The sequence below is a fragment of the Cryobacterium sp. Y29 genome (assembly GCF_002929825.1).
Classification (GTDB): Bacteria; Actinomycetota; Actinomycetes; order Actinomycetales; family Microbacteriaceae; genus Cryobacterium.
This window is the reverse complement of record NZ_PJJN01000034.1, coordinates 57672-169442: the sequence shown is the minus strand read 5'-3', so window position 1 is coordinate 169442 and position 111771 is coordinate 57672. Positions and strand designations below refer to the sequence as shown.

The 111771-nt window shown below is 64.2% G+C and carries 118 protein-coding genes and 2 pseudogenes (2 of these 120 running past the window's edge); 95 read left to right on the top strand and 25 right to left on the bottom strand.

What is annotated here, in order from left to right; all coding sequences use genetic code 11:
• From CXY74_RS11110 to CXY74_RS11100, 3 genes are all read right to left on the bottom strand, one after another.
• Window positions 1–945: the 5' portion of a TadE/TadG family type IV pilus assembly protein gene (locus tag CXY74_RS11110; protein WP_158252350.1), read on the bottom strand. 72 nt of this gene lie to the left of the window's left edge; 945 of the gene's 1017 nt are visible here — the first part of the coding sequence; the start codon lies at window positions 943–945; its stop codon lies off the left edge, out of view.
• On the bottom strand, window positions 933–1319 hold the full coding sequence (locus CXY74_RS11105) for a TadE/TadG family type IV pilus assembly protein (protein ID WP_104200468.1): 387 nt from the start codon (window positions 1317–1319) through the stop codon (window positions 933–935). Before CXY74_RS11105 ends, CXY74_RS11110 begins: the two co-directional genes overlap by 13 nt.
• A 110-nt stretch (window positions 1320–1429) precedes the next feature.
• Window positions 1430–1627: a Flp family type IVb pilin gene (locus tag CXY74_RS11100; RefSeq protein WP_233193342.1), complete on the bottom strand. Its 198-nt coding sequence runs from the start codon at window positions 1625–1627 to the stop codon at window positions 1430–1432.
• Window positions 1628–1954: 327 nt separating this feature from the next.
• On the opposite strand from CXY74_RS11100, the gene CXY74_RS11095 reads away from it, so the two are divergent.
• From CXY74_RS11095 to map, 31 genes are all read left to right on the top strand, one after another.
• Complete coding sequence (locus tag CXY74_RS11095) at window positions 1955–3010, top strand: hypothetical protein (RefSeq protein WP_104200467.1); 1056 nt, start codon at window positions 1955–1957, stop codon at window positions 3008–3010.
• A 141-nt stretch (window positions 3011–3151) separates the two neighbouring features.
• Window positions 3152–3643 (top strand): hypothetical protein, encoded by a 492-nt coding sequence (locus CXY74_RS11090; protein ID WP_104200466.1) that lies wholly within the window; start codon window positions 3152–3154, stop codon window positions 3641–3643.
• Window positions 3644–3705: 62 nt separating this feature from the next.
• Window positions 3706–4434: a spermidine/putrescine ABC transporter substrate-binding protein gene (locus CXY74_RS11085; RefSeq protein WP_104200465.1), complete on the top strand. Its 729-nt coding sequence runs from the start codon at window positions 3706–3708 to the stop codon at window positions 4432–4434.
• A gap of 438 nt (window positions 4435–4872) precedes the next feature.
• Entirely contained in the window at window positions 4873–5247 is a 375-nt protein-coding gene (gene rpsL / locus CXY74_RS11080; protein ID WP_035834602.1) for a 30S ribosomal protein S12, read from the top strand.
• Window positions 5247–5717 carry a 30S ribosomal protein S7 gene (rpsG, locus tag CXY74_RS11075; protein WP_092107221.1) on the top strand — a complete coding sequence of 157 codons (471 nt, stop codon included), beginning with the start codon at window positions 5247–5249 and terminating at the stop codon, window positions 5715–5717. Before rpsL ends, rpsG begins: the two co-directional genes overlap by 1 nt.
• 132 nt (window positions 5718–5849) lie before the next feature.
• The gene (gene fusA, locus CXY74_RS11070; protein WP_104200570.1) at window positions 5850–7964 is read left to right on the top strand and encodes an elongation factor G; all 2115 of its coding nucleotides are present in this window, start codon (window positions 5850–5852) and stop codon (window positions 7962–7964) included.
• A gap of 133 nt (window positions 7965–8097) precedes the next feature.
• The gene (gene tuf / locus CXY74_RS11065; RefSeq protein ID WP_104200464.1) at window positions 8098–9291 is read left to right on the top strand and encodes an elongation factor Tu; all 1194 of its coding nucleotides are present in this window, start codon (window positions 8098–8100) and stop codon (window positions 9289–9291) included.
• 161 nt (window positions 9292–9452) lie between these two features.
• Entirely contained in the window at window positions 9453–9896 is a 444-nt protein-coding gene (locus tag CXY74_RS11060) for a hypothetical protein (protein ID WP_104200463.1), read from the top strand.
• Between the two features lie 499 nt (window positions 9897–10395).
• The gene (gene rpsJ / locus CXY74_RS11055) at window positions 10396–10704 is read left to right on the top strand and encodes a 30S ribosomal protein S10 (RefSeq protein ID WP_035834607.1); all 309 of its coding nucleotides are present in this window, start codon (window positions 10396–10398) and stop codon (window positions 10702–10704) included.
• Between the two features lie 8 nt (window positions 10705–10712).
• Window positions 10713–11372 (top strand): 50S ribosomal protein L3, encoded by a 660-nt coding sequence (gene rplC / locus CXY74_RS11050; protein ID WP_092107229.1) that lies wholly within the window; start codon window positions 10713–10715, stop codon window positions 11370–11372.
• 5 nt (window positions 11373–11377) lie between these two features.
• Window positions 11378–12028 carry a 50S ribosomal protein L4 gene (rplD, locus tag CXY74_RS11045; RefSeq protein ID WP_104193398.1) on the top strand — a complete coding sequence of 217 codons (651 nt, stop codon included), beginning with the start codon at window positions 11378–11380 and terminating at the stop codon, window positions 12026–12028.
• Window positions 12028–12330: a 50S ribosomal protein L23 gene (rplW, locus tag CXY74_RS11040; RefSeq protein ID WP_092107233.1), complete on the top strand. Its 303-nt coding sequence runs from the start codon at window positions 12028–12030 to the stop codon at window positions 12328–12330. Before rplD ends, rplW begins: the two co-directional genes overlap by 1 nt.
• 22 nt (window positions 12331–12352) lie before the next feature.
• Entirely contained in the window at window positions 12353–13192 is an 840-nt protein-coding gene (gene rplB, locus CXY74_RS11035; RefSeq protein ID WP_092339441.1) for a 50S ribosomal protein L2, read from the top strand.
• A 9-nt stretch (window positions 13193–13201) separates the two neighbouring features.
• Entirely contained in the window at window positions 13202–13483 is a 282-nt protein-coding gene (gene rpsS, locus CXY74_RS11030; RefSeq protein ID WP_104127852.1) for a 30S ribosomal protein S19, read from the top strand.
• 26 nt (window positions 13484–13509) lie between these two features.
• Window positions 13510–13875 (top strand): 50S ribosomal protein L22, encoded by a 366-nt coding sequence (gene rplV / locus CXY74_RS11025; RefSeq protein WP_035880249.1) that lies wholly within the window; start codon window positions 13510–13512, stop codon window positions 13873–13875.
• Complete coding sequence (gene rpsC / locus CXY74_RS11020; RefSeq protein ID WP_104127853.1) at window positions 13875–14645, top strand: 30S ribosomal protein S3; 771 nt, start codon at window positions 13875–13877, stop codon at window positions 14643–14645. Before rplV ends, rpsC begins: the two co-directional genes overlap by 1 nt.
• Complete coding sequence (gene rplP / locus CXY74_RS11015) at window positions 14645–15064, top strand: 50S ribosomal protein L16 (RefSeq protein WP_035880247.1); 420 nt, start codon at window positions 14645–14647, stop codon at window positions 15062–15064. Before rpsC ends, rplP begins: the two co-directional genes overlap by 1 nt.
• Window positions 15064–15408, top strand: coding sequence for a 50S ribosomal protein L29 (rpmC, locus tag CXY74_RS18295; protein ID WP_104200462.1), 345 nt, complete (start codon window positions 15064–15066; stop codon window positions 15406–15408). The genes rplP and rpmC overlap by 1 nt, the downstream gene beginning before the upstream one ends.
• Before the next feature lie 2 nt (window positions 15409–15410).
• A complete protein-coding gene (gene rpsQ / locus CXY74_RS11005; RefSeq protein WP_035834619.1) occupies window positions 15411–15710 on the top strand; it encodes a 30S ribosomal protein S17 in 300 nt (99 codons plus the stop codon).
• Between the two features lie 34 nt (window positions 15711–15744).
• Window positions 15745–16113: a 50S ribosomal protein L14 gene (gene rplN / locus CXY74_RS11000; protein ID WP_092451145.1), complete on the top strand. Its 369-nt coding sequence runs from the start codon at window positions 15745–15747 to the stop codon at window positions 16111–16113.
• Between the two features lie 2 nt (window positions 16114–16115).
• Window positions 16116–16475, top strand: a complete 360-nt coding sequence (gene rplX / locus CXY74_RS10995; RefSeq protein WP_104127856.1) for a 50S ribosomal protein L24 — start codon at window positions 16116–16118, stop codon at window positions 16473–16475.
• Window positions 16475–17068 (top strand): 50S ribosomal protein L5, encoded by a 594-nt coding sequence (rplE, locus tag CXY74_RS10990; RefSeq protein ID WP_104200461.1) that lies wholly within the window; start codon window positions 16475–16477, stop codon window positions 17066–17068. The genes rplX and rplE overlap by 1 nt, the downstream gene beginning before the upstream one ends.
• 220 nt (window positions 17069–17288) lie before the next feature.
• Window positions 17289–17687: a 30S ribosomal protein S8 gene (rpsH, locus tag CXY74_RS10985; protein WP_092107248.1), complete on the top strand. Its 399-nt coding sequence runs from the start codon at window positions 17289–17291 to the stop codon at window positions 17685–17687.
• A gap of 6 nt (window positions 17688–17693) precedes the next feature.
• A complete protein-coding gene (gene rplF, locus CXY74_RS10980; RefSeq protein ID WP_092339429.1) occupies window positions 17694–18230 on the top strand; it encodes a 50S ribosomal protein L6 in 537 nt (178 codons plus the stop codon).
• 2 nt (window positions 18231–18232) lie between these two features.
• Window positions 18233–18604: a 50S ribosomal protein L18 gene (gene rplR / locus CXY74_RS10975; protein WP_092107252.1), complete on the top strand. Its 372-nt coding sequence runs from the start codon at window positions 18233–18235 to the stop codon at window positions 18602–18604.
• On the top strand, window positions 18601–19308 hold the full coding sequence (rpsE, locus tag CXY74_RS10970; RefSeq protein WP_369827303.1) for a ribosomal protein S5: 708 nt from the start codon (window positions 18601–18603) through the stop codon (window positions 19306–19308). Before rplR ends, rpsE begins: the two co-directional genes overlap by 4 nt.
• Window positions 19308–19490, top strand: a complete 183-nt coding sequence (gene rpmD / locus CXY74_RS10965; protein WP_066597599.1) for a 50S ribosomal protein L30 — start codon at window positions 19308–19310, stop codon at window positions 19488–19490. The genes rpsE and rpmD overlap by 1 nt, the downstream gene beginning before the upstream one ends.
• Complete coding sequence (gene rplO / locus CXY74_RS10960; protein WP_104200460.1) at window positions 19490–20032, top strand: 50S ribosomal protein L15; 543 nt, start codon at window positions 19490–19492, stop codon at window positions 20030–20032. Before rpmD ends, rplO begins: the two co-directional genes overlap by 1 nt.
• 144 nt (window positions 20033–20176) lie before the next feature.
• Entirely contained in the window at window positions 20177–21499 is a 1323-nt protein-coding gene (gene secY / locus CXY74_RS10955; protein ID WP_104200459.1) for a preprotein translocase subunit SecY, read from the top strand.
• A complete protein-coding gene (locus tag CXY74_RS10950; protein WP_104200458.1) occupies window positions 21496–22092 on the top strand; it encodes an adenylate kinase in 597 nt (198 codons plus the stop codon). Before secY ends, CXY74_RS10950 begins: the two co-directional genes overlap by 4 nt.
• 124 nt (window positions 22093–22216) lie before the next feature.
• On the top strand, window positions 22217–23047 hold the full coding sequence (map, locus tag CXY74_RS10945) for a type I methionyl aminopeptidase (protein WP_233193341.1): 831 nt from the start codon (window positions 22217–22219) through the stop codon (window positions 23045–23047).
• A gap of 3 nt (window positions 23048–23050) precedes the next feature.
• On the opposite strand, the gene CXY74_RS10940 is transcribed toward map, so the two are convergent.
• Window positions 23051–24964 (bottom strand): transcription antiterminator, encoded by a 1914-nt coding sequence (locus CXY74_RS10940; RefSeq protein ID WP_104200457.1) that lies wholly within the window; start codon window positions 24962–24964, stop codon window positions 23051–23053.
• Between the two features lie 170 nt (window positions 24965–25134).
• On the opposite strand from CXY74_RS10940, the gene CXY74_RS10935 reads away from it, so the two are divergent.
• From CXY74_RS10935 to CXY74_RS10870, 14 genes are all read left to right on the top strand, one after another.
• Complete coding sequence (locus tag CXY74_RS10935; protein WP_104200456.1) at window positions 25135–25446, top strand: PTS sugar transporter subunit IIB; 312 nt, start codon at window positions 25135–25137, stop codon at window positions 25444–25446.
• 53 nt (window positions 25447–25499) lie between these two features.
• Window positions 25500–25766 carry an HPr family phosphocarrier protein gene (locus CXY74_RS10930; RefSeq protein WP_104200568.1) on the top strand — a complete coding sequence of 89 codons (267 nt, stop codon included), beginning with the start codon at window positions 25500–25502 and terminating at the stop codon, window positions 25764–25766.
• 9 nt (window positions 25767–25775) lie between these two features.
• Window positions 25776–27485: a phosphoenolpyruvate--protein phosphotransferase gene (ptsP, locus tag CXY74_RS10925; protein WP_104200455.1), complete on the top strand. Its 1710-nt coding sequence runs from the start codon at window positions 25776–25778 to the stop codon at window positions 27483–27485.
• A 1-nt stretch (window position 27486) separates the two neighbouring features.
• The gene (locus tag CXY74_RS10920; RefSeq protein WP_104200454.1) at window positions 27487–28959 is read left to right on the top strand and encodes a PTS mannitol transporter subunit IICB; all 1473 of its coding nucleotides are present in this window, start codon (window positions 27487–27489) and stop codon (window positions 28957–28959) included.
• Window positions 28956–29393, top strand: coding sequence for a PTS sugar transporter subunit IIA (locus tag CXY74_RS10915; RefSeq protein WP_104200453.1), 438 nt, complete (start codon window positions 28956–28958; stop codon window positions 29391–29393). Before CXY74_RS10920 ends, CXY74_RS10915 begins: the two co-directional genes overlap by 4 nt.
• On the top strand, window positions 29390–30538 hold the full coding sequence (locus CXY74_RS10910) for a mannitol-1-phosphate 5-dehydrogenase (RefSeq protein ID WP_104200452.1): 1149 nt from the start codon (window positions 29390–29392) through the stop codon (window positions 30536–30538). The genes CXY74_RS10915 and CXY74_RS10910 overlap by 4 nt, the downstream gene beginning before the upstream one ends.
• 126 nt (window positions 30539–30664) lie before the next feature.
• Window positions 30665–30886 (top strand): translation initiation factor IF-1, encoded by a 222-nt coding sequence (gene infA, locus CXY74_RS10905; protein ID WP_035834638.1) that lies wholly within the window; start codon window positions 30665–30667, stop codon window positions 30884–30886.
• Window positions 30887–30953: 67 nt separating this feature from the next.
• Window positions 30954–31067, top strand: a complete 114-nt coding sequence (gene rpmJ / locus CXY74_RS10900) for a 50S ribosomal protein L36 (RefSeq protein ID WP_104200451.1) — start codon at window positions 30954–30956, stop codon at window positions 31065–31067.
• A gap of 155 nt (window positions 31068–31222) precedes the next feature.
• Window positions 31223–31597, top strand: a complete 375-nt coding sequence (gene rpsM / locus CXY74_RS10895) for a 30S ribosomal protein S13 (RefSeq protein ID WP_092449488.1) — start codon at window positions 31223–31225, stop codon at window positions 31595–31597.
• Between the two features lie 46 nt (window positions 31598–31643).
• Window positions 31644–32042, top strand: a complete 399-nt coding sequence (rpsK, locus tag CXY74_RS10890) for a 30S ribosomal protein S11 (RefSeq protein WP_035834641.1) — start codon at window positions 31644–31646, stop codon at window positions 32040–32042.
• A gap of 133 nt (window positions 32043–32175) precedes the next feature.
• Window positions 32176–33165: a DNA-directed RNA polymerase subunit alpha gene (locus CXY74_RS10885; RefSeq protein WP_104200450.1), complete on the top strand. Its 990-nt coding sequence runs from the start codon at window positions 32176–32178 to the stop codon at window positions 33163–33165.
• Window positions 33166–33215: 50 nt separating this feature from the next.
• Window positions 33216–33791 carry a 50S ribosomal protein L17 gene (rplQ, locus tag CXY74_RS10880; protein WP_104200449.1) on the top strand — a complete coding sequence of 192 codons (576 nt, stop codon included), beginning with the start codon at window positions 33216–33218 and terminating at the stop codon, window positions 33789–33791.
• Between the two features lie 88 nt (window positions 33792–33879).
• A complete protein-coding gene (locus tag CXY74_RS10875; protein WP_104200448.1) occupies window positions 33880–34923 on the top strand; it encodes a GNAT family N-acetyltransferase in 1044 nt (347 codons plus the stop codon).
• A gap of 38 nt (window positions 34924–34961) precedes the next feature.
• Complete coding sequence (locus CXY74_RS10870; RefSeq protein WP_104200447.1) at window positions 34962–36005, top strand: GNAT family N-acetyltransferase; 1044 nt, start codon at window positions 34962–34964, stop codon at window positions 36003–36005.
• Between the two features lie 3 nt (window positions 36006–36008).
• Here CXY74_RS10870 and CXY74_RS10865 read toward each other — a convergent pair whose 3' ends face one another.
• Window positions 36009–37967 carry an acyltransferase family protein gene (locus tag CXY74_RS10865; RefSeq protein WP_104200446.1) on the bottom strand — a complete coding sequence of 653 codons (1959 nt, stop codon included), beginning with the start codon at window positions 37965–37967 and terminating at the stop codon, window positions 36009–36011.
• A 91-nt stretch (window positions 37968–38058) separates the two neighbouring features.
• Between CXY74_RS10865 and truA the strand changes: the two genes are divergently transcribed.
• The 4 genes from truA (at window position 38059) to glmM (ending at window position 41505) form a co-directional block, all read left to right on the top strand.
• Window positions 38059–39009, top strand: a complete 951-nt coding sequence (gene truA / locus CXY74_RS10860; RefSeq protein ID WP_233193340.1) for a tRNA pseudouridine(38-40) synthase TruA — start codon at window positions 38059–38061, stop codon at window positions 39007–39009.
• Between the two features lie 132 nt (window positions 39010–39141).
• Window positions 39142–39588, top strand: a complete 447-nt coding sequence (gene rplM / locus CXY74_RS10855) for a 50S ribosomal protein L13 (RefSeq protein WP_104083755.1) — start codon at window positions 39142–39144, stop codon at window positions 39586–39588.
• Window positions 39589–39638: 50 nt separating this feature from the next.
• The gene (rpsI, locus tag CXY74_RS10850; protein WP_104193372.1) at window positions 39639–40124 is read left to right on the top strand and encodes a 30S ribosomal protein S9; all 486 of its coding nucleotides are present in this window, start codon (window positions 39639–39641) and stop codon (window positions 40122–40124) included.
• A gap of 19 nt (window positions 40125–40143) precedes the next feature.
• Window positions 40144–41505, top strand: a complete 1362-nt coding sequence (glmM, locus tag CXY74_RS10845) for a phosphoglucosamine mutase (protein WP_104200445.1) — start codon at window positions 40144–40146, stop codon at window positions 41503–41505.
• Between the two features lie 40 nt (window positions 41506–41545).
• Here glmM and CXY74_RS18395 read toward each other — a convergent pair.
• The 3 genes and pseudogenes from CXY74_RS18395 to coaA form a co-directional block, all read right to left on the bottom strand.
• A pseudogene (locus CXY74_RS18395) lies at window positions 41546–41788 on the bottom strand (hypothetical protein); the annotation flags it as partial.
• 12 nt (window positions 41789–41800) lie between these two features.
• Entirely contained in the window at window positions 41801–47551 is a 5751-nt protein-coding gene (pulA, locus tag CXY74_RS10840; protein ID WP_199183209.1) for a pullulanase-type alpha-1,6-glucosidase, read from the bottom strand.
• A gap of 180 nt (window positions 47552–47731) precedes the next feature.
• Window positions 47732–48688, bottom strand: a complete 957-nt coding sequence (gene coaA, locus CXY74_RS10835; protein WP_104200444.1) for a type I pantothenate kinase — start codon at window positions 48686–48688, stop codon at window positions 47732–47734.
• A 34-nt stretch (window positions 48689–48722) separates the two neighbouring features.
• Here coaA and glmS point away from each other — a divergent pair, with 34 nt between their 5' ends.
• From glmS to tsaE, 4 genes are read left to right on the top strand one after another with little or no spacing between them, the layout of a single operon-like run.
• A complete protein-coding gene (glmS, locus tag CXY74_RS10830) occupies window positions 48723–50573 on the top strand; it encodes a glutamine--fructose-6-phosphate transaminase (isomerizing) (RefSeq protein ID WP_104200443.1) in 1851 nt (616 codons plus the stop codon).
• Window positions 50574–50592: 19 nt separating this feature from the next.
• Window positions 50593–50949, top strand: a complete 357-nt coding sequence (locus tag CXY74_RS10825; protein ID WP_104198440.1) for a holo-ACP synthase — start codon at window positions 50593–50595, stop codon at window positions 50947–50949.
• Window positions 50950–50996: 47 nt separating this feature from the next.
• Window positions 50997–52067, top strand: a complete 1071-nt coding sequence (gene alr, locus CXY74_RS10820) for an alanine racemase (RefSeq protein WP_104200566.1) — start codon at window positions 50997–50999, stop codon at window positions 52065–52067.
• Complete coding sequence (gene tsaE, locus CXY74_RS10815) at window positions 52060–52599, top strand: tRNA (adenosine(37)-N6)-threonylcarbamoyltransferase complex ATPase subunit type 1 TsaE (protein WP_199183208.1); 540 nt, start codon at window positions 52060–52062, stop codon at window positions 52597–52599. The genes alr and tsaE overlap by 8 nt, the downstream gene beginning before the upstream one ends.
• A 108-nt stretch (window positions 52600–52707) precedes the next feature.
• Here the strand turns inward: tsaE and CXY74_RS10810 are convergent, their stop codons facing one another.
• Both CXY74_RS10810 and CXY74_RS10805 read right to left on the bottom strand, forming a co-directional pair.
• Entirely contained in the window at window positions 52708–53409 is a 702-nt protein-coding gene (locus CXY74_RS10810) for a FadR/GntR family transcriptional regulator (protein ID WP_104200442.1), read from the bottom strand.
• Window positions 53410–53536: 127 nt separating this feature from the next.
• Window positions 53537–54376, bottom strand: a complete 840-nt coding sequence (locus tag CXY74_RS10805) for an IclR family transcriptional regulator (RefSeq protein WP_104200441.1) — start codon at window positions 54374–54376, stop codon at window positions 53537–53539.
• 98 nt (window positions 54377–54474) lie between these two features.
• On the opposite strand from CXY74_RS10805, the gene CXY74_RS10800 reads away from it, so the two are divergent.
• The 10 genes and pseudogenes from CXY74_RS10800 (at window position 54475) to CXY74_RS18390 (ending at window position 63496) form a co-directional block, all read left to right on the top strand.
• Window positions 54475–55689 carry a CaiB/BaiF CoA-transferase family protein gene (locus tag CXY74_RS10800; protein ID WP_104200440.1) on the top strand — a complete coding sequence of 405 codons (1215 nt, stop codon included), beginning with the start codon at window positions 54475–54477 and terminating at the stop codon, window positions 55687–55689.
• A 3-nt stretch (window positions 55690–55692) separates the two neighbouring features.
• Window positions 55693–56475, top strand: coding sequence for an enoyl-CoA hydratase-related protein (locus CXY74_RS10795; RefSeq protein WP_104200439.1), 783 nt, complete (start codon window positions 55693–55695; stop codon window positions 56473–56475).
• Complete coding sequence (locus tag CXY74_RS10790; protein WP_104200438.1) at window positions 56466–56915, top strand: PaaI family thioesterase; 450 nt, start codon at window positions 56466–56468, stop codon at window positions 56913–56915. Before CXY74_RS10795 ends, CXY74_RS10790 begins: the two co-directional genes overlap by 10 nt.
• Window positions 56916–56985: 70 nt before the next feature.
• Complete coding sequence (locus tag CXY74_RS10785) at window positions 56986–57978, top strand: tripartite tricarboxylate transporter substrate binding protein (protein ID WP_104200437.1); 993 nt, start codon at window positions 56986–56988, stop codon at window positions 57976–57978.
• Complete coding sequence (locus CXY74_RS10780) at window positions 57975–58526, top strand: tripartite tricarboxylate transporter TctB family protein (protein WP_104200436.1); 552 nt, start codon at window positions 57975–57977, stop codon at window positions 58524–58526. The genes CXY74_RS10785 and CXY74_RS10780 overlap by 4 nt, the downstream gene beginning before the upstream one ends.
• A 33-nt stretch (window positions 58527–58559) precedes the next feature.
• On the top strand, window positions 58560–60185 hold the full coding sequence (locus CXY74_RS10775; protein WP_104200435.1) for a tripartite tricarboxylate transporter permease: 1626 nt from the start codon (window positions 58560–58562) through the stop codon (window positions 60183–60185).
• A 25-nt stretch (window positions 60186–60210) separates the two neighbouring features.
• Entirely contained in the window at window positions 60211–61383 is a 1173-nt protein-coding gene (locus tag CXY74_RS10770) for an MFS transporter (RefSeq protein WP_104200434.1), read from the top strand.
• 104 nt (window positions 61384–61487) lie between these two features.
• The gene (locus tag CXY74_RS18230) at window positions 61488–62324 is read left to right on the top strand and encodes a CaiB/BaiF CoA-transferase family protein (RefSeq protein WP_255409533.1); all 837 of its coding nucleotides are present in this window, start codon (window positions 61488–61490) and stop codon (window positions 62322–62324) included.
• A gap of 13 nt (window positions 62325–62337) precedes the next feature.
• Complete coding sequence (locus CXY74_RS18225; RefSeq protein WP_255409532.1) at window positions 62338–62739, top strand: CoA transferase; 402 nt, start codon at window positions 62338–62340, stop codon at window positions 62737–62739.
• Window positions 62736–63496: pseudogene (locus CXY74_RS18390) on the top strand (enoyl-CoA hydratase/isomerase family protein). Before CXY74_RS18225 ends, CXY74_RS18390 begins: the two are co-directional and overlap by 4 nt.
• On the opposite strand, the gene CXY74_RS10750 reads toward CXY74_RS18390, so the two are convergent.
• A complete protein-coding gene (locus CXY74_RS10750; protein WP_104200431.1) occupies window positions 63456–63806 on the bottom strand; it encodes an HAD family hydrolase in 351 nt (116 codons plus the stop codon). The pseudogene CXY74_RS18390 and the gene CXY74_RS10750 overlap by 41 nt on opposite strands.
• Before the next feature lie 268 nt (window positions 63807–64074).
• Here CXY74_RS10750 and CXY74_RS10745 point away from each other — a divergent pair, with 268 nt between their 5' ends.
• From CXY74_RS10745 to CXY74_RS10715, 7 genes are all read left to right on the top strand, one after another.
• Window positions 64075–65094 carry a zinc-binding dehydrogenase gene (locus tag CXY74_RS10745; protein WP_199183205.1) on the top strand — a complete coding sequence of 340 codons (1020 nt, stop codon included), beginning with the start codon at window positions 64075–64077 and terminating at the stop codon, window positions 65092–65094.
• Window positions 65095–65862 (top strand): sulfite exporter TauE/SafE family protein, encoded by a 768-nt coding sequence (locus CXY74_RS10740; RefSeq protein ID WP_104200430.1) that lies wholly within the window; start codon window positions 65095–65097, stop codon window positions 65860–65862.
• A 55-nt stretch (window positions 65863–65917) separates the two neighbouring features.
• Complete coding sequence (tsaB, locus tag CXY74_RS10735) at window positions 65918–66553, top strand: tRNA (adenosine(37)-N6)-threonylcarbamoyltransferase complex dimerization subunit type 1 TsaB (protein ID WP_104200429.1); 636 nt, start codon at window positions 65918–65920, stop codon at window positions 66551–66553.
• Window positions 66550–67047 (top strand): ribosomal protein S18-alanine N-acetyltransferase, encoded by a 498-nt coding sequence (rimI, locus tag CXY74_RS10730; RefSeq protein WP_104200428.1) that lies wholly within the window; start codon window positions 66550–66552, stop codon window positions 67045–67047. Before tsaB ends, rimI begins: the two co-directional genes overlap by 4 nt.
• A gap of 5 nt (window positions 67048–67052) precedes the next feature.
• The gene (tsaD, locus tag CXY74_RS10725) at window positions 67053–68138 is read left to right on the top strand and encodes a tRNA (adenosine(37)-N6)-threonylcarbamoyltransferase complex transferase subunit TsaD (RefSeq protein ID WP_104200563.1); all 1086 of its coding nucleotides are present in this window, start codon (window positions 67053–67055) and stop codon (window positions 68136–68138) included.
• Between the two features lie 84 nt (window positions 68139–68222).
• A complete protein-coding gene (locus CXY74_RS10720) occupies window positions 68223–68780 on the top strand; it encodes a DUF4190 domain-containing protein (protein WP_104200427.1) in 558 nt (185 codons plus the stop codon).
• Between the two features lie 102 nt (window positions 68781–68882).
• The gene (locus CXY74_RS10715) at window positions 68883–69284 is read left to right on the top strand and encodes a hypothetical protein (RefSeq protein ID WP_104200426.1); all 402 of its coding nucleotides are present in this window, start codon (window positions 68883–68885) and stop codon (window positions 69282–69284) included.
• Between the two features lie 83 nt (window positions 69285–69367).
• Here CXY74_RS10715 and CXY74_RS10710 read toward each other — a convergent pair whose 3' ends face one another.
• Window positions 69368–70573 (bottom strand): class I SAM-dependent methyltransferase, encoded by a 1206-nt coding sequence (locus CXY74_RS10710; RefSeq protein ID WP_104200425.1) that lies wholly within the window; start codon window positions 70571–70573, stop codon window positions 69368–69370.
• Window positions 70574–70699: 126 nt separating this feature from the next.
• On the opposite strand from CXY74_RS10710, the gene groES reads away from it, so the two are divergent.
• From groES to CXY74_RS10690, 4 genes are all read left to right on the top strand, one after another.
• The gene (gene groES / locus CXY74_RS10705; protein WP_092107311.1) at window positions 70700–70996 is read left to right on the top strand and encodes a co-chaperone GroES; all 297 of its coding nucleotides are present in this window, start codon (window positions 70700–70702) and stop codon (window positions 70994–70996) included.
• A 98-nt stretch (window positions 70997–71094) separates the two neighbouring features.
• Window positions 71095–72039 (top strand): EamA family transporter RarD, encoded by a 945-nt coding sequence (rarD, locus tag CXY74_RS10700; protein ID WP_104200424.1) that lies wholly within the window; start codon window positions 71095–71097, stop codon window positions 72037–72039.
• Between the two features lie 86 nt (window positions 72040–72125).
• Window positions 72126–72851 carry an ABC transporter substrate-binding protein gene (locus tag CXY74_RS10695; protein WP_104200423.1) on the top strand — a complete coding sequence of 242 codons (726 nt, stop codon included), beginning with the start codon at window positions 72126–72128 and terminating at the stop codon, window positions 72849–72851.
• A 126-nt stretch (window positions 72852–72977) separates the two neighbouring features.
• On the top strand, window positions 72978–74282 hold the full coding sequence (locus CXY74_RS10690; protein WP_104200422.1) for an ABC transporter substrate-binding protein: 1305 nt from the start codon (window positions 72978–72980) through the stop codon (window positions 74280–74282).
• A 133-nt stretch (window positions 74283–74415) separates the two neighbouring features.
• Here the strand turns inward: CXY74_RS10690 and CXY74_RS10685 are convergent, their stop codons facing one another.
• On the bottom strand, window positions 74416–76065 hold the full coding sequence (locus CXY74_RS10685) for an MFS transporter (protein ID WP_104200421.1): 1650 nt from the start codon (window positions 76063–76065) through the stop codon (window positions 74416–74418).
• Window positions 76062–76871 carry a tryptophan-rich sensory protein gene (locus tag CXY74_RS10680; protein WP_104200420.1) on the bottom strand — a complete coding sequence of 270 codons (810 nt, stop codon included), beginning with the start codon at window positions 76869–76871 and terminating at the stop codon, window positions 76062–76064. Before CXY74_RS10680 ends, CXY74_RS10685 begins: the two co-directional genes overlap by 4 nt.
• 57 nt (window positions 76872–76928) lie before the next feature.
• On the opposite strand from CXY74_RS10680, the gene CXY74_RS10675 reads away from it, so the two are divergent.
• Window positions 76929–77402, top strand: a complete 474-nt coding sequence (locus CXY74_RS10675; RefSeq protein WP_104200419.1) for a MarR family winged helix-turn-helix transcriptional regulator — start codon at window positions 76929–76931, stop codon at window positions 77400–77402.
• A gap of 130 nt (window positions 77403–77532) precedes the next feature.
• On the opposite strand, the gene CXY74_RS10670 is transcribed toward CXY74_RS10675, so the two are convergent.
• The 4 genes from CXY74_RS10670 to CXY74_RS10655 are packed head-to-tail and all read right to left on the bottom strand — an operon-like array spanning window position 77533 to window position 81487.
• Complete coding sequence (locus CXY74_RS10670) at window positions 77533–78300, bottom strand: ABC transporter ATP-binding protein (protein ID WP_104127893.1); 768 nt, start codon at window positions 78298–78300, stop codon at window positions 77533–77535.
• Window positions 78287–79207, bottom strand: coding sequence for an ABC transporter ATP-binding protein (locus CXY74_RS10665; protein ID WP_174722213.1), 921 nt, complete (start codon window positions 79205–79207; stop codon window positions 78287–78289). The genes CXY74_RS10670 and CXY74_RS10665 overlap by 14 nt, the downstream gene beginning before the upstream one ends.
• Window positions 79208–79232: 25 nt before the next feature.
• Window positions 79233–80213 (bottom strand): branched-chain amino acid ABC transporter permease, encoded by a 981-nt coding sequence (locus tag CXY74_RS10660; protein ID WP_104198424.1) that lies wholly within the window; start codon window positions 80211–80213, stop codon window positions 79233–79235.
• An 8-nt stretch (window positions 80214–80221) separates the two neighbouring features.
• A complete protein-coding gene (locus tag CXY74_RS10655; protein WP_104200417.1) occupies window positions 80222–81487 on the bottom strand; it encodes a branched-chain amino acid ABC transporter permease in 1266 nt (421 codons plus the stop codon).
• Window positions 81488–81760: 273 nt separating this feature from the next.
• On the opposite strand from CXY74_RS10655, the gene guaB reads away from it, so the two are divergent.
• The 3 genes from guaB (at window position 81761) to CXY74_RS10640 (ending at window position 86319) form a co-directional block, all read left to right on the top strand.
• Window positions 81761–83263, top strand: a complete 1503-nt coding sequence (gene guaB, locus CXY74_RS10650; protein ID WP_104200416.1) for an IMP dehydrogenase — start codon at window positions 81761–81763, stop codon at window positions 83261–83263.
• Between the two features lie 95 nt (window positions 83264–83358).
• Window positions 83359–84477 (top strand): GuaB3 family IMP dehydrogenase-related protein, encoded by a 1119-nt coding sequence (locus tag CXY74_RS10645; RefSeq protein WP_104127898.1) that lies wholly within the window; start codon window positions 83359–83361, stop codon window positions 84475–84477.
• A gap of 111 nt (window positions 84478–84588) precedes the next feature.
• Window positions 84589–86319 (top strand): glycerol-3-phosphate dehydrogenase/oxidase, encoded by a 1731-nt coding sequence (locus CXY74_RS10640; RefSeq protein ID WP_104200415.1) that lies wholly within the window; start codon window positions 84589–84591, stop codon window positions 86317–86319.
• Window positions 86320–86458: 139 nt separating this feature from the next.
• Here the strand turns inward: CXY74_RS10640 and CXY74_RS10635 are convergent, their stop codons facing one another.
• Window positions 86459–87226: a hypothetical protein gene (locus tag CXY74_RS10635; RefSeq protein WP_146070117.1), complete on the bottom strand. Its 768-nt coding sequence runs from the start codon at window positions 87224–87226 to the stop codon at window positions 86459–86461.
• Window positions 87227–87388: 162 nt separating this feature from the next.
• Here CXY74_RS10635 and CXY74_RS10630 point away from each other — a divergent pair, with 162 nt between their 5' ends.
• The 5 genes from CXY74_RS10630 to guaA are packed head-to-tail and all read left to right on the top strand — an operon-like array spanning window position 87389 to window position 92246.
• Window positions 87389–87922, top strand: coding sequence for a cation:proton antiporter regulatory subunit (locus tag CXY74_RS10630; RefSeq protein ID WP_233193339.1), 534 nt, complete (start codon window positions 87389–87391; stop codon window positions 87920–87922).
• Between the two features lie 3 nt (window positions 87923–87925).
• A complete protein-coding gene (locus tag CXY74_RS10625; protein WP_104200413.1) occupies window positions 87926–89401 on the top strand; it encodes a cation:proton antiporter in 1476 nt (491 codons plus the stop codon).
• Between the two features lie 5 nt (window positions 89402–89406).
• Window positions 89407–90186, top strand: coding sequence for an SURF1 family protein (locus tag CXY74_RS10620; protein ID WP_233193354.1), 780 nt, complete (start codon window positions 89407–89409; stop codon window positions 90184–90186).
• 9 nt (window positions 90187–90195) lie between these two features.
• On the top strand, window positions 90196–90630 hold the full coding sequence (locus tag CXY74_RS10615; RefSeq protein ID WP_104200411.1) for a DUF3817 domain-containing protein: 435 nt from the start codon (window positions 90196–90198) through the stop codon (window positions 90628–90630).
• Window positions 90627–92246 (top strand): glutamine-hydrolyzing GMP synthase, encoded by a 1620-nt coding sequence (guaA, locus tag CXY74_RS10610; RefSeq protein ID WP_104200410.1) that lies wholly within the window; start codon window positions 90627–90629, stop codon window positions 92244–92246. The genes CXY74_RS10615 and guaA overlap by 4 nt, the downstream gene beginning before the upstream one ends.
• 24 nt (window positions 92247–92270) lie before the next feature.
• On the opposite strand, the gene CXY74_RS10605 is transcribed toward guaA, so the two are convergent.
• From CXY74_RS10605 to CXY74_RS10600, 3 genes are all read right to left on the bottom strand, one after another.
• Window positions 92271–93533 carry an MFS transporter gene (locus CXY74_RS10605; protein WP_104200409.1) on the bottom strand — a complete coding sequence of 421 codons (1263 nt, stop codon included), beginning with the start codon at window positions 93531–93533 and terminating at the stop codon, window positions 92271–92273.
• Window positions 93534–93606: 73 nt separating this feature from the next.
• A complete protein-coding gene (locus CXY74_RS17585) occupies window positions 93607–93759 on the bottom strand; it encodes a hypothetical protein (RefSeq protein ID WP_158252349.1) in 153 nt (50 codons plus the stop codon).
• 92 nt (window positions 93760–93851) lie between these two features.
• Window positions 93852–94625, bottom strand: a complete 774-nt coding sequence (locus CXY74_RS10600) for a Bax inhibitor-1/YccA family protein (protein WP_104200408.1) — start codon at window positions 94623–94625, stop codon at window positions 93852–93854.
• 221 nt (window positions 94626–94846) lie between these two features.
• Here CXY74_RS10600 and CXY74_RS10595 point away from each other — a divergent pair, with 221 nt between their 5' ends.
• The 5 genes from CXY74_RS10595 to CXY74_RS10575 all read left to right on the top strand — a co-directional run bounded on the left by CXY74_RS10595 (window position 94847) and on the right by CXY74_RS10575 (window position 101174).
• Window positions 94847–95857: a glycerophosphodiester phosphodiesterase family protein gene (locus CXY74_RS10595; RefSeq protein WP_104200407.1), complete on the top strand. Its 1011-nt coding sequence runs from the start codon at window positions 94847–94849 to the stop codon at window positions 95855–95857.
• A gap of 42 nt (window positions 95858–95899) precedes the next feature.
• The gene (locus CXY74_RS10590; RefSeq protein WP_104200406.1) at window positions 95900–98437 is read left to right on the top strand and encodes an ATP-dependent helicase; all 2538 of its coding nucleotides are present in this window, start codon (window positions 95900–95902) and stop codon (window positions 98435–98437) included.
• 97 nt (window positions 98438–98534) lie between these two features.
• On the top strand, window positions 98535–99959 hold the full coding sequence (locus CXY74_RS10585; protein ID WP_233193338.1) for a ferric reductase-like transmembrane domain-containing protein: 1425 nt from the start codon (window positions 98535–98537) through the stop codon (window positions 99957–99959).
• Window positions 99956–100396: an FMN-binding protein gene (locus tag CXY74_RS10580; protein ID WP_104200405.1), complete on the top strand. Its 441-nt coding sequence runs from the start codon at window positions 99956–99958 to the stop codon at window positions 100394–100396. The genes CXY74_RS10585 and CXY74_RS10580 overlap by 4 nt, the downstream gene beginning before the upstream one ends.
• A 10-nt stretch (window positions 100397–100406) precedes the next feature.
• The gene (locus CXY74_RS10575) at window positions 100407–101174 is read left to right on the top strand and encodes an FAD:protein FMN transferase (protein ID WP_233193337.1); all 768 of its coding nucleotides are present in this window, start codon (window positions 100407–100409) and stop codon (window positions 101172–101174) included.
• Window positions 101175–101369: 195 nt separating this feature from the next.
• On the opposite strand, the gene CXY74_RS10565 is transcribed toward CXY74_RS10575, so the two are convergent.
• A complete protein-coding gene (locus CXY74_RS10565; RefSeq protein WP_104200403.1) occupies window positions 101370–101780 on the bottom strand; it encodes a DUF3054 domain-containing protein in 411 nt (136 codons plus the stop codon).
• A 60-nt stretch (window positions 101781–101840) separates the two neighbouring features.
• Window positions 101841–102551, bottom strand: coding sequence for a VIT family protein (locus tag CXY74_RS10560; RefSeq protein WP_104200402.1), 711 nt, complete (start codon window positions 102549–102551; stop codon window positions 101841–101843).
• Between the two features lie 253 nt (window positions 102552–102804).
• On the opposite strand from CXY74_RS10560, the gene sucC reads away from it, so the two are divergent.
• The 6 genes from sucC (at window position 102805) to CXY74_RS10530 (ending at window position 109718) form a co-directional block, all read left to right on the top strand.
• Window positions 102805–103974, top strand: a complete 1170-nt coding sequence (gene sucC, locus CXY74_RS10555; RefSeq protein ID WP_104200401.1) for an ADP-forming succinate--CoA ligase subunit beta — start codon at window positions 102805–102807, stop codon at window positions 103972–103974.
• Window positions 103975–103987: 13 nt separating this feature from the next.
• The gene (gene sucD / locus CXY74_RS10550; RefSeq protein WP_104200400.1) at window positions 103988–104875 is read left to right on the top strand and encodes a succinate--CoA ligase subunit alpha; all 888 of its coding nucleotides are present in this window, start codon (window positions 103988–103990) and stop codon (window positions 104873–104875) included.
• 102 nt (window positions 104876–104977) lie between these two features.
• Window positions 104978–106225, top strand: a complete 1248-nt coding sequence (locus CXY74_RS10545) for a DUF6350 family protein (RefSeq protein WP_104200399.1) — start codon at window positions 104978–104980, stop codon at window positions 106223–106225.
• A gap of 10 nt (window positions 106226–106235) precedes the next feature.
• The gene (gene purN, locus CXY74_RS10540) at window positions 106236–106829 is read left to right on the top strand and encodes a phosphoribosylglycinamide formyltransferase (protein WP_104200398.1); all 594 of its coding nucleotides are present in this window, start codon (window positions 106236–106238) and stop codon (window positions 106827–106829) included.
• A complete protein-coding gene (gene purH / locus CXY74_RS10535; RefSeq protein WP_104200397.1) occupies window positions 106826–108493 on the top strand; it encodes a bifunctional phosphoribosylaminoimidazolecarboxamide formyltransferase/IMP cyclohydrolase in 1668 nt (555 codons plus the stop codon). The genes purN and purH overlap by 4 nt, the downstream gene beginning before the upstream one ends.
• Before the next feature lie 145 nt (window positions 108494–108638).
• Entirely contained in the window at window positions 108639–109718 is a 1080-nt protein-coding gene (locus tag CXY74_RS10530) for a Glu/Leu/Phe/Val dehydrogenase dimerization domain-containing protein (RefSeq protein ID WP_104200396.1), read from the top strand.
• A 96-nt stretch (window positions 109719–109814) separates the two neighbouring features.
• On the opposite strand, the gene CXY74_RS10525 is transcribed toward CXY74_RS10530, so the two are convergent.
• Window positions 109815–110504, bottom strand: coding sequence for a DedA family protein (locus tag CXY74_RS10525; protein WP_233193336.1), 690 nt, complete (start codon window positions 110502–110504; stop codon window positions 109815–109817).
• Between the two features lie 568 nt (window positions 110505–111072).
• Between CXY74_RS10525 and CXY74_RS10520 the strand changes: the two genes are divergently transcribed.
• Window positions 111073–111771, top strand: partial view of an ABC transporter ATP-binding protein gene (locus tag CXY74_RS10520; protein ID WP_104200395.1) — the 5' end (the start) only. 1164 nt of this gene lie beyond the right edge of the window; 699 of the gene's 1863 nt are visible here — the first part of the coding sequence; it begins with the start codon at window positions 111073–111075; the stop codon falls past the right edge of the window.

Genomic DNA, 111771 nt, shown 5'->3' with positions numbered 1-111771 from the left:
TTCGAAGGCGCTGTCCACGGACACCCAGTCTTTGAAGTAACCCTGGATGAATCGAGAGTTGCCACCACTGCAGCCACACCCCGGGTAGTTATCGACGTTCACGAGTGGCATGCGGTTTCCACCGGCGAATTTCCACCCGGTGACTTTGAAAGAGGCGAAGGCGTAAATGTGGAAGACCCCGTTGGCGCCGGGCTCGGTGGAAGAATCAAAAATGGGAATGAGGATCGTTCGGCCCTCGAGGTCGGCCAGAGTCTCCTCACAGTCAACAGGCTGGCTGTTACCGGGCCGGCTCGGCACCACGTCGGCGTCGAGGTCCACCAGCACCTCGCACTGGCCTGGTATCTGGTCGAGCCAGCCGAACCCGCCCGGGATTTCAGCGCCATCCCGCGTGCACGGATGGTTTTCGTCGTAACGAATCGTGATCTTGTCCTCGTCGTTGAGCGCGCCGAACAGCAGAAACTCACAGTACGAGAGTGCGAGCGGCAGAACTGCCGGGCCGTCGCCGGGATGGCCCCACTCCGCGGTGGCGGTGGCGTCCACGGTCGTCGAGTCGGTTCCAATGAGCGAGGCGAACGGATGCTGGATGGCATCCTCCCCGGTGTCGGTGCGGGTCGAGTCAATCACGGTGACGGTTTGGGCATCCAGGTCGATGATTGGCGGGTCAACGTTGGCGGCGCGATCATTGGCGTTTGCTTTGGTGAAGCGGGCGGCCAGGGCGGCCAGGGCGGCCAGGGCGGAAGGGGTGTCGCAGCCTTCATCAGCGCAATCTCGGGCGATCGCGATGGCCGCGGCGTCCGCCCCGTTTTGCAGTTGGGCACGTTCGGCGTAGAGGGCGCCGACGTCGAGTGCAATGGCCAGGAAGCCGATAAGCGGCACCAGCAGAATGCCGAGGAAGACGGCGCTCGCGCCGCGTTCCGAGCGATGTAGGGAATTTAACCACCGCACAGCATGACCCCCGTCCCGGTCAGTGGGATCGTCTCCCCGAAAAATCCGGTGAGGAGGTCGACGTCGTAGTTGATGGTCATGGTCACGGTTTTGATGGTGTCGGTGCAGTTGTTCACCGTGATGTCGCCCTCAGCAACCGATGGATTGACCGACGGCGCGGCGGCAGTGGCCGCGGACCTAGCTAGCCCCAAGTTGTTTTCGATCGCCATCACCCGGGCACCCTCTCGGGCCGCATTGCTTAGGGAGATCTGCACGTTGAAGACGCGGCTGAACTCGACGAGTCCGAGCACGAGAAGGAGGAGAACGGGGAGGATCAGCGCGAACTCAACGGCTGCTGCTCCGCGTTCGCCCGGTTTGCTACGTTTGAATGTCATGCGGTGCCCCTTCGGGTGGGCAGTTGGTGTAAGCGACGGTGGCTTCCGGAGCGGAAGCCACCGTCGCTGCACGAGTAGAGTCGGCCGAGTGGCCGGCCCGTTTTGCGGACTTATGGGACGGGCGTCACGACGAGGTTGTTGGAAACCTCTGCGAAGATGTTGTTGAGGTTGGTGCCGATCAGGGTAACGGCGGCAATGACGGCGACGGCAATGAGCGAGACCATCAGGCCGTACTCCACAGCGGTGGCGCCTTCTTCGTCGCTGCGCATGCTGTTCATGAGGGCCTGGATTTTGGTATAGAACTTCACGGGTTTTCCATTCTGTGTGGAGCTGACCTAGGTAGTCGCTCGGCGAATGACAACGTATGGGTACCCGTGGCGCCATGCATTACCCAGTATGGGGGGGCGACAATATTCGGTCACCGTCCCCACATTTGGGGTGATCTAGTGAGTTCGGGCGCGAATTCAATGGCGCGGCATCTGTTTGGGGCGGTTCCCATTCCGCCTTCGCGGGGCCGACTACTCCGGTGGAGGCATCGGCGGGATAATAGGGCCGCCGCGCCGAGTCTCCGTAGCATTTGCCGTGCCCTTGGTACAGTAGGAGTCAATCACGGCGAAGGCCACGAGGAGTTCAGCATGAGCGACAATACGCCAACCGACGGCAAGAAGAACCCGGAAACGGATGCTGCCGCAGCGCCTGATCTGACCGTGTCAGAGCAGGGCCCCACCGACCAGGACGGTGCCCCCGAGCACGCCGCGGTGGTGGTCGAAGCGGAGTCGGCCTCGGCCTCGGCGGAATCTTCGGTTGCGCAGGAACCCGAGCAGGAACCCACCGTCATCGACTATGACGCCATCAACGCCAACCTGAGTGCGGCCGAGCGCGCCGACGCGGTGACCGCTTCGGCCGCAGCCCGCAACCTGGCACCCATGTCGACGGCCACTCCGGTCGCATCGACAGATGCCGCCGCACCGAGCCTCACCGACGACTACGCCGACTCCTATACGCCCGCCGCCGCGGAGTCCCCGATCGACGCCACCCCGATCGACTACGCCGTGGTCGATGCTCCACTCGACGCGCCGGTCGCGATCGCGCCGTCGTACACGCCCCCGGCCCAGTCGCCGATCTACGTGCAGGCGCCGACCAAGCCGAAAAACCGCAGCAACCGCGGCGGCGGCATTCTGATCGCCCTTCTCGCTACCGTCGTGTTCGCCCTGTTGTACGCCGTCGCGACATTCATCATTATCGGGATGACCAGCACGACCATGGCCGTGACGTTGAGCAGCTTCATGCTCTTCGCCTCCTTGCCGATCTCGTACGTACCGGTTTTGTTCTTCTTCCTCGCTTTCACCGGGCTGATCTCCCTGATCAATCGGGGCGGCTGGTGGGCCTATGTGCTCTTCGGCTTTGTCGTTGCCGTGATCGTGTACTTCTCGTTCATCGGTGCCGCGCTCCTCGGCCTCATGCTCGACGGCACGTCCGACGGGCTCAGCCAGGCCGACGTCAGCCGGTTCGTTGCGTCACTGTGGCTGAACCCCTACGCCATCACTGCCGCGATCATCGCCCGCGAGGTGCCAATCTGGGCCGGAGCCTGGATCGCCCGCCGCGGACGCCGCGTCACCGCCAAGAACCGCGAGGCCCGCACCGAATACGAGCGCCTCCTCGCCGACGGCCCGCACTCCACCCGCCCCTAACCCGAGTCCCGCGCCCCCTCGTGCGGACGGGGCCCGGGCCCGAAACCCGGGCCCATGATCTAACCTGGGCCCGGGGACGGGGCCTAGGCCCCGTCCCCGAACGCGGTGGCGGCGCCCTGCACCCGGGCTTACGCTGGAGCCATGCGGGAATACCGAAAGTACGCGATCACCATGGCGGCTTTTTCGGCCGCGCTTTACGCCGCGTTCATCGTGGCAGCGTTCGGCGTACTGAGCCTGCTGCTCAATCGCGATGTCATCAACGAAGCGGATGCCGGCGCCCTCCTCGGCCCCATCATGGTCACCACGGCGGTCCTTGCTCTGATCTGGGTCATCCTCAGTGCCGTGTTGCGGTCCCCAGAGCGACTGACGCAGATTCCCCCGCTGCCGATCTTTATCTCGGGCGTCGCGGCCTATCTCGGCTACTGCATCGCGGGGGGGGTCGTCTACAGCCTCGGCGCCGGCGAACTCTTTCGCTCGGTCACCTTCATCGGCGCAGAGATGACGAGCCCGTTCGCCATCGCCATCGCCGTGAGCGGATGGCTCATTGCCTTTCTGTTCTTTCTCGTACTCCTCGCTAAGCCTGCAGGGTCCGGCGCCCCCAAGTGGCCCTGGGAAGAAAACGACAATAACTAGCCCGCGACGACGACGCAATGTTGGCATCTCGCGTCTGAACCGTTACGGGTACCCTATTCAGTATGGATAGGTCCATCGAGTCGCGTGTCAACCACGAGGTTGAGAACTGGCTGCGTTGGATCACCCGGTGGCACCCCGCGACACACCGCGGCCGGGCGCGCCTCTGCCGTCAGTGCTTCGGATCGCCGATCATCGCCTCCGCCGGACTCGCGGTCGACGTACCCCACGTCGTGCAGCACGCCCTATCGATGCGGATGAAGATCGTGATCGACGCCTCCGTTGACGAATACACCGAACTCAACCTGCCCCGGCTCGCGCACGAGCTCAACCTGAGTGAGCGCCGAGAATCGGCCCAGGCCTACCGGCCTGCCGAGGGCCTGGACCCGGAATTTCGCGGCCTGGACCTCGACCCGCAACCGGCAGCGGATGTCCCCTATCTCTTCACCTTCAGCGAGCTCGCCGACCAGCAGCTCCCCGCCGGGCAATCACCGCCCCCACCTGTCGCCGAATCCGACAGCGCCGAGCACGAGCACGAGCACGAGCACAGTGTCCCCGCGCCCTCCGACCCCCTTCCACCGCTCAGCCCCGCAGAAAAACAAGCGCTCAAAGCCGAGATGCAGCTTGCCGACGAGTTCGCGACCCAGGTAGGCCTGCGGGTCTGTGCCCAACTCACCCAGCAGCGGCCACGCCTGCTCACCGCGATCGCGCAATTCGTCGAGCCCCAGGTGCAGGCCCTGCTCGTCGACCTCGGGAGCACGCTTGATTCTCCGCTTTGGCCGCGCAATCCCTAGCCGAGCCGCAGCATCCGCTTTCTCAACGGCCGGGCCCACCTTATGAACATGGGCCCAGTTTATAAACTGGGCCCGTGGACGGGGCCCGGGCCCCGTCCACGTAAGCGATACGGAAATGGGCGCCAGAGGGGATCGAGACGGGGCGCAACCCATTTGACCGGCGTGGCTGCGCCGGGCTAGAATTACAGGGTGTGCGCTTGTCGTGCGCCTGAATTATGCCCTCACGATGTTCGCATCGAGGAAGCACCAGGTCGGGGCAAGATTCCACACATGCAGGGTTCGCTCTTCGAGCAAGCCCCCACGGCATACCCACCAAAACACGCGCGAGCAATCGTGCGCGTTCAAGCGGGTCCAGATGAACTCGACCAATTCGAAAGAAGAAGTCGAATGCTAACCATCACAAAGCTGTCACCGTGCAGCAAAAACAAGGAGTAATTAGTGCCCACCATTCAGCAGTTGGTCAGGAAGGGCCGTAGCCCCAAGGTCACCAAGACCAAGGCTCCCGCCCTGAAATCCAACCCGCAGCAGCGCGGCGTTTGCACGCGCGTGTACACGACCACCCCGAAGAAGCCGAACTCGGCTCTTCGCAAGGTCGCCCGTGTCAAGCTTTCCAACGGCACCGAGGTCACCGCCTACATTCCCGGCGAGGGCCACAACCTGCAGGAGCACTCCATGGTGCTCGTGCGCGGAGGCCGTGTTAAGGACCTCCCCGGTGTGCGTTACAAAATCATTCGCGGCGCGCTGGACACCCAGGCCGTCAAGAACCGTAAGCAGGCTCGTAGCCGTTACGGCGCAAAGATGGAGAAGAAGTAATGCCCCGTAAAGGACCCGCTCCCAAGCGCCCTGTCATTGCCGACCCGGTTTACGGTGCACCCATCGTCAGCCAGCTCGTCAACAAGATCCTTCTCGATGGCAAAAAGGGCCTCGCCGAGCGCATCGTTTACGATGCCCTCGCCGGTGTCTCCGCCAAGAACGAGCTGGATGCCGTTGTCACGCTGAAGAAGGCACTCGACAACGTTCGTCCGACCCTCGAGGTGCGTTCGCGCCGCGTCGGTGGTTCCACGTACCAGGTTCCGGTTGAGGTCAAGCCGCACCGCGCCAACACACTGGCCCTTCGTTGGTTGACCAGCTACGCCAAGGCGCGTCGCGAGAAGACCATGACCGAGCGCCTCACCAACGAGATCCTCGACGCGAGCAACGGCCTCGGTGCCGCTGTCAAGCGTCGTGAAGACACTCACAAAATGGCTGAAGCGAACAAGGCCTTCGCTCACTACCGCTGGTAGTTCGGCTCTCGAGCATTCCTGATCATCGGTTCAGGCGCGTTCCGGCTTGCGTCGGCACGCGCCTGCCCGCTGAAAAAGCGGATGCTCACGGCCTCGTTCCGCATTCCCACCCCTACCCGCTGGAGGACCCCCGTGGCACTTGACGTGCTCACCGACCTGAGTAAGGTCCGCAACATCGGCATCATGGCTCACATTGATGCTGGCAAGACCACCACAACTGAGCGCATCCTGTTCTACACGGGTGTCAACCACAAGATCGGCGAGACCCACGACGGCGCCTCGACGATGGACTGGATGGCGCAGGAGCAGGAACGTGGCATCACGATCACCTCCGCTGCGACGACGTGTTTCTGGGACAACAACCAGATCAACATCATCGACACCCCCGGACACGTGGACTTCACCGTGGAGGTGGAGCGTTCGCTCCGCGTTCTCGACGGTGCCGTTGCCGTGTTCGACGGCAAGGAGGGCGTTGAGCCCCAGTCCGAAACCGTGTGGCGTCAGGCCGACAAGTACGACGTGCCGCGCATCTGCTTCGTCAACAAGATGGACAAGCTCGGCGCCGACTTCTACTTCACGGTCGACACCATCATCAAGCGCCTCGGCGCGAAGCCGCTGGTCATCCAGCTGCCGATCGGTGCAGAGTCTGAGTTCGAGGGTGTCGTTGACCTCGTTCAGATGCGTGCGCTGACCTGGCGTGGCGACTCCAAGGGTGACGTGGAGATGGGCTCGAAGTACGCCATCGAAGAGATCCCCGCCGACCTCGTGGAGAAGGCCGCCGAGTATCGCAAGCTTCTGCTCGAGACCGTCGCCGAAACCGACGACGACCTCATGGAGCGTTACTTCGCCGGCGAAGAGCCGACGGTTGCCGAGATCAAGGGCGCCATCCGCAAGCTCACCATCAACAGTGAGATCTACCCGGTTCTCTGCGGTTCTGCGTTCAAGAACCGCGGCGTTCAGCCGATGCTCGACGCTGTCGTTGACTACCTCCCCACCCCGCTCGACGTGGCCGCCATTGAGGCGCACGACGTTCGCGATGAGGAGAAGGTCATCATGCGTCACCCGGATGCCGAGGAGCCGTTCACGGCTCTCGCATTCAAGGTTGCGGTGCACCCGTTCTTCGGTCGCCTCACCTACGTGCGCGTGTACTCGGGCCGTCTCGACTCCGGAGCCCAGGTCATCAACTCGACCAAGGGCAAGAAGGAGCGCATCGGCAAGATCTTCCAGATGCACGCCAACAAGGAGAACCCGGTCGGTTTCGTTACCGCCGGTCACATCTACGCGGTCATCGGCCTCAAGGACACCACCACGGGCGATACCCTGTGCGACCCGAACCAGCAGGTCGTACTCGAGTCCATGACCTTCCCTGACCCGGTCATCGAGGTCGCTATCGAGCCCAAGACCAAGCAGGACCAGGAAAAGCTGGGCCTTGCTATTCAGAAGCTCGCTGAAGAAGACCCCACCTTCCGTACCGAACAGAACCAGGAAACTGGCCAGACGGTAATCAAGGGAATGGGTGAACTTCACCTGGATATCCTCGTCGACCGCATGAAGCGTGAATTCAACGTTGAGGCGAACGTCGGCAAGCCCCAGGTGGCGTACCGCGAGACGATCCGCAAGTCCGTTGAGCGTCACGACTACACGCACAAGAAGCAGACCGGTGGATCCGGCCAGTTCGCGAAGATTCAGATCGCGATCGAGCCGATGGAAATCACTGCTGAGAAGTCGTACGAGTTTCTCAACAAGGTCACTGGTGGCCGCATCCCGCGTGAGTACATCCCCTCGGTGGATGCTGGAATTCAGGATGCGCTCCGCGTAGGCATCCTGGCCGGCTACCCGATGGTGGGCGTTCGAGCCAGCCTGCTTGACGGCGCTGCGCACGACGTTGACTCCTCGGAGATGGCCTTCAAGATTGCCGGCTCGATGGGCTTCAAGGAAGCCGTTCGTAAGGCGAACCCCGTTCTGCTCGAGCCGCTGATGGCCGTCGAGGTTCGTACCCCTGAGGAATACATGGGTGACGTAATCGGAGACCTCAACTCGCGTCGTGGGCAGATCCAGACCATGGAGGATGCGCAGGGCGTGAAGGTAATTCGCGCTCACGTTCCACTGTCGGAGATGTTCGGATACATCGGTGACCTGCGGTCGAAGACCTCAGGCCGTGCGGTGTACTCGATGACGTTCGAGAGCTATGCGGAGGTCCCGAAGGCAGTTGCCGACGAGATCATCAACAAGAACAAGGGCGAATAGCCCTAAGGTGGCCTTCGGGCCTAAATCGCTTAGGCCACCTGGCCCGAGTAATATAAGTAGACACATCCAGCGCATACCGGCCGTTCATAACGGCGGCCGTGAATTTGCACGCGAGTCCTGAGGAGGACCCACAGTGGCCAAGGCCAAGTTCGAGCGGACAAAGCCGCACGTAAACATCGGAACGATCGGTCACGTTGACCACGGAAAGACCACGCTGACTGCAGCGATCTCCAAGGTTCTTGCCGATAAGTTCCCGTCCAAAATCAACGTTCAGCGCGACTTCGCGTCGATTGACTCGGCTCCGGAAGAACGCCAGCGCGGCATCACGATCAACATTTCACATGTTGAGTACGAGACCGACATTCGCCACTACGCGCACGTCGATGCTCCGGGCCACGCTGACTACATCAAGAACATGATCACCGGTGCAGCTCAGATGGACGGCGCGATCCTCGTGGTCGCCGCTACTGACGGCCCGATGGCTCAGACCCGTGAGCACGTTCTTCTTGCCAAGCAGGTCGGCGTTCCGACCCTGCTCGTCGCGCTGAACAAGGCTGACATGGTTGATGACGAAGAGATCATGGAGCTCGTTGAGCTCGAAGTTCGTGAGCTTCTTTCCAGCCAGGGCTTCGACGGGGACAACGCTCCCGTCGTTCCGGTCTCCGCACTCAAGGCGCTCGAGGGCGACCCGAAGTGGACCGACAACATCCTCACGCTGATGAAGGCTGTTGACGAATTCATTCCGGACCCGATCCGCGACAAGGACAAGCCGTTCTTGATGCCCATCGAGGACGTCTTCACGATCACCGGTCGTGGCACCGTTGTTACGGGCCGCGCCGAGCGTGGAACCCTCAAGATCAACTCCGAGATCGAGATCGTCGGCATCCGCCCGACGCAGAAGACCACGGTTACCGGTATTGAGATGTTCCACAAGCAGCTCGACGAGGCTTGGGCCGGCGAGAACTGTGGACTTCTTCTTCGTGGCACCAAGCGCGAAGATGTCGAGCGCGGCCAGGTCGTCGTCAAGCCGGGTTCGGTTACGCCGCACACCGACTTCGAGGGCACCGCGTATATCCTCAGCAAGAACGAGGGTGGCCGTCACAACCCGTTCTACGCGAACTACCGCCCGCAGTTCTACTTCCGCACCACGGACGTCACCGGCGTCATCACGCTGCCTGAGGGCACCGAGATGGTCATGCCTGGCGACACCACCGACCTGACTGTCGCGCTGATTCAGCCGATCGCCATGGAAGAGGGCCTCGGCTTCGCTATCCGTGAAGGTGGCCGCACCGTCGGCGCCGGCACGGTGACCAAGATCATCAAGTAGTCACTTTCTACTGATCTCCTGAAAAGGGGTCGGGCCTTCGGGCTTGGCCCCTTTTTGCGTACCCGGCGTGCCTCACGCCTGTAACCCCGATTGATTCCAGCGAATGATTTCAGATGTGGTTGCCCGCGGCAAGAAGGGCCAGACCCGGTTATGGTTTCCGCATGCAGATATCGAAACTGGAAATGCGCATCCTGATGGGGATTGCCGTTGTCGTGATCGCCATCCTGGCCGTGGTGATCGTGCCACGCCTGGTCGGGTCTGCTCCCGTCACCGAATCCGCGATCGCCCAGGTGACGCCGACTTCCACTTCGTCACCTATCGGCACGCCAACCCCAACGCCTACTGCTCAGTCTGAACAGCACGTTCTCGACAGCATCGTGGCCAGTACCGTCAGCGTGTATAGCGTGTTGGTCTGCGACAGCCTCACGCAGTACGCCGCTCTGTCGATTTCCGAGATCATCAGCAAGGTGCTCGCCGAATACCCAACTACCGGCTTATCTGACCAATCCCGACAGATTATGGCCCAGCGCGTTCTCACCGAGTCCACCGCTGAGAGCTGCCCCGACCAGAGCCCGCGCGTCGCCTCCGGCATCACTTCGGGGTAGTCGCTCGAGTCGCGGCAAAGTCGATGCCCACGGTCGGCTGCACGCGGGTATTTCTCTCCATAGCGGGCGACGCGCACGGGCCGCCGAGAAGCGTGCGACACGCCCGGGTTGCATGAAGTGGCAATTGTGTGGCAGACTCTTCTAGTTCAACACTTTCGACGCGCTCTATGCGCCGTTGGAATCACTGCCAGGCAGTGCATAGTCGCGTCACGCTTTTTCGAAAAACACATCGTCGGATGAGCGCAGATTGCAGGCTAGGCCGCGGGCAGCAGAGCGCAGCATAAATCAACGATCTGGTCGGCGTGGGTAAAACCGTGCCGTCCCCCGGGTTCTGCTTCTGGGAGTCGACGTTGACGATGAGCGTCGTTTATTCGTACGCGATTCGAAATTGACATATGAACAGTGGTGCTAATGGCAGCAGTGCTACTACGGCGTCCAATGCAACCTCGGCAAATCCTGCCGTTGTCTGTAAGACGCCTCGACAGAGAGAGAGTTCGACATGGCGGGACAGAAGATCCGCATTCGACTTAAGTCGTATGACCACGAGGTCATCGACATTTCGGCGCGCAAGATCGTCGACACAGTGACCCGTGCGGGCGCTACAGTCGTCGGCCCGGTGCCGCTTCCGACCGAGAAGAACGTGGTGTGTGTCATCCGTTCTCCTCACAAGTACAAGGACAGCCGGGAGCACTTTGAAATGCGCACCCACAAGCGTCTGATCGACATCATTGACCCGACCCCGAAGGCTGTTGACTCGCTCATGCGCCTCGACCTTCCGGCCGACGTCAACATCGAGATCAAGCTCTAGGGCCCGCGATGTCTTACTCCGATACCAAGACCACCAAGGGTCTCCTCGGCAAGAAGCTCGGCATGACCCAGGTGTGGGACGAGAACAACAAGCTTGTTCCCGTTACCGTCATCGAGATCGCGCCGAACGTTGTCACGCAGATTCGCACCAAGGCAGTGGACGGCTATAACGGCGTTCAGATCGCCGCTGGCCCGATCGACCCGCGCAAGGTCAACAAGCCTCTCGCCGGTCACTTCGACAAGGCCGGCGTCACGCCGCGTCGCCACATCACCGAGCTCCGCACCGCGGACGCCGCTGACTACAACCTCGGCCAGGAGCTCACCGTTGACGGTGTCTTCGCTGCCGGCACCAAGGTTGACGTCATGGGCACCAGCAAGGGTAAGGGTTTCGCCGGTGTCATGAAGCGTCACAACTTCAAGGGTGTTTCCTCCTCTCACGGTTCGCACCGTAACCACCGCAAGCCCGGTTCCATCGGCGCTTCCTCGACCCCGAGCCGTGTCTTCAAGGGCATGCGCATGGCCGGTCGTATGGGTGGCGAGCGCGTAACCGTGCTGAACCTCAAGGTGCACGCTATTGACGCCGACAAGGGCCTCATGCTCGTCAAGGGTGCCGTTCCCGGTGCTCGTGGCCGCCTCGTATTCGTTCGCAACGCAGTGAAGGGAGCCTAGTCACCATGGCTACAGCACTCGACATCATTGACGCCAAGGGCAAGAAGGCAGGCTCTGCTGAGCTTCCCGACGAGCTCTTCGACGTTCCCGCCAACATTCCTCTCATCCACCAGGTCGTTGTTGCGCAGCTCGCTGCCGCACGCCAGGGAACGAGCAAGGTCAAGCGCCGTGGAGAAGTTTCCGGTGCCGGCCGCAAGCCGTTCAAGCAGAAAGGAACCGGTCGCGCTCGGCAGGGCTCGATCCGTGCTCCTCAGATGACCGGTGGTGGAATCGTCCACGGACCGACCCCGCGCAGCTACGACCAGCGCACTCCGAAAAAGATGATCGCCGCAGCCCTCAAGGGTGCATTGAGCGACCGCGCCCGCGGTGGCCGCTTGCACATCGTCGAGGCACTGTTCACGGCGGAGACCCCCAACACCAAGGTTGCCCTGGAGCTGCTCACGCAGATCGCCACGAGCAAGCACGTGCTGGTCGTTCTCGAGCGTACCGACGAGACCACGTTGCGCAGCATTCGCAACCTCCCGACGGTGCACATCCTCTCGTGGGATCAGCTCAACGCCTATGACGTGCTCGTCAGCGACGACATCGTCTTCACCACCGGCGCGTTCAACGCGTTTGTGGAGAGCAAGACCAAGAAGGAAGAGGTGGCCGCATAATGACTATCGCGACCAACAAGGACCCCCGCGACATCATCATCTCTCCGGTTGTCTCTGAGAAGAGCTACGGCCTGATTGACGAGGGTAAGTACACCTTCATCGTTGACCCCCGTTCGAACAAGACGGAGATCAAGCTCGCGATCGAAAAGATCTTCAAGGTGCAGGTCGCTTCGATCAACACCCTGAACCGAGTGGGCAAGACTCGCCGTACCAAGTTCGGCATGGGCAAGCGCAAGGACACCAAGCGTGCCATTGTCACGCTCAAGTCTGGCTCCATCGACATCTTCACGGCCGTCGGCTAAGCGACAGGCAGAGGGATAACTAATGGCTATTCGTAAGTACAAGCCCACGACCCCGGGTCGACGCGGTTCATCCGTTGCCGACTTCGCGGAAATCACGCGTTCCACCCCGGAGAAGTCGCTTCTGCGTCCGCTCTCCAAGACCGGTGGACGTAACAACCAGGGCCGCATCACGACCCGTCACATCGGTGGTGGCCACAAGCGCCAGTACCGCGTGATCGACTTCAAGCGCAACGACAAGGACGGCGTCAACGCCCGCGTCGCTGAAATTGAATACGACCCGAACCGCACGGCGCGCATCGCGCTCCTGCACTTCATCGACGGCACGAAGCGTTACATCATCGCGCCGAACAAGCTCAGCCAGGGCGACATCATCGAGTCGGGAGCCGGGGCTGACATCAAGCCCGGCAACAACCTGCCGTTGAAGAACATCCCCACCGGTACCATCATTCACGCGATCGAGCTGCGTCCGGGTGGTGGCGCCAAGATGGCCCGCTCCGCCGGTTCGTCGGTTCGTCTCGTCGCGAAGGAGGGCGTCTACGCCCAGCTTCGTCTGCCGTCTGGTGAAATCCGCAACGTGGATGCTCGCTGCCGCGCGACGATCGGCGAGGTCGGCAACGCCGAGCAGTCGAACATCAACTGGGGCAAGGCCGGACGTATGCGCTGGAAAGGCGTTCGCCCGACCGTTCGTGGTGTTGCCATGAACCCGGTCGATCACCCGCACGGTGGTGGTGAGGGTAAGACGTCCGGTGGACGTCACCCCGTCAGCCCCTGGGGCCAGAAGGAAGGGCGCACCCGCCACCCGAACAAGGAAAGCGACAAGCTCATTGTTCGTCGCCGTACCGTCGGCAAGAAGCGTAAGTAGGAGTAGACGATGCCAAGAAGTCTTAAGAAAGGCCCCTTCGTTGACGACCACCTGCTTCGCAAGGTGTTCACGGCGAACGAAGCCAAGAGCAAGAACGTAATCAAGACCTGGTCGCGCCGCTCGATGATCATCCCCGACATGCTCGGACACACCATCGCAGTGCACGACGGACGCAAGCACATCCCGGTGTTCGTCACCGAGAGCATGGTCGGCCACAAGCTCGGCGAGTTTGCGCCCACCCGCACCTTCCGTGGACACGTGAAGGACGACAAGAAGGGCCGTCGCCGCTAACGCGGTGACGTGAAGGAGGAGAAGAAATGGTGGAGTCGATCGCACGCGTGCGTCACATCCGCGTTACCCCCCAGAAGGCTCGTCGCGTTGTCAACATGATCCGCGGCAAGCAGGCGCACGAAGCGCTGGGAATTCTGAAGTTCGCGCCCCAGGGCGCGAGCGATCCGGTGTACAAGCTGGTGGCCTCGGCCATCGCCAACGCCCGGGTCAAGGCAGATGCAGCCAACACGTATCTGGACGAGCAGGACCTGTTCATCAGCCGGGCATTCGTTGACGAGGGTACGACCCTCAAGCGTTTCCAGGCTCGTGCCCAGGGCCGCGCATTCGAAATCAAGAAGCGCACCAGCCACATCACGGTTGTGCTCACCACTCCTGAGGAGGGTACGAAGTAATGGGTCAGAAAGTAAACCCCTATGGCTTCCGTCTGGGAATCACCACCGATCACGTATCGCGTTGGTTCTCTGACTCGACCAAGCCGGGTCAGCGTTACGCTGACTTTGTTGCAGAAGACGTCAAGATCCGTCGCCTGCTGAGCACCAGCCTTGACCGTGCCGGCGTCAGCCGCATCGAGATCGAGCGCACTCGTGACCGTGTTCGCGTTGACATTCACACCGCCCGTCCGGGCATTGTGATCGGTCGTCGCGGCGCGGAGGCCGAGCGCATCCGCTCAGACCTTGAGAAGCTCACCGCCAAGCAGATCCAGCTGAACATCCTCGAGGTCAAGAACCCCGAGCAGGATGCCCAGCTCGTCGCGCAGGGTATTGCCGAGCAGCTTTCCGCACGTGTGGCTTTCCGCCGCGCGATGCGTAAGGGCCTGCAGGGTGCACAGCGCGCCGGCGCCAAGGGTGTTCGCATCCAGGTGTCTGGCCGTCTGGGTGGCGCCGAGATGAGCCGCAGCGAGTTCTACCGCGAAGGTCGTGTGCCCCTGCACACCCTGCGCGCGAACATCGACTACGGCTTCTACGAAGCCAAGACCACCTTCGGCCGTATCGGCGTGAAGGTCTGGATCTACAAGGGCGACATCACCAACAAGGAACTCGCTCGCGAGCAGGCCAACGCTAAGTCGTCCCGCCCCGAGCGTCGTGACGATCGACCGCGTCGTGCACCTCGTGCAGATGCGCCGGCAGCGGCTCCCGTCGCAGCGGTCGCGGAGGCTAAATAATGTTGATTCCACGTAGAGTCAAGCACCGTAAGCAGCACCACCCGGGTCGCACCGGCCACGCTACCGGTGGCACCACGGTGTCCTTCGGTGAGTACGGCATCCAGGCGCTCACCCCCGCCTATGTGACCAACCGTCAGATCGAGTCCGCTCGTATCGCCATGACGCGTCACATCAAGCGTGGCGGGAAGGTGTGGATCAACATCTACCCCGACCGTCCGCTGACCAAGAAGCCGGCCGAAACCCGAATGGGTTCCGGTAAGGGTTCGGTCGAGTGGTGGGTTGCCAACGTCAAGCCGGGTCGCGTTCTGTTCGAGCTCAGCGGTGTCACCGACGCCGTTGCGAAGGAAGCGCTCACCCGTGCAATTCACAAGCTGCCCCTCAAGGCACGCATCATCAAGCGCGAGGAGGGCGACGCATAATGGCGATCGGCACCAAGGAGCTCGCCCCAGTCGAGCTCGATACTTTTGACAATGAAAAGCTGTTCGAAGAGCTGAAGAAGGCCAAGGAAGAGCTGTTCAACCTGCGCTTCCAGTCGGCTACCGGTCAGCTTGAGAGCCACGGCCGCCTCCGCGCGGTCAAGCGCGACATCGCTCGCATCTACACGGTTCTCCGTGAGCGCGAGCTGGGCATTCGTGCCACGCCCATCGCAGCCCCGGCTCCGGCCAAGGCTGAGAAGGCTGAAAAGAAGACCAAGAAGGCCAAGGCAGCAGTGGAGTCCACCGATGACGCTGCAGCCGAGGCCGTCGAGACGAAGGAGGCCTAGTCATGGCGAAGACTGACGAAACGGTCGTCGCGGGCGAAGCCACCGAGCTCGTACGCGGTTACCGCAAGACGCTGCGTGGTTACGTGACCAGCGACAAGATGAACAAAACCATCATTGTCGTGGTCGAAGACCGCGTGAAGCACCCGTTGTACGGCAAGGTCATCCGTCGTACATCCAAGCTGAAGGCGCACGACGAGGCGAACTCCGCCGGCATCGGCGACCTGGTCCTGATCAGTGAGACCCGTCCGCTGAGCGCTTCCAAGCGCTGGCGCCTGGTCGAGATTCTTGAGAAGGCCAAGTAAGCCTCGCGCTTACTTGACGTAAAGGAGTTATAAAGTGCTTCAGCAAGAATCACGAGTCAGGGTTGCCGACAACAGCGGCGCCAAGGAACTCTTGACCATCCGTGTTCTCGGTGGCTCCGGCCGTCGTTACGCCGGTCTGGGCGACGTCATCGTCGCCACGGTCAAGGATGCAATCCCGGGCGGCAACGTCAAGAAGGGTGACATCGTCAAAGCTGTCATCGTTCGTACCAAGAAGGAGACTCGTCGTCCAGACGGCTCCTATATCAAGTTCGATGAGAACGCTGCAGTGATCTTGAAGGCAGACGGTGACCCCCGCGGCACCCGAATCTTCGGACCGGTCGGTCGCGAGCTTCGCGACAAGAAGTTCATGAAGATCATCTCGCTGGCACCGGAGGTTATTTAATCATGGCCAGAATCAAAAAGGGTGACCTCGTTCAGGTCATCAGCGGCCGCAGCCAGGCTCGCGGCGGAGACCGTGGCAAGCAGGGCAAGATCATCTCCGTCGACGCCACGAAGAACCGTGTCCTCGTTGAGGGCATCAACTTCGTGACCAAGCACGTTCGTGTCGGCCAGACCCAGCGCGGCACCAAGACGGGCGGCATCGAGACCTTCGAAGCACCCATCCACGTGTCCAACGTTGCCATCGTTGACCCGGAGACCAAGAAGCCGACCCGCGTCGGGTTCCGCCAGGAAGAGGTAACGAAGGACGGCGTCACCAAGACGGTCCGCATCCGTTACGCCAAGAAGTCAGGGAAGGACCTCTAATGACTGACACCATTACGGGCGCCGCGCCCGTCAAGGCCCTGCCGCGTCTGAAGCAGAAGTACCGCGATGAGATCAGTGCCAAGCTCTCGACGGAACTCGGTTTCACCAACGTGCACCGCATCCCCACCCTGACGAAGATTGTCGTCAACATGGGTGTTGGAGAAGCAGCACGCGACGGCAAGGTGATGGATGGTGCGGTTTCTGACCTCACCAAGATCACCGGCCAGAAGCCGCAGGTCACCAAGGCCCGCAAGTCCATCGCGCAGTTCAAACTGCGTGAGGGACAGCCCATCGGCGCCCACGTCACTCTTCGTGGCGACCGCATGTGGGAGTTCCTGGACCGGCTGCTCAGCCTGGCACTTCCTCGTATCCGTGACTTCCGCGGTCTGTCCGACAAGCAGTTCGACGGTGCGGGCAACTACACCTTCGGTCTGACCGAGCAGGTCATGTTCCACGAGATCGACCAAGACCGCATTGACCGCGTTCGCGGTATGGACATCACGGTCGTCACGACCGCGAAGACCAACGACGAGGGTCGCGCGCTGCTCAAGGCGCTCGGCTTCCCGTTCAAGACGGACGACGTCAAGAAGTAGTCCAACTACACCGGAACAAATTCAACTAGAGTTGGGAGCTTGCGCGTAGCAGGCTCCCACCCCTGGTTGGTCCCACCCGCATCCAGTGCATAAATACTGAGTAAGCCGGGCGCACACAGATTTTCACCCCGGAAGCCGATCAACCGATTGGTTTCCTCACCACCACAGGTCGTCATTCGTGTAACGGATGGGCGAAACCAGGCGAGAAAGGCACCACAAAATGACAATGACAGATCCGGTCGCAGACATGCTGACCAGACTGCGCAACGCGAACTCGGCGTATCACGACACCGTGTCCATGCCGCATAGCAAATTGAAAGCGCATATCGCTGACATCCTCAAGGCTCAGGGCTACATCTCTGCCTGGACCGTCAAGGATGCAACAGTAGGCAAGACCCTCACGCTGGACCTCAAGTTCGGTCCGAACCGTGAGCGTTCCATCGTAGGCATCAAGCGGGTTTCCAAGCCCGGCCTGCGCGTGTACGCAAAGTCGACCGAGATCCCCACGGTTCTCGGCGGCCTCGGCGTTGCCATCCTGTCCACCTCCAGCGGTCTGCTCACCGACCGCCAGGCTGAGAAGAAGGGCGTAGGCGGAGAAGTTCTCGCCTACGTGTGGTAACTGAGAATGTCACGTATTGGAAGACTCCCCATCCCGATCCCCGCTGGGGTAACGGTTGTGGCTGACGGCCAGGCCGTCTCCGTCAAGGGCCCGAAGGGCGAGCTCGCTCTCGTCGTTTCCAACCCCATCTCGGTGTCGATCGAGGACGGTCACGTTCTCGTCACTCGTCCGAACGACGAGCGCCAGTCGCGTTCGCTGCACGGTCTGACCCGCACCCTGATCAACAACCAGATCATCGGCGTAACCGTTGGTTACACCAAGGGTCTTGAAATCGTCGGTACCGGTTACCGCGCGGCGCAGAAGGGCACCTCTGTTGAGTTCGCCCTCGGCTTCTCGCACCCGGTCGTCGTCGAGCCGCCTGTCGGAATCGTTTTGACCGTAGAGAGCGTCAACAAGCTCACGGTCAGCGGAATCGACAAGCAGGCCGTCGGCGAGGTTGCCGCCAACATCCGTAAGATTCGCAAGCCAGAGCCCTACAAGGGCAAGGGTGTGCGTTACGCCGGCGAGATTGTTCGCCGCAAGGCCGGAAAGAGCGGTAAGTAACCATGGGACTCGGAACTAGAGGCAAGAGCAAGGCCGCAGCCCGCGGACGTCGACACACCCGTCTTCGTAAGAAGATCGAGGGAACGGCGCTTCGCCCGCGCCTTGTCGTTACACGCTCGGCTCGCCACGTATTCGTGCAGGTCGTCGACGACAGCAAGGGTTTCACCCTTGCGTCGGCATCCACGCTCGAAACGGACTTGCGCACCTTCGATGGTGACAAGACCGCCAAGGCCCGCAAGGTCGGTGAGCTTGTAGCTGAGCGTGCGAAAGCCGCCGGCATCGAAGCCGTTGTATTTGACCGTGGTGGCAGCAAGTACGCAGGACGCGTCGCAGCCATCGCTGAAGGAGCTCGAGAGGGTGGATTGAACCTGTGAGCACTGAAAAGATCGAAACCACAGCACCTGTTGCTGCCGTTGCCGAGGCGCCGGTTGAAACCGCCGCCTCCACTACTCCGCCGCAGAACGAGCCTCGCGAGGCTCGTCGTGGTGGACGTGAGCGCAACCCGAACAAGGATCGCGGAAGCCGCGATGCCGACAAGAGCCAGTTCCTGGAGCGCGTCGTCACCATCAACCGCGTATCGAAGGTCGTCAAGGGTGGTCGTCGCTTCAGCTTCACCGCTCTCGTCGTCGTCGGTGACGGTAACGGCCTGGTCGGCGTTGGATACGGTAAGGCCCGCGAGGTCCCGACCGCTATCTCCAAGGGCGTTGAAGAGGCGAAGAAGAACTTCTTCCGCGTTCCTCGCGTTGGCCTGACCATCCCGCACCCCGTGCAGGGTGAGGCCGCAGCCGGCGTCGTTCTGCTTCGTCCGGCAGCAGCAGGTACCGGCGTTATCGCCGGTGGCCCGGTGCGCGCCGTACTCGAATGCGCTGGCATCCACGACGTACTGAGCAAGTCGCTCGGTTCGTCGAACACCATCAATATCGTGCACGCCACGGTTGAGGCACTGCACCAGCTCGAAGAGCCGCGTGCGGTTGCGGCTCGCCGCGGCCTCGCCTACGAAGACGTGGCTCCGGCTCGTTTTCTTCGTGCCGACGCTGCTGCAGCTGCAGCAGCTGCAACCGCGAAGGCAGGTGCCTGATGGCCCAGCTGAAGATCACACAGATCAAGTCCAAAATTAGTGAGAAGCAGAACCAGCGCGACACTCTTCGCAGCCTGGGTCTGCGACGTATTGGCGCCGTCACAATCCGCGAGGACAACTCGCAGAACCGTGGCTACGTCAACACCGTCGCTCACCTCGTAAAGGTCGAGGAGATTGACTAATGGCTGACGAGAAGGAAGCTACCAAAGTAGCCGCCAAGCCTGCCACAAAAAAGGCCGCTGCACCCAAGAAGGCCGCTGTTGCAGCGGAGCCGACTGAGCCCCGCGAGCACGTGCTGAAGGTACACCACCTTCGCCCGGCGCCCGGAGCGAAGAAGGCCCGCCAGCGCGTTGGCCGTGGTGAAGGATCCAAGGGTAAGACCGCGGGTCGAGGCACCAAAGGCACGAAGGCACGCTACAGCGTGCGCGTTGGCTTCGAGGGTGGGCAGATGCCTCTGCACATGCGCACCCCGAAACTGCGTGGATTCAAGAACCCGTTCCGCGTCGAGTACCAGGTTGTCAACCTGGAAAAGCTCGAAGTGCTCTACCCAGACGGCGGCGATGTCACCATCGCCAGCCTGATCGCCAAGGGCGCGGTTCGTGACAATGAAAAAGTCAAGGTTCTGGGAACCGGTGAAATTACCGTTAAGCTGAACGTGACGGTCGACAAGGTCTCTGCTTCAGCTGAGCAGAAAATTGTTGCCGCGGGTGGATCTGTAAAGTAAGTCCGTAGATGCTCAGTCGAGCTTGTCGAATCCGTCAATCGAGTCAATCGTTTGGTGTGATTCGACAAGCTCGATCGTTTTAAGTCGAGTTGCCGCTCTATATCGATCTGCACTGTCGATCTGCGTAAAAATCTGGAGGCCTTCTTGTTCAGCGCCATTGCGCGGATTTTCCGCACACCCGACCTTCGTAAGAAGATCGGCTTCACCCTGGGCATCATTGCTCTGTTCCGTTTGGGCTCGTTCGTTCCGACCCCATTCGTGGACTTCGCCAACGTGCAATTGTGTCTCGCTGCCAACCAGGGCACGAGCGGCCTCTACGAGCTCGTCAACCTCTTCAGCGGTGGCGCCCTGCTCCAGCTGAGTGTCTTCGCACTCGGAATCATGCCGTACATCACGGCCTCGATCATCGTGCAGTTGCTGCGCGTGGTCATTCCGCACTTTGACACCCTGCACAAAGAAGGTGCATCGGGCCAGAGCACCTTGACCCAGTACACCCGCTACCTGACCATCGCCCTGGGCATTCTGCAGTCGACCACACTGATCACCGTGGCCCGCAGCGGCGCCCTGTTCGGTACATCCGCCAGCACCGAATGCACGCAGCTGATCACCAACGACGCCTGGTACGCCATCATGCTCATGGTCATCACAATGACCGCCGGCACCGGCGTCATCATGTGGATGGGTGAGCTCGTCACCGAGCGCGGCGTCGGTAACGGCATGTCGCTCATGATTTTCATCTCGATCGCGGCACTGTTTCCCGGCTCGCTGAGCGCTATCGGCAGCCAGCAGGGACCAGATACCCTCATCATCGTGCTGATCGTGGGCATTCTGGTGGTCGCCGGCGTCGTCTTCGTGGAGCAGTCGCAACGAAGAATTCCCGTGCAGTACGCCAAACGCATGGTCGGCCGCCGCACCTACGGCGGCAACAACACCTACATTCCGATCAAGGTCAACATGGCCGGTGTGATTCCAGTGATCTTCGCCTCCTCGCTGCTGTATTTGCCGGCCCTGCTGGCGCAGTTCAACCAACCGGCAGCAGGCACCGAAGCCCCCGCCTGGGTGGTGTGGATCTCGCAGAACCTCACCGGTGGCGACCAGCCGCTGTACATGGCAATGTATTTCCTGCTCATCATCGGCTTCACCTATTTCTACGTCGCTATCACGTTCAACCCCGAAGAAGTCGCCGACAACATGAAGAAGTATGGCGGGTTCATTCCCGGCATTCGGGCTGGCCGACCGACCGCCGAGTACCTCGACTTCGTGCTGACGCGCATCACTCTTCCCGGCTCGATCTACCTGGGCCTGATCGCTCTGATTCCGCTGATCGCATTCTCGGTTGTCGGGGCCGACCAGAACTTCCCGTTCGGTGGCGCGAGCATTCTGATTATCGTCGGCGTGGGGCTCGAGACGGTCAAGCAGATCGACTCGCAACTACAGCAGCGACACTACGAGGGACTTCTTAAATGACGCGTTTACTGTTGATCGGCCCGCCCGGTGCGGGCAAGGGCACGCAGGCCGAGCGCCTGGCGCTGGCCTGCGAAGTTCCCGCCATCTCCACCGGCGACATCTTTCGCTACAACGTGACCAACAAAACCGAGCTCGGGCTCGAGGTCAAGTCGTTCATGGATGCTGGCGCCTACGTGCCAGACACCCTCACCAACGCGATCGTTGCAGACCGATTGAAAGAAGCGGATGCTGCCGGCGGCTTTCTCCTCGACGGATACCCGCGTACGACCGATCAGGTCGCTGAGCTCGACCGGCTCCTCGTTGCCGAGGGCACCCAGTTGGATGTCGTCGTGCTGATCACGGCCGACACCGACGAAGTTGTCGCCCGGCTGCTCAAGCGTGCTGTCGAGCAAGGCCGCGCGGACGACACGGCCGACGTCATCCGTCACCGGCTCGACGTCTACACCGAGCAGACCGCTCCGCTGATTGACGTGTACAGCGCCCGCGGCCTAGTGGTCACCATCGACGGCCTCGGCGCCGTCGAAGAGGTCACCGAACGCATTCTTGCCGCGCTGACCGAACGCGGCCTGTGCGCCAGCGCCACCACGACCTGAACTAAGTTTTTTTTCAGCCGGTTTAGCCGTTTGGGCCGGGCCTCACGGCCCGGCCCATCATCATGTGAACAGCCAGGTACATAAAATATCGCTCCCGTGTTCGGAGCTAGTTTGTAGGAAATCAGTGAGTTTTCGTCGTTCCATCTATAAGAATCCGGCCCAGCTGCGCCTCATGGTCGCGCCCGGTTTGGCCACCGCGGCATCGCTTCGGGCTGCCCGCGCGGCCATGGTCGTCGGCGCTACCACTCTTGACATCGACGCCGCGGCCGAGGCCGCGATCCTGGCGCTGGGCGGCAAGCCCAACTTCAAGCTCGAAGAGGGCTACCACCACACGGTGTGTGCGTCGGTGAACGATGACGTGGTGCACGGCATCCCGTCCGCACGCCGACTCGAAGCCGGCGACATCGTCTCGATCGACAGCGGCGCGATCATCGAGGGCTGGAACGGCGACGCCGCGTTCACCTTCGTACTGCCCGACGCATCACGGCCCGAGGTCGTGGCCGAACGCGAGAAGCTGTCCGACGTGACCGAGCAGTCCCTCTGGCACGGCATCGCCCGATTGCACACCGCCCGGCACCTGAACGAGGTGGGTGATGCCATTGAAGACTATGTGGAATCGCAGGGCACCTACGGGATCCTCACCGACTACGTCGGCCACGGCATCGGCCGCTCCATGCACGAGGCCCCGCCGGTGTTCAACTACCGCGTGCGCCAGAAGGGCCCAGACGTGAAGCCGGGCCTGGTCGTCGCCATCGAGCCGATGGTCGTGCTCGGTTCGATCGATACCTACACCCGCGAAGACGACTGGACCGTCGCCACGAGCGACGGCTTGGCCGCCGCGCACTGGGAACACAGCATCGCTGTACACAAGGACGGCATCTGGGTACTGACCGCTGAAGACGGCGGAGCCGCCGGCCTCGCCCCGTTCGGCATCGTTCCCGTTCCGATCGCCTAGGGTCTATTGGTCGATGAGGTGCACGAGCTCGTCGATGAAAGACGGGAAGTCCACCGAGCGTTTGATGAGACGCTGCACATCGGCACGCTCGGTGAAGACCTCGACGAACTGGTCGAAGACGGACTGGAACGACGCCCGCCCGGCAGCGCTGAACGCGATCAGGGCCACAACGTTGACACGGCTGTCACCCCACGGCATGGGGGAGTCGTTGACCGCGATGGCAATGGACGTCTGCTGCGCGGTCATGGCCATGGCGTGGGGAACGGCGAGGTGGTCGGTGAACGCGGTCGACGATAGCCGCTCGCGCTCGATTGCGCCGTCGACGTAGCTCGGGTCGATGAGTCCGCGCGCGACCATGCGACCGCCGAGCTCGCGGATCATCGCCTCCTCGTCGGGGGCGGTGAAGTTACGCAGGTAGAGGGACTCGTCGAAAAACTGCAGCAGGTCATTCTTGATGTGCGAGCGCCGACGAACCCGGCGCACACGGATGGCCGCCTCGCGGATTCGGTGCACGTCGCGTTCCGTGAGGAACGGCTGGATGACGATCACGCCGTCGGCCGGAACAGGCGGCTCGATCGTGGTGAGCACGAGGTCGGCGCGAAGGTCTGCCCACGGCACGTCACTGCGCGTGATCTGGTCCACGATAATCAAGTCATCACCGAGAACCCGTTCGATGCGCTGACGCAACTGCACGTGCATCGTGTAGTAATTGGGGCAGACGATCACGCAGGAGACGAGTTGCTCGGATGGCGAATGCTGTTCCAAGTATGACCCCACGTGCATCGCGATGTAGGCGATCTCGTCATCGTTGATGTGGATCTGCTCCTGGCGCTGCAGTTCGCTCGCGATGAACACAGCGAGTTCGTAGATCATCGGATAGGCGGTCTTGATCGAGCGGGTGAGCGGGTTCCGTGAGTAATCCCGCACCTGGGCGCGGTCGATGAGGTTGCGCACGTGCAGCGTGAGGCGGGTGATGAAATCCTCGTCGGCCAGGTCGACAAGGTACTCCTCGCTGGCCTGGGCCACGATGCGTCGCACAACCTCGAGGTCCCCGGCGCGGGCGACGGTTGCGCTGATCGCGTCGGTGGTCTCGTCGTGTCCGGGCGTCACCACCCGGGTCTGGAGAAGGAGCACGAGATAGGCGAGGTCGGTGACATCCAGCACGACGTCGAAATGGGTGTCGATGAGACTGGCCAACGCGACCGTGAGGTGTGCGCCGACGGCTGGTGCGTCGTCGGCCCGGGCAGCGGCGCGCTTGCTCACCCTGTCCACGGCGATGGCCACGTGCAGCAGAACATTGTTGGTGCCGTACTCATTCACGAAATAACCCTGGGCGTCGAGCATGGCGATCAGGTCGGTCTTGAACGCACCGAGGCTGTCGGATGCGAATTCCTTCTGGATCGCCGCGAGTTCGAGAAAACCGCGGGCGAACTCCTCACGGAACATCCGGCTGATCAGCCGGCGCCGGTCGGTTTCGGATCCGAGAAGGGTCACCCTACTACCGTGGCGAGCCAGGGAGAGTCCCGTGCCTGGCAGCAGTGCGCGCACTCGGGACAGATCGGCCTCGACGGTGGAGTCACTCACGAAGGTGTCGGCCGCGAGCTCATAGACATCGAGGCCTTCTGCCGAATCGATGACGCGACGAACCAGCTGGTACAGGCGGAGCTGCGGAGTGTCGTTCTCTGGGCGCCGTCCCGGCGGTACTGCACGGAATGCCGTGTAGGCCTCACGGTTGACGCGGTAGCCGGCCGGCCCCGACTCGATCACCTCGAGCGGATCTGCCGCCGTCTTCACGCTCGTGACGTAGCTGCGCACCGTGCGCGCAGTCACGCCGAGGTGTTCGCCCAGTTCACCCGCTGTGACCCAGTCCGGGGAGCGGAAGAGATAGTCGAGCATCCTCGATTGCTTGTCGCTCATTGTGCCTTGTTCTGTGCCGTGTTCTGTGTCGTGCGCGGTCCCATCCCGTTGATCTTATCCGCCGAACCCGAGCTTTTCCGGGGGTGCGGAAATGCGTCTGGTGGCCCCCGGACGAGGTGCCCGGCAGACTTTACTGAGCGTGTTGGTGTCGACGACGAAAGGGTGAATCGATGAGGATTCATATTGTGTGTGGCGCCGGTGCGTCCAGCACATTCGTGGCGCTGCGGCTGCGCAAGAGCGCGGCGGCCCGGGGCATTGCGGCTCAGGTGACCGCCGGAAGCGAATCAGATCTGGCGAGCATGCTGCCGGTCATCGATGTGCTTCTCGTGGGTCCGCATCTGGAAGCGCTGTTCGCCCGGATCCAGCTGCAGGCCGCAGCAGCCGGCGTGCAGGCCAGCCTGATGTCCACGACGGTCTTCACCGCCCGCGATGGCGAAGAGGCCCTCGACCTGGTCCTCGTGATGGATGGCACCCGTTCATGACTCGGGCAAACCAACACCTGCTGCACAACTCAGACGCAACGAAAGGTACCGCAATGCTCGAACGAACGGTTCTCATCGGCTCGACCAACGGACTGCACGCCCGCCCGGCGAAACTTTTCAGCCAGGCCGCCGCGGCCGCGGGTATTCCCGTCACGCTCACCAAGACCGGCGGCAAGACCGTGAACGCCGCGAGCATCCTCGGTGTCATCTCCCTCGGCATCGGCCACGGCGACGAGGTCACCCTTGCGGCCGACGGTGACACGGCCGAGACTACCCTCGACGAGCTGGCCCGGCTGCTGCTCGTCGACCACGACGCTTAGGGGCTCCGCATGGAACTGCAGGGAATCGGAATCGGCCAGGGTGTCGTTGTGGGCCGTGTCGTGCGCATGCCCGACCCGCTGCCCGACCCCGTCGCCGCGCCCAGCGCGCTGACCCCGGCGGAAGAGGGCGACCGGGTCGCCGAGGCTCTCGGCGCCGTTGCCGCCGACCTCCTCGCCCGCGCAGCGCGGGCCGGCGGAGTGGCCGGCGAGGTGCTCGAGGCCCAGTCCATGATGGCCGAAGACCCCAGCCTCGTTGACGACGTCACGCTGCGGCTCGCCGCCGGCGCGACTGCCGAGCGAGCGGTCTTCGAAGCCTTCGCGGCCTTCCGTGACATGCTGACCGGGCTCGGCGGTTACCTGGCCGAGCGAGCGGGCGACCTCGACGACGTCTCGCAGCGAGTCGTCGCGCGTCTCCTCGGAGTCTCGGCGCCCGGGGTGCCCGACCGGGCACATCCGTTCATTCTCGTGGCTCGCGACCTGGCTCCGGCCGACACCGCCACCCTCGACCTCCGCCAGGTGCTCGGTCTCATCACCCTCGACGGGGGTCCTACCTCGCACACCGCGATTCTGGCCCGCGAGAAATCCATTGTGGCCATCGTGCGCACGAATGGTGCGGCGGACCTCACCGATGGCGATGAGGTCATTCTCGACGCCGCGAACAACCTGGTGATCACCTCACCCAGTGCCGAGCAACTTTTAGAGGCGCACGCACGTGAGGCCGCCCGGGCAGCCCGCGCGCTCGCGCCGCTGTCACCGGGCCGCCTCGCGGACGGCACCCCCATTCCGTTACTGTCGAACCTCGGTTCGGCCGACGGAGCGGCTTCGGCGCTCGCCCTCGGCGCGGAGGGCGTTGGCCTGTTCCGCACCGAGTTCTTGTTTCTCGACGCCGTCACTGCGCCGACCGTGGCCGAGCAGCGCGCCGAATACGAGCGGATGCTGCGCGCCTTCCCCGGCAAGAAGGTCGTCGTGCGGGCGCTGGATGCCGGGGCGGACAAGCCGCTGGCCTTCCTCAACGACGCCCGCGAAGAAAACCCGGCCCTCGGCCTGCGGGGACTGCGCGCGCTGCGTGCATCCGAGCAGATCCTGCGCGACCAACTGGAAGCGCTCGCCCAGGCGGACGCCGCCACCGACGCTGACCTGTGGGTGATGGCCCCGATGGTCGCCACAGTGGAGGAGACCCGCTACTTCGTGGCACTCGCGCGCGAGCTCGGACTCAGGACTGCCGGGGTGATGATCGAGATCCCCGCCGCCGCCCTTCTCGCCGATCGTATTCTGCAGCATGCCGACTTCGCCTCGATCGGCACGAACGACCTCACCCAATACACGCTCGCGGCCGACCGCCTGCTCGGCTCCGTGGCCGCTTTTCAAGACCCGTGGAACCCTGCTGTATTGCGCCTGGTGGCCGAGGTCGGGGCCGCCGGTGCTGCGCTCGGCAAGCCCGTCGGCGTGTGCGGTGAGGCTGCCGCGGATCCGCTCCTTGCCGTGGTGCTCGTCGGCCTCGGCGCAACGAGCCTTTCGATGTCGGCCTCGGCCCTCGCCGACGTGCGAGCGGTCCTGGCGGACTTCACCAGTGAGCAGGCCCGGCTGTTGGCCGAGCTTGCCCTCGCAGCCGAGGATGCGGCATCCGCTCGCGAAGTGGTCACGACCCAGGCCGCCACATTTCTTGATTCATCTTCTCGTTTGAACCTTCCCGTGCAGCACACCTTAGAAAGGTACTGAAATGACGACGACGTCAGCCGACACCAAGCGAACGGGCACTCGCGTGCACGTGCAGCGCTTTGGCACATTCCTCAGCGGAATGGTCATGCCCAACATTCCCGCCTTCATCGCGTGGGGACTGATCACCGCGCTGTTCATCCCCACCGGATGGACCCCGAACGAGACCTTTGCAACCCTCGTCGACCCGATGATCATCTACATGCTGCCGCTGCTGATCGCCAACACGGGTGGCCGCATGATCTATGACACCCGCGGTGGCGTGATCGCCACGATCGCCACGATGGGTGTGATCGTCGGCAGCAGCATCCCGATGTTCATCGGAGCCATGATCGTGGGCCCGCTCGCCGCCTACCTCCTCAAGAAGGTTGACAGCATCTGGGAGGGCAAGGTCAAGGCCGGCTTCGAGATGCTCGTGAATAACTTCACGGCAGGAATCCTCGGTGCCATCCTCGCCCTCGGCGCGTTCGTCGGCATCGCCCCGCTCGTGACCGGGCTGAGCAGACTGCTCGAAACCGGTGTCGACTTTCTGATCGCCAACGGATTGCTGCCCCTCGCGAGCATCCTGATCGAACCGGGCAAGGTGCTCTTCCTCAATAACGCCATCAACCATGGCGTGCTCACCCCGCTCGGCGTGCAGCAGGTATCCGACACCGGCAAATCGATCCTGTTCCTGCTCGAGGCCAACCCCGGTCCCGGACTGGGAATCCTGCTCGCTTTCACAATCTTTGGAACCGGCATCGCCCGAGCCAGCGCGCCCGGCGCGATCATCATCCAGTTCCTCGGCGGCATCCACGAGATCTACTTCCCCTATGTGCTCATGAAGCCGATTCTCATCCTGGCCGCCATTGGCGGCGGTATGACCGGTGTGGCCATCAACGTGGCGTTCGCCACCGGCCTGCGTGCTCCCGCCTCGCCCGGCAGCATCTTCGCCGTGCTCTTCCAGACCTCGCCGGACAGTTACATCGGCGTCATCCTGTCGGTCATCGGTGCGGCAGCGGTCTCCTTCCTGATCGCCGCCGTCATCCTGCGCGCCAGCCGTCGCCGTGACCTCGCTGACGGTGCCGGTCTCGACCTGACCGCCGCCGTGGCGAAGACCCAGGCCAACAAGGGCAAATCCAGTTCGGTGCTCGGCAGCCTCGTCGGTTCCGCGGCAACGGACGCCCCCACCCGCGACCTCCGCAACATCGTGTTCGCGTGCGACGCCGGAATGGGCTCGAGTGCGATGGGCGCCTCCGTGCTGCGCAACAAGATCAAGAAGGCTGGCATCGCGGGAATCACGGTGACCAACCAGGCCATCGCCAACCTCGACGGCAGCGCTGATCTCGTGATCACGCACCAGGACCTGACCGACCGTGCGCGGGCCAAGTCACCCGACTCCGTGCATGTCTCCGTCGACAATTTCATGAACAGCCCGAAGTACGACGAAGTCGTGGGCATGCTCGAGCAGCAGACCAACGAAGGAGTCACGTCATGAGCCAGATCCTCGAACCCCGCAACCTGATCGCCCACGGAACGGCCCATACGCGCGACGAGGCGATTCGTGAGGCCGGTGGCCTTCTCGTGGCGTCCGGCGCCGTGAGCGACGACTACGTGGCGTCCATGTTCGAGCGCGAAGCATCCGTTTCGACGTACATGGGCAACTTCCTCGCCATCCCGCACGGCACGAACGACGCGAAGGAGTCCATCCTGCGCTCCGCTCTGTCGCTCGTGCGCTACGCCGAGCCGATCGATTGGAACGGCCAGCCGGTGCGCTTCGCCGTGGGCATCGCGGGGCTCAACAACGAGCACCTCGAGATCCTCTCCAAGATCGCCATCGTGTTCTCCGACGAAGACGAGGTGGCCAAACTCATCGACGCCGGCTCGGCCGAAGAAATTTACGCCCTGCTCGAGGAGGTCAACGCAGAATGAAGGCTATTCACTTCGGCGCGGGCAACATCGGACGCGGCTTCGTCGGACTCCTGCTGCACGAAGCCGGGTACGAGGTGGTCTTCGCCGACGTGAATTCGAGCCTCATCGACGCGCTGCACGCCGCACCCAGCTATGAGGTGCACGAGAAGGGGGAGGGGGCACGCCAGCACACGGTGACGGGGTTTCGCGCCATCAATAGCGCCACCGACAGTGACGCGCTGATCGACGAGATCGCCACCGCCGACATCGTGACGACGGCCGTCGGACCGAACATCCTCAAGTTCGTGGCCCCGCTCATCGCGGCGGGGCTGGCTCGCCGGGCAGCGACGCTGCCGCCGCTGGCCGTGATGGCGTGTGAGAACGCCATCAACGCCACCGACCTTCTCGCCGAGCACGTGCGCAGCCAGGTGACCGGTGCTGACTGGCCGGCCGTCTCGGCACGCGCCGCCTTCGCGAATACGGCCGTCGACCGCATCGTGCCCAACCAGGCGGCGGATGCCGGCCTCACGGTGACGGTGGAGGCCTTCTACGAATGGGTCATCGAACGCGGCGCATTTGGCGACGCGGTTCCGGTCATTCCGGGAGCCACGTTCGTGGATAACCTTTTGCCCTATATCGAACGCAAGCTCTTCACGGTGAACACCGGGCACGCCACCATCGCCTACCTCGGTAGCCGGGCCGGCGTCAGCACGATCGCAGAGGCGCTTGACGTGCCGGCTGTCGTGCTCGCCGCCCGCGCCGTGCTCGAAGAGACGTCGGCGCTGCTCGTCGCCAAACACGGACTCGACGAAGCCGCCCAGCGCGCCTACCGGGAGAAGATCCTCGTTCGGTTCAGCAACCCGGCCTTGCTCGATACCGTCGAACGAGTGGGCCGCCAGCCGCTGCGCAAGCTCAGCCGCAACGAGCGGTTCATCGGCCCGGCCGCGGAACTGATCGAATCGGGCCTCATGCCCGAGGCGCTTGTGGGCGCCATCGGTGCGGTGCTGCGCTTTGACGTTGCGGCCGACGAGCAGAGCGTCGAGCTGCAACGGATGCTCCGAGTCGAAAGCGCAGAGCAGGTGGTTCTGCAGGTCTGCGGGCTCGATGCAGCGCATCCACTCTTCGCGTCGGTCGTGCGTGAAGTACGGCGCGCGCAGGGATTATAGGACTGAATTGCCAAAAGGCAATCTCATACCATAAGATTGACCCTTGGTGTCTGGTGTCGCCCTTTTCGGGCGTGTCCGGCATCAATCCCGCATGACCAGCAATCAATACAGAGCGACAGTGAGGGTATGGCCAAAAAAGACGGTGTCATCGAAATCGAGGGCGCAGTAGTCGAAGCTCTGCCCAACGCGATGTTTCGCGTTGAGCTGTCAAACGGCCACCGAGTTCTTGCCCACATCTCGGGCAAGATGCGTCAGCACTACATCCGCATCCTCCCGGAGGACCGCGTGATCGTTGAGTTGAGTCCTTACGATCTGACCCGTGGCCGGATCGTTTACCGCTACAAGTAACGACTGCTGTAAGTAACGGCCCGCGGCATCCCGAGGGTACGAAGACAGCGAAAAACAAGGAATCACCATGAAGGTCAAGCCCAGCGTCAAAAAGATCTGTGACAAGTGCAAGGTCATCCGCCGCAACGGCAACGTGATGGTCATCTGCGATAACCCGCGTCACAAGCAGCGCCAGGGTTAAATCCGTCGCGACTTGTCGCTTCGAGATTTACCTGAGTACACGCACTAAATAAGCACATCTAGATAGCAGTTCCGGGAACCCTTCGGGGTGACACCATCGGCTGGAGGCCGGTGTACAGGAGCTGTTACAGACCTCCATCACTAACAGGAGACACAATGGCACGTCTAGCCGGCGTCGACATCCCGCGCGATAAGCGCGTGGAAGTTGCATTGACTTACATTTACGGTGTTGGCCGTACGAGGGCCCTCAAGACCCTCGCCGACACTGGAATCGACGGAAACATCCGCGTCAAGGACTTGAGCGACGACCAGCTCGTCCTTCTCCGTGACTACGTCGAGGGTACCTTCAAGGTTGAGGGTGACCTCCGCCGTGAGGTTGCCGCTGACATCCGCCGCAAGGTTGAAATTGGCAGCTACGAGGGCATTCGCCACCGCAAGGGCCTGCCCGTTCGCGGTCAGCGCACCAAAACCAACGCTCGCACCCGCAAGGGCCCGAAGCGCACCGTAGCCGGCAAGAAGAAGGCGCGCTAGGCCCTCGGCCTAGCCCGCTAACGCCTTTAGGATTCAGGAGAAATTCATGGCACAACCCAAGTCGGCCGTACGGAAGCCGCGTAAGAAAGAAAAGAAGAACATTGCTGTGGGCCAGGCCCACATCAAGAGCACGTTCAACAACACGATCGTGTCGATCACCGACACGACCGGGGCCGTCATCAGCTGGGCCTCGTCTGGCCAGGTTGGTTTCAAGGGTTCGCGCAAGTCGACCCCTTTCGCCGCACAGCTGGCCGCCGAGTCGGCCGCCCGCCAGGCGCAGGAACACGGCATGAAGAAGGTTGACGTCTTCGTCAAGGGACCCGGTTCGGGCCGCGAGACCGCGATCCGTTCGCTTCAGGCCGCTGGCCTCGAGGTTGGTTCGATCAACGACGTCACGCCCCAGGCTCACAACGGATGCCGTCCGCCGAAGCGCCGCCGCGTCTAAAGCACACGCTGTCATCTCGACGGGCTCGGTACTTGATTGTTGCCGAGCCCCGTCGAGACTCTTTTCTTTCACTTTTCACTCTCTCGTCATTGCAAGTGTCATATAGCGGACACTTAGCCGAAAGGAATCAACAGTGCTTATTGCACAGCGTCCAACGCTCACCGAAGAGAACATCTCGGAGTTCCGTTCACGGTTCATCATTGAGCCGCTCGAACCCGGCTTCGGCTACACCCTCGGCAACTCGCTTCGCCGTACCCTGCTCTCCTCGATCCCGGGCGCTGCTGTAACCAGCATCCGTATCGATGGCGTGCTGCACGAGTTCAGCACCGTTCCCGGTGTGAAGGAAGATGTCACTGAGATCATCCTGAACATCAAGGGCCTCGTCGTTTCGAGCGAGCACGACGAGCCCATCACCGCGTACCTGCGCAAGCAGGGTTCCGGCCAGGTTACCGCCGCTGACATTTCGGCTCCGGCCGGCGTCGAGGTGCACAACCCGGAACTGGTGATCGCAACCCTCAACGACAAGGCGAAGTTCGAACTCGAACTGACCATTGAGCGTGGCCGTGGTTACGTCTCCAGCACCCAGAACCGCAACGAGTTCTCCGAAGCCGGCCAGATTCCGGTCGACTCGATTTACTCGCCAGTGCTCAAGGTGACCTACCGGGTCGAGGCGACTCGTGCCGGTGAGCGCACCGACTTCGATCGCCTCGTCGTGGACGTGGAGACCAAGTCGGCTATTTCGCCGCGCGACGCCATCGCATCCTCCGGTCGCACCCTGACCGAACTGTTCGGTCTGGCCCGCGAGCTCAACACCGCTGCCGAGGGCATCGAGATCGGCCCCGCGCCGGTTGACGCTGTGCTCTCGACCGAGCTGTCGATTCCGATCGAAGACCTCGACCTGTCGGTGCGCTCGTACAACTGCCTGAAGCGCGAAGGCATCAACAACGTCAGTGAACTGGTCGCCCTGTCGGAGACCCAGCTGATGAACATCCGCAACTTCGGGCAGAAGTCGGTTGACGAAGTGAAGGACAAGCTCGTTGAGCTCGGCCTGTCCCTGAAGGATTCGGTTCCCGGATTCGACGGCGCGCACTTCTACAGCGGCTACGAAGAAGAGACCATTTAAGGCTCGCGCTTCAACGCTGCCTTTCGATTTTTTGATACTGGAGATTACCAATGCCTAAGCCCACAAAGGGCCCCCGTCTCGGTGGCGGCCCGGCGCACGAGCGCCTCATGCTAGCGAACCTGGCCGCGGCCCTGTTCACCCACAAGTCGATCAAGACGACCGAGACCCGTGCCAAGCGCCTGCGTCCGCTCGCCGAGCGTATGGTGCAGTTCGCCAAGCGCGGCGACCTGCACGCGCGTCGTCGCGTCCTCGCGACGATCACCGACAAGACCGTCGTGCACGAGCTGTTCACGGTTATCGCCCCGCAGGTCAACGAGCGTCAGGGCGGCTACACCCGCATCACGAAGCTCGGTTTCCGCAAGGGTGACAACGCTTCGATGGTGCAGATGGAGCTCGTTCTCGAGCCCCTGACCCCCAAGGTCAAGCGTTCCAAGACCGCGACCGTTGCTGCGACCCCCGTTGGAAGCGACAACGTCGTTATCGACGACGTTGTAGCTGACGACGTTGTCGTCGACGAGACCGTCGTAGCTGAAGACGCTGTAGCTGAAGACGCTGTAGCTGAAGACGTCGTAGCTGAAGACGTTGCTGCCGAAGACGCAGCAGCCGATGAGGCCGACAAGAAGTAGCACCACCACCAAGGGAGGGCCAACAACTGTTGGCCCTCCCTTTTTGTGTGTATCCGTCCGTCTCGGTTGCCGAAGATAGGGTTGGAAAATGGATCAACGCGAAACTCCGCTGGATGAACGCATCGGTACCGTCCCGGCGCCGGTGCTTCCGGTGCACCGGGACGTCGCTACCTGGCGAGCAGCCACCAGCAACGACATCGACGGTATCTGGCAGCTGCGCCGCGCCATGGGCGAAGTCGACCACCCCCACTACCTCACGGCGCGCGGCGCGATCGCCGCGGACTTCGGTTACTCTCATTTTCACCCGGAGCTCGACTCGCTGGTCGGCGTCGACCAGACTGGCCGTATCGTCGCGGTCGGCATGGTCATGTTCCCGCCTCGTCAGGTGACTCTGGTGCGATCGATGCCGATCGGCGGGGTGCACCCGTCACTGCGCGGCCGCGGCATCGGCCGTCAACTCCTGGCCTGGCAGCTGGGCCGGGCCAAGCAGCAGCTCGCGTCGTCGACCCAAGCGCTGCCCGGTTGGATCCTCACCTATGCCGACGAACGCTCACCGCAGAACGCGGCCTTGTTCGAGCGCGGCGGCCTGACCCTCGAGCGCTACTTTCTCACTCTCGAGCGACCGCTGGATGCCCCGGTGCGCGTCGTCGACGCGGCCGACGGCATCCGCATCGCCGTCTATGCCCCCGCCGCCGCGACCGAAGTGCACGCCGCCCGCGACGACGCGTTCATGGACCACTGGGGCAGCCAGCCGATGAGTGACGAGAACTGGAACGCCTTCGTCGGCGGACAGTGGTTTCGCCCCGACCTCTCGTTTGTGGCCTACGGCACCGATTCGACCGGAACCGAACGGGTCGTCGGCTTCGTCCTGTCGACGGCGAACGAGAACGTCTGGGCCACCCAGGGTTTCACCGGCAGCTACATCGACCTGGTCGGTGTTTTGAGCGGATGGCGCGGCCGTCACATTGCACAATCGTTGCTGGCCGCCCAACTCGCGGCCGGGCAGGTTCTTGGGCATGAGCGGGTGACGCTCGCGGTCGACTCGGCCAGCCCCACCGGTGCCCTCGGCCTCTACACCGGCATGGGATTCGTGCCCACCCACCGCAAGCTGGCGTACACCATCGAGTTCTAACGCTGGCCCCGTTCGGGGTTGCGTGGATAGGGTGAGGCATGACCGTTCCCACGACTCCGCTCTCTGCGCGCGTGACTGCGCTCTCGTCGCTGCCTGTTCCCGACCATGCCGATGTCGCCCTGTGGCGGCCGGCGACGGCCGCCGATACCGACGCCATCTGGCAGCTCGAAATAGCGATCGGCCGCGTCGACCACCCCAACTACGTTCGTGAGCGCGATGACGTGAGTGAGGCATTCACCTTCTCCTTCATTGACGTTGACGCCGACACCCTCGTCGCTTTCGACGCTGACGGGCGCCTCGTCGCCCACGGTCTCGTGCTGCTTCAGCCGGGGCAGGAGACGCTGGTGAAATCCAACCTCGGCGGCGGGGTACTGCCCGAAATGCGCGGCCGCGGCATCGGTCGCGAACTGCTGAATTGGCAGGTAGCCCGCGGTAAACAGCAACTGGCGACTTCCGACAAGCTGCTGCCCGGCTGGATCTCCACATCCTGTGACGAGCGTGCCCCACAGAACGTCAGTCTCTACGAACGATTCGATCTAGCGTGCACCCGAAACTTCCTTTCGCTCGACCGCATGCTCGTCGACCCGATTCGTGAATTCGTGCTGGCCGCGGGAATCCGTCTGGCTGGTTATACGCCGGAGCTCTCGAACGCCGTGCACGCCGCACGCGACGCGGCATTCATGGACCACTGGTCCAGCCAGCCGATTCCCGACGAAAGCTGGAACTCCTACGTGACCGGCCCCTCTTTCGTCGACGACCTCTCGTTCGTCGCGTTCGGAACAGAACCCGACGGCAGTGAGCACGTCGTCGGTTTCATCATGTCGAGCGTCAACGAACAGGACTGGGCGGCGGCTGGCTACCGCAGCAGCTATATCGGGCTCGTTGGAGTGCTGAGCGGATGGCGCGGGCGGCACATCGCGCAGGCCCTGTTAGCGGCGCAGCTGGCCGCCAGCCGCGCCGCCGGGCACGAGCGCGCCACCCTCGATGTGGACTCGGCGAGCCCGACCGGTGCGCTCGACCTGTACACGGGCATGGGCTTTTTCGCCACCAACCGGGAGCTCGCCTACGTGCTCGAGTTCTGATTCTCAGCGGTACGGCGGCGAACTGGGCGCGTCCGGGTCGCGCATCAGCCAGCTGTTGTCGGGCAGCGGCGGCACCGCCGAGAGACGCTCCAGCGCGGCATGCACCTCGTCGGCGTAGACCTGGCCGCCGGTTGGCCCCGGATGCACGTGATCGCCGGCCAGCAGGTCGAGTCGCCCCGCGATCGCGTCGTGCCAGTTCGCGAGCTCGACCCGACGATTGCCGGCAGCGAAATCAGCCAGCCGTGCGTTTACTGCGGCGGTCCAGTCGCGTTCGGCGTAGGCGTTCACGAGCACGAGCCGCCGGTCGGGCCCGAGAATGCGCAGAATCTCGGTGAGTTCATCGGTCGTGATCGGCCCGTTGGTGCCGAGGCCGATCACCACAACGGGCTGTAACTGGCCCGCCGCCGCGAGGGCCGCCAATATGTCGTCTGCGGAATACATCCCGCGGGAGACCGACGCGTCAACGGTCATCCCCGCAAAGGTGGCCTGCAACTCCGGCGCCGAGGCCAGCATGACCGAGTCGCCGATGGCGGTGATCGGGCTCTCGGCCAGGGCGGGGGCAACTGCGGCTTGGCGGGCCGCCTCGGTGGCCGCCGCCTGCGCGGCGACCCGCGCCGCAGCATCCATTGCCCGCTGACCCCGTTCGATGCGCAGTTGCGCCGAGGTCTGCGCTGGCGCGGCGACGACGGCGGCCGTGGTGCCGCCGACCAGCAGCAGCAGCGACAAGGCGGCCGTCGCCGCAACCAAGCGGCGGCGACGGGTAGGCCCGGTCCACAGCGCACCGATTCGACGGATGCTGCCGCGCACGCCGGTCCGCCGGATCGGCACTTCCAGCCAGCGGTAGGACGCGCCTGCCAGCACCACGGTGATGACCGAGGCGAGCAGACCGATCGGCAGCAGGCTGCCGGCCGGGGACGACGCCGGCCAGAGCAGTTGGACCAGCACGAGCACCGGCCAGTGCCACAGGTAGATGCCGTAGGAGCGCTCACCGAGGTAGCGGAGCGGGGCTGCATCGAGCAGGCGCCCGAACCGGCCACCGCGTACTCCCGCCCAGATGACGACGGACGTGGCTAGGGATACCGCGACGAGGCCGCCGCGGTAGGTTATGGTGCCGTCTTCCGGTAGCCAGAGGGCGAAGGCGATGATCGCTAGAATTGCGCCGCCGCCGAGCCACGGACGCATCCGGGGCAGTTCGTTGCGTTGCCCGTTCGGGCGGCGGAGCAGCAAAGCGAGGGCGGCGCCCGCGAATAAGCCGAAACTGTGTGTGTCCGAGCCGTAGTACACCCGGGTGGGATCGGCGCCGGGCTGGTAGAGCAGTCCCATCCATAGGGCCGAAGCGACGAAAAGTGTGGTGACGATGGCTAATCGCACGCGGGGACGGCGAACCAGCAGGACGGCCATCAGGAGCAACGGCCAGACCAGGTAGAACTGCTCTTCTACGGCAAGCGACCAGAGGTTGCGCAGCAGTTCGGGTTCGTTGAGGCTGAAATAGCTGGCGTCGTTTGCGATCGACACCCAGTTGTAGCCGAAAGTGCTGGCCCCGAGCAGTTGCCCGCCGAGACCCACGAGCACGTCGCCGCCAATGACAAACGCGATGGTGCAGCAGATCAGGACGACTGGAATGAGTGGGGGTACCAGTCGACGCGCGCGCCGTTGCCAGAACCGACGCAGGGAGATGCGCCCGGTGTGAGTGTGCTCGGAAACGAGTAAACCGGTGATCAGAAAACCGCTGATGACGAAGAAAACGTCGACGCCGATGAAGCCGCCCGGCAGCATCGCCGGAAAAAAATGATAGAGCGCGACGGCGATGACGGCCAGGGCGCGCAGGCCGTCGAGGCCGGCCAGTCGGCCCCTGCTCGGGTCGTTTTGAGGCCCCAGGACGGGTGTGTTCGCGGGCCCGATTGCGGACGGTGCTGACCGAGTCCTCCCGGTGAACGGGAACGACAGTGGGGAACGAGTCATGGGCAACACAGCGTTTCTTGGCACTCTTTATGGGGGTAGGCCATAGGCCGGACTCAACGATAACCCGAGCGCGCCGCCTAGGCTTACCCTCGTGAATCTTTTCGTGCCCCGCGCCGCGAACGCAGCGCTCGGCTCCACGCGCATCCGCCTCGACCTTGCCTACGATGGCACCGATTTCACCGGTTGGGCCCGGCAGCCTGGCTTTCGCACCGTTCAGGCCGACATCGAAAAGGGGCTCGCGGGCATCCTGCAAAGCTTTCCCCCGCATCCCACCCTCATCGTCGCCGGCCGCACGGATGCCGGGGTGCACGCCCGCGGGCAGGTTGCCCACTTCGACCTCACTGCCGAACAAGCCCACTCCCTCGTCCGTATCCAGCGGGGCACCGGTAACCGCCCACCGGTCGACCTCGGCACTGCTGTGCTGCGCCGCCTCGGCGGCATCCTCGTCACCAAGCCCGACATCGTGCTGCGCCGCGCCACGGTCGTGCCCGGTGGCTTCGACGCCCGGTTCTCGGCCATGTGGCGCCGCTACGAATATCGCATCGCCGATCCGCTCGCCCTGCACGACCCGCAGCAGCGCCTGCGCACGACGTGGCATCCGTTTAAATTGGACCTCGCCGCGATGGACGCCGCAGCGGCGACATTGGTCGGCCTGCACGACTTTGCCGCATACTGCAAGCCGCGCCCGGGGGCTACGACCATTCGCACCGTGCAGGACTTTCGCTGGTACCGCGACGACGATGGGCTGGTTATTGCCAGTATCAAAGCGGATGCCTTCTGCCACAGCATGGTGCGCGCCATGGTCGGTGCCTGCGTGGCAGTGGGGGAGGGGCGCCTCGACGGTAGTACCCTTGCCCACCTGCACTTCGACAAACACCGCATCAGCGAGTTCAAGGTGATGCAGGCGCACGGCCTCACACTCGTCGACGTCGGTTACCCCGATGACGCTTCCTTGGCACAGCGTGCCATCGACACGCGCAACCGGCGGTCACTGCCGGCCACTGCCCAAGTTGCGCCCACGGTCGCGGCCGACTATCGTTGACCCTTGGTGTCTGTGCGTTGCAGCGCGGCACCCGAACGTGAGCCCTCCATCGACAGTGTTCTCCTCACGAGAACACACCCGGAGCGGGATTCACGAACACCTCCGTTCGAAAAAGAAGAAAGCAGCACAACAGTGACGCGCACTTACACCCCCAAGGCAAGCGAACTCCAGCACGACTGGGTCGTCATCGATGCCACCGATATCGTTCTCGGACGTCTGGCCAGCCACGCGGCAATCCTGCTGCGCGGCAAGCACAAGGCCACCTTCTCCCCGCACATGGACGGTGGCGACTTCGTCATCATCGTCAACGCTGAGAAGGTTGCCCTCACCGGCAAGAAGCTCGACCTGAAGATCGCGTACCGCCACTCCGGTTACCCGGGCGGCCTCACGGCGACCAACTACTCCGAGATGCTCGAGAAGCACCCGACCCGTGCGGTTGAAAAAGCGATTCGCGGCATGCTGCCGAAGAACTCGCTCGGTCGCGCCCAGCTCACCAAGCTGAAGGTGTACGCCGGCCCTGAGCACCCGCACTCCGCTCAGCAGCCCACGCCGTATACCCTCAGCCAGGTCGCGCAGTAGCGCCGGCATCCAGACTTCTCGACTCTTAGATAAAAAGGATTCCCATCATCGTGGCGAAGATCGCAGACCAGATTGACCAGGCTCCGGAGAGCTATTCCACCGAGACTCCGGCCGAAACCGTAACCAAGGTGCCCCGCGCCGTCCTCAACGTTCCCGGCGCAGCCGTTGGCCGTCGCAAGCAGGCTATCGCCCGTGTGCGCATCGTCCCCGGCTCCGGAACGATCGTTGTGAACGGCCGCGAGTTCGCCGACTACTTCCCGAACAAGCTGCACCAGCAACTGATCAACGACCCGTTCAAGGTGCTTGACCTGCTCGGCTCGTACGACGTCATCGCCCGCATCACCGGTGGTGGCCCGTCCGGCCAGGCCGGCGCGCTTCGCCTCGGCATCGCACGCTCGCTCAACCTGATCGACGAAGAGAACAACCGCGCCATCCTCAAGAAGAACGGCTTCCTCAGCCGCGACGCTCGAGTCAAGGAGCGTAAGAAGGCTGGACTCAAGAAGGCCCGTAAGGCACCTCAGTTCAGCAAGCGCTAACCCGAAAGCCGACGACGATATGACTCGTCTGTTCGGCACGGACGGCGTTCGGGGCCTGGCCAACCGTGATCTCACGGCTGGCCTGGCCCTGAGCCTTGCCCAAGCCAGCGCCGCAGTGCTGACCAAGGGTCGTCGTGCCCAAGCACGCCTCGCAGCGGGCCGCCGCCCCGTGGCAGTGGTCGCCCGCGACCCGCGAATTTCCGGTGAATTCCTCAACGCTGCCGTCTCGGCCGGCCTGGCCTCCAGCGGTGTCGACGTGCTCGACGCCGGAGTGATCCCAACACCCGCCGCAGCCTTTCTGATCAACGATATCGGTGCCGACTTCGGTGTGATGATATCTGCCTCCCACAACGCGGCGCCCGATAACGGCATCAAAATCTTCGCCTACGGCGGAACCAAACTTCCCGACGACGTCGAGGACCGTATCGAGTCCTATATCGGTCGCGACACGCTGATGCCGATCGCCGGCGACGTAGGGCGCATTCGTCGTTTTGCCGACGCTGAAGACCGCTACGTGGTGCACCTGCTCGGCACTTTGCCGCACCGCCTCGATGGCATCCACGTCGTGCTCGACTGCGCCCACGGCGCAGCCGCCGGCGTGTCGCCGCAGGTGTTCACGGATGCCGGCGCTCGCCTCACCGTGATCGGCGCCGACCCTGACGGTCTCAACATCAACGATGGCGTGGGCTCGACCCACCTCGACAACCTCGCCCGAGCCGTGCTCGAACACGGTGCCGACGTCGGTATTGCGCACGATGGCGACGCCGACCGGTGCCTCGCGGTGGACCGCGATGGCAACATTGTCGACGGCGACCAGATCATGGCGATCCTCGCCGTGTCGATGGCCGAACGCGGGGTGCTGAAAGACCGCACACTCGTGGCGACCGTCATGAGCAACCTCGGCCTGCGGAAGGCCATGGCGGCCAACGACATCACCGTGGTGCAGACCAAGGTCGGCGACCGGTACGTGCTCGAAGAACTCAACGCCCACGGGTATTCCCTCGGCGGCGAACAGTCCGGTCACGTCATCATGACCAAGTACGCCACCACGGGTGACGGTATTCTCACCGGGCTTCACCTCGTGGCCGAAATGGCGCGCACCGGTAAGACGCTGGCCGAATTGGCCTCCGTTATGACGGTGTACCCGCAGATTCTGGTGAACGTGCGTGGTGTCAACCACACGGGTCTCGGCGCCGATGACGACATCGCCCAAGCCGTACTCGCGGCCGAAGCCGAACTCGGCGACACCGGTCGGGTGCTGCTGCGCCCCTCCGGCACCGAGCCGATGGTGCGCGTCATGGTGGAAGCCGCCGACCAGCCGACTGCCGACCGCCTGGCGCACTCCCTTGCCGACGTGGTGCGGGAGCGCCTGCCCCTCTAGCCCTACCGGACGGGGCCCGGGCCCCGTCCCCGGGCCCAGCCTATAAACTGGGCCCGCGTTCGGGGCCCAGGCCCCGTCCGCACAGAGCGCGTGTGTGCGCGGGGGTCAGACCTTGCGTAGCAGTACGCAGTACCAGGGTCGCGCGCGACCGGGTTGGACGTAGGTTCTGCAGTAGGTTGGGCTGGTTGACGCTGGTCCAGATGCTGCGTGCCTTGCCGCGCGCTTCGTCTTCGGTGAGCGCCGCGTAGCGGTGGAAGAACGAGTTGGGGTTGGCGAACGCCCCGCCCGCTCCCGGCTACTTCCCCCGCTTCTTCTGGTCGTCCACGAGCACCGCCACGGTGCGGGCAGGCACGGTGACCGTGCCGGACACCCGGTCCCAGGTGGTTGTCTTGACCACGGCATCCGTGCCATTGGCCTGGATGCTACTGAGCGTGTAGGTCATGCCGGCCAGGTCTGCCAGGGTGATGGTCTGCGCCTCGGGGCTCGCGTTGAACACAGTGATCAGCCCGTCCAGCCTGCGATCGACATCCGTGCCGACGGTGTCGTCGATGCGCATGACGATGACACCGGGGATGGCCGTGGGTCCGCTGGCTGGAAAACTCAGCTTCCGCGTGATGAGCGTGGCGTCACCGAGCCGGAAAAGCTCGGTCGACTGCTTGAGCCGCAGCAGGTCCTTGGCCTGGCTCGACGCCGCGGCGATGTCGGCCGGTGTCGGCACGAGAGCCGGGTTTTCCAGCAACGGGCGCTGGATGTCCCACTTGTCCTGGTTGGATCCCGCCGACGGCAGCCCCACCCCGAAGTTGTTCGTCTGGCCGGTCCAATCGATGCGGTTGAACCAGTCGCCGGCGTTGTAGCTGTCCCGGTCGAGGGACTTGGAGCGCAGCAGGTCGGTGCCGGCGTGCCACAGCGACGGAGCCTGGGACAGGGTCGCGGTCGCCAGGGACAGGGTGTTCATCCGCACCCGGTCGGTCATCGCCGAGTCGGCCGGCATCTTGAGGGCGAGAAGGTCGAAGAGCGTCTCGTTGTCGTGCGCGTCGACGTAGTTGATCACCTCGGCCGGCTGGTCGGCATAGCCGGCCGGTGACCCGTTGTAGTCCAGTTCGTCGCCGCGCTTGACGGTTCCGTCGGCGGTCACGAAGCTAAAGTCCCGCAGATTCGCGGCCAGTCCGAGTCGCACGAGGTCGCTGGCCTGGGTCAGCTGCTCGAGTGCTTGCTCTGGCGTGCCGTTGATGGCCGCGCCGTTCGGGTCGGTGCCGAGACCGGTGCCGAAACCCTGCTGCTGCACGGTGCCGCCATCGACGGGGCTGCCGCCGTGCACGGCGTCACGCAGCCGGTCGTTGAAGGTACCGATGCCGGTGCCGCCGAGCTGACCCTGCGTCGCCTGCTCGAATAGGGCGTTGTCGGCTACCTCGCCGAAGTTCCAGCCCTCGCCGTAGAGGTAGATTGCCTTGCCGTCGACGCCGTCCTTCTTCTCGGTGAGCTGGTTGAGGGCCGCCCGTACTGCGAGCAGGTTGGCCGTGGAGTGGTGCCCCATGAGGTCGAACCGAAATCCGTCGACCTTGTATTCCCGGGCCCAGAGCACGGTCGAGTCGACCATCAGCCGTTCGGCCATCTGGTGTTCGGTGGCCACGTTCTGGCAGCAGGTGGACGTTTCGACCGCTCCGAGCGGGTTCAGCCGGTGGTAATAGCCGGGTACGACGCGATCGAGCACCGACGTGGCGGCCTGGCCGCTGGCGTTCGTGTGGTTGAAGACTTTGTCGAGCACGACCTGCAGGCCGTCCTCGTGCAAGGCCCCGACCATGCCGCGGAACTCGGCCACTCGGGCCCCGCCGCGTGGGTTCACCGCGTACGAGCCCTCTGAGGCCTGGAAATGCAGCGGGTCGTATCCCCAGTTGAAGCCATCGGTGTCGGCAGTGGCTTGAATGCAGGCCTGCTGCTCGGGTGAGGCCGGACCGAATGATTCGAGGTCGCACGCAGGCGTGGCCTGCGCAGCGCGGTCTTCCTCGATGGTGGCGATGTCGAACGTCGGCAGCAGGTGCACGGTGTTCAGCCCGGCATCCGCCAGCTCGGCCAGGTGCCTGGTACCGGCACTGTCCACATCGAACGCGCCATAGGTGCCGCGCAGAGCTTCGGGCATGGTCTCGTCGGAAATTGAGAAGTCCCGAACGTGCAGCTCGTAGATCGACCGGTCGACGGGGTTGTCGATCGTGGGCGACTCGGCTTTCTCCCACTTCTTCGGCCGGTAATCTTTGTTCGCCAGGTCGACGAACACCGAACGCGTGGAGTTGATCGTCAGCGCCACCGAGTACGGGTCGGTGACCTGGTTCACTTCGATGGTGCCCGTGCTGGGTGCGAACACCGTCACCTCGAACACGAAGGATGCGTCGGCCCAGTCCTTGGCGCCGCTCGCCGACCAGGTGCCGTCCTTCTGGCGATTGAGGGTGACCCGCTCGGGTTCGGCGGCATCGCCGGCGGTCCAGACGAGCAGGTCCACCTTTTGCGCCGTCGGCGCCCAAACTGCGACGCTCGGCCGTTCCTTCGACCAGGTGACACCGAGCGTCGTGGAGGCCGCGGCATCCGCGTAGAGGTCGTCGAGCACCCCGGGCAGTTGCACCCCGGTGAGCGCGGTGAGCACCCCGTCGGACCCGGCCTGGCTGACCTGCAGTTGCGTGGTGAGCAGCCGCTCGACGGCGGCGCGGTTCGTGTCCACGGGTCGCAGCACGGCGGAGTGCGCCAGCGCTGGGAACGACGTCTTCTGTGCGTCGGTCAGGCCGGCCGGGTCGTAGGCGAGTTGCACGGTGTCGCCGCCGGTCACTGCACCGTCTGCGAGCGTCAGCGTGGCGTCGGACGAGGAGTGCAGGGCGTAGACCAGGTCGGCGGGGTCGGCGTTGACCGGCAGCAGGTCGCGCGGCCAGGCCAGCGTCTTGTCGTCGATCCAGTGGGCGCGCTGGGCGCCGGTACCGGCCAGCGGTTGGCTGGCGGTGTCAATGGTGAGCACGTGGCTGGCCAGATCGTAGCTGAAGGCGGTCGCTTCTCCGTCGGTCACATTGAAGCCGATGTTGGCGCCGTTCGGCGCGCCGTTCGCGCCGTAGTTCTCGTTCCAACTGAGATTGTGCGCCACCTTGCCTTCGTAACTGCCGGTGGGCAGGGTGCTGGTGGTCCAGGTGAGGATGCCGTCGCCGTCGACGTCCTGCAGCCACGTGGCGAGACAGTCGGGTGTCCAATCCGCGGGACATCCGGCTTCCTCCTGGAAGGAACCGGCGGCTACGACGATCGGGCCTTGCGCGGTGTTTTGGAAGAAGTTGTTGCGGGGGTCGAAGTAGAAGGTGACCGGTCCGCCGGGCGCGGTGAAGGAGACGTTCGAGCCATTCGGCACGCCACCGGCCCCGTAGTTGACGTCCCAGGAGCCGTTGATCGCGATCTTGTATTCGTAGGTTCCGGCCGGCAGATCGAAGGTGCCGGCGTAAATGCCGTCGGCGCGCTGGGTGAGTTTGGCTGCCTCGCAGCCGGGCTGCCAGTCGCCCGCGCAGCCGATCTCCGAGTTCAGGTCACCGGCCACGGTGACGAGGTCGATGGCGGGCGCCGAGGTGCCCGTTTCGGCCAGGCTAACCGTGTTGCCCACGGAGGCGAAGGTGGAGGCGGCCGCGCGCTGGCCCGCGGCATCCGTGGTCACCGCACGGTACTCGACCAGGGTGCCATCGGCCAGACCGGCCGTGTCGTGGAAGACCCGGGGGGTGGTGTCCTCGGCGGTGCCGAGGGGGGTCCAGTCGGGCGAGCCGACAACGCGCCACGCGAAGCCGGTCTCGGCCCAAGTTGAGTCGTCGACCATGGCACCTACGGGTGACACTCCGGATACGCCGGCGCCGGCCATCGGGGCGGCGACCGTGATTGCGGTGGCGGCGGTGGGCGCCGTGACCGTGCGGTCGGCGACGAGCACGACCGACCCCAGCGCGGGTACGGTCACCTCGAGTTCGCCGGTGGCGGTGGCGGTGGCGGTTGCAGCCGCTCCGGCTCCGTACAGCACTGAGAAGGCCGCGCTGTCGGTGAGGGTGGGGACGGTGACGGTCTTGACTGCGGCGGAGTTGTTGACGGCGACGAGGTGTTCGATCTTCTCGGTGCGATCGACCCGGCTGAAGGCGTAGACGCCGGCCCCAGTGTCGGCGTAGCGCTCGATCTGGGCGCCGGTGGCCAGGGCCGCGTGCGCTGTGCGGAGCGCGGACAGCGCGCTGATATGGGTGTACAACGGAGCATCCGTATCGAACCTGTCGACCGATCCCGCCGTCTCTCCCGTGATCAACGGCTGGTCGGTGTAGTCGCTGACCTGGCTGGCGAACAGGGACTGGCGGGAGTCCTTATCGCCGCCGGTGCCGGCGAAGCCCTGCTCGTCGCCGTAGTACACGACGGGCTGGCCGCGAGTGAGGTACATCAGTTCATGGGCGAGCTTGTCGCGTTGCACCGGCGAATCGGAGCTCTTCAGGAACGAGCCGATGCGACCCATGTCGTGGTTGCCGAGGAAGGTCGGCAGGGCGTAGGCGTTGGAGTCGGGGGTGGTGTAGCGGTCGTCGCTGGCGTACAGCTGGCTGAGGCCTTGGGCCGAGTTGCCGGCTGCGAAGCTCGTAGCTTGTGACTGGAATCCGAAGTCGAGCACCGAGCTGAGGTCGGTGTCGCGCACGTAGGGGGAGGTTGTGGCGGCATTCGCGTCGTAGACCTCGCCGAACATGAAGAAGTCAGGCTTGCCCTGGGCGTGTGCGTAGTCCCGCACCGCAGTCGACCAGGTCTGCCAGAACTCGAGGTTGACGTGCTTGACGGTGTCGATGCGAAAGCCGTCGATGCCGAAGTCGACCCAGGTCTTGTAGATGTCGATGAAGCCGTCCACGACGGCCGGGTTTTCCGTCATCAGGTCGTCGAGGCCGGAGAAGTCGCCGTCGAGGGCGCTTTCTCCCTCGAAGGTCGAGTCACCACGATTGTGGTAGAGCGTGGTGTCGTTCAGCCAGGCCGGCACCTTGCGGTCGGCGTTGGCCGGGGTCACGGTCGGTGTGTACGGGAAGGACGTGTCGTCCAGCTCGGGAAAGTTGTCCGTGCCCGCGTAGTCGGCAGGGTCGAAGGCGTCGCCCGCTGCGGTCGTGTACGGGGACGTGGCCTTGTCGATGTAGGCGTATGTCTTCTCCGCGTTGTCGATCAGGTCGGCGGTGTGGTTGGTGATGATGTCGAAATAGACTTTGACGCCGCGAGCGTGCGCGTCGGCGATGAGCGCCTCGAGTTCGGCGTTGGTGCCCAGGTGTGGATCGATCCGGGTGAAGTCGGTGATCCAGTAGCCGTGGTAACCGGCCGAGGCGTTGGGCCCCTCACCCTGCACCGGGTTGTTCATGAACGAGGGGGTGAGCCAGAGGGCGGTGGTGCCGAGCCCCTGAATGTAGTCGAGGGAGGAGCGGAGGCCCGCGAGGTCGCCGCCGTTGTAGAAGCCCTTGTCGGTCGGGTCGAAGCCGGAGACCATCGGGTCGGCGCCGAGGCCAGCGGTGTTGTTGCTCGGGTCGCCGTCCTGGAACCGGTCGGTCATCACGAAATAGAACTGCTCGTCGCTGCCGGGCTGGCGAATGGGGTCCGTCGCCAGCGACGCATCAGCTTCTGAGTACGGTCCGGCCAGGGACAGCGCTTGCAGTCCCACCCGTTTCTTGGCGAGGTCGAAGCTGAACCGCAGGGTGCTCTCGCCCGCGATGGTCAGCGGGATGTTGTCGGCGCCGCCATCCAGGCCGTAGGTGACGTCCCAGCTGTCGTCGAGGGCTACCTTGTAGTCGTAGCTGCCAGCGGGGATGGTGAAGTCCGCCGCCCAGATTCCCTCGGTGCCGGTCGGGACCAGTTCGGTGGCCGCGCAGGCCGGAACCCAGTCTTCGCTGCAACCGAGCTCGTTCTGCAGGCTGCCGACGAGGGCCACGGTCGGCGTGGCCGCTGCCGCTGCACCGGGTGCGAAGACGAGACCGGAGGCGAGAATCGCCCCTGAACCGATCGTGGCCAGGAATCGGCGTGCGGTGATCTGGCTAGTCAGCATTGACTTCCTTCGTTCGGCGCCGGAAAGCGCAAAGGACAACGGATCAGACGCTACCCTTCATGGGGAACAGACTGCAAGCGTTTGCACGGATTGCTCGGTGGATCGCCCTGTCGTAAGAATCACGGCTGATCGGCCTGCCACCTAACGGGGGTCTCGACAGGCTCGACCAACGGTTACCGGTCAGACCTTGCGCAGCAGTACCTTGGAGACGGCGTGCGTGGGGTCCTTGCGCAGTACCAGGGTCGCGCGCGACCGGGTAGGGCGAATGTTCTGCAGTAGGTTGGGCTGGTTGATACTGGTCCAGATGCTGCGGGCCTTGCCGCGCGCTTCGTCTTCGGTGAGCGCCGCGTAGCGGTGGAAGAACGAGTTGGGGTTGGCGAACGCCCCGCGCTGCAGCTTGAGAAATCGTTCCTCATACCAGCGGGCAATGTCCTGGGTGCGAGCATCCACATAGATGGTGAAGTCGAACAGGTCGCTGACCGAGAGACCGTGCCCAGGGGTGGGAGGCTGCAGCACGTTGAGGCCCTCGACGATGAGAATATCGGGTTGTCGCACCACGATCTGCGCGTCGGGAACGATGTCGTAGCTCAGGTGCGAGTAGAACGGTGACCGCGCCTCCGGGGCGCCGCTCTTGACCGCGCTGACGAAGCGCAGTAGCGCACGCCGGTCGTAGGACTCTGGAAATCCTTTGCGCTCCATCAGGCCGCGGCGATTGAGTTCGGCATTGGGAAACAGAAAGCCGTCGGTTGTGACCAGTTCCACCCGGGGGGTGTCGTCCCAACGGGCGAGCATCTCGCGCAGCAGTCGGGCGGTCGTCGACTTGCCCACCGCAACCGAGCCGGCCACGCCGATCACGAACGGAGTGGGACGAGCGCGTTGCCCGAGGAATCCGCTGGTTGCGCGGTGCAGGGTGCGGGCATTCGCCGCGTAGAGGTTGAGCAGGCGACTGAGCGGAAGGTAGACATCCGTCACCTCGTTGATGTCGAGCGGCTCACCGATGCCGCGCAATTGCACGATCTCGGTCTCTTTGAGCGGCCGCAGAGTGGTCGGCGCGAGGGCCGCCCAGTCCGCTCGGTCGAGCTCTACAAAAGGGGTACCGTGACCATTCACTACAGGGGCCAGCACCAGATCGGACATTCCCCCAAGCTTAGTCCGACTAAAATCGATCTCTATGTGCGGAATCGTAGGTTATGTCGGAAGCAATAAGACCGTTGACGTTCTCATGGGAGGTCTCGGAAGACTCGAATATCGTGGGTACGATTCCGCGGGTATCGCCGTGATCGACGAATTCGGGGTGCTCAACACGGCCAAGAAGGCCGGCAAGCTGTCGGCCCTGACCAAGGAGCTCAAAGCCCACCCCATCAACGACGGCACGACCGGAATCGGTCACACCCGCTGGGCCACACACGGCGGTCCCAACGACGAAAACGCGCACCCGCATCTCGGCGACAACGACAAACTCGCCCTCATCCACAACGGAATCATCGAAAACTTCGCCGAGCTGCGGGGCGAACTGCTCGCCGAAGGCTTCACCTTTCTGAGTGAGACCGACACTGAGGTCGCGGCGGTGCTACTCGGCCGTGAATACCAGCGGGTCGGCGATTTGGCCGAGGCCTTCCGCACCATCGTGGCACGCCTCGACGGAGCGTTCACGTTGCTCGCCGTGCACCAGGACCAGCCCGGCATCGTCGTCGGAGCCCGCCGCAACTCGCCGCTCGTCATCGGTCTCGGCGAGGGCGAGAACTTTCTCGGCTCCGACGTCGCGGCGTTCGTCGAATACACCCGTCGCGCCGTCGCCATCGGGCAAGACCAGATCGTCACCATCACAGCGGATGCCGTCACCGTCACCGACTTCGACGGTCACCCCGTCGAGACCGAAGAGTTCGACATTGCCTGGGATGCCTCCGCCAGTGAAAAAGGAGGCTGGACCAGCTTCATGGCGAAGGAAGTCTCCGAGCAGCCTGATGCCGTCGCCAACACCCTTCGCGGGCGTATCACCGCCGAACAGGTGGTCGTTCCCGAACTGACCGAATTCGGCGACGACGTGCTCGCTGGCGTCCGTCGTATCGTGATCATCGCCTGTGGAACTGCGGCCTACGCTGCCCAGACAGCCAAGTACGCCATCGAAAAGTGGGCGCAGGTGCCGGTGGACGTCGAACTCAGCCACGAGTTCCGCTATCGCGACCCGGTACTCAGCGACGACACCCTGGTGATCTCGATCAGTCAGTCCGGCGAGACCATGGACACGCTCATGGCCGTCAAATACGCCATGTCGCTCGGCGCCAAGGCCATCTCCATCTGCAACACGCAGGGCGCGACCATCCCGCGGGAGAGTGACGCGGTGATTTACACCCACGCCGGGCCCGAGGTTGCCGTGGCGTCGACGAAGGCCTTCGTGGCCCAGATCACCGCCCTCTACCTGTTCGCCCTGCACCTCGCCCGGGTGCGCGGGAGCCTGAGTGCTGCCGAGCAGGCCGAGCAGGTTGCCGAACTGCAGGCCATTCCGGAGAAGATCCAGACCGTTCTCGGTGTTGAAGACGAGGTGCGCCAGCTGGCGCGCTGGATGAGCGACACCCGCGCGGTACTGTTCCTCGGCCGCCACGTCGGCTTTCCGATCGCGCTCGAGGGTGCGCTCAAGCTCAAGGAGCTCGCCTACATCCACGCCGAAGGCTTCGCCGCCGGTGAACTCAAGCACGGCCCGATCGCCCTGATCGAGCCCGGCCAGCCGGTTTTCGTCGTCGTGCCGAGCCCGCGCGGCTCAGCCCATTTGCATCCGAAGGTCGTCTCCAACATTCAGGAGATCCGGGCCCGCGGCGCTCGCATCATCGTCATTGCCGAGGTCGGAGACGCCGCGGTGCTGCCGTTTGCCGACACTGTCATTCATATTCCCCTCGCGGCGCCGCTGTTCGAGCCGCTGCTGGCCGTGGTGCCGCTGCAGATGTTCGCCATGGAACTGGCTATCGCCAAGGGTCTCGACGTCGACCAGCCGCGCAACCTCGCAAAGTCCGTCACGGTCGAGTAGCGCCAGTCGAGGCGGCACGATGATCAAGGGCATCGGGGTTGACGTGGTCGACCTGGCACGGTTCGCACGTCAGGTCGCGCGCACGCCGCGCCTGGTACCGCGGTTGTTCACGGAAAACGAACGCGGTCTGCCGGTGCATTCTCTCGCAGCGCGTTTCGCCGCCAAGGAAGCACTGATCAAGGCCCTCGGTGACAGTGGGGGCGCTACCTGGCACGAGATGGAAATTGTGAACGACCCGCACGGCAATCCGGAATTCCAGCTCAGCGGGGCGGCCCAGGCTGCGCTCACCGAGCGTGGCATCACGCGGGTGCACGTCACCATGACGCACGACGCGGGCGTGGCGTGCGCCTTCGTCGTCGCCGAGGGGGAGCAGTGACCGGTTTTCGCGAGGCCGTGGTCGACCTCGCCGCCATTCGCCACAACATGGCCCACCTGCGCGCTGTCGCAGGCGCCGCGCACGCCATGGCGGTCGTCAAAGCCAACGCCTACGGTCATGGTGCCGTGCCGGTGGCGCGTGCTGCCCTCGCGGGCGGGGCCGACTGGCTCGGCGTCGCCGACATCGACGAGGCTTTGGTCCTGCGTGACGCCGGAATCGATGCACCGATTCTCGCCTGGCTGCACGACCCCGACGCCGATTTCAGCGCTGCGATCGACGACGACGTCACGCTCGGGCTCTCCTCAGCGCAACAGGTGCAACAGGTAGCGGATGCCGCGGCGGAACTCGGCCAGAGCGCATCCGTTCATCTGAAACTGGAAACCGGCCTCAACCGGAACGGCGTGCACGAGAACGACTGGGCCGAGGTCTTCGCGCTCGCCGCTGCGCTCGAAAAGGTCGGGCTGCTGCGCGTCGACGGTGTCATGAGCCACCTCGCCAATGCGTCGGCGTTCGACGACCAGCAGGCGCTCGAATGCTTCGAACGCGGCGTCGCCGCCGCTCGCGCGGCCGGGCTGACCCCCACGCTCGTGCATCTTGCATCGTCCGCAGCGGCACTGCGGCTGCCGGCCGCTCGCTTCACCATGGTGCGATTCGGCATCACCATCTACGGGTTGTCGCCCTTCGACGATGCAACTTCAGCCGATCTCGGCTTGATTCCGGCCATGACCCTGCGCGGCCGGGTGGCCCTCGTGCGACGGGTCAGTGCCGGCGCCGGAGTCTCGTACGACTATCTGTGGCGCGCACCGCAGGATTCCACGCTCGTGCTCGTGCCGCTCGGCTATGCCGACGGCGTTCCCCGGCAGGCCTCGGGGGCAGCGCTCGTGCACATTCACAGCGCGAACTACCCGCTGGTCGGACGGGTGGCGATGGACCAGTTCGTCGTGAACCTCGGCTCCGAAAACCCGGGCGTAGCTGTCGGCGACGAGGTCGTACTGTTTGGCGACCCGGCCACGGGCGCGCCGAGTGCCACCGACTGGGCCGACGCCGCCGGCACGATCAACTACGAGATCGTCACGCGAATCGGGCCCCGGGTGACGCGGCGACACATCAATGACTGAGCTGCACCGCACGATTGCGAATGCGGCGGCGATGCACCGGTTCGGAGTGGATCTCGCCGGTACCCTGCTGGCCGGTGACCTCATCGTGCTCACCGGACCGCTTGGGGCGGGCAAGACCACGCTGACGCGTGGCCTCGGCGAGGGGCTGCAGGTGCGTGGAGCCGTGACCAGCCCTACTTTCGTGCTCGCTCGCACGCACCCGAGTCTCGTGGGCGGGCCGCCGTTCGTGCACGTCGACGCGTACCGCCTCGGCAGCGCCATGGAACTCGACGACCTCGATATCGACTTCGTCCGCTCGATCGTCGTGGTCGAGTGGGGACGCGGTCTGCTCGATGGCATCACCGAATCCTGGCTGGACATCGAGATCGAGCGGCCGCAGGGCCGTGCGGAGGCTGCCCGTGAAGCGGATGCCGCGGCATCCGCTCTCGACACCGTTATCGATCTCGATCACGACGTCGACGAACCGCGCACCCTGACGCTCACGGGTCGCGGCCCGCGCTGGGAGCGGCTGGCCGATGTCTGTCTGGGCTGACCCGACTCTGTCGGCTCGGTGAATGACCCGATCATCGCGGGTATCGGCGCGCGTTCCGGCGCCGGAGCGAGCGCCTGGACTGGTGGAATTCCTGACGCGGGGCTGGACCTACTTCAACAACGCGACGTCCGACACGAGTTCGATGTGCGCGAGCATCCGCGCCGCTGCCTCGTCGGCATCCTGCGAGCGGATGGCCGCCGCGATGGCCCGGTGCGACGCCAGCGACTGCTCCGGTCGCCCGGGCTGGCCGAGCGACTCCAGGCGTGTCTCGAGAATCATCTCGGCGATGAACGTCATCAGCTGCCCCAGAACCGCCGAGTGCGCGGCCTGGGTTACGGCCTGATGGAACAACTCATCGCCGTGGGCACCCTTGTGGCCGTCGGCGATTTCCTCGGCCATCGCGGTGAGGGCCGCATCGATGGCCGTGAGGTCGGCATCGGTGCGCTGGAGCGCTGCGAGGGAGGCGAGCTTGATCTCCAGCGTGCTGCGCGCCTCCACAATCTCCGGGAGTCGGTTTTGGTGCGCCTGCAGTCCCTTGATGACGGTGGCGATGCTGGGCCGGTAGACCAGCACGACGCCGGTGCCGTGACGAACGTTGATGACGCCGAGTACTTCGAGGGCAACGAGTGCCTGCGCCAGCGTGGGCCGGGACACGCCGAGGCGTTCGGCCAAATCACGTTCACTCGGCAGGAGATCTCCTGGGCCTAGTTGGGCGGATTCGATGTAGCCGAGCAGCTGCTCGACCAACTGCTCGTAGAGCCTGGGCCGGGACACCCGGCCGAGCTGCTCTGGCAGGGATTTCGAAATCATCCGTTGGGGGGGTCATCGTGAGTCCTCGCATCCTTCTTTTACCCCGACAGCGTATCGGAACCCGCACCAAGTTACCTATTGCGCCAGTGGGCTGTCCACTGCCGCGCTGCCTCGAGCGGTCACGCATTCAGGCCGTCGGTCGCGCGAGCTCCTGACCGTGCTGGATGAGGGCATCCGTTGCGCCCAGGGCGGCGGAGATCTCTCGGGCCACGAGTTGCACGCGGCGCCCCAGCTCGTGCATTCGATCGTCGCTCATGCGCACGCTGGGTACCGACAGACCGAGCGCACCGATGACGCTCCCGCTGTGGTCGAAAATGGGAGCGGCAACGGAGCTGATGCCCAGTGTGCGTTCCGCCTTGGACTCGGCCCAGCCGCGATTGCGAGTTCTGTCGAGTTCGATCCGCAGCTGTACCGGGTCGGTGATCTGTTGCGGGGCGACGCGCGCCAGGGGGCGCTCCAGCTGGGCCAACTGACGATCCCACGGCATCGCCGACAGAATCGCCTTTCCGGGCGCGCCCAGCGGCAGTGGGATCGGTACGCCGATCTCGGTATACCGTCGATGCAGCTCCTGATGACTCTCAACCTGGTCGATGACGGCACGGTCCTCGGAGGCCAGCAGCGAGTGCAGCGCCACGGTTTCGTTCACTTCGTCGCGCAGATTCGTCATGAACGGCAGGGCCACTTCATGAAATGTCGTGGCCAGGGCTCCGCTTTGAGCGAGTTGTACGAGCAGGGGGCCGAGGCCGTATCGCCGGCCCGAGGTGGACCGCACGAGTTGGTTGGCCAGCATCGCCGTGAGTATTCGGTGGGCGGTGCTGGTGGACAGGCCCGTCAGGTGGGCTATCTCGGTGATTCCCAAATGGGGATGCTGGGAGTCGAAGCACCGGAGGATGGCGACTGCCCGGTCGATCGACTGGACTCCGCTGCGCGGTGCCGCGCCCTCGAGCGCGTCGTTGTGTTCACTCATCGCGATTCCTTGACTTCTCTCTGGGACGACCCTATGGTCAAACACATCATATATCCCGAAATGTAGTTATCTATCCCACTATGTAGGAAAGGAGCAACATGCGTCCCTTGGATGGATTTCGTGTTCTCGACTTGACCAGATTTCTCTCCGGTCCGTATTGCACGATGGTGTTGGCTGAGCTCGGTGCCGACGTTATCAAAATTGAACAGCCGCACACCGGAAGCGACGAGCGACGTTTCGAGCCGAAGATCAATGGAGAGAGCTATCCGGGCGCGATGCCCAACCGTAGCAAGCGGAGCATCTCCCTGGACCTGAAGAGTGCCGAAGGGCATGACATCTTCATGCGGCTCGTGGACGACGCCGACCTGGTCATCGAGAATTTTCGCCCGGGGGTCGCCAAGCGACTTGGAATCGACTACGACGCGGTGCGGGCCATTCGCGACGACATCCTGTATTGCTCCATCAGCGGTTTCGGCCAGACCGGCCCCTATAAACACCGGCCGGGCTTCGACATCATGGCCCAGGGAATCAGCGGTTTTCTGCGCATGACGGGTGAGCCCGGTGGAAAGCCGGCGAAGATCGGCATCGCCATCAACGATGTTGCCGCCGGGATGACCGCGGTGTACTCGATTATGGGGGCGCAGATGGTGCGCGAGAAGACCGGCGAAGGGCAATACATGGATATCTCCATCGTCGAGGCCGGGCTGGCCTGGACCGTCTGGGAGTCCGGTGCCTTCTTCGGCTCGGGCGAAGTGCCCCAGGCCACGGGAACCCGTCATCGTCGGTCGACGCCGTATCAGGCCTACCGCACCTCAGACGGTTACGTCACGATCGGGGCCCCCAACGACCGCTTGTGGGAGATGCTGGTTGTGGATGCCTTCGATCGCGCGGCCTGGCTGACCGATCCCCGGTTCGAGACGCTCCCCGATCGCATGAAGAACATCGACGAACTCGAGCGTGAGATTGAGATCATCACGATGACCAAAACCACAGCGGAGTGGATAGCGATCATCGACCTCGCCGGAGTGCCGTGCGGTCCGGCCCTGACCTACGACCAGACCATGAACGATCCGCAGATTCTGGATCGGGAAATGATCGTCGAAATCGAGCACCCGATCATCGGCCCGATGAAGATGCTCGCGCCGCCGGTCAAGTTTTCGACGATGGACTACACCATTCGCAAGGCGCCGCCGTGGCTCGGCCAGCACACGGCCGAGGTGCTGCGCGAAGCCGGACTCAGCGACAACGAGGTCGACAAAATGTTTGCTGATGGTGTCGCTTTTGACGCACACCCAGAATTGGAAAGGCACTAAACCATGTCTGAAGACCTCCTCATCGAGCGGGCGGGCGCAATCGCCACCCTCGTTCTCAATCGGCCGCAGAGCCACAATGCGATCAACATGGCGATGTACACGGAATTGCCGGCGCTCATCTCGGCCCTCGACGATGATCCGACCGTCAAAGTTGTCATTGTGCGTGGTGCCGGCGAGAAGTCATTCGCGTCCGGCGCGGACATCAGCGAGTTTCAGGAACACCGCTCCAATGCGGCCAAGGCGAAAAACTATAACGAGCGCGTCGCCGCTGCCGAACACGCCATTGAATCGTTGCAGAAGCCCACGATCGCCATGATCCACGGCTATTGCATCGGTGGCGGTGCCGGATTGGCGCTGGCGTGCGACATGCGGTTTGCCGATACCCGCGCGAAATTTGCCATTACGCCCGGAAAACTGGGCCTCGTCTACAGCCTCGAGTCGACCAAACGCGTTGTCGATCTCGCCGGGCCGTCCCGTGCGAATTGGATTCTCACCTCCGGACTGCAAATACCCGCTGAGCGCGCCCTCGCTCTCGGCCTGTTCGACGAATTGTGCGAGCAGGGGGACCTCGAAAAGTACACCTACGAGTTTGCCGAAACGGTTGCCTCCCGAGCCCAATTCAGCGTGCGCACCGGCAAAGCCATGGTGCGCCGCGTCGTGACCGGCCAGGTGGCCGACGATGCGGCCACCATTGACATGCGCAACTCCTCGTTCGATACCGACGACTTTGCCGAAGGCGTGCGGGCCTTCATCGCCAAGCGGCCCCCACTGTTCACGTGGTCGTGATCGCGAACGGCGTGGCCTTTTCGTCCGCGCTGGAGCGTGCCGAATTCGCGGCAGCGGATTCGACCCAGGAATTCGGCAATTTCTTTCTCTCCCGGTTCCTCGATCTGCGCATCAGCTACGACGAGTTCGCCCAAACCTGCACCGTCGCGTTGCCCTACGCGCCGCACCTGTGCAACCCGCAGGGTTCCATGCACGGCGGCATCATCGCGACGGCCCTGGACGTCTCCATGGGTCATCTGTGTGAGCACTTCCTCTCCACAGCCATGACACTGGAGATGCAGGTTCGTTACTTTCGGCCGCTGAAGGGGGACGGTCGATGTATCGGCACCGTGCTGCGGGCCGGGCGCCGAATCGTGCACCTGGAGTCGCGCCTGTTCGACGAGGACGACCGTCTGGTCGCCTTCGCGGTCGGTTCCTGGCATCGCCTCGACGCCCTCTAGTAACCGCACAGAAGTTCTACCCGCACCACCGTTCTACCTGTACCTCACTCAATGAAGAGAAGAGAATCACATGCGCAAGAAAATGAAGCTGATCGTGGCCCTGTCAGTACTGGGCCTCGTCGTTCCGCTCGCTGGCTGCAGCGAAACGGGCGGCAACGCCACCGAAGAGGATGCCGCCAGCTACCCCTCAGAGGAACTCGACTGGACGATCGCATTCGGGCCCGGCGGCGGCAACGACATCATGGCTCGCACCCTGGTTAGCATCATCCAGCAGTACGAGATGTATCCGGAGAACATCCGACTGGAAAACCGGGAAGGTGGTGGTGGCGCCACCGGCTGGGGCTACCTGCTCAACAACTCCGGAAGCGGATACGACATCTCCACCACTTCCGGATCATTCATCACAACGCCGATGCAGGCGGACACCGGGTGGACCTACGAAGATTTCACGCCGGTGGGCCTGTTCAGCAGTGACGACGCGATCTTCACGCTCAACGGTGACAACCCCATTAATACCTGGGAGGAATGGGTCGACTACGCCCAGGGTGAGAAATCCGTCGTCGTCGGTGGCATTGGACCTCTCAACGTCGACTTTATTTTGCATGCCCTGCTGGCCGAGGCTGGGGGATACGAGATCGAGTACGTGCCCTTCAACGATGAGGGCCAGCTCAATACGGCCCTCCTCTCGCACGCTTTGGACGCCTCGGTGAACAACACCGGGAGCATCCTCGGACAGTTCGAAGCCGGCGCGATGAAGCCCCTGCTGTACACCGGTATCAGCCGCCTGGACGTGTTGCCCGATGTGCCGACCGGCGAAGAGCTGGGCATCACCGGCCTGCCCTCGATGCCCAGGGGAATGATTCTGGCTCCGGATGCTCCGAAGGTGGCCCAGGACTGGTGGATCGCCACCATGAAAGAGGTCGTCGCGACCCCGGAGTGGAAGGAATACCTCGACTCCAACTACCTCACGGAGAACATCGCCTGGGGCGACGATTTCTTCGACCAGGTGAAGTCCACCTCGGAGAACTTCGAAACCGTTCTCTCGGACGTCGGCGCGCTGTGAGCTCGGCCGTAGCGGCACACCGCACGATATTCCCGGGTGTCGGGCATGCCGGCTGGAGCCGGCGCCCGTCGGCCAAGACCGCGTTCCTCGGGGTCGTACTCGTTTTGTTCATCGGATACACCGAAATGGCGTTTCGGATGGACTGGGTCACGCAGGCGGGACGCATCGGCCCCGGCTTCTTCCCCCGGGTCGTGGGCGGACTGATCATCGCGATCACGCTCATCGCTCTGGTGCAGAGTATGCGGGTGGCCTCCGAGGAATCGGGAGCCGCTGATCTGGAAGAGGACGTCGGAGAAGCCGATTTGGGCCACCATCCGCTGGTCATGACCTTCACGGTCGTTGCCGCTGGCAGCTTCATTCTTGTGCTGCTGTCCCTCGGTGCGATCGTGGCCGGTGCGCTCTTTCTGTTCGGCATGCTGTGGTTCCTCAACCGTGGTCGCTGGGTAGCGAACATTGTGATCAGCGTCGCCACGCCCCTCGCCCTGTACCTGATTCTGCAGACCGGGCTGAACGCGGGCTTGCCGGCCGGCATCATCCCGGCCTTCTGATCTCGATCCGTCGATTCTCCTAGAGGAATAGCCATGGATATTTTCAACAACCTCGCGCAGGGGATCGTCACGATCCTCACCGTGCAGAACGTGCTCTTACTGTTGGCCGGGGTCACCCTCGGCATGATCATCGGGGTCATGCCGGGGCTCGGTCCAACGGCAGGAATCGCGATCCTGCTGCCGGTGACTTTCGGCATGGAACCGACGGGCGCCATAATCATGCTCGCCGCGGTGTACTACGGGTCAATGTATGGCGGCACCATCACCTCGGTGCTGATCAACACTCCCGGTGAATCGGCCACGGTGGCCAGTACCTTTGATGGGTATCCGCTGGCCCGGCAGGGCCGAGCCGGCCCCGCGCTGGTCATGGCTGCGATCGCATCCTTTATCGCCGGCACCATCGGAGTCATCCTCCTGAGCGCCTTCGCGCCGCTGGTCGCATCGATTGCTCGTACCTTCGGTCCCCCGGAGTTATTCCTGATCGTGGTGGTCGGTTTGCTCACGCTCATCATGATCATCGGTAAAAACCGAATTCTCGGCATTCTGTCGGCACTTATCGGGTTTGCCCTGGCTACGGTCGGCATCGACATCGGGGTCGGCGAGCAGCGCTACACCTTCGGGTCCAGCGAGCTGATCAGCGGAATCGACTTTGTACCGGTGGCGATCGGGCTCTTCGGTGTGGGGGAGATCCTCTACTCGCTCTGGCGCGGAGCCCACAAGGAGCACCTCGATTTCGGCAAGATTTCGATCAAGGGCAAGGGTTTCTGGCCCACCAGGTCCGACTTCAAGGAGTCGAACGGTGCCATGGTGCGCGGATCCTTCCTGGGCTTCTTCACCGGGCTTGCCCCCGGTGCGGGTGCGACGGTCGCGTCGCTCATGTCGTACAGTCTGGAAAAATCGATCTCGAAGAAGCCGGAACGATTCGGCAAGGGCGCCATGGCCGGCCTTGCCGGACCGGAGGCCGCAAACAATGGTGCGTCGGCCGGTGCCATGGTTCCGCTTCTGACCCTGGGCATCCCCGGTTCGGCAGCGACGGCCGTGCTGCTGGCCGCCTTTCTCATGTGGGGGCTGCAGCCGGGCCCGCTGCTCATGGAACAGAATCCAGATTTCGCCTGGGGGCTCATCGCGAGCATGTACCTCGGAAACGTGGCACTGCTGATCATCAACATCTTCATGATTCCCACGTTTGCCAATGTTGCCCGGGTTCCCTTTCGCATTCTGGCTCCCATCATTATCGTGATCTGCGTGCTCGGTACCTTCGCCGTGCACAGCAGCATGGTCGAGGTTGGAATCATGCTGGCCTGTGGCGTACTCGGCTTCTTCATGCGTCGCTACGGCTTCTCGCCGGCCGCGCTCGTTATCGCGCTCGTGCTCGGTCCGCTGGCGGAGGAGTCGCTTCGCCAAACGATGATTATCTCTGGCGGCAACCTCGGCATCTTCGTCGAGCGTTCGGCCTCGATGTGGATTCTCGCCGTGATGGTCGCACTTATCGCGCTTCCCTTTATGAGCCGTCGAATTACCCGTCTGGCCGCGATGGCGGTCACTGAGGTCGGGCGTCGGCGTCGCGGAACGCCGGTGGAACCCTCGCCAGAGACCCAGGATTCGCTGGATTCGCCGGATTCGTCTGGCCAGAAGAAGGACGTAAGCTCGCCCAACTGACGCCACCACGACCGGAGACTAACCAATGCGTCACTTGCCCTGGGCGCTGTTCCAGCACGCCATGCTCGTACAGTTCATCGCGTTTATTGTGCGGCCAACGGCGGCCTATCGCGCCCTGGAAATGGGCGTTCCGGTCACCTGGCTGGGACTCATCGCCGCGAGTTCGGCAATCGTGCCGTTGTTCATCGCCGTGTTTGTGGGCAGGATCACCGACCTCCGCGGTGAACGGCTCGTGCTTTCCGTCGGCGCAGTGCTTTTCGTCGGATCCGCGGCCGGGCTCGTGTTCTACACCCCGACGCTGACGCTGCTGCTGGTGTGGAACGTGTTGCTCGGCCTGGGGCACCTGCTCTCGGCGGTGGGCCAACAGAGTCGAGTCGCCAAAACCGATGCGAAAAACCTCGACTCGGCCTTCGGCTACTACACGGTTGCGGGAACGCTGGGACAGGCTGTTGGACCGGGGGTCATCGCGCTCGTCGGCGGCGACAACATTCTGCCGCCGACCGCGACGCTGTTCTTCATCGCCTTCGTGGCAGCAGTGCTGCTGCTCATACCGACCGCCTTCTTAGCCCATCGGCAGCCGCGGGGGGCCACGGCCACACCGAGGCCGACCACGTCGCTGAGAGAAGCACTGCGGGCTCCGAAAGAGACCCGGCGACGCATGCTGGGAGCAATGCTGGTCAGCATGATGGTGCTGGCCGCCATCGATCTGCTCTCCGTCTACCTGCCGGCCCTCGGTGTCGAACGTCAGATTTCCGCCAGCGTCATCGGAGTTCTGCTCATGGTGCGGGCCGTGGCCACCATCGTGTCGCGGTTCTTCCTCAGCGCCCTGGTCACGCGATTTGGCCGGGACCGGCTTGTATTCGGATCGACGGCCGTGTCCGCCATTGCGGTGGCGATGCTTGTGCTGCCCCTCGACGTCTGGCTGCTCGGCGCCGCGCTGATGCTGGCCGGGTTGGGGCTGGGGATCGGCCAGCCGCTGACCATGTCCGTGATTGCACTCACCGCGCCGGCGGGAACGCGCGGCACCTGGCTTGCCTTGCGTCTCAGCGCCAATCGGTTCGGGCAATCTGCCGTGCCAGCGGCCGTCGGACTGGTTGCCGCCTCCTGGGGGGTGCCAGGGGTGTTCGCCGCGACATCGGTGGGGTTGGCCATCGTGGCGGGGACCAGCGGACGCATGAGCCGACGGCACGGCCGGTAAGCCACGGGAAAAGTGGACTGTTCAGTTTGGCTCCGTGCCTTGACGTGCGACCCGGGGCTGCTACAGAGGTGGACTGGTGAGTTATTCACCTTGCTACCGCGGCGATGCGGACTGTGAGTCTTCACGCCAGACAGGAGACACCACATGCAGCCACGTCCCGCTCCCGCCGGCACGTCAGCCCTCGACGGGCTCGTCGTGCTGGACCTCACCGCATCCTGTCCGGCCCCTTCGCCACGATGACGCTCGGCGACCTCGTGACCGACGTGATCAAGATCGAGCAGCCGGGAACCGGTGACGACACCCGGCAGTGGGGCCCGCCCTCGCAGGGTGGCGAAGCCGCTTATTTTCTGTCGATCAATCGTAATAAGCGCAGCTTTGCCGTGGACCTCAAATCGCCGGAGGGTCTGGCCACGGTCCTGGCCCTGGCGCGCACGGCCGATATCGTCGTCGAAAACTTTCGCCCGGGCACGGCCAGCCGACTGGGCGTCGGCTATGTTGACTTGGTGCGCAACAACCCCGGCCTCATCTATGCCTCGATCAGCGGATACGGGCAGACCGGGCCAGACGCCCACCGCGCAGGTTATGACGCGATCGCCCAGGCTCGCAGCGGCATCATGAGTGTGACCGGCGAAGCGGATGGCCCGCCCGTTCGAGTGGGTGTGAGCAGCGCCGACCTCGTCGCCGGCATGTGGGCGACCATCGGCATTCTGGCGGCCCTGCACGAAAAAACGCGTACCGGGCGGGGGCAGTGGGTCGACATCAGTCTGCTGGATGGTTCGGTGGCGTGGCTGACCTATGTGGCCGGGGGCTATTTCGCCAGCGGAGACGTTCCGCGGCGTTACGGTTCGGCGCATCCCACTATCGCCCCCTACCAGGCGTTCGCCTCGGCCGATGGGTTGTCATGGTTGCCGTCGGTAACGACCGATTGTGGACCCGGTTGAGCGCGGCGGTGGAATGCCCGGGACTGGCCGAGGATCCACGGTTCTGCAGCAACCCCTGCGGGTGGAAAATCGCGAGGAGCTCATCTTCATTCTGGAACCGCTTCTGGCTGCACGCAGCACCGCCGAATGGGTGCGGCTGCTCGATCTGGCCGGCGTGCCGGTCGGTCCGATCCAGTCGGTCGACGAGGCTCTGGTCGATCCCCAGGTCGTCGCTCGGGGCATGGTGACCGAGGTGCAGCATCCGTCGATCGGTGCTCTTGCCCAAATCAATTGTCCGATTCGGCTGACCCGCACTCCGGTCGCCGTACGGACCGCTCCGCCGCTACTCGGACAACACACCGATGACGTGCTGCTGGGTGCCGGCTTCAGTGCCGAGAGAATCCAGTCGTTACGAGAGACCGGTGCGGTTGCATGACCCGCACACGTGAAGAGATAGTGACGCTGTCCGAAAACGGCACGGTGGCCACGATCAGCATCGGAACGGGGGCGCGATTCAACGCCCTCGGGATCGATGGCTGGCGGGAGCTGGAAGTGGTGGCCAGATCGCTCGCGCTGCGACCGGAACTGCGCGCCGTCGTCGTGCGCGGAAACGGGCCCATGTTCTGCGCCGGCAACGACCTGCGGGAGTGGGAGGCGGCATCCGCTGACGACGTCAGTGTGAGCTTCGCCGCGATTGAAGCAGCGTTGCAGGCGGTGGAGGATCTGCCGATGCCGACGGTAGCCGTCGTGGAGGGCACGGCGCCGGCGGCGGCTGCCAGCTGGCCCTGTGCTGTGATCTGCAGCTGGTCAGCAGCACGGCCAGGCTGGGCATGCCGATTGCGCGCCTGGGGATTCTGGCGCCCGCGTCATTCGCCAACCGACTGTCACTGCGCGTGGGGCCGTCCCGCGCCAAGGCTGTGCTTTTCGACACCCAGCTGCTGACCGCGCAGCGAGCCGAGCGGCTCGGCCTGGTCACGACCCTCGTTGCTGACCACGCCATTGATGCAGCACTCGCCGAACTGCTGGCCGCGTGGGGCGCCGTCTCAGCCGCATCCCTGCGCGCGGCCAAGGCCGCCGTCGACCTCGGATTGCGGCCGGTAGCGGAGCCGGCGCGTCGAGCGCCGATGGGCCTCGCCTCCGACCCCGAGGAATTCAGCCGACGGGTGAGCTCTTTTCTGCACCACACGCCCTAAGCAAGGTCTCGAGGTCGGCCAGGCTCGCGGCTTCCTGACCGGGAACCGGGCCGGTCGGGTCGAGCTCGTGGCCGGGCCGACGCAGGCGAATCACCCGGATGCCGGATTCCAGTGCTCCGCGCACGTCCCGGGCCGAGCTGGCGACGTGCACCAGGGCAGAACACGCGTCTCTCGCCCGCTCGTAGATGGCCGGATAGGGCTTGTAGACGCCGAGCCGTTCCGAGGTGAAGACGTGCTCCGGCTCGAAGAACCGCGCCGCTCGCGTGCGGGCGAACACGGCCGTGTCCACGTTGTTCCAGACCCAGACCAATTTTCATTGCTGATCTCTTGAGCCTGGCGAGAAGACTCGGGAGCACTATGACTCGAGTGTCCGCAACGCCGCGGAATCAAAAGTGAGTAACTGATTAGTCCACTTTGTCTTACCCACGTTATGGTGACAAGTCAAACGGATGCCATGGCCGTGTCTGTTACCCGCGGCCGAATTTTTGAACGCCCGATGCCTGAGCCATAATCAAACGAACCGAATATTTTGCACCTCCGCTGCTTTGGCGAGTCAGAACGAAAGGACACTTCCTCTGATGCAAGCGATTCTGGTTGAACAGGGGATCGACGGACCACAACTGATGCTGCGTGAACGCGCCGTACCGGTACCAGGGCCTCGAGACGTGCGCATCCTCGTGCACGCGGCATCGGTGAATCGGGCAGACCTGGCCCAACGCTCCGGAACCCATGAGCCGGGGGTACCGGGAACCCCGCCGCCGGTGGTCGGACTCGACGCGGCCGGCGAGGTGGTCGAGATCGGTTCCGACGTCACCTCGCTGCGGGTTGGCGATCGCGTCATGACCATCGTCGGCGGGGGGCTCAGCGAGCACATCATCGTCGATGCCGACCTGCCCATTCCGATTCCCGACGCGTGGAGTTACGCCGAGGGGGCCGCGGCGGTTCTCGGCCTCCTGACCGAACACAATGCACTGCGCACCCACGGTCGGTTGCAGCCCGGTGAGACCGTGCTGGTTCATGCCGCAGCGTCCTCTGTCGGCTTGCAGTGTGTTCAGCTGGCGAAATACCTCGGCGCCGGGCTCGTGATCGGTACCACCCGTTCGGAGAGTATGACCACGCTGATCCGTTCGGTCGGGGCCGACCAGGTGATCGTCGTCGGCGATGACGGCTTCGCCGACCGGGTGCTGGCGTTGACCGATGGGCACGGTGCCGACGTCATCGTCGACCATGTCGGCGGACCATGCCTGGCCGACAACATCCGCTCGGCCGCCATCGCGGGCCGCATCATCGGGGTGGGGCGACTCGGCGGCAGCGTGGGCACTCTCGATCTGGAAATGCTCGCGTACAAGCGACTCGCCCTGTACGGGGTCACCTTTCGCACCCGCTCCACGCCAGACAAAATCGACCTCGTCACCGCACTGCGTGCTGACGTCGACCTCGACGCAGTGGCTCTTCGACCGCTCATCGACCGAATCATGCCGTGGACCGAGGCCGACGCGGCCCAGGCTCTGATGCGCACCAACTCCTCCCTCGGCAAGATTGTGCTCGCCGTCGGCGACGCGGCCGCCGAGAATTCGAACACTGGAAAATCTCACTAAATGACTCTTCTTGAAGGCGCGATCATTCTGGTCGCCGGCATTGCCGCTGGCATCATCAACGTGGTCGCCGGCGCGGGGACCCTGATCACTTTTCCTACACTGCTAGCCCTGGGCGTCCCGCCGATCACCGCGAACGTGTCGAACACCGTTGGTCTGGTTCCCGGGTCGGTCGCAGGTGCCTACGGTTACCGGCGGGAACTCAAGTCACAGTGGCGACCGGTGGCCTGGATGGCCGTGTTTTCGGCTGTCGGTGGGGTGACCGGCGGTTTGCTGCTGCTGATCCTGCCGGAGGAGGCCTTCTCGGTGGTCGTTCCGTTCCTCCTACTGTTGGCCGCCATGCTCTCGGCGGTGCAGCCCAAAGTGGCACGGTACGTTCGGCGCAAAGCGCCCGAAGGCACCACCACCGACACCCGCCCGATCACGTTCGGTTTGGTACTCGGCATTCTCGGTACGGGTGTGTACGGTGGATATTTTGGAGCGGCCCAGGGCGTGGTGCTCCTTGCCCTGTTGGGAATCCTCTGGTCCACCGATATGCACCGGGCAAACGGAGCCAAGAACGTTCTGGCCGGCATGGCCAACCTCGTGTCGGCGATCATTTTCATCTCGAGCGGAACCGTGGACTGGGTGATCGCTCTGTTGATCGGCGTGGGGTCAGCCTTCGGCGGCTGGATCGGCGCCCGCATCGGTCGGCGTCTCTCGGCCCCGGTGTTGCGCACGATCCTCGTCGTCGTTGCACTAACGGCCGCCACCGTGCTCTTTCTGACCTGATCACACCAGCGCCCGGCGCGCAAAACGCTTGCCCCATCAAAGCTAGGCTGAACGGGTGCTACTCGCCATTGATACCTCTGCTGGCACGAGCGTTGCCGTCGTCGACCTCACCCGGGGTGTGATCGCCGAACGCGGTGAGGCCGACACGATGCGCCACGCCGAAATCGTCGGCCCGTTCATTCTCGAGTGTCTGCGGGAAGCGGATATCGCGCCCGCTGCACTTTCCGGCGTGGTCGGCGGCATGGGCCCCGGCCCGTTCACCGGCCTACGCGTCGGCATCGCCTCGGCCCGTGTCTTCGCCCTCGGCGCCGGCAAACCGCTCGTACCGGTCATCAGCCACGATGCCATCGCCTACGGCCACTACCGCCGTGGACACAGCGGCCCGCTCGTCGTCGTGACCGACGCCCGCCGCCGCGAAATCTACTGGAGCGCCTATTCCCAAGCGGATGCCGTGGGTCTGCCAGTACGCGTCGGGGTGCCCGGCCTCGCCAAACCGGCCGAACTCGACGACCCGACCTGGTTGCACGCGCTGTGGCCCCGAATCGACGCCGCCACGGTGGCGGCTGGAGATCTCGGACTGGTGGCCGAGCTGAGCTTCGCCCACCACCGCCCTTTCGCGGCCAATGCGCCGCTGTACTTGCGCTCACCCGATGTCACGTTGTCGAACGGTCCCAAGCGGGTCAGCCGATGACCTGGCAGCTGCGGCGCGCGCACGAAGCCGACCTGGTTGCCATCATGCACCTCGAGACGACCATTTTTGAGAACGATGCCTGGTCGGCGCCCATGATGCTGCGCGATCTTGGAGACCCGGCCTGCTACTACCTCGTGGCTTTCTCGCCGGATTCCCCGGGCACGATCGAAGCCTATGCCGGACTGCTCGCTCCCCGTGGCGCCACAGAAGGCGACATCCAGACCATCGCCGTCGCCGACTCGGCCCGCGGACACGGACTCGGCCGTGCACTCATGGAGGCGCTCATCAGCGAAGCTCGCAAACGCGGCGCCCGGCTGATCTTTCTCGAGGTTCGCGCCGATAATCCGGGTGCTCAGCGCCTGTACGAGCGCCTCGGATTCCTTGACGTGGGGGTGCGCCGCGGTTATTACCAGCCAGACAATATCGACGCTATCGTCATGCGCCTGAATATTCCCGAATTGGAATCAATGCTAGTAGCCGTGGAGTTCCCATGACGATTATGAACCGCACCGATCCCCTCGTGCTCGGCATCGAGACCTCCTGCGACGAAACCGGCATCGGCATCGTGCGCGGAACCACCCTGCTGTCCAATACCATCGCGAGCTCGATGGACGAGCACGCCCGCTATGGCGGCGTCGTGCCTGAGATCGCGGCCCGCGCGCACCTCGATGAACTGGTGCCGGCCATCAACGCGGCCATCGCGGAGGCCGGCATCCGCCTGCACGATCTTGATGCCATCGCCGTCACCTGCGGGCCCGGACTCTCCGGCGCCCTGATGGTCGGTGTCGGCGCTGCGAAGGCGCTCGCCGTTGCGCTTGATAAGCCGATCTACGCGGTCAACCACTTGGTTGGCCACGTCGGGGCCGACCTGCTGCATCGTTCCATTCCTACCAGCAGGACCGACACCAGCGACGCAGTCCCGCTCGAGTACCCGACGATCGCGCTGCTGGTCTCCGGCGGGCATACCTCGCTGCTGCTGGTGCGCGACCTGGTCAGCGACGTCGAACTGCTCGGCGAGACCATCGATGATGCCGCTGGCGAAGCCTTCGACAAGGTGGCCCGGCTGCTCTCGCTGCCCTACCCCGGCGGACCGCAGATCGACCGAGTCGCCGCTGACGGCAACCCGAAGGCCATTCGCTTTCCGCGCGGTCTCAGCCAGCCCAAGGACATGGCCGCGCACCGCTACGATTTCTCCTTTTCGGGGCTGAAAACCTCGGTCGCCCGCTTCGTGGAACAGCGTCAGGATGCCGGCGAACCGGTGCCCACGGCCGACGTTGCGGCGAGTTTTCGCGAGGCGGTCGTCGACATTCTGCTCACCAAGGCTCTCGCCGCCTGCGCCGACTACGGCGTGCCTCGGCTGCTGCTCGGCGGCGGTGTCATCGCTAACCAGCGGCTGCGCCAAATAGCCACCGAAAGAACGGATGCCGCCGGCATCGCCTTGCGCATCCCGCCTCTCTCTCTGTGCACCGACAACGGCGCCATGATTGCAGCCCTGGGCGCGCAGCTCATCATGGCCGGAAGTGAACCTTCAACGCTGGAATTCGGCGCCGACTCTACCCTGCCGGTCGACCAGATTCAGGTCTGATCTGCCCCGGAAGTCACCGACTCGCAGGCTCACGCGATATTCTGGTCGAGCGACCCTGAACTTTTAGCACAGAGGAGACCGCAGATGTCTGATCCCACCCAGCCCCCCGCCAATCCGACGAGCAACGGCCCGACGAGTAGCGCCCCGACCGGTAGTGACCCGACCGGTAGTGACCCGACCGGTAGTGACCCGACGAGCTCCAGACCGAGCGGTGCCAGCGTGCCCCCCGCTGACGAAACTCCGGCCGCTCCGGCCTACCCGGCGGCGCCAAGCTACCCGGCAACGGGAGGTCAGGAAGCGCCGGGATATGGCCAGGCTCCGGGTTACGGCCAGCCAGCCGCGTATGGCCAGCCGCCGGCCTATGGCCAGAATCCGTACGGCCAGCAAAACCCGCAGGACAAGTACAACGTTCTGTCGATCATCTCGCTCGTTACCTCGATCCTCCTCGTCTCGGTCGTCGGCATCGTCACCGGCCACATCGCCCTGAGCCAGATCAAGAAAACCGGCGAAAAGGGACGCGGGCTTGCTCTCTGGGGAACCATCCTCGGCTACGCCGGACTGCTCGGCGGCACCATTTTCACCATTATCACGATCGCTTTCGTGATTGCCGCAGCCTCCACGGGCGCGGGCTATTACAGATAGCGACGCAGCATTGGCCCCGTCCGGGGCCGCTCGGCACGTTTCGACCGACTACGGGTTGATCCCAGCGTTTCGTTGCTCGCGGTTCGCGGCCAGAGGACACCCATGACGACACCCCACCAGCACGATGACGCCTCGGCGCAGCTGGGCTATACGCGTGCTCCCGCGCCGCCGGGCAGCCAGCTCGACTGGGCGTCCACCGTGACCGCTCCCACCGAGTTCGTGCCGTACATCTACACCGAAGCGGAGGTGGAGCGCATCACCGGCCGCCGCCGGCTCTCGATCGCCGCCATGGGTTGTGGCCTGGCCGGGATCGGCTTGGGAGTGATCGGTGTGTTCGGTCTGCCGCCAGCGCTCATCGCGATCACCCTCGCGCTGATCGCGCGCACCACCGAGAACCGGGCGCGCACTCTCTGGCTCAGTGGTCTCGTCAGTGGTCTCGTTGGCGTTCTTCTCGCGGCCGGATGGGTCGTCATTATCAGTCAGACCGTGCTGCCCCTGCTCTAGGGCGGTCCGTACCGAACTTTGGACATTCGCTCGAAAACGCGTACCCGCCGAGAACTGTCGCAGTTGGGCAGCAAGCTCGCCAGCTAGCGCACGCGCTCCACGAGCAGCGCAACGCGATGCCCGGCCGCCCGCGTCAGAATCAAGGTCGCCGACTCGGGCCCCTTGAGCTTGAGTCGGGTGCGCAACGTCGCCGGATCCACGTCGACGCCGCGTTTTTTGATTTCGAGGGTACCGATCCGTCGCTGAAGCAGCGCCAAACGCAGCTTCTTTTCGTCGAAGGGCAGAGTCTCGAGCACCCGGAACGCACTCGCGAATGGTGTTGGAGTGAGCCTGTCGTTGGTCAGGTAGGCGATGCCCTCGCTCACCATATGCGCGTCCAGCGAGCGGGCCAGATCACCGATCAGCCGCGCCCGAATCACCGCGCCATCGGGTTCATATACGTAATTTCCCAGGCTGCCCGCTTCGACGTCTGCACTGTCTTCGGGGGCAGTCAGTTCGTGCGTGCCGTCGGGAGTCAAGAGCAGAGCCGATCGACGGATGCCGGTGCGCGCGAGTGCGCCAAACCACAGCCCCATTTCCACCAGCTGGCCATCCACCGACACCCACTGGGCCTCGGCGTCGACGGGAATCAGGTCGCGGTCGTGACCGGGGCCGAGCTTCATCCCGAGCGGCAAGCGGCTGGCCAGGAGATACGCGAAGTCGAGTGAGGGGGAGTAGTCCTCGGAGCGGGTCAGCCGCGTCGTGTTGCTGTGTCCACTCGTGCGGCGGGCCGGGTCGAGCCAGACCGCGTCGACATCGCTGAGGTCGAACGTCTCCGCGTCGGCCTGCAGGGCAGAAGCGTTGGGAAACGGTGCGAGGTTGAAGCTCGCGACGGTCGCCGTGACCTCGTCGGCGTCGATGGCGACGACCGAAACGTCCAGGGCGGCGAGAGCCATAGCGTCGCCGCCGATGCCGCAGCCGAGGTCGGCGACCCGCGGCGGGTGGCCCAGGGCTGTGCTGAGCCCGGCGAACCGACCGGCGTGCAGTGCGGCGACCCGCAATCGTGTCGCCTGCTCCAGGCCAGCCTCCGTGAACAGCATCCGCTCGGCGAATTCACCAAACTTGACGGTGGCCTTCGCCCGAAGCCGGGACTGGTTGAGCACGGCCGACACGACGTCGGATGGGTGTCCGGCCTTGCGCAGATCGCTCACGAGCTTCAGCACGTCGCCGTGGCTGTCATACGGCGGTAGGGAGTCCAGCAGTCGCAAACTCGCGGGGGAAAGCAGCTCAACGAGTTCGGTTCGATCCATGCTGCAAGGTTAGCAAAATGACCCCCCATCTGGCACTCACGTTGCGTGAGTGCCAGAACCCCCCTAAACTTCACTTGGCACTCTCGCTGGGAGTCTGCTAACCCAAATCTTAGAAAGAGGTCAACCGTGTCGGTCTCCATCAAGCCGCTCGAGGATCGCATCGTCATCAAGCAGGTCGACGCCGAGCAGACCACCGCATCAGGTCTGGTCATTCCTGACACCGCGAAGGAAAAGCCCCAGGAGGGCGAAGTTGTTGCAGTCGGCCCCGGCCGCATTGACGACAACGGCAACCGCGTCCCCCTCGACATCGCCGTCGGCGACAAGGTGATCTACTCCAAGTACGGTGGAACCGAGGTCAAGTTCGGTGGCGATGACCTGCTGGTTCTCTCCGCTCGCGACGTGCTCGCCGTCGTCGTACGCTAGGTAGTTCTCTTCGCTCCTAGTCTCTAGACTGAAGCTCCCGAATAGCATTGCTGTTCGGGAGTTTTTGTTTGTGTACTTTTGTTCCGCAGGAGAAGACCATGACGGATGCTGCCGCATCGGACCGCACGACAGCTCATTCCACGTACCGTACCGGCCTCATCTTCGGTGGTCTCTCCTACGCCCTCTGGGGTATGCTGCCGCTCTACTTTCTACTGCTCGCGCCCTCCGGCGCGTTTGAAATCGTGGCCTGGCGGGTGCTGTTTTCGCTCGTCTTCTGCGCTCTGATCATCACGGTCACCCGCACCTGGACGGTGCTCGGGCGGGCACTGCGGCAGCGGCGCCTGGTGTGGACCATGGGCCTGGCCGGGGTCTTCATTTTCATCAACTGGCAGACCTACGTGATCGCCGCGACCACCGGACACGTCGTCGAAGCGGCCTTGGGCTACTTCATCAATCCGATCGTGACCGTGTTGCTCGGCGTTTTCGTGCTGCGGGAAAATTTGCGCCGGCTGCAGTGGGTGGCCATTGTCGTCAGCTGTCTCGCCGTCGTCGTTCTCGCCGTCGGATACGGTTCCCTGCCGTGGATCTCGCTCATTCTCGCATTTTCCTTCGGGCTGTACGGTCTGATCAAAAAGAGCGTCGGTCCGAGCGTGGATGCCGTCACCGGCCTCACCCTGGAGACCGCGTGGCTGGCTCCGGTCGCCGTCGTGCAACTCGTTGTCGTCTCGGGACTCTCCGGAATCACCTTCGGCACGGTGTCGCCCTGGCACACCGCCAGCCTGCTCGCGGCCGGGATCATCACTGCGGTGCCGCTGCTGCTGTTCGCCGCGGCCGCGCGGCGGCTGCCGCTGACCGTGCTCGGGCTCATTCAATTCGTGGCGCCGGTGCTCCAGTTCCTCGTGGGCGTGTTCATTCTGAACGAGGCAATGCCGTTCGAACGCTGGGTCGGCTTCGGTCTGGTCTGGGTGGCCCTGATCATTTTGACGGTTGACATGGTGGCTTCCGGTCGCAGTCCCCGGCGCAGCATCCGTGAAGTCGCCTAGCCCCAAAGAACGGGCCGGCCAGCCGATACGTTGAACCGTCAGCTCGCACGCGTCAGCCCAGTTCAGTTCAGTACTTGAGGATCCACATGCCCCATCGCCCCACGATCGCCGTATTTTTTCTGCTTGCCCTGGCCCTGACCGGCTGTGCTGCTGCGCCGACGGCCACGTCGACCACGTCGACCACGTCGACCACGATCCCAACTCCGGTCGTCAGCACTAGCCCGACCGGCGACGGCACGCTGAGCATCGGCACGCTGTTTCCCATGACCGGTGAAAATGCCGCGAGCGGCGCGGCCCAGGTAGCCGGCACCGAAATCGCCGTGCGCGACATCCTCGCCGACCAGACCACTCCCACCCATCCCGTGCAGCTCATCCACCGCAACTCCGACGGCGACCTCGCCGCCGCCTACGCCGACCTCACGGCGCGCGGCGTCGACCTGGTGCTGTGGGACGCAACGACAGCACTGCCAGAGGATGTTGACAGTTTTGCTGGCAACACCGCCATCGTGGCCCTCATCGACTTTGCCAACGGGGGAACCGCGCTTGCCGCCGACGAGGAGTTCACTGCCCGGCTGAAGACCGCCGACCCAGGGCTGACGGCCACGGCTGGCGGTGCGGAAGCCTATGACGGGGTCACCACGGCAGCCCTGGCCTTCGTCATCACCGCGGACGATGGTGGCGCCTCGCTCGAAGCGGGCTGGCCCCGGGTGGTTTCGGGAACCGCCGTGTGCGCGTCCTGGGGAGAGTGTGTTTTTGCCCTGACGCAGAACCAGATCATCGATTATCAAGGGATGACCGGCCGCCGTTCGTAACGATTTGGTCGCTTTACCAAGTTCTCCCATGAAGGGGTAGGTTTCCGGGCCTTTGATTGCTTACTCTGACACCACGGCAGTCAATCGGCTGACCAGTCTTACCCCCTTTATCAATCAAGGAGCAACATGAGCGTTTTCGCGAAGGCCTCGGCCTCCCGCTCAGTTCATACCCTCGTTACCGGTGTCGCCCTCATCGGCGTGAGCGCCCTCTTGCTCACCGGCTGCAGCAATGGTGCTGCTACGGCGCCCGCGGAATCAGCAGCTCCCACTGCGGATTCTGCTGCAGACTTCCAGCCGGTCAAGGCTGGTGATCGTGATCTCTCCCTGAAGATCGGCACTATCCTCCCGCAGAGTGGTGGACTGGCCTTCCTCGGCCCGCCCGAAGAAGCAGGCGTTCAGCTCGCTATCAACGACATCAACGCGGCTGGCCTCGGCATCAACATCGATGCGATCTTCCGCGACTCGGGCGACACCACGACCGACACCGCCACCGTCTCCGTGACCGACCTGCTGTCCCAGGACGTCTCGGCCATCGTTGGTGCAGCCTCATCGGGTGTGTCCAAGACCGTGATCGACCAAATCACCGGTGCCGGTGTCGTGCAGTTCTCCCCGGCCAACACCTCGGACGCATTCACCACGTACGCCGATAACGGTCTGTACTGGCGTACGGCGCCCTCCGATGTACTGCAGGGTGAAGTGCTGGGCAACCTGATTGCCGACGATGGAAACGCCACCCTTGGCCTGATCGTGCTGAACGATGCCTACGGAACCGGTCTGGCCAAGTACGTCAGTGATGCATTCACCGCCGGCGGCGGCGAGGTCGTCGCGACTGCCTTGTTCAACGAAGGCGACCCGAACTTCACCGCTCAGATCGCCGAAGTCACGGCTCAGGATCCCGACGCGATTGCCCTGATCACGTTCGACCAGGCCAAGGTCATCGTTCCCGACCTGGTCGCCTCGGGCTTCGCGGGCGACAAGCTGTACCTCGTCGACGGAAACGTCTCCGACTACAGCGCCGACTTCGCGGCCGGCCTCATCGAAGGTGCCCAAGGCACGTTGCCAGGCCTCGATACCGCATCGCTCGGTGACTTCACCAAGCGCCTGCTCGAAATCGACCCGCAGCTGACCGACTTCAGCTATGCTGCCGAGTCGTATGACGCTGTCGTTCTGATCGCCCTGGCCGCCTACGCGGGCCAGGACGTGACGGGTAAGTCGATTGCGAGCTATCTGCGTCAGGTCTCCGGCGGAACCGGCGATGGCACCAAGGTCACCGACTTCAAGGCCGCTGCTGCAGCGCTCAAGGCCGGTGAGCAAGTCGACTATGACGGCTTCTCTGGTCCGATCACGTTTGATGAGAACGGCGACCCCACCGGTGCAACCATCGGCATCTACAAGTTCGATGCAGAAAACAAGTACTCCCGCACCAACTAGCTCGACTGCCTGACCTGAAGGGCCCCGGGTTCTGCCGGGGCCCTTCTCCATGCGCGCGGGCGTCACCATGCCAGTACGAGACATATGCCAGAATTTCTGCCAAGAACCCTCGCCAGGCTATGAGAAACAGGCCCTAGACCGGCTCTTCCGACGTCCGGGCGGCGGTGACGCTTGCGCCGGCCGCTTCTTCTTCGCGCTGCTCGTGGTGCGGCGCCGTTCCGGAGAGCCGCAGCGTCGCCAGGAAGCCGAGTACGTGAAACCCGGCCGCGGCGAAGGCCGAGTACCGGGTACCGTCGCTGAAGGCCTCCCGCGCGGCATCCGCCACAGCCGGGCTCTGCGCCTCGAGAGCCGGAATTGCGGAGCCGGCACTGTTCACGACCGCGTCGACGATCTGGGTCTGGGTCTGGGCCGGTAAGCCCGGCACGGAGGACAACTTCGCGTCGAGCGATGCGCCGACCGCGGTGAACAGCACCGTGCCGAGCACCGCGATTCCGAGCGCGGACCCGATCTGCCGGGCGGTGCTGGAGGTGCCGGAGCCCTGGCCGCTCTGCGCCACAGGGACGTCCTTGAGCACCACGCCGGTCAGTTGCGCGGTGGCCAGGCCGACGCCGATCCCGTAGACGAACAGGAACGGCACGACCGATAGCCAGGTGGCTTCCGCGGTGATGACGATGCCGAGCCCGGTGACACCGATGATTTCCGCGACGATGCCCAGGCGCACGATCGTCTCCGGCGAGGTCTTGTTGCCGAACGCGCCCGAGAGCCCGCTGGCCACGAACGATCCCACCGCGAGGGCGAGCAGCACGAAACCGGTCTGCAGGGCGTCATAGCCGAGCACGTTCTGCAACCAGAGCGGCAGCGAGAGGATGATGCCGAATTCGCCGAGCGACACGATCATGGCGGCGATGTTACCGTTGCGGAACGAGGGGATAGCGAACAGGGAGAAGGCGAGCAGGGTGGTCTGGCCGGCCCGCTGCCGGTAGCGCCCCCAGGAGACGAAGGCGATCCCGCAAACGATGGTGAGCAGGAAGACGAACGGGATAACCGACCATGAGTACGGCCAGGTCCAGTCGCCGACCGTCGGGGCGTTGTTGGTGAGCCACCAGCCGTAGGTGCGGCCCTCGATCAGCCCGAAGACGAGCGAGGCGCTGGTGATGACCGAGAGGATGGCGCCGACCACGTCGAGGCGTCGAGGCTCCCCGGCATCCCGGGATTCGACCACGTAGACCAGCACGCCGATGATGATGACGATGCCGAGGGGCACGTTGATGCCGAACGCCCAGCGCCAGGAGAAGTAGGTGGTGAGCCAGCCGCCGAGCAGCGGGCCGACGGCCACCATGCCACCGATGGTCGAGCCCCAGATCGCGAACGCGATGCCGCGGTCCCGGCCACGGAAGGTGGCGTTGATGATCGACAGGGTGGTCGGCAGCACCATCGCGCCGCCGACGCCCTGGATCAGCCGGGACAGGATCAGCAGGTCGCCCGACTGGGAGAACGCGGCGAAGACGGACGCCGTGGCGAAGACGATCACGCCGAGCACTAGGAGGCGGCGGCGCCCGAAGCGGTCGGCGAGCGTGCCGAACACGAGCAGGAGCGCGGCGAAGACGAGCGTGTAGCTCTCCTGCACCCACTGCACCTGGGTCGATGTGATGCCCAGGTCGTCCACGATCGAGGGGATGGCGACGTTGATGATCGTGGAGTCGACGATGATCAGGGCGACCGCGACGCTGATGAAGACGAGGCCGGCCCAGCGGCGGCGGGCCGAGGGGGCGGTGCTGGTCATGCGGGTACCAGTCCTCGCTTTGATGTGGGCGAGGAGCTTCGGATGCGAATGGTGATGGTGATGGTGAGAATGACAATCACCGCGACGAGGGCCGCGATCGCGGTCGGGGTCGAGAGAAGGGTTCCGGTGAGGCGGGCGACGGCGACCCAGGCGAGTCCCCAGCAGAGGGACGCGGAGGGGGCGAGCCGGCCACGCCCGGAGAAAGCGATCAGTACGCCGACCAGACCGGCCACCGCGATCACCCCGACTGCCCAGACATCCGCGCTGATGCCGAAGCCGCCGAAGCCGCTGGCGACGAGCACGGCCGTCACGTTCGCCGCGGTGGCGATGCTGACCCAGCCCAGGTACAGGCCGATCGTGCCGTCGGCGACGATCGTCTCGACCAGGTCCTTCGGCCGCGAGGCGACGGTGAGCTGGAACGCCCGGACAAGCACGGCCAGGAGCAGCACGATCACGGGGACGCTGAGTACGAGCAGATCGAATTGGATGCTGAGGATCCAGGCCGCGTTCAGGACCAGCGACGCGGCGACCGGGTAGCCAAGGGCGCGCTGCCGGGCATCCGTTGTCTGCGCCGGCAGGAACTGCCAGATGGCGTAGGCGATGAGGCCGAGGTAGATCAACGTCCAGATGCCAAATGCCGGGCCGGCGGGGGCGATCAAGGTCGCATCGGCGGCCAGGGCCCCGCCCGACGCGTTCTGGATCGGGGTTCCACCGGCGGCGCCCGAACCGATGAACGATCCCATGATGGCCAGGATCGCACTGGCCAGCACCACGGTCTGGCGCAGACGATCGCTGCTTAGTTTCATCTCAGTCTCCTACTAGTCAGCTAGCTGATTAGTTGACGCTAGCACTAGATTAGGGGCATGACTACACCTGATCCGGAACCCCCAGCGGAGCAGGAGCCGAGACCGGCGCCCGTGCAGGAGTCCCTGGCCTGCTGGCCGACCGGACGCCTGCTTTCGACCGCCGCGCGGCTGGTCGAACACGCCTGGGTGGAGGCGCTGGATCAGCTGGGACTCACCCACGCCGGCATGATCGTACTGCACCTGCTCGGCCCGGGGCCGCTCAGCCAGACCGAACTCGCACATGCCGCCCGCGTGCAGGCGCAGACCATGTCCCGCACCCTCGAACGACTCGAGCGCGAGGGCTACGTCGAGCGCACCCGGGACGAGCGCGACGCCCGACGACACTCCGTGGTCAGAACGGATGCCGGCGCCGCCGTCTGGGAGAAGTCCCGCACGCTCGAGGCCGACCTCTTTCCCGAGCTCGAGAACGTGGATGCGATGCGTGACGCGCTGCTCACGATCATCTCCGCCTCCTCAGCTCGCCGCTGGTGACCCGGGCCGTCCGACACCTGGCAACCGGGGCACCCCGCCAAAGCGTGTCTCCTCACGGCTCCAACCAGATCGCGATGGCGCGGCGGATGACTCCGCCCGGACCCCGACCCCGCCGGTTTGGAGTCATGCTCTAGTCCTGCCCGAGGGTTCCCAGGTACAGGCCGATCACCTTGGGGTCATTCAAAAGCTCACGTCCGGTGCCGGTGTACGCATCCCGGCCCTGATCGAGCACATAGCCGCGGTCGCAGATCTGCAGGCAACGACGTGCGTTCTGCTCGACCATGATCGTGGTCACGCCGGCCTTGTTGATCTCCTTCACCCGCAGGAATGCTTCGTCCTGGCGTACCGGGGAGAGGCCGGCGCTCGGTTCGTCGAGCAGCAGCACGTGTGGACCCATCATGAGCGCACGGCTCATGGCGACCATCTGGCGTTCCCCACCCGAGAGCGATCCCGCGCGTTGGGACATGCGCTTACGAAGCTCGGGAAAGATCTCGGTGACGAATTCGAGTCGTTCGACGAGCCCCTTGGGCTTTTGAAATATGCCCATCTCGAGGTTTTCGCGAATGGTCAGGGTGGGAAACACGTTGTTGTTTTGTGGCACGAAACCGACGCCCTGCGCGACCAGCTTGTTGGCCTTGAGGTTGGTGATGTTGTTGCCGCGCAGCAGAATTTCGCCGTCGCGCACCTTGACCTGGCCGAAGATCGACTTGAGCAGCGTCGACTTGCCGGCACCGTTCGGGCCGATGATGCCGATGAGCTCACCGTCGTAGGCGGTGAGTGAACAGGAGTTGAGAATGTTCACACCGGTCACGTAACCGGCGGTGACGTTCTTGACCTCGACGACAGCGTCGCGGGTCTCGGTTGGAGCCGGCACGGCCAGCGGGTTAGCGTTCGTCATCGAGCAACTCCTTTATGGCTGACACGTGCTCGGTCTCGGCATCGGGGTCTACCCCAATGTCTTCGTCGTGGTGCTGCCCCAGGTAGGCGTCGATCACGGCTGGGTTCTGCATGACCTCGTGCGGGTCTCCCTCCGCGACAACCTTGCCCTCGGCCATCACGATCACCCAGTCGGCGATGTGGCGCACCATGTGCATGTCGTGCTCGACGAACAGAACGGTCATGCCCTGGGACTTGAGGTTGAGAATGTGATCGAGCAGCGATTGGGTCAGTGCGGGGTTGACGCCGGCCATCGGTTCGTCGAGCATCACCAGAGTCGGGTCGCTCATGAGCGCCCGGGCCATTTCAAGAAGCTTGCGCTGCCCGCCGGAGAGGCTCGCCGCGTAGTCGTTTTTCTTGGTGTCGAGCTTGAACCTGGTGAGCAGGTCGAGCGCTTTCGCCCGGTTCTCCTCCTCCTGGTTGCGCCAGAGGAACGGCATCAGGGCCCGGAACATGTTCTCGCCGGTCTGACCTTTGGCGCCGAGGAGCATGTTGTCCATGACGGTCAGCAGCCCGAGGGCTTTGGTGAGTTGGAATGTGCGAATCTGCCCCATGCGGGCGACCTTATACGCGGGAACGCCGGCGAGGGAACGGCCGTCAAAGGTCCACTTGCCGCCGTCGGGCTTGTCGAAACCGGTCAGCAAGTTGAACAGGGTCGTCTTGCCGGCGCCGTTCGGGCCGATCAGCGCGGTGATCGCGCCGCGCGGAACCTCGACGTGGGCGACATCAACGGCGGTGAGGCCGCCGAAGGTACGCCGCACGTTATCGACGACGAGAATTGGATCGACCTTCGCGCAGCCTGGTGCGGCCTCGCCGATGTGCAGGCCGGTCGTTTTGACCGGCTTCTTGGTGGGAACGGGCGGCTCCAGCGGAGCCGCCGCCTGAGGAACAGCGTTAGCGGACAAAAGCCAACTCCTTTTTATTGCCGAAGATGCCTTGCGGTCTGAAGATGACTATCAACATGATTGCCACTCCGACGAGGATGAAGCGCAGTTGGCCGCCTTGGATAGACGTCATGAACGGCAACCAGCCCGCTTCCACAGCCCGGGCGACGAAGCCAGAGAAGAACGACAACAGCACCCAGAAAATCATCGAACCGATGATCGGACCGAGCACTGTCGCGGCACCGCCGAGCAAAAGAATGGCGTAGATGAAAAAGGTCAGCGTGGTCTGATAGTTCGACGGAACAACCGCCCGCGGCAGGGCAAAGATCATTCCGGCGATAGTGCCAAGTACGCCACCGAAAATAAGGGATTGCATTTTGTAGGCGTAGACGTTCTTACCGAGGGCGCGTACGGCGTCTTCGTCTTCCCGGATGCCCTTGATGACGCGGCCCCAGGGGCTCCGCATGATCTGCCAGACCAGCAACGCCGCAAGAATCACGATGGACCAGGCCACGATCCGCAGCCAGGTGTCATAGGCGTTATTCGTGAAAGGGCCGAAACCGTAGGTACCGTCGGCGAGCGGGTTGAGGGCCGCGAACTCGTTCTTGTAGCCACTCAGCCCGTTGGCCGACCCCGTGACGGAGGCGTAGGTGTTGGTCGTGAACAACAGCCGCACGATCTCGGCGGCAGCAATTGTGACGATCGCGAGGTAGTCGGCGCGCAGTCGCAGCGTGGGAATCCCCAAAATCAACGCAAAGATAACGGACGCGCCGACGCCGACCAGAAAAGCGCCCCAGACGGGAAACCCGAAGGTCAGAATCGAGATCGCGTAGCCGTAGGCTCCGAGAGCCATGAACCCGGCCTGGCCGAAGTTCAGCAGGCCGGTGTAACCGAAGTGCACGGCGAGCCCGAGGGCGGCGAGTGCGTAGGCGGCAGTGGTCGGGCTGATCAGCTCGACGGCTGCGTTGCTAAAGATTGCTCCCCAGTCCATGTGAACCCCTAACCAATTCTTTCTTTACGACCCAAAATGCCTTGCGGTCGAAACAGCAATACCAGGATCAAAATAACAAGGGCGCCGACGACTTTCATGTCGGACGGAAGCCAGAGCGTCGATAGCTCAACGAAGAGCCCGACGATGAGGGAACCGACGAGGGCTCCAAAGGCCGTACCGAGACCGCCGAGGGTCACCGCGGCGAAGACGAGAAGCAGCATCTGGAATCCCATGTCCCAGCTGACGCCTGGGCGAAAGTAGGCCCATAAGACGCCGCTGAGCCCGGCCAGCGCGGCTCCGACCACCCAGACGATGCGAATGACGTTATCGACGTCAATGCCGCTCGCCGACGCCAGGCTCGGGTTATCAGAGACGGCGCGAGTGGCTTTGCCGATGCGGGTGCGCAGCAAAAAGAAAGCCACGGCGAGCAGCACCACGATGCTGATGCCCATACTGGCCAGGTCAATCGGAGACAACGAGATCGGACCGAACTTCAGGTCGGTCATTCCGGCCCCGGGGAGCTGACTCGTGCTGCCGCCGAAAAAATACTGGTACAGGTAGCGCAGGGCGAGCGACAGGCCGATGCTCACGATCATGAGGGGGATCACGGCCACGCCCTTGCGGCGCAACGGTTTCCAGATCACCGCATCGAGGCCGTACCCCAGCACGCCGCTGAGCGCGATGGCGATCAGAATGGCGAGCCAGATCGGTAGCCCGAGGCTGACCGAGAAGACCAGAGTCATCAGGGCGCCAAAGGTGATCATCTCGGCGTGCGCGAAGTTGCTCAGGCCGGTGGTGCCGAAGATCAGCGACACCCCGATCGCCGCGAGCGCGAGCAGCAGGCCGAAGTTCAAACCGTTCACGAACCGGTTAACGAACTGATCGAAGAAACTTACCGTGTTGCGGGTGCCTTCACCGAGGAAGAAGTTGACCGATTTACGATCGGTTAGGCCGAATTCCGTATCGATTACGTTACCTCCCTTGGCGACGACGACACCCTTCGGCAGGGTTTCCTCGTCGAGGGTTACCTCGTAGGCGCCCTTCTCGGGAACGCCGATCGCCCACTTGCCGGCGGCATCCGTCACGGTGTCGGCTGTGTAGCCGTTGCCGTCGACGGCGATGGCCACACCGTCAAGGGCCTCACCATTGAACTTCACGTTGCCCGAGAGAGTGAAGTCGTACTCGGTGCCTACCTCGTCGGCGTGCGCGCTGCCCGCCGAGAACGTAGCCATGGACAGGGCTGCGAGGAGTGTTACGAACAGAATGACCAGCATTCTGGGTAGGTATCTCTGAGCCGTAAGAGTGGACTTCACGGGACCTCCATGTTGGTGCCGACCGGTGGCTGACCGAGCGGGCGCCGGACAAGTACAGCCAACGTCGTTGGTGTTGTAAGTGCCGATTATGTCCTAATTTTTTCGAAAGTTCGCACCAGCTCACGATTCGTGGGCGGAATGTGATGAGCGCAAACACGCTTAACATTGAAGAACCCGTTAAATCATGCGATTTGGCGGACAATTTTCTGTTTTCAGCTAGAGGTAAGGGGTTACATGGATCAGCCAGATCCGTTCGGATTTACCGGGCTCACCTACGACGACGTGCTGCTCCTGCCGGGGCACACCGACGTCATTCCCAGCGAAGCGGTCACCAAATCCCGCTTGACCCGACGAATCGACGTGTCGCTGCCGCTGCTCTCCAGCGCCATGGACACGGTCACCGAAACGCGCATGGCGATCGCCATGGCCCGCGAGGGCGGCCTGGGAATTCTGCACCGCAACCTCTCAATCGAGGATCAGGCCGAACAGGTCGACCTGGTCAAGCGCAGCGAATCCGGAATGATCACCAATCCGGTCACCACGTCGCCCGACGCCACAGTGGCCGAGGTCGACGCCCTGTGCGGCCAGTTCCGCGTGAGCGGGCTGCCCGTTATCGACGGCGATGGAATTCTGGTGGGCATCATCACCAACCGGGACATGCGTTTCGTTCCATACGCCCGGAAGGCGTTCACCCGGGTGAGCGAGGTCATGACGAGGTCCCCGCTGATCACCGGCAAGGTTGGAATGGCTCCCGAAGACGCCCTGGCGATCTTCGCGAAACACAAGATCGAAAAGCTCCCCCTGATCGACGCCAAAGGCAAGCTCACCGGCCTGATCACCGTGAAGGACTTCGACAAGAGCGAGGAATATCCCCTCGCCACCAAGGACGATGCAGGACGCCTCCGCGTCGGCGCGGCCATCGGCTTCTTCGGTGACGCCTGGCAGCGCGCGACCGCACTGCTCGAATCCGGGGTGGACGTGCTCGTCGTAGACACCGCCAACGGTGACAGCGCCGGCGTGCTCGACATCATTCGACGCCTGAAGGCCGACAAAGCCTTTGCCGACGTCGATGTGATCGGCGGGAACGTGGCCACCCGGTCCGGTGCCCAGGCGCTCATTGACGCGGGCGCGGACGCGATCAAGGTGGGCGTGGGCCCCGGCTCAATTTGCACCACCCGCATCGTGGCCGGGGTGGGCGTACCCCAGATCACCGCCGTCTACCAGGCCTCGCTGGCCGCACGGGAAACCGGCATTCCGGTCATCGCCGACGGCGGGCTGCAGTACTCCGGTGACATCGCCAAGGCTCTCGTGGCCGGCGCTGACACCGTCATGCTCGGTTCTCTGCTCGCCGGCTGCACCGAAAGCCCCGGGGAACTCGTCTTCGTCAACGGCAAGCAGTTCAAGACCTATCGCGGCATGGGATCGCTCGGAGCGCTGCAGACCCGCGGCACGAAGACGTCCTATTCCAAAGACCGGTACTTTCAGAACGACGTTCCCAGTGATGAAAAACTCATTCCCGAGGGCATCGAGGGTCAGGTTCCGTTCCGCGGCCCCCTCGCCGCCGTGGCTTACCAGCTGGTCGGTGGCCTGCGGCAGTCCATGTTCTATGTGGGAGCCCGCACCATCGCCGAGCTCAAGCAAAAAGGCAAGTTCGTGCGTATCACGCCCGCCGGGCTCAAGGAATCGCACCCGCACGACGTGCAGATCGTGGTTGAAGCCCCGAACTACCGTCGGTAGGGCTTTTCGGTTCGTCGCCCCTGCTTCTCAATCGGGCGGGGGCGGCGGCATCCGCTCGAAAAAGGGATGTCGGTGGCTCCGTCTAAACTAGGACCATGGAAATCGAGATCGGCCGTTCCAAGCGCGCACGCCGCGTATACGCCTTTGACGACATCGCGGTGGTGCCCAGTCGGCGCACCCGCGACCCGGAGGACGTGTCGGTTAGCTGGACCATCGATGCGTACCAGTTCGCCATTCCGGTACTCGCCGCGCCAATGGACTCCGTCGTTTCGCCCACCACGGCCATCATGATGGGACAGCTCGGCGGCGTCGGTGTTCTCGACCTCGAGGGCCTCTGGACCCGGCACGAGAACCCCGAGCCGCTGCTCGCTGAAATTCGCAACCTGCCCGCCGATAAGGCCACAGCACGCATGCAGGAGATGTACTCCGCACCGATTCAGCCGGCCTTGGTCACCGCCCGGCTCGCGGAGATTCGTGCGGGAGGCGTCACGGTGGCCGGGGCGCTCTCGCCCCAGCGCACCCAGGAACTCTATGAAACCGTCGTTGCCGCTGGCGTCGACCTGTTCGTCATTCGCGGAACCACAGTGTCGGCCGAGCACGTGTCGCAGAACCAGGAACCGCTCAACCTCAAGAAGTTCATCTACGAACTCGATGTACCCGTTATCGTCGGTGGCGCAGCCACCTACACGGCGGCCCTCCACCTCATGCGCACGGGCGCTGCGGGCGTTCTGGTCGGTTTCGGCGGGGGAGCAGCGTCGACCACCCGCGCGACCCTCGGCATCCACGCGCCGATGGCCACTGCCGTAGCGGATGTCGCCGGCGCGCGCCGCGACTATATGGACGAATCCGGTGGGCGCTACGTCCACGTCATCGCTGACGGTGGCCTCGGTGCCTCGGGGGACATCGTCAAGGCCGTCGCCTGCGGCGCCGACGCCGTCATGCTCGGAACCGCACTGGCCCGGGCGACGGATGCCCCCGGTGGGGGATTCCACTGGGGCGCCGAGGCGCACCACCCGCAGCTGCCGCGCGGCAAGCGGGTCGAGGTGGGCACAGTGGCCCCGCTCGAAGAGATTCTGTACGGCCCGGCACCGGTCGCCGATGGCACGGCCAACCTCATTGGCGCCTTGCGTCGGTCGATGGCAACCACCGGATACTCCGATCTCAAAGAATTTCAGCGGGTTGAAGTGGTTGTCGCGCCGTACCGAGTGAACTAGCGTCGAAAACAGACGTACTTTTCAGCATTACCCGCAACACTGATGTCGCACTTGTTTGTCGCACCTCCCCTGACCTCTCGTCTTCAACACTGAGTCTGAACAGGAGTAGTAATGGCCTCCCACAATTCGGTCACGCGGTCCACAAAAATGGGTCCTGAGGAGCGGGTCTCCGCTCTCGCCAAACTCCGAGAAAAGGAACTCGACATTCTCGTCGTCGGCGGCGGCATCGTCGGCGCCGGCGCCGCACTCGATGCTGTCACCCGCGGTCTGAGCGTGGGCATCCTCGAGGCGCGGGACTGGGCGTCGGGCACCTCGAGCCGGTCGTCCAAGCTCGTGCACGGAGGCATCCGCTATTTGGAGCAGCTCGACTTTCGCCTCGTGCGCGAAGCGCTCACCGAGCGTGGTCTGCTGCTGCAGCGCATCGCGCCGCACTTGGTGAAGCCGGTCCGGTTTCTCTATCCGCTCAAGAAGCGCTTCACCGAGCGGTTCTATATCGGCGCCGGAATGCTGCTCTACGACATCTTTTCCTATACCGGCGGTCGCCCGCCCGGCGTGCCGCACCACCGCCACCTGTCGAAGAGTCAGGTGCAGAAGCTCATGCCGAGCCTGGCCAACGACGCCCTGATCGGCGGTATTACCTACTACGACGCCCAGGTCGACGACGCCCGCTACGTCTCGTCGCTCGTGCGCACCGCCTCGTTCTATGGTGCCCATGCGGCCAGCCGGGTGCGCGTCGAAGGCTTCATCAAGGTGGGGGAGCGCGTCGTCGGCGTGCGCGCCCATGACCTGCAGACCGACGAACACTTCGAGGTGCGGGCCAAGCAGGTCGTGAACGCGACCGGGGTCTGGACCGACGACACCCAGCGCATGGTCGGCGAGCGGGGAACCTTCAAGGTGCGGGCGTCGAAAGGCGTGCACCTCGTGGTACCGCGTGACCGGTTCCAGAGCGCCATGGGCCTGTTGTTGCGCACCGAGAAGAGCGTCTTGTTCGTCATTCCCTGGGGCCGGCACTGGCTCATCGGCACGACCGATACCGACTGGTACCTCGACAAGGCGCATCCCGCCGCGACGGCGGCCGACATCGACTACATCCTCGAACACATCAATGAGGTTTTGACGGTGCCCCTGACCAGGGAAGACGTCGAGGGTGTCTACGCTGGCCTGCGGCCGTTGCTGGCCGGTGAGAGTGACCAGACTTCCAAGTTGTCCCGCGAACACCTCGTCGGACACTCCGTTCCCGGCCTCGTCGTGATCGCCGGCGGCAAGTGGACCACCTACCGCATCATGGCCAAGGACGCAGTGGATGCCGCGGTGTCGGCCCTCGATGGCCGCATTCCCGCTTCGGCGACCCAGGACATCCCCTTGCTCGGTGCTGAGGGCTATCAGGCGGCGTGGAATAAGCGCGGCAAGATAGCCAAGGCGTTCGGTGTGCACACCGTGCGGGTGGAACACCTGCTCAACCGCTACGGAACCCTCACCGACGAGCTGCTCGACCTCATTCGCGCCAACCCGGCGCTCGCCGAACCGTTGCCTGGCGCCGACGACTACATCGGTGCCGAGGTCGTCTACGCGGCCTCGCACGAAAGCGCGCTGCACCTCGAAGACGTGCTCGCGCGCCGCACCCGCATTTCGATCGAGGCGTGGGACCGCGGGGTTTCGGCTGCGCCGGTCGCCGCAGCGCTGATGGCGGGCGTGCTCGGCTGGGACCAGGAGCGCATCGACCGCGAGGTCGGCTTCTACCTCACCCGGGTTGCCGCCGAGCGTGCTTCGCAGGAGGAGCCGAACGACGAATCCGCCGACCGGGTGCGCCTCGAGGCCCCCGACATCGTGGTCACGAACTAGCCCGGCCGCGCCCGCTGTGGTCGCGCCACCTGTCGGTGACGCGCCAGCTGTGGTCGCGCCACCTGTCGGTGGTCGCGCCACCTCGAGCGGGAGCGCCCACCGGCATCGGGCGCGCTGACGGCGCAAGAACGCGGGTGGGCTACCGAGTCCGGGGGACGCCGATTCGCGAGAGGAACATTCCGAAAGCCTCGAGGTCGCGTGCGACCGGCCAATCCCATCGCGAAACGGATGGCCCGCACGCGCGAATTCGATTCTTACGGCGCTTCTCGTTCATCACGATCTCGGCGGTGGTGCGTCCGCTCATGTAGGCCTCCTTGGCGTACTTGCCGAGCCCGTTGAACTCGCCGACCGTGTTGATGCCTCGCCAGAAGAAGTCGACATAGGCGATGAACCCTGCGGCATCGTCGAAGCGCACCTGCAAGTCCGGAGCGATGAATCCGAGCAGGAACATGTGCGCGCGGCTGATCGACTCCCCGCCGGAATCGGACTGCGTCGACGCGAAGTCCCCGGCGCGGAGTGCTGCGCTTTTGCCATAACGTCGGCCAGAGCCTGCGAGCGCGTCCACGGCCGACTGCAACTCGTCGCGCGTCACCGGTATCGTCACTGGGCTGCCTTCGGGTGCCATCCTGCGTGGTATGTGAATGGCCTTGTCCATCATCGCGACAGCCTGCGGAAACGGCAGCACGCGTGCCATCGTGACGGCAGTCTGGGCCGCGGACGTGACCAACAGTCCGCCGCGCGTGATAGCGCCGCTCGGCAGGGCGTCCGGGGTGGTGGCGCTGTGCCGCACGATTCCGGGCGTGGAACGACCGCCCAACGCCTGCGGGACGGTGATATGGACATCCGTCGGCCAGCTTGTGGGTCGGGGGAACCCCCAGATCGCCGCCGCAGAGTGGTGGGAGAACACCGGTGGATCGGCGCGGACCGCTCACCGCGCCGAGTGCCGCAGGTCGCACCAACTCGAGCGGGAGCGCCCACCGGTACCGGGCGCGGTGACGCGACAGGCGGCGCGCAGACGGCGAAAGCGGCTCCGGTAGAATAAGAGAACTGCCCCTAGACCTCAGGAGTCATGACAATGGTTGATGTTCGGCGGGTCAAACTTCCCGGCGTGGGTGTTCTGCACACCTTCATCACGGATGACGGCGGCAAGGTCGGCGTCATCGCCCACCGCTCCGGCCACAGCGACCTCATCACCTTCGCCGACGACGAGGGCGGGCCCGACGCGAGCAAGGTGTCGCTTCGGCTCAACGAAGACGAGGCGCACACCCTCGCCGAGTTGCTCGGCGGTACCCAGATCACCGAGTCGCTCAGTGCCCTCGACCAGATTCCCGGCCTCAGTATCGACTGGTTCACCGTCGACTACGAAGACCATATCGCCGGCCAGGCCCTCGGCAACCCGGCCGACCGCGGCATCGCCGGACTCACCGTCGTCGCCGTCGTGCGCGGCGAATCGGCTAACCCGGCCCCCGCTGCCGACTTCAAGGTCTTCCCCGGTGACACCTTGGTCGTCGCGGGTTCGCCCGAAAAAGTCGTCAAGGCCTTCGCGTTCTTCCGCACCGGTGAAGTGAAGGCGAAGACCGTCGACGCTCCACCCGGGGGGTAAGCGATGCACGTGGGCGAAGATCTCCTCGTTCTTGGCACCCTGCTCGTCGTCGCGTATGTTCTTGGCCGCCTGGGCAAACTGATCGGGCTCCCCACCATCCCGATCTATATGGTCGTGGGCCTTCTCGCGAGCCCAAACACCGACTTCTTTCCCCTCGACTTTGAGTCCGGCGACATCGAGCTCATCGCCGTCTTCGGCCTGATCCTGTTGTTGTTCAGCCTGGGCCTCGAGTTCGACCAGGAGGAGTTCTTCGGCAACGCCAAGACCCTGATCATCTCCGGCGGATCCTGGATTCTCATCAATATGGGTGTCGGCTTCATTTTCGGCCTGCTCGTGGGCTGGGGACCGCGCGAAGCCCTCGTCATCGCCGGCATGACCGGCACCTCCTCGAGCGCGATCATCACCAAACTGCTCATCGAGCTTCGCCGCCTCGCGAACAAAGAGACACCGATGATCCTCGGCGTGACCGTGGTCGGCGACATCTTCATCGCCATCTACCTGTCGATTGTCTCCGTCGTGCTCAGTGGCAAGACCGAGATCTGGCCGATCGTGCTCCAGCTTTCCATCGCATTCCTCTTTCTCGTGGCCATGTTCTCGCTCGCCAGGTGGGGCGGCCGAGTGGTGTCCCGCCTCATGCGCACCAAAGACGACGAACTGTTCACTATTTTGTTCTTCGGCCTCGTGGTGTTGTTCGGCGGCATCGGTGAGATTATCGGCGTGACCGACGCGATTGGCGCATTCCTGATCGGCGTCGTGCTCGGAGCGAGCAGCTACCGCGCCCGAATCGAGCGCGTCGCGGTACCGTTGCGCGACATTTTCGCGGCGTTCTTCTTTCTCAACTTCGGCCTCGCCCTCGACGTGGCCCAGTTCGGATCGGTGATCGGCGTGGTGCTCGTGGCCATCGTGATGACCTTCGTCTTGAGCCTGCTGTCGGGAGCGCTGCTGGCCTGGCTGCACAAAATGGGTCCACGCGAGGCCCTCAACACCGCCGCGATCTTCGTGAATCGCGGCGAGTTCACATTGATTCTGGCGACGCTCTCCGTCGCGGCCGGTCTCGACCCGCGGTTGCAACCGTTCGCGGGCCTCTACGTTTTGGTCATGGCAATTCTTGGTCCGCTGTTCGCGGCGAATTCCGAGAAGATCGGGTCGGTCCTGCGCGGCCGGGTGCCAGCATCCGGTGTCACTCGTGCGCCGCGTAACCCGATGCTCGACGAAGAGACCGCGCTCGTCGACGCGGCGACGGCCGCTCAGGCAGCGGATGCCGACGTATCTGCCCGCCGGAGGTCCAAGCGTGACTCGGCCAATTCCCAAGCGTCGGCCGATACTGTGAAATCGGTACGACCTTCGCATTCGGGCGATTCAGACTCAGATTCTATGGCCGATTTCGCTCTCCGTCAGCATCCCCCAGAACCCGATGATCCGGCCGACACACCGGCACGCAAACCCGGGCGAGAAACCCACACAGGTGACTATTCGTGATCAAAATGATGCTGCGCCCCCGCTGGGTGGCCGCACTGCTGCTTGCCCTCGGTATTGCCGCTGCTTTTGCCCTGCTCGGGCACTGGCAGCTGGAGCGCGCCATCGAGTCCGGCGTCGTAGTGGAGCGAGCTACCGAGCAGGTGAAGCCGCTCGCTGAAGTGGCGCAGCCTGACGGCGGGGTGACACAGATCGCGACCGGCCAGATGGTAGCCACCGAGGGGGCCTGGGTGGCCGGTGATGAGACCCTGATCACCACCCGCTTCAACGGCGGTGTCGAAGGGTTCTGGGTCGTCAGCCATTTTCGAACGGATACCGCCGCCAGCATCGCCGTCGCGCGCGGATGGGCTCCAGACCGGGCCACGGCCGAGGCCGTCATCGCTGAACTTCAGACCGAACCGCAAAACACCCCGGTTGCCCTGACCGGGCGTTTTCTCACAGGGGAGGCCCCTGAGCTGCCCGACCCCGAGGGCGATTCGATGGAACTGACGAAGGTCGCGCCATCCGCTCTGATCAATCTGTGGGCCGATTTCACGGACGAGTCTGTCTATTCGGCCTACATCGTGAGCGCTGACGCCCCGGCCGGCCTCGACCTGATTGATTCCCCGATACCCCAAGTCGACCAGTCGTTGAACTGGCTGAACATCTTCTACGCCATCGAGTGGGTCGTCTTCGCTGGGTTCGCTGTGTTCTTCTGGTACCGACTGGTGCGCGATGCCTGGGAACGCGAGCAGGAAGAAGCCGCGCTCGAAGACGTGGCTGCAGGGGCTCCCAGCACGGGCGCGTAGAATTGTTCTATGCCACTTGATCCCAAGCCCGCCGATGTTTCCCGAATCCCCGGTGCGCTGCGGCTCTACCAGGTGTCGTCCATCATCACCGGTGTTTTTCTGCTGCTGCTCTGCGCCGAGGTCTACGCCAAGTTCGTGCTCGGCTACGAACTCGAGATGAACGGCTCCGAGGGCTTCCTCGCCTTCGTGCCGCGCGACACGGTCGCCGCGATCAACCTCAGCACGATCATTTTGATCGTGCACGGCTGGTTCTACGTGCTCTATCTGTTCGCCGATTTCCGCTTGTGGAGCCTGATGCGCTGGCCGTTCCCGCTCTTCGTGCTGATCGCCCTCGGCGGCATCGTCCCCACGCTCTCGTTCTTTCTGGAAGGCCCCATGACCCGCCGCGTCAAACGTTCCCTGGAGCAGCTCGAAGCGAAAAAAGTTGCCGAGGTGCATTCATGACTGACACCCTCGACACCGCGTCAGCGGATGCTCCCCTCGCCGGCTCCGGACTCGATCGCCCCGTTCTCGTGGTCGACTTCGGTGCACAGTACGCGCAGCTGATTGCGCGACGCGTGCGGGAGGCATCCGTGTATTCGGAGATCGTGCCGCACACGATCACCGCAGCGGAAGTGCTCGCGAAGAACCCCCGGGGAATCGTGCTCAGCGGTGGCCCGTCGAGCGTCTACGCCGACGGTGCGCCCGACTTCGACGCGGCAATCTTCGAACTCGGTGTGCCCGTGCTCGGCATCTGCTACGGCTTCCAGGTGATGGCGACCGCCCTCGGCGGCACCGTCGCTCACACCGGAGCCCGCGAATACGGCTCGACCCCGGTCGTCGTGAGCAACGCCGACAACGTGCTGCTGGCCGACCAGCCCGACAGTCAGACAGTGTGGATGAGCCACGGCGATTCGGTCGCCACCGCGCCCGAGGGCTTTGCCGTGCTGGCCTCAACGACTTCCACCCCGGTCGCCGCGTTTGCTAACGACCAGAAGCGGCTCTACGGCGTGCAGTGGCACCCCGAGGTCAAACACTCCGAAAACGGCCAGCATGTGCTGGAAAACTTTCTGCACCGTGCCGCCGGCATCAACCCCGACTGGAACAGCGGCAACGTCATCGCGGAGCAGGTTGCGAAGATTCGCGCCCAGGTCGGCACCGGCAAGGTCATCTGCGGCCTCTCCGGCGGAGTCGATTCCGCCGTGGCCGCAGCCCTCGTGCACAAGGCCATCGGTGACCAGCTGGTGTGCGTCTTCGTCGACCACGGCCTATTGCGCGAAGACGAGCGCCGCCAGGTCGAGGAAGACTACGTCAAGGCCACCGGCATCCGCCTGGTCACCGTGGATGTGCGCGAGCAGTTCCTCGATGCGCTGAAAGGCGTGAGCGACCCGGAGACCAAGCGCAAGATCATCGGTCGCGAGTTCATCCGCACCTTCGAGCAGGCCCAGGCTGAACTGATCGAAGAGGCCAAGGAAATCGACGGCGACCCGATCCGCTTCCTGGTGCAGGGCACCCTCTACCCCGACGTCGTCGAGTCCGGCGGCGGCAGCGGCACCGCCAACATCAAGAGCCACCACAACGTGGGCGGCCTGCCCGACGACCTCAAGTTCGAACTGGTCGAACCGCTGCGCACCCTGTTCAAAGACGAGGTGCGCGCAATCGGTGCCGAGCTCGGCCTGCCAGCCGAAATTGTGCAGCGCCAGCCTTTTCCCGGCCCCGGCCTGGGCATTCGCATCGTCGGTTCGATCACCCAGGAACGCCTCGATCTGCTGCGCAAAGCGGATGCGATCGTGCGCTTCGAGTTGACCGCCGCCGGCCTCGACCGCGAGATCTGGCAGTGCCCGGTCGTGCTGCTCGCCGATGTGCGGTCAGTGGGCGTGCAGGGCGACGGACGTACCTACGGGCATCCGATCGTGCTGCGCCCCGTGTCGTCGGAAGACGCCATGACCGCCGACTGGACTCGCCTACCCTACGATCTGCTGGCCAAGATTTCGAACCGCATCACCAACGAGGTGGACGGGGTCAACCGTGTCGTGCTCGACGTCACGTCGAAGCCGCCGGGAACCATTGAGTGGGAGTGATCCCCACGTAAGTGACAGGCCGGGCTAGTCGTGCTCTCCTTCGTTGGGAATGATGATGGCCGCCAGTACCGCGCAGCACACGAAGACTCCGCCACCGACGGCGATCGAAAGCGGCAGACTCACCACGGCCAGTAAGCCGCCGAGCGCGGAACCGAGCGCCAAGCCGAGAAGGCTGAGCACGTGGGACGCAGCGTTGACTCGGCCGCGCAGATCGTCGGGGACGAGTCGTTGTCGGAGAGAGGTTGCGCAGATTCCCCACACCACAGCGTGGAGGATATAGACCGCCAGAAGCGCAGCGGCGATGGCACCACTCGTGCTGATAGAGAGCGCGAGCAGCGACACGGCACCCGTGATAAGGCTTCCGACGATCGTGCCGCGGTAGCCGATGCGGCCTGTCGCGCGTGGTGTGGCGAACGACCCGACCAGCCCACCGAGTGCGGAAACGGCGAGGATCACCCCGTAGCCCAAGCCATCGAGGTGAAGCCGCTCCGCAGCGAACAGAACGAGGATCGAGAAGGGAAGCATATAGCCCACGCTCGCGAGGGCACCGATTAGTGCGAGCCCGCCAACCGTGCGGTTGCCGGCCAGCCACCGGGCACCCTGCATGGCTTCGCGAACAGCGGGCTGGCGTCGTATCAGTGCGCTTCCACTTTCTACCCCGAGCCCGCGCACCCCGATCCCGCGCACCCCGATCCCGCGCACCCCGATCCCGCGCACCCCGATCCCGCGCATCGGCAGCGCCAGTGCGAGAAGCCCGGCCGCAGCCCACAGCCCGCCCATAAGATACAGGGGAACCGCGGCCGCGACGGCGAACAACAGTCCGCCGAGCGGGGGGCCCGCGAACTCATCGGCCACCAGCTGTGCTGCCGAGATGCGGCCATTCGCACGATCCAGCTGCTCGACCGGCACGACCCCGGGCAGCAGAGAAACGGATGCGTTATCCGCCGCGCTCTCCAGCGTTCCGACCACCGCCAACACGGCATAGAGCAGCGGCAAAGTTGCAAGCTCCAGGTGCACAAAGATGGCCAAACCGATCACGACCAGTCCCCTGATGAGGTTGGCGCCGATCAGCAGCGTGCGCCGATCGACCCGGTCGACCCAGACCCCGATGGGTAGCGCTACGAGAAGTCGAACCAGGGCGTAGGTCGTCGCCAGGCCTGCGACGAGTCGCGGATCATCAGTGAGCGATGCGGCCAGGAGCGGCATCGAGATGAACGCAACCCCGTCAGCGAGATTAGAGGAGGCACTGGATGTCCACAGCGCTCGAAAGGGGAGACCGAGCGACATGACCCCGAGTTTAGATCAGGCGCAGACGATGACGGCGTCGCTGCTTGGCGACGGCGCTCTCCTCGCCGGTAGATCAGTCCTTGGGGGCCTTGAGATAGCGACGGATAGCGATGATGACCACCCAGGCGAGGCCGAGGAGCACGATGGCGCTTCCGATGAAGCCGAACGCGGCGTTCATGCCGTTTGCTTCGAGCGGGAGCAGCGTGTGCAGGTCAGTGAAACTCATTGCTTCAGCCAACCACATTTTGGTGTGCCTCGAGAACGAAAAAGCACCCCCATCCTAACGACGGAGGTGCTTTTCTATGTCCTTAGAAAGTGCTACTCGCCGCGAAGGATGGCGAAAATGCGTAGCAGTTCCACGTACAGCCAGACGACGGTCAGTACGATGCCGAAGGCGGCGCTCCAGCCGTACTTGCGCGGGGCGCGGTTGTTGACGCCCTTCTGGATGAAGTCGAAGTCGAGCACGAGCGAGTACGCCGCGAGGATGACCGCGAAGAGGCCGATGACCAGGCCGAGCGTGCCGCTGCGCATCGAGTCGGCGCCGGTGAAGGCGACGAGTCCGAAGTTGATCAGCGAGAAGATTCCGTAGCCGATCATGGCGATCAGAAAGATCTTCGTGGCCTTTTTCGACGCGCGAATCTTGCCGCTGCGGAACAAGGCGAGGGTCACGCCGACCACCACGAGTGTGGCGAGAATGGCCTGGGCGACGATCCCGTCGTACAAGCCATTAAACATCACGGAAATGCCGCCGACAAAGAGTCCCTGGGCCGCGGCAAATGCGAGAATCAGGGCCGGTGACGGCTCCTTCTTGAAGGTGTTGATGAGGCCGAGGACGAGGCCGGCGATCGCGCCCGGAATCGCCAAGATCGGAATTACCCAGCCGAGGGCGGCGCCGATAATCAGAACCGCGAAGGCAATCCCGGTCTTGGTGATCGTGTCTTCATAAGTCATGCGTTCGGTGTCTTGCGCACCGGCGGCGGGCCGGTTGTACATCGACTGCAGATCGTTGTCAGAGAGGGCCTGCGACGACGCCACTGCGCCACGAGCGCCGAACGCTTCGTTGCGGGAGAAAGCGGGGTTGGAGGATGCCATGTGTTGCTGTACTCACAATCAGCTGGAGGAGTAACGGGTGCGCGCGGGCGGGCCAGCACGCAGCGCCTGGTGCGGCACTTCCTTAAAGGTACCGGAGAGCGCTGTCGAATGTGCTGGGGATCAGCGGATTTGCAGCATTCCCGGCGGCATTCGGAGTCGTTCCGCTATAAGCGCACACCGCCCCTCAGCATCCATTCTGCCTGCGCGGTTAACCTGCAACCATGCAACCGATCGTCATTGGCCACCGCGGGGCAAGCGGCTACCGGCCAGAGCACACGCGTGCCGCCTTTAATCTTGCTTTCGCCCTCGGCGCCGACGCCGTCGAACCCGACCTGGTGGCAACTCGCGACGGTGTGCTCGTGATCCGCCACGAAAACGAGATCTCCGGTACGACGGATGTCGCCACACGCACCGAATTCGGCGCTCGCCGCACTGAAAAGCACGTCGACGGCAAGCTGGTCACCGGCTGGTTCACCGAGGACTTCACCTGGGCAGAACTGAGCACCCTGCGTGCACGCGAAAGGCTGCCGAGGCTACGGCAGAACAACGCGACCTTCGACGGCCAGCAGCCGATGCTGCGACTGCGCGACCTATTCGACCTCGTCGATGCCGCGGCCGAGCGGACCGACCGGGTGCTCGGCATCGTCGCTGAGATCAAGCACGCCAACTATTTCGCCGCCCTCGACCTGCCGCTGCCCGAGCTGTTCGCCGCCGAGGTCTCCGCGGCCGGCTGGAACACCGACCGCCTCACCGTAGAGAGCTTTGAACCGAGCGTGCTCGACCGGGTGCGGGCCGAGGGTGTGCGCGGCAAGCGGATCTTTCTACTCGAAGACCAGGGGTACCCGGCTGACCAGGTCGCCGAGCACGGAGCCGGGGCGCTGCCTTACACCGACCACCTCACGCCAGACGGGCTTGCGAACCTCGCCGCCGGGCCGGAACGCATCGACGGCATCAGCGTCGTGAAATCGCTCATTCTCGAAACGGATGACGGGGGTGACGTTGTCGGGGCATCCGCTCTGGTCGATGATGCTCACAACGCAGGGCTGGAGATTTACTGCTGGACTCTGCGGCCAGAGAATAAGTTTCTGGCGAAAACGTTCCGGCGCGGTATTCGTCGAGCGGACTTCGGCCATTGGCAGGCGGAGTTTCGCCTGATTCTCGAGACGGGTATCGACGGTGTGTTCGTTGACCACCCCGATCTGGCCGTGCACGTGCGCGACGGGTTGCGCTGACCGGCCCGCCTGTCAGGGGCCTCGCCTACACTGGAAACCGCCATGATCACACCTCTGAACGCGGAATCCGCGCCCGAAACCTCAAATCGTTCGGCCACGCCGATCATTCTCGATTCCAACGGGTACGCAGGCACGGGGCAAAGCGAACAGAGCCCGTTGCTCGACGGGCTCAACCCGCAGCAGAAAGAGGCGGTCGAATACCGCGGCCAGGCGTTGCTCATCATCGCCGGCGCCGGTTCGGGCAAGACCAGCGTACTGACCCGTCGGGTGGCAAGCCTGCTCGAAACCCGCGATGCCTGGCCAAGCCAGATTCTCGCCATCACCTTCACCAACAAGGCCGCCGCTGAAATGCGCGAACGCGTGCACGCCATCCTCGGCCAGGCCTCCGATGGAATGTGGATCAGCACCTTCCACTCCTCCTGCGTGCGCATCCTGCGCCGCGAAGCCGAGAAGATCGGCCTTGCCCGCACGTTCAGCATCTACGACTCGGCCGACACCAAGGTCACCCTCAAGCGCATCATCAAGGCTCTCGACGCCGACACCTACGGATTCACTCCCGGCTCGGCGGGCGCCAAGATCTCCAAGCTCAAGAATGAGCTCGCCGACGCCGATTCCTACGCCCGCAACGCGAACATGAGCGATCCGCAGGAGGTCATGTTCGTCGAGATTTTTCGACAGTACTCGGCCCGACTACGCGCCGCGAGCGCGCTGGACTTCGACGACCTCATCGGCGAGACCGTCTACCTGTTCCGCGCATTCCCCAAGGTCGCCGCCCTGTATCGGCGCAGGTTTCGGCACCTGCTGGTCGACGAATACCAGGACACCAACCACGCCCAGTACGCCCTCGTGCACGAGCTCACCCGGCCGGTCACCGCCGAGCTCGCCCAGGAGATGGAAGACGACGGCGTACACGTGCGTAACCTGCGTGACGCCACCGGCACCATCCCCGGGGCGTCGCTGACCGTGGTCGGTGACTCCGACCAGTCGATCTACGCCTTCCGTGGGGCAGACACCCGCAACATCAGCGGTTTTGAACGGGACTACCCGGGAGCAAAGGTGATTCTGCTGGAGCAGAACTACCGGTCGACCCAGAACATTCTCTCGGCAGCGAATGCGGTGATCTGCCACAACTTCGACCGCACCGACAAGAAGCTCTGGAGCGCCGGCGGCGACGGCGAGAAGATCGTCGGTTTTACCGCTTATTCCGGACACGACGAAGCCCAGTTCGTCTCCGATGAGATCCAGGTGCTGCACGCTGCCGGCATGGCCTACCGCGACATGGCGGTGTTTTATCGCACCAACGCGCAGACCCGAGCGCTCGAAGAGATTTTGGTGCGCTCGGCCACGCCGTACCGGGTGGTCGGGGGCACGAAGTTCTACGAGCGAGCTGAGATCAAGGATGCCCTGGCCTACCTCATCGCCGTCGCCAACCCGGTCGATGAACTCGCCCTCCGCCGCATTCTGAACACTCCCAAGCGCGGCATCGGCCCGGCCACCGAAACCGGGCTGTCGAGCTTCGCCGACGACAACGAACTCACCTTTCGACAGGCCATGCGCAACTCGGCCGCGCTCGGTCTCGGTCCCAAGGTGACCGGGGCCATCCTGAAGCTGGCCGAACTGCTCGACGCCGCAGCGCTCATGCTCGTGCCGACCTCGGTCACCGATGACGGTGTGCCGGTCGGTGGATCCAACGTGTCCGAAGTGCTGGAGTTTCTGCTGAGCGGCAGCGGGCTGCTCGCCGTACTGCGAAACAGCCGCGACCCGCAAGACGAGGTTCGGGCCGAGAACATCGAAGAGCTCGTTGCCCAGACCAAGGCCTTCAACAAGGAAAACCCCGACGGCGGCCTGGTCGACTTTCTCACGCAGGTCTCCCTCGTGGCGGCCGCCGACGACCTCGACGATGCCTCGGGAACGGTGTCGCTGATGACCCTGCACACCGCGAAGGGCCTCGAATATGAGGCCGTGTTCCTCACCGGGGTCGAGGAGGGGCTGCTGCCGCACCAGATGTCGGCGAACGAACCCGGTGGCCCCGCAGAAGAACGTCGTCTGTTCTACGTGGGCATCACCCGTGCTCGCAAGCGGCTCTATCTCTCGCTCGCTATGACGAGGGCCCAGTTCGGCGACATCAACGTGGCCATGCCGAGCCGATACCTGCAGGAGATTCCGGCCGAGCTCATCGACTGGAAGCAGTCGCCGGGCATGGCCAACTCCCGCGGGGGCACGCAGCCGCGAGCGCTCAACGCGCGACGCGACGGCGGCTTCGGCGGCTTCGGCAACTCGCTGAACGGCAGCTCGAGCGACGGATATGGCGGACGCAGCAGTGGCAGCAACAGCGCGAAGCAGGCCGGGCTGCCGCCGGGCAAGCCGAAGACCGAGTGGGCGAACAAGATCACCGGAACGGTGCGCGACAACGGCAGCCTCGAGCTGGAAGCGGGCGACCGCATCCGCCACCATGACTTCGGCGAAGGCCGGGTCAACCAGGTCACCGGCGAGGGCACCAAGCGCATCGCGCACGTGCAGTTCGACAGCATGGGTGCCAAAAAGCTGTTGATCAAGATCGCCCCGATCGAAAAGATCTAGCGTGCTTGTTGCGGCAGTGCTCGACGCATTGGTAACACACAGACTGCTCACAGGCTCTCGATAGCTGTTCGAGGGGCGCCCGCCCGATGCTCAATTCATGAGCCTCGACACGCGCAAAACTCGAACCGGCACCGCGCCTACGAACACCCCACGGGTGACCTCGCCGCGCCCCGCTTATAAGAAGCGGATGCGCCTCGCTGACAGCCTGCAGGTTCTCTGTGTTGCCTCGGTCGCCATCGTGGTCGCCATTTTTCTCGCGGATGGGGGAGCAGCCAAGTTCGGCACCCCCGCCGACGCGTTCACGTCCCTGGGAATCGTCGCGGGCCTGGTCGGAACCGACCTGCTGCTCATCATGCTCGTGCTCGCCGCTCGGCTGCCCCCGATCGACCGCGCCTTCGGGCACGATCAGGCTATGGCCGTGCATCAGTCGCTCGGCAAGCCGGCTCTCTACCTCATTCTCGGTCACGCTGCGCTGCTCATCACCGGCTACGCGCTCGCCGAAAACGTCAACGTGGTCGCCGAGACCTGGAACATGTTCACGTCCCTGCCCGACATACCGCTCGCCTTTCTCGGCCTAACGCTCATGATCGGTGTCGTCATCACCTCGCTCGTGGTGGTGCGCCGCAAGTTTCGCTATGAGGCCTGGCACGCCGTGCATCTGCTCGCCTACTTCTCGGTGCTCGTGGCCATCCCGCACCAGTTGAGTGTCGGTGGTCTGCTCAGAGACGGCGCCATCGCCCGGTATTACTGGCTCGCCCTGTACGCGGCGGTAGCCGGCTCCATCATCGTGTTCCGATTCTTGCTGCCGGTCATCCGGTCGTTGCGCCACCGCCTCGTCGTAGACCGGGTGGAGGCGGTCGCTCCGGGTGTCGCCTCAATCACCCTGACCGGCCGAAAGTTAGACAGGCTCCGGGCGACCTCCGGACAGTTCTTCGTCTGGCGGTTCTGGGCCGATGGACTCTGGTGGCAGGCGCATCCGTTCTCGCTGTCGTCAGCGCCGAGTGAGCGCGGACTGCGCATCACGGTTCGCGGCCTGGGCGATGCTTCGAAGCAGCTTCCCCACGTGAAACGCGGCACCCGGGTCAGCTTCGAAGGTCCATATGGGCTGTTCACCGAGAACGCTCGAACCTCGCTCCGCGTCGTGCTGATCGCCGCAGGCATCGGCGTCGCCCCCATTCGGTCGCTACTGGAAACGGTGTCGTTCGCGCCCGGCAACGCCACCGTGCTGCTCCGCTCGCACAGCCTCGGCGATACCTACCTGGTCGACGAACTCACCGACCTGTGCCGACTGCGCGGCGCCGAGCTGCGCATTATCGCCGGCAAACGTCCCCAGGGAGTCAGTACTTGGCTTCCCGCAGATGCCGTCAGGGCCGGGACCTCCCTGAGCACGATCGTGCCCGGGCTCGAAAGCGCAGACATCTATATCTGCGGTCCCCGACCCTGGACCGACGCTGTCGTGCGCGACGCCCGCTCCGCCGGGGTGCCCAAAAAGCAGATCCACTACGAAAGGTTTGACTGGTGAGAGCACGCGCGGTAGCCCTGGCCACCCTGGCCTCGGTTTCGATCGTCGGTATCGGGTGGCAGTTGGGATCCTCGGCGATTGAGGCCTCGCAGAGCCTGACCGCGTCCAGCGGCGGCACGGCGATGGCCGCTGCCGCGTCAGCGACCCAGGCGGCAGCGCAGTCTGGCACCTTCACCGGCGCGGTGGTGCCGACCCAATACGGCAACATGCAGGTGTCGGTGACCATCGCCAACGGCGCGATCACCGAGGTCACCCCGCTGCAGCTGACCAACCGTGGGGGCCGGTCGGCCGGCATCAGTAATCAGGCCGCGCCGATTCTGCGCTCCGAGGTGCTCACCGCGCAGTCCGCGAAGGTGCACAACGTCAGCGGTGCCACGTACACGAGCGAGGGCTACCTGCGGTCCCTGCAATCAGCGCTCGATACGGCCGGATTCTAGGGCGGCGACTGTGGGCTGGGACTCCGAGCGGATGCCGGCGCGCACCTGTGCAACGATGGGGACGGTCGTGAGCCTGCGCCTGGGTGATTCCGCCGCAGATTTTGATTCCGCTGCCGTTGAAGTGGTCGAGTCGGTATTTCGTCGCTGGGACGAGCAGTTCAGCCTGTACCGGGAGGACTCGGAACTGAGTCGCATCGCGCGCGGGGACATCCGTTTGACCGAGGCGAGTCAGAGTCTGCGCACCTGCTACGCCCTCGCGTTGGACTGGCGGGAACGCACCCAGGGCGTGTTCACGCCACATCGTGCCGATGGCGTCATCGACCTCTCGGGCGTGGTCAAGGCGCTCGCCATCGCCGAAGCCGGAACAGCCCTGACGGCGCGCAGCCCGGCCAAGTGGTCGATCAACGCTGGCGGTGATGTCCTGGTCAGTGGGGATGCCGGGCACCCCGAATGGGTCGTGGCAATCGTAGATCCGGGCAATCGGAGTGAGGTGATTGCGAACGTTCCGCTGGGGTATCCGCTTCGGGCCGTGGCCACCTCGGGCAGCGCGGAACGCGGCGAACACATTTGGACGGCCCTGAACGGCGAACCGTCGCCATTTCGACAGGTGAGTGTGTTCGCGGCCGATATCCTCACTGCTGACGTACTCGCGACGGCGATCGTGGCCGGCGGGGAGTCGACGCTGAGCGAGATGACCGAGCGCTTCGCCATCGACGTACTCGCGGTGTTGCGTGACGGCCAGTTGCTCGCAACGCCGGGACTGAGGCGGACCGCATAGGCGATTTTGCGTGGCGGACAGCGTGGTGGGCTGCGTGGCGGACAGCGTGGTGGGCTGCGTGGCGGACAGCGTGGTGGGCTGCGTGGCGGACAGCGTGGCGGACAGTTGGTCCGTGGCATTTGGTCGTCTGGTGACGCGACGGTTCCGCTGCTTCGAATCGACCGCCCTCGCGTGCGGGAGAGGCTGATCCTGAAATCAGGCCGCGGCGGGCATCCGCTGGCGGCCTCGGCGGAGCAGGAGCGCGGCGATGGCCCGCCAGCCGAGCAGGAACAGGCCGAGCACGATAGTCGTGACGATCGCGAAACTGAGTTGAACGCCCTGGCCGCTGGCGAGGCGCAGCAGCAGGCCACCCGCTACGGTGGCGATCCAAATGCCGACGCCGGTCCAAACGATACGGCGCGGGTGTCGCCAGGCGCGCAGCAGGAGCCAGCCGATAATCAGGCCGCCGAGGAACGGCCAATAGGTCACGCCGAGTCCCGCCAGACTCTCGCCGTGGCTCAATCGGCCGATCGCAGCGAAAGCCAGCACGAGGGCCGCGTCAAAAGCGCCCGCCGTACTGATCGAGGATCGCGATAGGGGGCCAACTCCGATGCGCAGTGATGCCATATTTTCAGCCTATCCACCCGGTCGGTACGGAACCCGGAGTTGGCTGTGAGCCCAGCTCGCTCAGACGCTGCCGCCGATGAGGGCGCCGATCACATAGGTCACGGCGAGGGCGAGGATTCCGCCGATGACGATGCGGGCGATGGCCCGCGGCTTCGGGCTGTTGCCGAGGTGGGCGCTGAGCCAGCCGGTAATGACAAGGGCGATCAGGACCGCGACGAACGTGGCGCCGATACGGTATTCGGCGGGCGGCAGCAGTACGGCGAGCAGGGGGAGCGCGGCGCCGACGGTGAAGGCGATAGCGGATGCGTAGGCCGCATGCCAGGGATTCGACACGTCTTGTTCGGTGATGTGCAACTCAACCTCGAGGTGGGCTGCAAGGGCGTCATGCTTGGTGAGCTCGACTGCGACCTGCCGGGCGGTCTCGGATGAGAGTCCCTTGGCTTCGTAGAAGCCAGCCAATTCGGCGAGCTCCTCCTCGGGCTCGTTCTCGAGTTCCCAGGTTTCCTTGGCGATGAGGGCGCGTTCGGAGTCGCGTTGGCTGCTCACCGACACGTACTCACCGAGGGCCATCGAAATGGCGCCGGCGAGCAGGCTCGCAACTCCGGCGATGAGGATGACGTGGGAGTCGGTGGTGGCAGCGGCAACACCGACGACAAGGGCGGCGACCGAGACGATGCCATCGTTCGCGCCGAGAACACCGGCGCGCAGCCAGTTCAGCCGGGAAGCGAGGCCGGCGGCGTGCGGTTCCACCGCTTGAGCAAGATCGGACATAGTACTAGATAAGCACCCAACGGGGGCGTCGTCCAGCAAGGTGTGGCTAGCCTTCGCGGTGGCGTTCAGCGGTAGCACGGTGGTGTTTCGGCAGCTCTGCGAGTGCGCCTTGACGCTCGAATCACGCGCTAGAGTTTTCACGGGCCGGTATGTCTTGATGTCGAGCTAATTTACGGCGAGGACTGCTGTTACCAACAACCTCATATATCTTCACCGGCGGTGTGATCGCCAAGACGCGGATTGGAAGAGCAGCGTGGATCTTTACGAGTACCAAGCGAGAGACCTTTTTGAGGAATATGGTGTGCCGGTTCTGCCGGGCATCATCGCGGACACCCCCGCCGAAGTGCGCGCAGCGGCCGAGAAGCTCGGTGGCGTTGTCGTGGTCAAGGCGCAGGTCAAGGTCGGCGGCCGCGGCAAGGCCGGCGGCGTCAAGGTAGCCAAGACTCCGGACTACGCCGAGGCCGCTGGCCAGAGCATCCTCGGCCTCGACATCAAGGGCCACACGGTTCACCGCGTCATGGTGGCCGGTGGAGCCCGCATCAAGGCGGAGTTCTACTTCTCCGTGCTCCTGGACCGCTCCAACCGGTCCTACCTGTCGCTCGCCAGCTACGAGGGCGGCGTGGAGATCGAAGTTCTCGCCGTCGAGAAGCCCGAAGCGCTCGCCTACACGGCCATTGATCCCTCGGTCGGCATCGACCTCGCCGTGGCGAAGCAGATCGCTATCGACGCCAAGTTCCCGGCCGAGCTCGTCGACAAGGTCGCCCCGGTCTTCGTCAAGCTCTACAACGTATTCACGGGTGAAGACGCGACCCTGGTCGAGGTCAACCCGCTGGTGCTCACCGAAGAGGGCGACATCATCGCGCTCGACGGTAAGGTCACCCTCGATGAGAACGCTGATTTCCGTCACCCCAAGCACGCTCTTCTCGAGGATGCCGCTGCGGCCGACCCGCTCGAAGCCAAGGCCAAGGCTGCCGGCCTCAACTACGTCAAGCTCGACGGTGAAGTCGGCATCATCGGCAACGGCGCGGGGCTCGTCATGAGCACCCTCGACGTCGTCGCCTACGCCGGTGAGAACTTCGGCAGTGTCAAGCCGGCCAACTTTCTCGACATCGGGGGCGGAGCATCCGCTGAGGTGATGGCCGCCGGCCTCGACGTCATTTTGGGCGACCCGCAGGTCAAGAGCGTTTTCGTCAACGTCTTCGGTGGCATCACCGCGTGTGACGCCGTCGCGAAGGGCATCGTGGGTGCGCTCGCCGAACTCGGTTCGAGCGCCAACAAGCCGCTCGTCGTTCGCCTCGACGGCAACAACGTCGAGGAGGGTCGTCGCATCCTCGCCGAGGCGAACCACCCGCTCGTAACACTGGCCGCCACCATGGACGAGGGCGCCGCCAAGGCCGCCGAACTCGCCCACGCAGCGAAGTAAGGGACAACCACGCATGTCAATCTTCCTCAACAAAGACTCCAAGGTCATCGTTCAGGGCATCACCGGAGGTGAGGGCACCAAGCACACCGCCCTCATGCTCAAGGCCGGTACCCAGGTCGTCGGTGGCGTCAACGCCCGCAAGGCCGGCACCACCGTCGTGCACGGCACCGTCGAACTGCCCGTTTTCGGCACGGTCGCCGAGGCCGTCGAGAAGACCGGCGCCGACGTGTCGATCATCTTCGTGCCGCCGGTGTTCACTAAGGACGCCGTCCTCGAAGCGATCGATGCCGAGATTCCGTTGCTCGTCATCATCACCGAGGGTGTTCCCGTGCAGGACTCGGCCGAGTTCTGGGCCTATGCCATCAAAAAAGGCAACAAGACCCGCATCATCGGCCCGAACTGCCCCGGCATCATCACGCCCGGGGAAGCACTCGTCGGCATCACGCCGGCGAACATCACGGTCAAGGGCCCGGTCGGGCTCGTCTCCAAGTCGGGTACCCTCACCTACCAGATGATGTACGAACTGCGGGACCTCGGCTTCTCCACCGCGATTGGTATCGGTGGCGACCCCATCATCGGCACCACGCACATCGACGCCCTCGAGGCCTTCGAGAACGACCCAGAGACCAAGGCGATCGTCATGATCGGCGAAATCGGCGGCGACGCTGAAGAGAAGGCCGCCGAGTACATCAAGGCGCACGTCACGAAGCCGGTCATCGGCTACGTGGCCGGTTTCACCGCTCCAGAGGGCAAGACCATGGGCCACGCCGGCGCCATCGTCTCCGACGGAGCCGGAACCGCCCAGGGCAAGAAGGAAGCCCTCGAAGCCGCCGGAGTCAAGGTAGGCAAGACGCCGAGCGAGGCTGCGAACCTGCTGCGTGAGGCACTCACCGCACTGTAATTCACTGTCGGAAGGGGCTCGCAGAATTTCGGCGGGCCCTTTCTGCATGGGTGGGCGCGTGCTGGTGAGCATTACCGGCCCGGCGATATAGGCTCGCAACGGATGAACCGCATAACGACCGCCCTGCTCGCCGCTCTCGAGGCTCTACTTGTCGTCGCCATCGGCATCGGCATCGCGATGGTACCGCTCACCGTGCTCTGGGCCGCCCACTTCGGCCTCTCTGTGGAATGGTTCGTCTTCTGGCGCGCTGCCGCTGATATCTGGTTGCTCGGCAACGGCGTCGACCTCACGGTGCAGCTGGGCCCTGACATCGCCGCCGGGCTCGCCCTGACCGGCGCAGACACCCCCTTTCTCATCTCGGTGGTGCCGCTCGGCTTCGCAATGCTCTCGGTGCTGATGGGCGTGCACACTGGCCGTCGCGCCGCCGAGACCCCGCACCTTGTCGTCGGCGTCGCCGTCGCCGTGGGCACGTATGCAGTTCTCGCCGCACTGGTGACCGTGTCCGCGGTGTCGGAAACGGTTGCGCCCAACCAACTGCAGGGGCTCGTGCTGCCGACGCTCATCTATGCTGCCGGGGTTCTGGTGGGGGCGGAACTGGGGCGGCGCAAGACCGTGGGGGCGGTGGTGGGCCTGGATCGCGTGAGCCGCGGTATCCGCTCGGCCTACCAGCGGATACCGCACACCGGTCGCACCGTCATCGAGGGTGCACTGCGCGGTGGAACAGCCGCCGCCGCGGGCGTGCTGATCGTGTCCGCCGTGGCCGTTGCCGTGCTCATCGCGGTCAATTACGCGACCATTATCGGGCTCTACGAGGCGGTGCAGGCCGGTGTCTTCGGCGGCGCTACCATCACCCTGGCCCAGCTCGCACTCATTCCCAACCTCGTTATCTGGGCGGCTGCGTGGTTTGTCGGGCCCGGCATCGCGCTCGGCGCTGGCACCACCGTCTCGCCGATCGGCACCGTAGTGGGAACCCTTCCCGGCCTGCCTCTGTTCGGCGCCCTGCCGCAGGGCACCCCGACCTACGGCTTTCTCGGGTTGCTTGCGCCCGTTCTGATCGGTTTCGTTTTCGCTGTCGTGACCCGGCAGTTTTTGGACCGCGCGGGGGTTCCCGAGAGAACCACGCTCGCGCACGTTTTCACCGGTCTCGGCATGGGCGTCGTCGCCGGCGCACTCCTCGGCCTGCTCGCCTGGTGGTCGGCCGGCGCGATGGGCCCGGGTCGACTGGTTCAGGTCGGGCCGAATCCGCTGCTGGTCGGCGCGCTCGCCGCCGCCGAAATCGGCGTCGCTGCGGCACTCGGCATGCTCGCCGGCCGGGTACGGCTCCCGTCTCGGCGCTCCGCCAAACGGTAGGCTGAAGATCGTGCTGTCTATTGTCGTGCTGATCTCCGGCGGAGGATCCAACCTGCGGGCCCTGCTGGAAGCGTCAGAAGACGCCGAGTTTCCGGCACGCATCGTGGCAATCGGAGCTGATCGCGACGCCGACGGACTTGAGCTCGGCGTCGAATTCGGTGTCCCCGCCTTCTCTGTTCCGTTCTCCTCTTTCGCTGACCGGGCGGCCTGGGGCGACGAACTGCTCGCGCAGATTCAGCAGTGGCAGCCCGACCTGGTCGTGCTCAGCGGCCTGATGCGGCTGCTGCCGCCGCGCGTGGTCGCCGCCCTGTCGCCGAACCTGATCAACACCCATCCCGCTTACTTGCCCGAATTTCCGGGGGCGCACGCCGTGCGCGACGCCCTGGCCGCTGGCGCGGTTCGAACCGGAGCGAGCATCATCGTGGTCGACAACGGTGTCGACGCAGGCCCCATCCTGGTTCAGGAGCGCGTGGACATTCTGACCGGTGACACCGAAGCTTCCCTGCAGAATCGCATCAAGATCGTCGAGAGGCGCCTACTCATCCAGGCTGTGCTCGACATCGCCAACGGACACATGAACCTCAAGGAGAACAGCAACGCATGATCGCTCACACCAGCGCGCCCAGCTCGTACCGCAACCGGGACCAGATCGTGATCGAGCGTGCGCTCATCTCCGTTAGCGACAAGACCGGGCTGCTCGAACTCGCCGCTGCCCTGACAACCGGAGGCGTCGAAATTGTTTCCACCGGCTCCACCGCGGCCGCCATTCGCGCCGCCGGCTACGACGTCACCGACGTTTTTTCGGTCACGGGCTTTCCGGAATCGCTCGACGGCCGGGTCAAGACCCTGCACCCCGGGGTGCACGCCGGCATCCTCGCCGACCTGCGCCTCGAAACGCACGAAGCGCAGCTGACCGAGCTCGGCATCAAGGCCTTCCAGCTTGTCGTCGTCAACCTGTACCCCTTCGTCGAAACCGCCCTGAGCGGCGCCGAACCGGCCGACGTGATCGAGCAGATCGACATCGGCGGACCGGCGCTCGTGCGGGCATCCGCTAAAAACCACGCCAACGTGGCCATCGTCGTCGAGCCGGTCAACTACGGTGAGATCATCGAAGCCATGGCCGCGGGTGGCTCAACGCTCAAGCTGCGTCAGAAGCTCGCCTCGCTCGCCTTCGAGCACACCGCCGACTACGACCTGAGCGTCTCGGCCTGGTTCACCGAGAACGTCTACGACCAGTGGCAGGACGACACGGAGGCGCTCGATGAAGACGCCACCTTTGACGACGACGACGATGACGATGATGACGAGTCGCCGTTCCCCGAGGGGCTCGGCATCGAGGTCACTCGCGACGCGATCTTGCGCTACGGCGAGAACTCGCACCAGGCAGCCGCGCTCTACGTCGGGGACGGCGGCCGCGGCATCGCGCAAGCCCGGCAGCTGCACGGCAAAGAAATGTCGTACAACAACTACGTCGATGCGGATGCCGCGGTGCGCGCCGCCTTCGACTTCAGCGAGCCGGCCGTTGCGATTGTCAAGCACGCCAACCCTTGCGGCATCGCCATCGCCAAGCCCAATGCACCGGATGCCATCGCATCCGCCCACCTGCGCGCGCACGCCTGCGACCCAGTCTCCGCGTTCGGCGGCGTGATCGCTGCGAACCGCGTCGTCACTCTGGGAATGGCCGAAACCATCAGCGAGATCTTCACCGAAGTGCTCGTCGCCCCCGGCTTTGAGCCGTCAGCGGTGGAATTGCTCACCAAGAAGAAGAACATCCGCCTGCTTGAGCTGCCCGCCGACTATGAGCGTTCTTCGCTCGAACTGCACCAGATCTCCGGCGGCCTGCTCGTGCAGGAGACCGACAGCTTCGAAGACTTCAGCTCAAACGGTTGGACTCTCGTAGCCGGTCCCGAAGTGGATGCCGCCATCCGCGCCGATCTGGAATTCGCGTGGAAGTCCTGCCGCTCCGTGAAGTCGAACGCTGTTCTGCTCGCGCACGCCGGGGCATCCGTCGGGGTAGGTATGGGCCAGGTCAACCGGGTGGACTCCTGTCACCTCGCCGTGAGCCGCGCCGGCGAACGGGCCGCGGGTTCGGTCGCCGCGTCGGATGCGTTCTTCCCCTTCGCCGACGGCCTCGAAGTACTGCTCGACGCTGGCATCGCCGCCGTCGTGCAGCCCGGCGGATCGGTGCGCGACCCCGAGGTCATCGCCGCAGCCACCGCGGCGGGTGTCTCGATGTACTTCACGGGAGAGCGCCACTTCTTCCACTAGGTTTCCACCCAAGAAAAGCACCTTCGACGTTGAATCGAAGGTGCTTTTTGGGTAGTCCGCACGCCCACCGGTATCCTGAGGGCGGCGGTGCCACACACCGGCGCCGCCACACTCGGCCCACAAAGCCCGAAACAACGGAGTTTCCATGACCCTCACGCACCCTGCCGCAGCCCTCGATTCCCTCGCGCAGATTCCACTTTCCCATGAAAAAGTGCTGATCGAAACGGGGAAACGATCGGGGCTGATGATCACGGTGGCCATCCACTCGACCCGTCTCGGCCAGGCCCTCGGCGGCGCGCGCCTCTGGCAGTACGCAAGCTGGACCGACGCGGTCGCCGACGCCCTGCGCCTCTCCGCGGCCATGACCCTGAAAAACGCGGCCGCCGGCCTCAACCGCGGCGGTGGTAAGTCCGTCATCTATCTGCCGCTCGGCACGGTGCTGACGGACGCCGAGAAGCGGCTGGCGATGCTCGACCTCGGCGATGCCATCGAGAGCGTGAAGGGCGCGTACATGACGGCCGAAGATGTTGGAACGAGCGCCGAGCTCATGGCCATCGTGGCCGAACGCACGAGTCATGTCTGCGGGCTGCCTGCCGCGAGCGGCGGCGTCGGCGAGCCAGCGGATGCCACAGCGGCCGGCGTGTACGCGGGCATCGAATCCACCCTGGAGGCACTGTTCGGCAGCCGCGACGTGCGCGGCCGCCACCTGGTGATCTCGGGCCTCGGCCAGGTTGGTGGCCGCGTCGCAGCGGCCGCCGCTGCCGCTGGCGCCTCCCTCACCGTCACCGACATCAACCCTGACAAGCGTGTGCTCGCCGACGAACTCGGCGCCCGTTGGGTGTCGGTCGCTGATGCACACCGGGTGCATGCCGATCTGTTCGTGCCCTGCGGCCTCGGTGGTGTACTGACGTCCGCTGTGATTGCGGAGTTGAACGTGCTCGGCATCTGCGGCGCCGCCAACAACCAGCTTGAGAATCCGGCCGGTGCCGCCCAGTTGGATGCGCGCGGCATCCTCTGGGCACCCGATTTCGTCGTCAACGCCGGCGGCGTCGTTTACCTTGACTTGGCGAGCGAACCGAACGCCGATCGCGCCAAGATCACCGAGCGCGTTGCGGGCATCGGGTCCGTGCTCACGCAGATCTTCACGGATGCCGGCGCGACCGAGATCACGACCCTCGCGGCCGCCGAACTGCTCGCCGCGACCCGCCTGAACGCCGCCAGCTAGCCCGCCCATGTCATGAGCGCGCCCTATCTTGGTGGCCGCTACGCACGATTACCGTAGCGGCCACCGAGATCCTGCGCGGTCACGGCAGGAGCCGGCTTATTCGCGCAGGTCGACCGGGATGGTGGGCACAACTCGGGCGGCCACACGACGCTCCTTCAGCGTGGTGCGACCGGCCTTGGCCAGCTCGGTGAGGATCGGAATTCCGGAAAGCAGAATGATGCCGATGATAAAGAACTCGGAGTACGCCTCGACAAACGCGATCTGACCGAGGAAGAAACCAACCAGGGTGAGGCCGACGCCCCAGGCGAAGGCGCCAATCGCGTTGTAGGTCACAAAGCTGCGGTAACGCATTTTGCCGACGCCCGCGGCAACCGGTACGAAGGCACGGAAGACCGGCAGAAAACGGGCCAGGATGATGGACTTACCGCCGTGCTTGGCGAAAAAGGCGTTGGTGCGCTCGACATTCTGCGGGTTGAAGAACCGGTTCTTCTCGCGCGAGAACACTGCGGGGCCGGCCTTTCGGCCGATGACGTAGGCGAGCTGGTCACCGGCGAATGCGGCTGCGAATACGACCAGGCAGGTCACCCAGATTGGCAGCGGCACGACGCCGGTCGCGGTCAGCAGACCGACGGTGAACAGCAGTGAATCGCCCGGTAGGAACGACAACACGATGAAACCGGTCTCGACGAACACGATAACGGCGACGCCCAGCAGCACGAATGATCCAAACGAGTGGATCAGCCACTCAGAGTCGAGAAAATCGATTCCGAACAGGGTGGGCAGCATGAAAAATCCTTCCAACAAGCGAGCGCGGGGCATGGCCATGCCAACGAGAGGCGCAGGCTCCAGACTACGGGACGTGATGCTGGGATGTGCCGCGTTGTCCGGGCTCGGCGCAGGCCTGCCCGCCCGGCAAGCGGATGCTCCTGGTTCAGAAAATACTTGTGTTCTGCCCCCGTTTCCCAATATTCTGAAAGGCTGCCTGATCCGGGGGCATGTGACAGACATACTTGAGGCGCCCAGGAGGCAGACATGACAAAGACAGCACCGATCACGCTCGCAACGGCTGCGAACCACGGCGCTTCCTTTGGCGCTTCGTTCCCTGCCCGCCCCACCACCCGCGCCGCCGCCGTGGTGACCTGCGCCGGCTAGTTTCGTCGTTGCTCATTAGGGCGGGCACTCAGCATGTGTGCCCGTGCGCCAACTCAGCCGCGCCTGACCGCCGTGCGTAACGCCTCATGCGACACGTTCTCGTCAACACTGCCAGCCCATTGCCGGCAGGCTATCGGCGACCAGAATCATCCGCTGCCCGGTGCGACCCGAGGCGCGGCCGCACCACAATCAGGACTGGACCATGACCACCACCGCATCGAAGGCACCGCCGCCGCCTACCAATGACGCCCCGGTACGCAACAACACCTTTCGCAGCCTGCAACGGCTCTACCCCTATGCCAAACCGGCCCTGCCGCGCATCTACTGCGGCGTGGTCGCGGCGCTTCTCGCCGGTCTCGTGGCCCTGGCCATACCGCAGGTGCTGGCCTGGCTCGTCGACGGCCCGCTCAGCGCGGTGGGGAACGGCGACAGCGCCGTGCAGATCTGGCCGGCCGTGTGGATGGTTCTCGGACTCGGTCTGCTCGAGGCGATCATGATCGCCCTGCGCCGCTGGTTCGTACTCACCCCGGGCACCCACATCGAGGCGCGCATGCGCAACCACCTCTATGCCCGGCTGCAGGACCTGCCGGTGAGCTTTCACGACCGCTGGCCGAGCGGGCAGCTGCTCTCGCGCGCCGTGAGCGACCTCAACCTCATTCGCCGCTGGGTGTCGTTCGGGCTCATGCTGCTCGTGGTCAACTTCCTCACCATCGTCGTCGGCGTTGTGATTCTGCTCTGGATGCATTGGCTGCTCGGCGTGATCTTCGTGGTCTGCTCGATTCCGATCTGGATCTACGGCTACGTCTTCGAGGAGAAGTACTCCGTGATCGCCCGGCGCAGCCAGGACCAGGCCGGTGACCTCGCAACCGCCGTCGAAGAGTCCGTGCACGGAATTCGCGTG

What these genes read in the sequence shown, in the direction of transcription:
- CXY74_RS10870 (WP_104200447.1), top strand. Translation starts at nt 34,962, where the DNA reads ATGACCGTTCCCACGACTCCGCTCTCTGCGCGCGTGACTGCGCTCTCG.
- rpsK (WP_035834641.1), top strand. Translation starts at nt 31,644, where the DNA reads ATGGCACAACCCAAGTCGGCCGTACGGAAGCCGCGTAAGAAAGAAAAG.
- purH (WP_104200397.1), top strand. Translation starts at nt 106,826, where the DNA reads ATGATCGCTCACACCAGCGCGCCCAGCTCGTACCGCAACCGGGACCAG.
- CXY74_RS10660 (WP_104198424.1), bottom strand. Translation starts at nt 80,213, where the DNA reads ATGGACTGGGGAGCAATCTTTAGCAACGCAGCCGTCGAGCTGATCAGC.
- rplC (WP_092107229.1), top strand. Translation starts at nt 10,713, where the DNA reads ATGTCTTACTCCGATACCAAGACCACCAAGGGTCTCCTCGGCAAGAAG.
- CXY74_RS10675 (WP_104200419.1), top strand. Translation starts at nt 76,929, where the DNA reads ATGACTACACCTGATCCGGAACCCCCAGCGGAGCAGGAGCCGAGACCG.
- rpmJ (WP_104200451.1), top strand. Translation starts at nt 30,954, where the DNA reads ATGAAGGTCAAGCCCAGCGTCAAAAAGATCTGTGACAAGTGCAAGGTC.
- CXY74_RS18225 (WP_255409532.1), top strand. Translation starts at nt 62,338, where the DNA reads ATGCCCGGGACTGGCCGAGGATCCACGGTTCTGCAGCAACCCCTGCGG.
- CXY74_RS11085 (WP_104200465.1), top strand. Translation starts at nt 3,706, where the DNA reads ATGGATAGGTCCATCGAGTCGCGTGTCAACCACGAGGTTGAGAACTGG.
- CXY74_RS10605 (WP_104200409.1), bottom strand. Translation starts at nt 93,533, where the DNA reads ATGTCGCTCGGTCTCCCCTTTCGAGCGCTGTGGACATCCAGTGCCTCC.
- rpsJ (WP_035834607.1), top strand. Translation starts at nt 10,396, where the DNA reads ATGGCGGGACAGAAGATCCGCATTCGACTTAAGTCGTATGACCACGAG.
- CXY74_RS17585 (WP_158252349.1), bottom strand. Translation starts at nt 93,759, where the DNA reads ATGAGTTTCACTGACCTGCACACGCTGCTCCCGCTCGAAGCAAACGGC.
- CXY74_RS10655 (WP_104200417.1), bottom strand. Translation starts at nt 81,487, where the DNA reads ATGCTGGTCATTCTGTTCGTAACACTCCTCGCAGCCCTGTCCATGGCT.
- CXY74_RS10715 (WP_104200426.1), top strand. Translation starts at nt 68,883, where the DNA reads ATGACGACACCCCACCAGCACGATGACGCCTCGGCGCAGCTGGGCTAT.
- CXY74_RS10690 (WP_104200422.1), top strand. Translation starts at nt 72,978, where the DNA reads ATGAGCGTTTTCGCGAAGGCCTCGGCCTCCCGCTCAGTTCATACCCTC.
- rplV (WP_035880249.1), top strand. Translation starts at nt 13,510, where the DNA reads ATGGTGGAGTCGATCGCACGCGTGCGTCACATCCGCGTTACCCCCCAG.
- CXY74_RS10770 (WP_104200434.1), top strand. Translation starts at nt 60,211, where the DNA reads ATGCGTCACTTGCCCTGGGCGCTGTTCCAGCACGCCATGCTCGTACAG.
- CXY74_RS10810 (WP_104200442.1), bottom strand. Translation starts at nt 53,409, where the DNA reads ATGATTTCGAAATCCCTGCCAGAGCAGCTCGGCCGGGTGTCCCGGCCC.
- CXY74_RS10670 (WP_104127893.1), bottom strand. Translation starts at nt 78,300, where the DNA reads ATGACGAACGCTAACCCGCTGGCCGTGCCGGCTCCAACCGAGACCCGC.
- CXY74_RS18230 (WP_255409533.1), top strand. Translation starts at nt 61,488, where the DNA reads ATGCGGACTGTGAGTCTTCACGCCAGACAGGAGACACCACATGCAGCC.
- rplD (WP_104193398.1), top strand. Translation starts at nt 11,378, where the DNA reads ATGGCTACAGCACTCGACATCATTGACGCCAAGGGCAAGAAGGCAGGC.
- CXY74_RS10950 (WP_104200458.1), top strand. Translation starts at nt 21,496, where the DNA reads ATGACGCGTTTACTGTTGATCGGCCCGCCCGGTGCGGGCAAGGGCACG.
- rplB (WP_092339441.1), top strand. Translation starts at nt 12,353, where the DNA reads ATGGCTATTCGTAAGTACAAGCCCACGACCCCGGGTCGACGCGGTTCA.
- CXY74_RS11105 (WP_104200468.1), bottom strand. Translation starts at nt 1,319, where the DNA reads ATGACATTCAAACGTAGCAAACCGGGCGAACGCGGAGCAGCAGCCGTT.
- CXY74_RS10740 (WP_104200430.1), top strand. Translation starts at nt 65,095, where the DNA reads ATGACTCTTCTTGAAGGCGCGATCATTCTGGTCGCCGGCATTGCCGCT.
- rplE (WP_104200461.1), top strand. Translation starts at nt 16,475, where the DNA reads ATGACTGACACCATTACGGGCGCCGCGCCCGTCAAGGCCCTGCCGCGT.
- glmS (WP_104200443.1), top strand. Translation starts at nt 48,723, where the DNA reads ATGTGCGGAATCGTAGGTTATGTCGGAAGCAATAAGACCGTTGACGTT.
- rpsG (WP_092107221.1), top strand. Translation starts at nt 5,247, where the DNA reads ATGCCCCGTAAAGGACCCGCTCCCAAGCGCCCTGTCATTGCCGACCCG.
- CXY74_RS11095 (WP_104200467.1), top strand. Translation starts at nt 1,955, where the DNA reads ATGAGCGACAATACGCCAACCGACGGCAAGAAGAACCCGGAAACGGAT.
- CXY74_RS10915 (WP_104200453.1), top strand. Translation starts at nt 28,956, where the DNA reads ATGAGCCAGATCCTCGAACCCCGCAACCTGATCGCCCACGGAACGGCC.
- CXY74_RS10910 (WP_104200452.1), top strand. Translation starts at nt 29,390, where the DNA reads ATGAAGGCTATTCACTTCGGCGCGGGCAACATCGGACGCGGCTTCGTC.
- rpsM (WP_092449488.1), top strand. Translation starts at nt 31,223, where the DNA reads ATGGCACGTCTAGCCGGCGTCGACATCCCGCGCGATAAGCGCGTGGAA.
- CXY74_RS10775 (WP_104200435.1), top strand. Translation starts at nt 58,560, where the DNA reads ATGGATATTTTCAACAACCTCGCGCAGGGGATCGTCACGATCCTCACC.
- rimI (WP_104200428.1), top strand. Translation starts at nt 66,550, where the DNA reads ATGACCTGGCAGCTGCGGCGCGCGCACGAAGCCGACCTGGTTGCCATC.
- CXY74_RS10620 (WP_233193354.1), top strand. Translation starts at nt 89,407, where the DNA reads ATGATGCTGCGCCCCCGCTGGGTGGCCGCACTGCTGCTTGCCCTCGGT.
- CXY74_RS10800 (WP_104200440.1), top strand. Translation starts at nt 54,475, where the DNA reads ATGCGTCCCTTGGATGGATTTCGTGTTCTCGACTTGACCAGATTTCTC.
- rpsH (WP_092107248.1), top strand. Translation starts at nt 17,289, where the DNA reads ATGACAATGACAGATCCGGTCGCAGACATGCTGACCAGACTGCGCAAC.
- pulA (WP_199183209.1), bottom strand. Translation starts at nt 47,551, where the DNA reads ATGCTGACTAGCCAGATCACCGCACGCCGATTCCTGGCCACGATCGGT.
- tsaD (WP_104200563.1), top strand. Translation starts at nt 67,053, where the DNA reads ATGAACCGCACCGATCCCCTCGTGCTCGGCATCGAGACCTCCTGCGAC.
- rplF (WP_092339429.1), top strand. Translation starts at nt 17,694, where the DNA reads ATGTCACGTATTGGAAGACTCCCCATCCCGATCCCCGCTGGGGTAACG.
- CXY74_RS10640 (WP_104200415.1), top strand. Translation starts at nt 84,589, where the DNA reads ATGGCCTCCCACAATTCGGTCACGCGGTCCACAAAAATGGGTCCTGAG.
- CXY74_RS10615 (WP_104200411.1), top strand. Translation starts at nt 90,196, where the DNA reads ATGCCACTTGATCCCAAGCCCGCCGATGTTTCCCGAATCCCCGGTGCG.
- CXY74_RS10935 (WP_104200456.1), top strand. Translation starts at nt 25,135, where the DNA reads ATGAGGATTCATATTGTGTGTGGCGCCGGTGCGTCCAGCACATTCGTG.
- CXY74_RS11090 (WP_104200466.1), top strand. Translation starts at nt 3,152, where the DNA reads ATGCGGGAATACCGAAAGTACGCGATCACCATGGCGGCTTTTTCGGCC.
- CXY74_RS11060 (WP_104200463.1), top strand. Translation starts at nt 9,453, where the DNA reads ATGCAGATATCGAAACTGGAAATGCGCATCCTGATGGGGATTGCCGTT.
- CXY74_RS10785 (WP_104200437.1), top strand. Translation starts at nt 56,986, where the DNA reads ATGCGCAAGAAAATGAAGCTGATCGTGGCCCTGTCAGTACTGGGCCTC.
- rplW (WP_092107233.1), top strand. Translation starts at nt 12,028, where the DNA reads ATGACTATCGCGACCAACAAGGACCCCCGCGACATCATCATCTCTCCG.
- CXY74_RS10545 (WP_104200399.1), top strand. Translation starts at nt 104,978, where the DNA reads ATGAACCGCATAACGACCGCCCTGCTCGCCGCTCTCGAGGCTCTACTT.
- alr (WP_104200566.1), top strand. Translation starts at nt 50,997, where the DNA reads ATGGCCCACCTGCGCGCTGTCGCAGGCGCCGCGCACGCCATGGCGGTC.
- CXY74_RS10805 (WP_104200441.1), bottom strand. Translation starts at nt 54,376, where the DNA reads ATGAGTGAACACAACGACGCGCTCGAGGGCGCGGCACCGCGCAGCGGA.
- guaB (WP_104200416.1), top strand. Translation starts at nt 81,761, where the DNA reads ATGGATCAGCCAGATCCGTTCGGATTTACCGGGCTCACCTACGACGAC.
- rplR (WP_092107252.1), top strand. Translation starts at nt 18,233, where the DNA reads ATGGGACTCGGAACTAGAGGCAAGAGCAAGGCCGCAGCCCGCGGACGT.
- CXY74_RS10795 (WP_104200439.1), top strand. Translation starts at nt 55,693, where the DNA reads ATGTCTGAAGACCTCCTCATCGAGCGGGCGGGCGCAATCGCCACCCTC.
- glmM (WP_104200445.1), top strand. Translation starts at nt 40,144, where the DNA reads ATGACTCGTCTGTTCGGCACGGACGGCGTTCGGGGCCTGGCCAACCGT.
- rplO (WP_104200460.1), top strand. Translation starts at nt 19,490, where the DNA reads ATGGCTGACGAGAAGGAAGCTACCAAAGTAGCCGCCAAGCCTGCCACA.
- rpsQ (WP_035834619.1), top strand. Translation starts at nt 15,411, where the DNA reads ATGGCGAAGACTGACGAAACGGTCGTCGCGGGCGAAGCCACCGAGCTC.
- CXY74_RS10625 (WP_104200413.1), top strand. Translation starts at nt 87,926, where the DNA reads ATGCACGTGGGCGAAGATCTCCTCGTTCTTGGCACCCTGCTCGTCGTC.
- CXY74_RS10875 (WP_104200448.1), top strand. Translation starts at nt 33,880, where the DNA reads ATGGATCAACGCGAAACTCCGCTGGATGAACGCATCGGTACCGTCCCG.
- CXY74_RS10630 (WP_233193339.1), top strand. Translation starts at nt 87,389, where the DNA reads ATGACAATGGTTGATGTTCGGCGGGTCAAACTTCCCGGCGTGGGTGTT.
- CXY74_RS10590 (WP_104200406.1), top strand. Translation starts at nt 95,900, where the DNA reads ATGATCACACCTCTGAACGCGGAATCCGCGCCCGAAACCTCAAATCGT.
- CXY74_RS10720 (WP_104200427.1), top strand. Translation starts at nt 68,223, where the DNA reads ATGTCTGATCCCACCCAGCCCCCCGCCAATCCGACGAGCAACGGCCCG.
- ptsP (WP_104200455.1), top strand. Translation starts at nt 25,776, where the DNA reads ATGGAACTGCAGGGAATCGGAATCGGCCAGGGTGTCGTTGTGGGCCGT.
- CXY74_RS10920 (WP_104200454.1), top strand. Translation starts at nt 27,487, where the DNA reads ATGACGACGACGTCAGCCGACACCAAGCGAACGGGCACTCGCGTGCAC.
- rplQ (WP_104200449.1), top strand. Translation starts at nt 33,216, where the DNA reads ATGCCTAAGCCCACAAAGGGCCCCCGTCTCGGTGGCGGCCCGGCGCAC.
- CXY74_RS10865 (WP_104200446.1), bottom strand. Translation starts at nt 37,967, where the DNA reads ATGACTCGTTCCCCACTGTCGTTCCCGTTCACCGGGAGGACTCGGTCA.
- CXY74_RS10685 (WP_104200421.1), bottom strand. Translation starts at nt 76,065, where the DNA reads ATGACCAGCACCGCCCCCTCGGCCCGCCGCCGCTGGGCCGGCCTCGTC.
- CXY74_RS10595 (WP_104200407.1), top strand. Translation starts at nt 94,847, where the DNA reads ATGCAACCGATCGTCATTGGCCACCGCGGGGCAAGCGGCTACCGGCCA.
- CXY74_RS10600 (WP_104200408.1), bottom strand. Translation starts at nt 94,625, where the DNA reads ATGGCATCCTCCAACCCCGCTTTCTCCCGCAACGAAGCGTTCGGCGCT.
- CXY74_RS10825 (WP_104198440.1), top strand. Translation starts at nt 50,593, where the DNA reads ATGATCAAGGGCATCGGGGTTGACGTGGTCGACCTGGCACGGTTCGCA.
- CXY74_RS10645 (WP_104127898.1), top strand. Translation starts at nt 83,359, where the DNA reads ATGGAAATCGAGATCGGCCGTTCCAAGCGCGCACGCCGCGTATACGCC.
- CXY74_RS10745 (WP_199183205.1), top strand. Translation starts at nt 64,075, where the DNA reads ATGCAAGCGATTCTGGTTGAACAGGGGATCGACGGACCACAACTGATG.
- rpsS (WP_104127852.1), top strand. Translation starts at nt 13,202, where the DNA reads ATGCCAAGAAGTCTTAAGAAAGGCCCCTTCGTTGACGACCACCTGCTT.
- CXY74_RS10585 (WP_233193338.1), top strand. Translation starts at nt 98,535, where the DNA reads ATGAGCCTCGACACGCGCAAAACTCGAACCGGCACCGCGCCTACGAAC.
- CXY74_RS10560 (WP_104200402.1), bottom strand. Translation starts at nt 102,551, where the DNA reads ATGTCCGATCTTGCTCAAGCGGTGGAACCGCACGCCGCCGGCCTCGCT.
- tsaE (WP_199183208.1), top strand. Translation starts at nt 52,060, where the DNA reads ATGACTGAGCTGCACCGCACGATTGCGAATGCGGCGGCGATGCACCGG.
- CXY74_RS10695 (WP_104200423.1), top strand. Translation starts at nt 72,126, where the DNA reads ATGCCCCATCGCCCCACGATCGCCGTATTTTTTCTGCTTGCCCTGGCC.
- rarD (WP_104200424.1), top strand. Translation starts at nt 71,095, where the DNA reads ATGACGGATGCTGCCGCATCGGACCGCACGACAGCTCATTCCACGTAC.
- sucD (WP_104200400.1), top strand. Translation starts at nt 103,988, where the DNA reads ATGTCAATCTTCCTCAACAAAGACTCCAAGGTCATCGTTCAGGGCATC.
- rplP (WP_035880247.1), top strand. Translation starts at nt 14,645, where the DNA reads ATGTTGATTCCACGTAGAGTCAAGCACCGTAAGCAGCACCACCCGGGT.
- coaA (WP_104200444.1), bottom strand. Translation starts at nt 48,688, where the DNA reads ATGTCCGATCTGGTGCTGGCCCCTGTAGTGAATGGTCACGGTACCCCT.
- CXY74_RS10710 (WP_104200425.1), bottom strand. Translation starts at nt 70,573, where the DNA reads ATGGATCGAACCGAACTCGTTGAGCTGCTTTCCCCCGCGAGTTTGCGA.
- rpmD (WP_066597599.1), top strand. Translation starts at nt 19,308, where the DNA reads ATGGCCCAGCTGAAGATCACACAGATCAAGTCCAAAATTAGTGAGAAG.
- rpmC (WP_104200462.1), top strand. Translation starts at nt 15,064, where the DNA reads ATGGCGATCGGCACCAAGGAGCTCGCCCCAGTCGAGCTCGATACTTTT.
- CXY74_RS10525 (WP_233193336.1), bottom strand. Translation starts at nt 110,504, where the DNA reads ATGCTGCCCACCCTGTTCGGAATCGATTTTCTCGACTCTGAGTGGCTG.
- CXY74_RS10565 (WP_104200403.1), bottom strand. Translation starts at nt 101,780, where the DNA reads ATGGCATCACTGCGCATCGGAGTTGGCCCCCTATCGCGATCCTCGATC.
- CXY74_RS10930 (WP_104200568.1), top strand. Translation starts at nt 25,500, where the DNA reads ATGCTCGAACGAACGGTTCTCATCGGCTCGACCAACGGACTGCACGCC.
- CXY74_RS10940 (WP_104200457.1), bottom strand. Translation starts at nt 24,964, where the DNA reads ATGAGCGACAAGCAATCGAGGATGCTCGACTATCTCTTCCGCTCCCCG.
- CXY74_RS10530 (WP_104200396.1), top strand. Translation starts at nt 108,639, where the DNA reads ATGACCCTCACGCACCCTGCCGCAGCCCTCGATTCCCTCGCGCAGATT.
- rpsC (WP_104127853.1), top strand. Translation starts at nt 13,875, where the DNA reads ATGGGTCAGAAAGTAAACCCCTATGGCTTCCGTCTGGGAATCACCACC.
- rplX (WP_104127856.1), top strand. Translation starts at nt 16,116, where the DNA reads ATGGCCAGAATCAAAAAGGGTGACCTCGTTCAGGTCATCAGCGGCCGC.
- guaA (WP_104200410.1), top strand. Translation starts at nt 90,627, where the DNA reads ATGACTGACACCCTCGACACCGCGTCAGCGGATGCTCCCCTCGCCGGC.
- CXY74_RS10680 (WP_104200420.1), bottom strand. Translation starts at nt 76,871, where the DNA reads ATGAAACTAAGCAGCGATCGTCTGCGCCAGACCGTGGTGCTGGCCAGT.
- infA (WP_035834638.1), top strand. Translation starts at nt 30,665, where the DNA reads ATGGCCAAAAAAGACGGTGTCATCGAAATCGAGGGCGCAGTAGTCGAA.